This window comes from Spirosoma terrae (assembly GCF_010435915.1).
In the GTDB taxonomy this organism is placed as follows: Bacteria; Bacteroidota; Bacteroidia; order Cytophagales; family Spirosomataceae; genus Spirosoma; species Spirosoma terrae.
Window position 1 is genome coordinate 1 of record NZ_JAAFZH010000023.1, and the last position, 108,400, is coordinate 108,400.

The 108,400-nt window shown below is 46.6% G+C and carries 87 protein-coding genes and 1 pseudogene; 43 read left to right on the forward strand and 45 right to left on the reverse strand.

Translation table 11 applies throughout. From position 1 onward, the window contains the following. A pseudogene (locus GK108_RS29295) lies at positions 1-1,866 on the reverse strand (gliding motility-associated C-terminal domain-containing protein); the annotation flags it as partial. A 324-nt stretch (positions 1,867-2,190) separates the two neighbouring features. Further along, entirely contained in the window at positions 2,191-3,696 is a 1,506-nt protein-coding gene (locus tag GK108_RS29300; RefSeq protein ID WP_163955153.1) for a circularly permuted type 2 ATP-grasp protein, read from the reverse strand. A 373-nt stretch (positions 3,697-4,069) separates the two neighbouring features. On the opposite strand from GK108_RS29300, the gene GK108_RS29305 reads away from it, so the two are divergent. Continuing rightward, positions 4,070-4,762: a PepSY-like domain-containing protein gene (locus tag GK108_RS29305; RefSeq protein ID WP_163955154.1), complete on the forward strand. Its 693-nt coding sequence runs from the start codon at positions 4,070-4,072 to the stop codon at positions 4,760-4,762. A gap of 134 nt (positions 4,763-4,896) precedes the next feature. Further along, positions 4,897-5,328, forward strand: coding sequence for an outer membrane beta-barrel protein (locus GK108_RS29310; protein WP_163955155.1), 432 nt, complete (start codon positions 4,897-4,899; stop codon positions 5,326-5,328). Between the two features lie 238 nt (positions 5,329-5,566). Here GK108_RS29310 and GK108_RS29315 read toward each other — a convergent pair whose 3' ends face one another. Then, a complete protein-coding gene (locus GK108_RS29315; RefSeq protein ID WP_163955156.1) occupies positions 5,567-6,634 on the reverse strand; it encodes an Ldh family oxidoreductase in 1,068 nt (355 codons plus the stop codon). A gap of 102 nt (positions 6,635-6,736) precedes the next feature. Here GK108_RS29315 and GK108_RS29320 point away from each other — a divergent pair, with 102 nt between their 5' ends. The 6 genes from GK108_RS29320 to GK108_RS29345 all read left to right on the forward strand — a co-directional run bounded on the left by GK108_RS29320 (position 6,737) and on the right by GK108_RS29345 (position 15,415). Further along, positions 6,737-7,327, forward strand: a complete 591-nt coding sequence (locus GK108_RS29320; RefSeq protein ID WP_163955157.1) for a hypothetical protein — start codon at positions 6,737-6,739, stop codon at positions 7,325-7,327. 38 nt (positions 7,328-7,365) lie between these two features. Beyond that, positions 7,366-8,631: a 3-phosphoshikimate 1-carboxyvinyltransferase gene (locus tag GK108_RS29325; protein WP_163955158.1), complete on the forward strand. Its 1,266-nt coding sequence runs from the start codon at positions 7,366-7,368 to the stop codon at positions 8,629-8,631. Positions 8,632-9,081: 450 nt separating this feature from the next. After that, positions 9,082-9,444 carry a cupin domain-containing protein gene (locus GK108_RS29330; RefSeq protein ID WP_163955159.1) on the forward strand — a complete coding sequence of 121 codons (363 nt, stop codon included), beginning with the start codon at positions 9,082-9,084 and terminating at the stop codon, positions 9,442-9,444. Between the two features lie 21 nt (positions 9,445-9,465). After that, positions 9,466-11,355, forward strand: a complete 1,890-nt coding sequence (locus GK108_RS29335; RefSeq protein WP_163955160.1) for a 3-keto-disaccharide hydrolase — start codon at positions 9,466-9,468, stop codon at positions 11,353-11,355. Between the two features lie 21 nt (positions 11,356-11,376). After that, positions 11,377-13,545, forward strand: coding sequence for a plastocyanin/azurin family copper-binding protein (locus GK108_RS29340; RefSeq protein ID WP_246225266.1), 2,169 nt, complete (start codon positions 11,377-11,379; stop codon positions 13,543-13,545). 112 nt (positions 13,546-13,657) lie between these two features. Continuing rightward, positions 13,658-15,415 (forward strand): glycoside hydrolase family 9 protein, encoded by a 1,758-nt coding sequence (locus tag GK108_RS29345; protein ID WP_163955161.1) that lies wholly within the window; start codon positions 13,658-13,660, stop codon positions 15,413-15,415. Between the two features lie 119 nt (positions 15,416-15,534). On the opposite strand, the gene GK108_RS29350 is transcribed toward GK108_RS29345, so the two are convergent. From GK108_RS29350 to GK108_RS29380, 7 genes are all read right to left on the reverse strand, one after another. After that, positions 15,535-16,851, reverse strand: a complete 1,317-nt coding sequence (locus GK108_RS29350; RefSeq protein ID WP_163955162.1) for a vanadium-dependent haloperoxidase — start codon at positions 16,849-16,851, stop codon at positions 15,535-15,537. Positions 16,852-17,250: 399 nt separating this feature from the next. Next, positions 17,251-17,790: a hypothetical protein gene (locus GK108_RS29355; protein ID WP_163955163.1), complete on the reverse strand. Its 540-nt coding sequence runs from the start codon at positions 17,788-17,790 to the stop codon at positions 17,251-17,253. Positions 17,791-18,029: 239 nt separating this feature from the next. Further along, entirely contained in the window at positions 18,030-18,614 is a 585-nt protein-coding gene (locus GK108_RS29360; protein WP_163955164.1) for a chemotaxis protein CheB, read from the reverse strand. Continuing rightward, on the reverse strand, positions 18,596-19,405 hold the full coding sequence (locus GK108_RS29365) for a CheR family methyltransferase (protein WP_163955165.1): 810 nt from the start codon (positions 19,403-19,405) through the stop codon (positions 18,596-18,598). Before GK108_RS29365 ends, GK108_RS29360 begins: the two co-directional genes overlap by 19 nt. A 12-nt stretch (positions 19,406-19,417) precedes the next feature. After that, the gene (locus GK108_RS29370) at positions 19,418-19,783 is read right to left on the reverse strand and encodes a response regulator (protein WP_163955166.1); all 366 of its coding nucleotides are present in this window, start codon (positions 19,781-19,783) and stop codon (positions 19,418-19,420) included. A 50-nt stretch (positions 19,784-19,833) separates the two neighbouring features. Further along, the gene (locus GK108_RS29375) at positions 19,834-23,439 is read right to left on the reverse strand and encodes a response regulator (protein ID WP_163955167.1); all 3,606 of its coding nucleotides are present in this window, start codon (positions 23,437-23,439) and stop codon (positions 19,834-19,836) included. A 24-nt stretch (positions 23,440-23,463) separates the two neighbouring features. Next, the gene (locus GK108_RS29380) at positions 23,464-25,050 is read right to left on the reverse strand and encodes a hybrid sensor histidine kinase/response regulator (protein ID WP_163955168.1); all 1,587 of its coding nucleotides are present in this window, start codon (positions 25,048-25,050) and stop codon (positions 23,464-23,466) included. A gap of 486 nt (positions 25,051-25,536) precedes the next feature. On the opposite strand from GK108_RS29380, the gene GK108_RS29385 reads away from it, so the two are divergent. Both GK108_RS29385 and GK108_RS29390 read left to right on the forward strand, forming a co-directional pair. After that, complete coding sequence (locus tag GK108_RS29385) at positions 25,537-27,216, forward strand: fatty acid--CoA ligase (RefSeq protein WP_163955169.1); 1,680 nt, start codon at positions 25,537-25,539, stop codon at positions 27,214-27,216. Positions 27,217-27,248: 32 nt separating this feature from the next. Beyond that, positions 27,249-27,740: a metallophosphoesterase family protein gene (locus tag GK108_RS29390; RefSeq protein WP_163955170.1), complete on the forward strand. Its 492-nt coding sequence runs from the start codon at positions 27,249-27,251 to the stop codon at positions 27,738-27,740. A gap of 68 nt (positions 27,741-27,808) precedes the next feature. Here the strand turns inward: GK108_RS29390 and ftsH are convergent, their stop codons facing one another. Both ftsH and rsfS read right to left on the reverse strand, forming a co-directional pair. Beyond that, the gene (gene ftsH / locus GK108_RS29395) at positions 27,809-29,839 is read right to left on the reverse strand and encodes an ATP-dependent zinc metalloprotease FtsH (RefSeq protein WP_163955171.1); all 2,031 of its coding nucleotides are present in this window, start codon (positions 29,837-29,839) and stop codon (positions 27,809-27,811) included. Positions 29,840-29,964: 125 nt separating this feature from the next. Next, positions 29,965-30,360 carry a ribosome silencing factor gene (rsfS, locus tag GK108_RS29400; RefSeq protein WP_163955172.1) on the reverse strand — a complete coding sequence of 132 codons (396 nt, stop codon included), beginning with the start codon at positions 30,358-30,360 and terminating at the stop codon, positions 29,965-29,967. A 112-nt stretch (positions 30,361-30,472) separates the two neighbouring features. On the opposite strand from rsfS, the gene GK108_RS29405 reads away from it, so the two are divergent. Next, positions 30,473-31,237, forward strand: coding sequence for a biotin--[acetyl-CoA-carboxylase] ligase (locus GK108_RS29405; protein ID WP_163955173.1), 765 nt, complete (start codon positions 30,473-30,475; stop codon positions 31,235-31,237). A 79-nt stretch (positions 31,238-31,316) separates the two neighbouring features. Here the strand turns inward: GK108_RS29405 and pafA are convergent, their stop codons facing one another. Further along, positions 31,317-32,981, reverse strand: a complete 1,665-nt coding sequence (pafA, locus tag GK108_RS29410) for an alkaline phosphatase PafA (protein ID WP_163955174.1) — start codon at positions 32,979-32,981, stop codon at positions 31,317-31,319. A gap of 185 nt (positions 32,982-33,166) precedes the next feature. On the opposite strand from pafA, the gene GK108_RS29415 reads away from it, so the two are divergent. After that, the gene (locus GK108_RS29415; protein ID WP_163955175.1) at positions 33,167-33,955 is read left to right on the forward strand and encodes a sterol desaturase family protein; all 789 of its coding nucleotides are present in this window, start codon (positions 33,167-33,169) and stop codon (positions 33,953-33,955) included. Positions 33,956-34,002: 47 nt separating this feature from the next. Here GK108_RS29415 and GK108_RS29420 read toward each other — a convergent pair whose 3' ends face one another. Further along, complete coding sequence (locus GK108_RS29420) at positions 34,003-34,977, reverse strand: polyprenyl synthetase family protein (protein ID WP_163955176.1); 975 nt, start codon at positions 34,975-34,977, stop codon at positions 34,003-34,005. Between the two features lie 256 nt (positions 34,978-35,233). On the opposite strand from GK108_RS29420, the gene GK108_RS29425 reads away from it, so the two are divergent. After that, positions 35,234-36,232: a patatin-like phospholipase family protein gene (locus tag GK108_RS29425; RefSeq protein ID WP_163955177.1), complete on the forward strand. Its 999-nt coding sequence runs from the start codon at positions 35,234-35,236 to the stop codon at positions 36,230-36,232. 48 nt (positions 36,233-36,280) lie between these two features. On the opposite strand, the gene GK108_RS29430 is transcribed toward GK108_RS29425, so the two are convergent. The 3 genes from GK108_RS29430 to GK108_RS29440 form a co-directional block, all read right to left on the reverse strand. Beyond that, a complete protein-coding gene (locus tag GK108_RS29430) occupies positions 36,281-37,147 on the reverse strand; it encodes a glycerophosphodiester phosphodiesterase family protein (RefSeq protein ID WP_163955178.1) in 867 nt (288 codons plus the stop codon). Positions 37,148-37,156: 9 nt separating this feature from the next. Next, positions 37,157-38,359, reverse strand: a complete 1,203-nt coding sequence (locus GK108_RS29435; RefSeq protein WP_246225268.1) for a ComEC/Rec2 family competence protein — start codon at positions 38,357-38,359, stop codon at positions 37,157-37,159. A 139-nt stretch (positions 38,360-38,498) separates the two neighbouring features. Beyond that, the gene (locus GK108_RS29440) at positions 38,499-41,912 is read right to left on the reverse strand and encodes a TonB-dependent receptor (protein ID WP_163955179.1); all 3,414 of its coding nucleotides are present in this window, start codon (positions 41,910-41,912) and stop codon (positions 38,499-38,501) included. 330 nt (positions 41,913-42,242) lie between these two features. Between GK108_RS29440 and selD the strand changes: the two genes are divergently transcribed. From selD to GK108_RS29475, 7 genes are all read left to right on the forward strand, one after another. Next, a complete protein-coding gene (gene selD, locus GK108_RS29445; protein WP_163955180.1) occupies positions 42,243-43,295 on the forward strand; it encodes a selenide, water dikinase SelD in 1,053 nt (350 codons plus the stop codon). Between the two features lie 44 nt (positions 43,296-43,339). Then, complete coding sequence (locus GK108_RS29450) at positions 43,340-44,116, forward strand: alpha/beta fold hydrolase (protein WP_163955181.1); 777 nt, start codon at positions 43,340-43,342, stop codon at positions 44,114-44,116. 67 nt (positions 44,117-44,183) lie between these two features. Continuing rightward, positions 44,184-44,885 (forward strand): SAM-dependent methyltransferase, encoded by a 702-nt coding sequence (locus GK108_RS29455; RefSeq protein ID WP_163955182.1) that lies wholly within the window; start codon positions 44,184-44,186, stop codon positions 44,883-44,885. Positions 44,886-44,914: 29 nt separating this feature from the next. Further along, on the forward strand, positions 44,915-45,565 hold the full coding sequence (locus GK108_RS29460; protein ID WP_163955233.1) for an MBL fold metallo-hydrolase: 651 nt from the start codon (positions 44,915-44,917) through the stop codon (positions 45,563-45,565). A gap of 55 nt (positions 45,566-45,620) precedes the next feature. Next, positions 45,621-46,292: a CDP-diacylglycerol--serine O-phosphatidyltransferase gene (gene pssA, locus GK108_RS29465; protein ID WP_163955183.1), complete on the forward strand. Its 672-nt coding sequence runs from the start codon at positions 45,621-45,623 to the stop codon at positions 46,290-46,292. 44 nt (positions 46,293-46,336) lie between these two features. Further along, positions 46,337-46,588 (forward strand): phosphoribosylformylglycinamidine synthase subunit PurS, encoded by a 252-nt coding sequence (gene purS / locus GK108_RS29470; RefSeq protein WP_163955184.1) that lies wholly within the window; start codon positions 46,337-46,339, stop codon positions 46,586-46,588. Between the two features lie 137 nt (positions 46,589-46,725). Further along, complete coding sequence (locus GK108_RS29475) at positions 46,726-47,733, forward strand: 3-oxoacyl-ACP synthase III family protein (protein WP_163955185.1); 1,008 nt, start codon at positions 46,726-46,728, stop codon at positions 47,731-47,733. A 64-nt stretch (positions 47,734-47,797) separates the two neighbouring features. Here GK108_RS29475 and GK108_RS29480 read toward each other — a convergent pair whose 3' ends face one another. After that, positions 47,798-48,169 carry a CoA-binding protein gene (locus GK108_RS29480; RefSeq protein WP_163955186.1) on the reverse strand — a complete coding sequence of 124 codons (372 nt, stop codon included), beginning with the start codon at positions 48,167-48,169 and terminating at the stop codon, positions 47,798-47,800. Between the two features lie 308 nt (positions 48,170-48,477). Between GK108_RS29480 and GK108_RS29485 the strand changes: the two genes are divergently transcribed. Next, the gene (locus GK108_RS29485; protein WP_163955187.1) at positions 48,478-49,074 is read left to right on the forward strand and encodes an HNH endonuclease; all 597 of its coding nucleotides are present in this window, start codon (positions 48,478-48,480) and stop codon (positions 49,072-49,074) included. A 93-nt stretch (positions 49,075-49,167) separates the two neighbouring features. Here the strand turns inward: GK108_RS29485 and GK108_RS29490 are convergent, their stop codons facing one another. Next, complete coding sequence (locus GK108_RS29490; protein WP_317166595.1) at positions 49,168-52,905, reverse strand: sensor histidine kinase; 3,738 nt, start codon at positions 52,903-52,905, stop codon at positions 49,168-49,170. Positions 52,906-53,124: 219 nt separating this feature from the next. Continuing rightward, positions 53,125-53,430, reverse strand: coding sequence for a HesB/IscA family protein (locus GK108_RS29495; protein WP_163955189.1), 306 nt, complete (start codon positions 53,428-53,430; stop codon positions 53,125-53,127). A 142-nt stretch (positions 53,431-53,572) separates the two neighbouring features. On the opposite strand from GK108_RS29495, the gene GK108_RS29500 reads away from it, so the two are divergent. Next, the gene (locus GK108_RS29500; protein ID WP_163955190.1) at positions 53,573-54,097 is read left to right on the forward strand and encodes a DUF7935 family protein; all 525 of its coding nucleotides are present in this window, start codon (positions 53,573-53,575) and stop codon (positions 54,095-54,097) included. A gap of 2 nt (positions 54,098-54,099) precedes the next feature. On the opposite strand, the gene GK108_RS29505 is transcribed toward GK108_RS29500, so the two are convergent. Genes GK108_RS29505 through GK108_RS29515 form a run of 3 tightly spaced genes read right to left on the reverse strand, consistent with a single transcriptional unit; the run spans position 54,100 to position 56,065 of the window. Next, positions 54,100-54,942, reverse strand: coding sequence for a hydroxymethylglutaryl-CoA lyase (locus tag GK108_RS29505; protein WP_163955191.1), 843 nt, complete (start codon positions 54,940-54,942; stop codon positions 54,100-54,102). A 7-nt stretch (positions 54,943-54,949) separates the two neighbouring features. Continuing rightward, the gene (locus GK108_RS29510) at positions 54,950-55,294 is read right to left on the reverse strand and encodes a transmembrane 220 family protein (protein WP_163955192.1); all 345 of its coding nucleotides are present in this window, start codon (positions 55,292-55,294) and stop codon (positions 54,950-54,952) included. 51 nt (positions 55,295-55,345) lie between these two features. Continuing rightward, on the reverse strand, positions 55,346-56,065 hold the full coding sequence (locus GK108_RS29515; RefSeq protein WP_163955193.1) for a tetratricopeptide repeat protein: 720 nt from the start codon (positions 56,063-56,065) through the stop codon (positions 55,346-55,348). Between the two features lie 271 nt (positions 56,066-56,336). On the opposite strand from GK108_RS29515, the gene galK reads away from it, so the two are divergent. From galK to GK108_RS29530, 3 genes are all read left to right on the forward strand, one after another. Next, positions 56,337-57,524, forward strand: coding sequence for a galactokinase (galK, locus tag GK108_RS29520; protein ID WP_163955194.1), 1,188 nt, complete (start codon positions 56,337-56,339; stop codon positions 57,522-57,524). Positions 57,525-57,584: 60 nt separating this feature from the next. Then, a complete protein-coding gene (gene fsa, locus GK108_RS29525) occupies positions 57,585-58,253 on the forward strand; it encodes a fructose-6-phosphate aldolase (protein WP_163955195.1) in 669 nt (222 codons plus the stop codon). A gap of 79 nt (positions 58,254-58,332) precedes the next feature. Then, positions 58,333-59,013 carry a cell division ATP-binding protein FtsE gene (locus tag GK108_RS29530; protein WP_163955196.1) on the forward strand — a complete coding sequence of 227 codons (681 nt, stop codon included), beginning with the start codon at positions 58,333-58,335 and terminating at the stop codon, positions 59,011-59,013. A gap of 22 nt (positions 59,014-59,035) precedes the next feature. On the opposite strand, the gene GK108_RS29535 is transcribed toward GK108_RS29530, so the two are convergent. The 8 genes from GK108_RS29535 to GK108_RS29570 form a co-directional block, all read right to left on the reverse strand. Further along, positions 59,036-62,683, reverse strand: a complete 3,648-nt coding sequence (locus GK108_RS29535) for a M12 family metallo-peptidase (protein WP_163955197.1) — start codon at positions 62,681-62,683, stop codon at positions 59,036-59,038. Positions 62,684-62,811: 128 nt separating this feature from the next. Next, entirely contained in the window at positions 62,812-64,815 is a 2,004-nt protein-coding gene (locus tag GK108_RS29540; RefSeq protein ID WP_163955198.1) for an FAD-dependent oxidoreductase, read from the reverse strand. 13 nt (positions 64,816-64,828) lie between these two features. Beyond that, on the reverse strand, positions 64,829-65,551 hold the full coding sequence (locus GK108_RS29545; protein ID WP_163955199.1) for an SGNH/GDSL hydrolase family protein: 723 nt from the start codon (positions 65,549-65,551) through the stop codon (positions 64,829-64,831). Positions 65,552-65,630: 79 nt separating this feature from the next. Beyond that, complete coding sequence (locus GK108_RS29550; RefSeq protein WP_163955200.1) at positions 65,631-67,064, reverse strand: RagB/SusD family nutrient uptake outer membrane protein; 1,434 nt, start codon at positions 67,062-67,064, stop codon at positions 65,631-65,633. A gap of 18 nt (positions 67,065-67,082) precedes the next feature. Next, positions 67,083-70,550: a SusC/RagA family TonB-linked outer membrane protein gene (locus GK108_RS29555; protein WP_163955201.1), complete on the reverse strand. Its 3,468-nt coding sequence runs from the start codon at positions 70,548-70,550 to the stop codon at positions 67,083-67,085. Beyond that, the gene (locus GK108_RS29560; RefSeq protein WP_163955202.1) at positions 70,547-71,566 is read right to left on the reverse strand and encodes a FecR family protein; all 1,020 of its coding nucleotides are present in this window, start codon (positions 71,564-71,566) and stop codon (positions 70,547-70,549) included. Before GK108_RS29560 ends, GK108_RS29555 begins: the two co-directional genes overlap by 4 nt. A gap of 16 nt (positions 71,567-71,582) precedes the next feature. Beyond that, the gene (locus GK108_RS29565) at positions 71,583-72,257 is read right to left on the reverse strand and encodes an RNA polymerase sigma-70 factor (protein ID WP_170305429.1); all 675 of its coding nucleotides are present in this window, start codon (positions 72,255-72,257) and stop codon (positions 71,583-71,585) included. Positions 72,258-72,380: 123 nt separating this feature from the next. Beyond that, positions 72,381-73,628, reverse strand: coding sequence for an alkaline phosphatase family protein (locus tag GK108_RS29570; protein ID WP_163955203.1), 1,248 nt, complete (start codon positions 73,626-73,628; stop codon positions 72,381-72,383). 414 nt (positions 73,629-74,042) lie between these two features. Between GK108_RS29570 and GK108_RS29575 the strand changes: the two genes are divergently transcribed. Then, on the forward strand, positions 74,043-75,002 hold the full coding sequence (locus GK108_RS29575; RefSeq protein WP_212592924.1) for a hypothetical protein: 960 nt from the start codon (positions 74,043-74,045) through the stop codon (positions 75,000-75,002). On the opposite strand, the gene GK108_RS29580 is transcribed toward GK108_RS29575, so the two are convergent. The 3 genes from GK108_RS29580 to GK108_RS29590 all read right to left on the reverse strand — a co-directional run bounded on the left by GK108_RS29580 (position 74,930) and on the right by GK108_RS29590 (position 77,136). Further along, positions 74,930-75,697: a TIGR02757 family protein gene (locus tag GK108_RS29580; RefSeq protein WP_212592925.1), complete on the reverse strand. Its 768-nt coding sequence runs from the start codon at positions 75,695-75,697 to the stop codon at positions 74,930-74,932. The genes GK108_RS29575 and GK108_RS29580 overlap by 73 nt on opposite strands. After that, the gene (locus GK108_RS29585) at positions 75,694-75,906 is read right to left on the reverse strand and encodes a hypothetical protein (protein WP_163955204.1); all 213 of its coding nucleotides are present in this window, start codon (positions 75,904-75,906) and stop codon (positions 75,694-75,696) included. Before GK108_RS29585 ends, GK108_RS29580 begins: the two co-directional genes overlap by 4 nt. Before the next feature lie 117 nt (positions 75,907-76,023). Further along, on the reverse strand, positions 76,024-77,136 hold the full coding sequence (locus GK108_RS29590) for a LysM peptidoglycan-binding domain-containing protein (protein WP_163955205.1): 1,113 nt from the start codon (positions 77,134-77,136) through the stop codon (positions 76,024-76,026). Positions 77,137-77,468: 332 nt separating this feature from the next. Between GK108_RS29590 and porX the strand changes: the two genes are divergently transcribed. The 3 genes from porX (at position 77,469) to GK108_RS29605 (ending at position 82,849) form a co-directional block, all read left to right on the forward strand. After that, the gene (gene porX / locus GK108_RS29595; RefSeq protein ID WP_163955206.1) at positions 77,469-79,037 is read left to right on the forward strand and encodes a T9SS response regulator signal transducer PorX; all 1,569 of its coding nucleotides are present in this window, start codon (positions 77,469-77,471) and stop codon (positions 79,035-79,037) included. A 526-nt stretch (positions 79,038-79,563) separates the two neighbouring features. Beyond that, entirely contained in the window at positions 79,564-81,777 is a 2,214-nt protein-coding gene (locus tag GK108_RS29600; protein ID WP_163955207.1) for a transcriptional adapter, read from the forward strand. After that, positions 81,770-82,849, forward strand: a complete 1,080-nt coding sequence (locus GK108_RS29605; RefSeq protein WP_163955208.1) for a hypothetical protein — start codon at positions 81,770-81,772, stop codon at positions 82,847-82,849. Before GK108_RS29600 ends, GK108_RS29605 begins: the two co-directional genes overlap by 8 nt. Before the next feature lie 232 nt (positions 82,850-83,081). Here GK108_RS29605 and GK108_RS29610 read toward each other — a convergent pair whose 3' ends face one another. Continuing rightward, positions 83,082-84,878, reverse strand: coding sequence for a M61 family metallopeptidase (locus GK108_RS29610; RefSeq protein ID WP_246225270.1), 1,797 nt, complete (start codon positions 84,876-84,878; stop codon positions 83,082-83,084). 364 nt (positions 84,879-85,242) lie between these two features. Between GK108_RS29610 and GK108_RS29615 the strand changes: the two genes are divergently transcribed. Together GK108_RS29615 and GK108_RS29620 are read left to right on the forward strand one after the other, a co-directional pair. After that, complete coding sequence (locus tag GK108_RS29615; protein ID WP_163955209.1) at positions 85,243-86,769, forward strand: PKD domain-containing protein; 1,527 nt, start codon at positions 85,243-85,245, stop codon at positions 86,767-86,769. Positions 86,770-86,996: 227 nt separating this feature from the next. Then, on the forward strand, positions 86,997-87,569 hold the full coding sequence (locus GK108_RS29620; protein ID WP_163955210.1) for a hypothetical protein: 573 nt from the start codon (positions 86,997-86,999) through the stop codon (positions 87,567-87,569). A gap of 71 nt (positions 87,570-87,640) precedes the next feature. On the opposite strand, the gene GK108_RS29625 is transcribed toward GK108_RS29620, so the two are convergent. Beyond that, entirely contained in the window at positions 87,641-88,678 is a 1,038-nt protein-coding gene (locus GK108_RS29625) for an aldose 1-epimerase (RefSeq protein ID WP_163955211.1), read from the reverse strand. Positions 88,679-89,049: 371 nt separating this feature from the next. Between GK108_RS29625 and GK108_RS29630 the strand changes: the two genes are divergently transcribed. The 6 genes from GK108_RS29630 to GK108_RS29655 all read left to right on the forward strand — a co-directional run bounded on the left by GK108_RS29630 (position 89,050) and on the right by GK108_RS29655 (position 97,109). Next, a complete protein-coding gene (locus GK108_RS29630) occupies positions 89,050-89,751 on the forward strand; it encodes an NUDIX hydrolase (protein ID WP_163955212.1) in 702 nt (233 codons plus the stop codon). Positions 89,752-89,823: 72 nt separating this feature from the next. Then, positions 89,824-91,458, forward strand: coding sequence for a ribulokinase (locus GK108_RS29635; protein ID WP_163955213.1), 1,635 nt, complete (start codon positions 89,824-89,826; stop codon positions 91,456-91,458). 52 nt (positions 91,459-91,510) lie between these two features. Next, on the forward strand, positions 91,511-93,001 hold the full coding sequence (gene araA, locus GK108_RS29640) for an L-arabinose isomerase (protein ID WP_163955214.1): 1,491 nt from the start codon (positions 91,511-91,513) through the stop codon (positions 92,999-93,001). A gap of 97 nt (positions 93,002-93,098) precedes the next feature. Beyond that, entirely contained in the window at positions 93,099-94,640 is a 1,542-nt protein-coding gene (locus GK108_RS29645; protein ID WP_163955215.1) for an alpha-N-arabinofuranosidase, read from the forward strand. An 83-nt stretch (positions 94,641-94,723) separates the two neighbouring features. Then, positions 94,724-95,422: an L-ribulose-5-phosphate 4-epimerase gene (locus tag GK108_RS29650; protein WP_163955216.1), complete on the forward strand. Its 699-nt coding sequence runs from the start codon at positions 94,724-94,726 to the stop codon at positions 95,420-95,422. Positions 95,423-95,453: 31 nt separating this feature from the next. Beyond that, positions 95,454-97,109 (forward strand): sodium/sugar symporter, encoded by a 1,656-nt coding sequence (locus GK108_RS29655; protein WP_163955217.1) that lies wholly within the window; start codon positions 95,454-95,456, stop codon positions 97,107-97,109. Between the two features lie 81 nt (positions 97,110-97,190). Here the strand turns inward: GK108_RS29655 and GK108_RS29660 are convergent, their stop codons facing one another. From GK108_RS29660 to GK108_RS29680, 5 genes are all read right to left on the reverse strand, one after another. Beyond that, positions 97,191-98,402: a pyridoxal phosphate-dependent aminotransferase gene (locus GK108_RS29660; protein WP_163955237.1), complete on the reverse strand. Its 1,212-nt coding sequence runs from the start codon at positions 98,400-98,402 to the stop codon at positions 97,191-97,193. Positions 98,403-98,650: 248 nt separating this feature from the next. After that, a complete protein-coding gene (locus GK108_RS29665; RefSeq protein WP_163955218.1) occupies positions 98,651-99,487 on the reverse strand; it encodes a DUF2306 domain-containing protein in 837 nt (278 codons plus the stop codon). 102 nt (positions 99,488-99,589) lie between these two features. Further along, positions 99,590-100,174 (reverse strand): Crp/Fnr family transcriptional regulator, encoded by a 585-nt coding sequence (locus GK108_RS29670; RefSeq protein ID WP_163955219.1) that lies wholly within the window; start codon positions 100,172-100,174, stop codon positions 99,590-99,592. A gap of 408 nt (positions 100,175-100,582) precedes the next feature. Further along, positions 100,583-100,819, reverse strand: coding sequence for a hypothetical protein (locus GK108_RS29675; RefSeq protein ID WP_246225272.1), 237 nt, complete (start codon positions 100,817-100,819; stop codon positions 100,583-100,585). A gap of 70 nt (positions 100,820-100,889) precedes the next feature. Then, positions 100,890-101,315: an EthD family reductase gene (locus GK108_RS29680; protein WP_163955221.1), complete on the reverse strand. Its 426-nt coding sequence runs from the start codon at positions 101,313-101,315 to the stop codon at positions 100,890-100,892. 94 nt (positions 101,316-101,409) lie between these two features. On the opposite strand from GK108_RS29680, the gene GK108_RS29685 reads away from it, so the two are divergent. After that, positions 101,410-101,631: a hypothetical protein gene (locus GK108_RS29685; protein WP_163955222.1), complete on the forward strand. Its 222-nt coding sequence runs from the start codon at positions 101,410-101,412 to the stop codon at positions 101,629-101,631. A gap of 106 nt (positions 101,632-101,737) precedes the next feature. On the opposite strand, the gene GK108_RS29690 is transcribed toward GK108_RS29685, so the two are convergent. The 3 genes from GK108_RS29690 to GK108_RS29700 all read right to left on the reverse strand — a co-directional run bounded on the left by GK108_RS29690 (position 101,738) and on the right by GK108_RS29700 (position 104,701). Then, the gene (locus tag GK108_RS29690) at positions 101,738-102,100 is read right to left on the reverse strand and encodes a hypothetical protein (RefSeq protein ID WP_163955223.1); all 363 of its coding nucleotides are present in this window, start codon (positions 102,098-102,100) and stop codon (positions 101,738-101,740) included. 400 nt (positions 102,101-102,500) lie between these two features. Next, positions 102,501-103,790: an IS110 family RNA-guided transposase gene (locus tag GK108_RS29695; protein WP_317166596.1), complete on the reverse strand. Its 1,290-nt coding sequence runs from the start codon at positions 103,788-103,790 to the stop codon at positions 102,501-102,503. 458 nt (positions 103,791-104,248) lie between these two features. Then, positions 104,249-104,701: a hypothetical protein gene (locus GK108_RS29700; RefSeq protein ID WP_163955224.1), complete on the reverse strand. Its 453-nt coding sequence runs from the start codon at positions 104,699-104,701 to the stop codon at positions 104,249-104,251. A 245-nt stretch (positions 104,702-104,946) separates the two neighbouring features. On the opposite strand from GK108_RS29700, the gene GK108_RS29705 reads away from it, so the two are divergent. The 4 genes from GK108_RS29705 (at position 104,947) to GK108_RS29720 (ending at position 107,036) form a co-directional block, all read left to right on the forward strand. After that, a complete protein-coding gene (locus tag GK108_RS29705; RefSeq protein ID WP_163955225.1) occupies positions 104,947-105,246 on the forward strand; it encodes a hypothetical protein in 300 nt (99 codons plus the stop codon). 383 nt (positions 105,247-105,629) lie between these two features. Next, positions 105,630-105,896: a hypothetical protein gene (locus GK108_RS29710; RefSeq protein ID WP_163955226.1), complete on the forward strand. Its 267-nt coding sequence runs from the start codon at positions 105,630-105,632 to the stop codon at positions 105,894-105,896. Positions 105,897-105,955: 59 nt separating this feature from the next. Next, positions 105,956-106,435, forward strand: coding sequence for a hypothetical protein (locus GK108_RS29715; RefSeq protein ID WP_163955227.1), 480 nt, complete (start codon positions 105,956-105,958; stop codon positions 106,433-106,435). A gap of 370 nt (positions 106,436-106,805) precedes the next feature. After that, entirely contained in the window at positions 106,806-107,036 is a 231-nt protein-coding gene (locus GK108_RS29720; protein ID WP_163955228.1) for a hypothetical protein, read from the forward strand. Positions 107,037-107,285: 249 nt separating this feature from the next. Here GK108_RS29720 and GK108_RS29725 read toward each other — a convergent pair whose 3' ends face one another. Continuing rightward, positions 107,286-107,816 carry a hypothetical protein gene (locus tag GK108_RS29725; protein ID WP_163955229.1) on the reverse strand — a complete coding sequence of 177 codons (531 nt, stop codon included), beginning with the start codon at positions 107,814-107,816 and terminating at the stop codon, positions 107,286-107,288. 50 nt (positions 107,817-107,866) lie between these two features. On the opposite strand from GK108_RS29725, the gene GK108_RS29730 reads away from it, so the two are divergent. Further along, positions 107,867-108,367: a hypothetical protein gene (locus GK108_RS29730; protein WP_163955230.1), complete on the forward strand. Its 501-nt coding sequence runs from the start codon at positions 107,867-107,869 to the stop codon at positions 108,365-108,367. Positions 108,368-108,400: the final 33 nt, after the last annotated feature.

Below are 108,400 nucleotides of genomic sequence, written 5' to 3' on the forward strand. Positions count from 1 at the left end.
ATAGTAGAACTCCACCCGATAGCGGTAGGCATTGGCGGTGGTATTGAGCGCACTCACCGAGCTACCCCGATCGACGTAGAGCGTATCGGCCACGCCGGGCTGGATGTTGGTATTGATGGTGGCAATGGTGGTAAAATCAGTGCCGGTCAATCCCGTGGCTCGCTGCAGTCGGTACTGGTAGGGTGCTCCCAGATCGCCGGGTTGCAGGCCCAAGGGTCTGCTCCACCGAACCGTAATTTGTCCTCGTTGGGTATCGGTCGAATCGACGGTCACCTGGGTGATAACGGGAGCCAGCAAAGGCAGTTCGAGGCAGGCTTCGTTGGAGGCCACACTTACCCCACCGTTACTAAGAAGGCCAGGGTTACGGGCTACGATCCGATAGGAGTAGCTAACGCCCCGCCGGAGGGCCGAGGTATCGATGTAGGACGTAGCGGTATAGGGAACACTACCGATCCTCTGGTAGCCTAACGAAGCCGGTAAGCCAGTCGTACAGGCTTCTGGTGTATAGTTTGTGCAACCTTCCTTACGATAAATAATAAGTTCTGTTGTATCAGCTATCCCGCTGGATGACACAATACGGCCGCAAGTATAAGGATTCCAGTTTAGCTGAATAGCTCGTCCGCTGGCGGTGGCCGTGGGCCGGGCCGTTACGTTCTTCACCGAAGGCGCATAAATACGAACTCGTAACGTAGCAAAGGACGCTAACGAAACAGCGCCCCGCCCCGGTACGTCATTCACTTTAAGCGTAATGTCATAGGGTTCTTCACGAACATGATCGCAATTGGTTTGCCAGGAGAACGTAGCCGTAGCTGGCTGGTTTTGAATAACATTCCCATTGATCAGTCTGGCATACGCAGGTTTTACTAATTCCTGCCCGGCCGGAAATGGCAGTCCATCGCTATTTAAGTTAAACGGCCCACCAAAACCTGAAATAATCACCCGTTGACCGTCGGGATCAGTGGCCTGGATGGCTTGGTTAATTAGCGTACCGGCCTCTACGCACACTTCAGCTCCGACAATCAGTGGACGCTTATTGGGCTGATCGACCACGATAATCTGCATATCGCGGGTTATTTCTCCAATCAGCACACCATTACGCCACTCTTCGATGATAAAGGCGAAGTTAAACTGCCCGGCCCGGCCTGGCGAATCCCAGCACAAATCGCCCGTTTTGGCATCGATCGTAAAGGAAGGCGAGCCACTACCATCTTCACGCTGTGTACTGAATGACGTTGGGTCCAGATAGGCCGGGATAAATCGGCTCCGACAACTGTTTACTACTCCTTCCTGAGGTCTGCTAAGCCGATAAGCCAGGCTATCACCATCAACATCGAAAGCAGCCGGGTTATGACAGAACTTCTGCCCCACCCGAGCCGAATCGAGGGGAGGATTCAGCATAACGGGTGTCGAGTTTGTCTGTAGCGCAGCATTGATCAGAATTGTTGTCGATACGTAGAACGTTAACTGATCAGAGGCATCCTGCGGTGGCAAATTGACAGTGCCTTTGTTACGATTGGCAATCTGAACCCCAATCGTATACGTTCCGGGCCCCGGATACGTATGCGTCGTAACGTAGGTATTAACTGACGATGTTCGTCCATTAATATATTTTCGGCTGAATCTTCGTACATCGGCCTGGGTGCCATCACCAAAACAGAACGTATAGGAGTTGGCATCATCAGCAGCAGCTTTCCCGGTTAATTCATCGTAATAAGTGGTTAATGTTATTTCATACGTCAACGTAGATCCGGGTATCCGACGCGTTGTAATTTCCCCTGCCCGTACGTGCGTTGCGTAGCCAATAGTTGGCCGTAAAACCGCTCCTGCAAAAAGAGCGATTAACCCCATTGTGTAAAGTAAGCGCATAGAATTATCGCATTTCACATACAACGAATTCAGCACTAAAAACTATATCAATTCCCGACTCAGCAGTTGCTCATTTTCGAACAACTGCTGGATCAAAATACCGTCTGTCAGTAATGATGATATCGTCTCAAGTCCCGAGTTGTAAACTGTGTTATTCTGAAAAAGTGCGGGAATATACTGACTTGCCAGACAAATCCCGGTCTGCTTCCTCAATCAGTACATAAAATTGGCATTTCGGCCGATGAATAGACCCCTTGTTAACGAAACAGGGAGAAACAGAAGAATGTAAATCCCCTATTTCTCCCTGAAAATTATAGAAAAGACTTAGTATAAAACCCAGGTATCTTTACCTCCTCCACCTTGTGAAGAGTTAACGACCAGCGAGCCTTTCCGCAAGGCTACTCGTGTTAAACCACCGGGAATAACATTGACGCCATCGCCATATAAGATATAGGGTCGGAGGTCGACATGTCGTCCTTCGGCATGATCACCCACAATACAGGGAACGCGTGAGAGCGAAATGGTCGGCTGGGCAATATAATTCCTTGGATTTTCCTGTATTTTCTTGCGGAACAGCTCATGGTCTTCCGGCGGAGCTTTGGGTCCAATTAACATCCCGTAACCACCCGCTTCATTAGCCTCTTTTACAACCAGTTGTTCGATGTTGTCCAATACGTACTGACAATCCTCCTCTTCGCGACAGATATACGTTTTAACGTTTGGAATAATAGGCTCCTCGCCCAGATAATACTGAATAATTCGGGGCACATACGCATAAATTACTTTATCGTCGGCCACACCAGTACCCGGCGCATTGGCTAAAGCAACGCGCCCCTTCTTATAGACTTCAAAAATGCCAGGTACGCCAATTAATGAATCGGGATTAAACGATTGTGGGTCCAGGAACGTATCGTCGATACGTCGGTAAATCACGTCAACAATCTGGAACCCTTTTGTGGTACGCATTTTAACGTACCCACCCGATACAACCAGATCACTTGCTTCTACTAACTCAACCCCCATTTGCTGCGCCAGATACGAATGCTCAAAATAGGCCGAATTGTAAATGCCCGGCGTTAGCACAACCACAGTAGGATTTGGTCGGTCAGCAATATACTGAAGCATTTGCAGCAGGCGCATTGGATAATCGGACACCGGACGAACGCCCGTCTGCGTCAGCACTTCAGGGAATGTCTGTTTAGACAGCTCCCGGTTTTCGAGCATATAGGATACCCCCGATGGACAGCGCAGGTTATCTTCCAGTACCATAAACTGCCCATCTTCGCCCCGAATCAGGTCGGTTCCGGTAATATGACACCAGATCCCTTTCGGAGGTCTTACTCCTAAACAAGGCTTTAAAAACGACTTACTTGACTCTATCAGATCGCGCGGAACAATGCCATCGTTCAAAATCTGCTGCTCATTATACACGTCGTCAAGGAACATATTCAGCGCCTTAATCCGCTGAATCAGACCCGCTTCGAGCTTATTCCATTCAGCAGATTCAATGATTCGGGGAATAATATCAATAGGCATGATTCGCTCCGTCCCTTCTCCTTCTGAGTATACATTGAAGGTAATACCCATACTCATCAGCGAACGCTCAGCCGCATGCTGCCGGCCAATAAGATCTTCCCGAGTAAGCTGCTCAACCCGTTGCTGAAACGGAGCACAACCCTGACGGACCTGCGCCTGACTATCAAACATTTCATCGAAAAAATTCTCCGTTTGATAATCGGCAAAGGAAAAATTAGCGCTGACCTGACCCTGAGACTGGGTCATTCCATTCATCGACTGGGATTGGGACTGTGCGGTGGAATTCTGTTTCATGGAACAATATATTGCCGTTTATCAAAAAGACAAAATAGAAAAACCGTAAAGGTGCCTATTCTACAAATCAACTAATAAAGGAAACAAGATTAACAGACTCTTCTTTCTTAAACAAGGTTTCCCCTTACTTATATAACGATTTAGTTGAGTTCTTCGCTTACCAACTACCGTTCAACTCAGTAACGAAGCCCTCCTCTACCACGCATCACCTTAAGCATCTTTTAATCTCCGTACTCATTTCCGCTCTAATTTCGCGGTTTTTAAATCTTTTTAACAAGCAGTGCAACAGTAAAAATACTTAGCGCGTATCGGCAAACGTATTAGCCTCAAGGCTTATTCAAGTGCGATTTTTAACAAAACCAACAACATTTTTATGAAAGCATTGATTGTTTTTAGCTGCATGGCTGCGCTCGTCATAAGCCTTAACGCCTGTAACCACAATTCTGTTGATCCATCCAGTACAGATGGGTCTGCCCGTTCGAGTTCTACGGATAGCCTGAAAGCAGGCAAGCCTCGCAGTTTGACCGCTATCGACGTAGCGAGCCTACCTACTGCTGTTACTACGTATATCAATACGAACTACGCTGGAGCCACTATTAAAGAAGCAGGAAAGGATTCAAACGGAAACTTTCTGGTAGCCATTTCTGTCAGCAACATGATTAAATTACTGGTCTTTAACGCTGATGGTACGTTCTCCAAAGAAATTAGTGGTAAACCAGGCCACGCTCATGGTGATTCGGCTCATCATCCTAAACGCGACTCAACCGATCGGCCAAAACATGCCCCTGGTGATTCGCTGAAGCATCCACGGCCACCTCACGGCGATTCGCTACGCCCTAACAAGCCAGGAGCCGGACCTGAAATAACGGTGATTGATGTTGCTAAATTACCTGCCTCTATCACGACGTATATCACAACGAACTACGCGGGCGCCACCATCGAAAGAGCGGTTCAGGATAAGAAAAGCTCCGATTATATGATCATGATAAAAACCAGTGACAGCAAACGGGTTTTATTATTATTCGGTTCGGATGGTACATTCAAGAAAGCAGTGACAGGTAAGTAACGATTACCGTTCTTATCCGTTTCAAGAAAAGCCAGTTAAAACTGGCTTTTCTTGTCTGTTAAATTTCATTAATTATACCCAGGATTGTTGAACGTTTTGTAACCTTGCTATCTCAAAATAATATAGCATTAGTCATGAAAAATCACATACTGACAATTGTGTTGCTTTTAAGTATACTCACAACAGGCTTAGCACAAACAGAAAAAGGGCGTTGGCAAGTTGGTATTGGTGTTGGTAATCTTACTTATCAGGAGCAACAGGGCAGCAAATACTTTTCCGGTAACCTAACTCCTACAGCTGGCTATTTTGTCGCCGACAATTTGTTGATTGGGACTGGCGTTCCTTTGAGTCTGTCACAGCAGAGATTTACATCCTATAACACTACGAAATACACCGGCACATCAGCAGGACTATCCCCATTCGTGCGTTACTACATTGGCAAATCGTCATTCAAACCCTATGCAGGTGTCTCATACAGTTACGCATTCACGCATAATAAGTATGATCTTTCGTCTGTGTTTGGGGATCGGGGTACTCCACTTCGTTTATTCCAACAATTGGCGTAGCTTATTTTATCAATCGGACAGTGGCACTCAATGCAGGTCTGGCCTATACTGTGTCCAACTCTAAAAGCGGCTATATTTCTCTGGCCAATAACGTCCCAACTATCGTTGACAGTAAATCAGAATCGAAATACGCATCACTGGATATTGGCTTTCAGATCTTTTTCGGGAAGTAGTTACCCTTTGTTCTGTAGTCGGAAAAGAGAGCTATTTCTGACCACAGAACATCAGTAAATGAAGGTTAAAGTGTTACGCCAAATCGCTCGCCAAGTTCTTCCAGGCTTTTAATAACAGGTTCTATTAGCGGAATACCATTTTCTAATCGCTCAGCTTCCATCATACGCTCAGGGTCGCCCGGAATTAGAACCTGCTTTCCCTCAACGGCTTTAGCCTGTCGAAAACGCTGAATCCAGGTATCCATATGCGTTTTAAATTCATCCGCTGGTCTGAACGCATCGATACGCATAGCACCAAAAAAATGACCCGTTCCCTGACCAACGCCTTCGTTTGCCTGCATAAAGCCAGCCGTTGCAAACGGAGGTACCCAGGGCCCATAATTAGCTCCCGACAGCACGCCCGAAAAAATATCGACAATAGCGCCTAAACCATATCCTTTATGACTGCCATGTTCCCGGTCGGTACCCAACGGAAGCAAGGCTCCGCCATTGCGTATGGCATTCGCATCGTTCGTTGGCTCACCTTCCGCATTTTGGGCCCACCCCAGGGGTATATCCTGACCTTTACGCTGAAGAATTTCCAGTTTGCCATAGGCAACAGCCGTTGACGCAAAGTCGGCCAGGAATGTTGGCTCTGTTGCGGCCGGAATAGCCACCGCAATCGGGTTCGTTCCCAGCAGTTTATCCAGCGAAAAAGTAGGAGCAACGAGCGGTGCCGCGTGAGTCATAGCCTGCCCAATCATATCCTGGTCAGCCGCCAGTAACGCGTGATAGCCGGCAATACCAAAATGGTTCGAATTACGCACGGCAACCCACCCTGTTCCGGCAATACGTGCTTTTTCAATAGCCACCTGCATTGCCCACGGCCCTACCACTAATCCTAGTCCCCGATCTCCATCAACGACGGCTGTCGATGGGGTTTCATGAATAACACGCATGTGGGGTTTCGGATTAATACGTCCGTGGTCGTACAGTCGAACATAACCCGGCAGACGAGCCACCCCGTGCGAATCCACTCCCCTCAGGTCGGCGCTAACCAGTACATCGGCTGCCAGATGAGCATCAGTCTCCGAACAGCCAAGCGCAATAAATATTTGTTCCGTAAACGAACGGAGTTGGTTTGCTGTAATCATGGCCGCAAATTAAACCAACACGACGCGAACCCATTAAACTTTATTAAAAATTCAGTCAATTCAGGCTTTTTTGTGTTATTATGCCAACACCACTTTTCGCGTATGAAGTCTAATAAACCCCGCCGATCCATCACATTTGCTGTTATTTCTCTATTTATCAGCCATTTTGCCTTTTCCCAACCTACTGACACACTCACCACCGAACAGCTTCTTCAGCGAAAGGGTACAGCCTATTCTGCTTTGCTACGTCCATCGCGCTATCTGGCACTGGATGTTAATCACACGTTTGGTGGTTTCCGACGTTACCGATTTTTTGTGGGCGATGAAATTCACTTTAAAGCAAGGGGCGAAAAATTCCGGGAGGAGTTATACGACGTTACCGACAGCACGTTTTCTATTCTGATGGCGAACGAAGTTATGGGTCGCGACGAACCTGTTACGTTCCGGCTGAATGAAGTTCAGAAGGTAATGATCCACCGCCGAATACCGTTTGTAACTATGGCAGGGACAATTTTTCCGCTGGCAGGTGGCGTCTATCTGCTCGCTGACGTGATCAACAACCGTCAGTTAAACACCAATGTACTTCCAGTTACGGGTGCTTTTATTGCCAGCGGAATGCTGTTCCATTGGTTAAGCAACCCGCATCCCCGAATCAATAAAAACCACCGACTTAAAGTGTTGCGAACGTATTAAGTTGACTGAACCAGCCAGGATGGTGTATCTTTGTCGCAATGAACGCTGTCAAACTTACTCCTCCTACTGGTTCCGTTCGAGCCACCATCCCATTAGCATCGTCAAAGAGCGAGAGCAATCGGGCGCTCATCATCGATGCGCTTACTGATTTTCAATGCACGCTGCAGAACCTCTCTACGGCACGGGACACGCAGACCATGATTCGTCTGCTTAAATCGTCTGATGCTACAGCCGACGTGCTGGATGCAGGAACTACCATGCGGTTTCTGACAGCTTATTTTGCCGTAACGGGTCAATCGAAAAAAATGACGGGTACTCCCCGCATGTGCGAACGGCCCATTGGTATTCTGGTCGATGCACTGCGAAAACTCGGCGCTGATATTACGTACCTCAACAACGAAGGATATCCACCGCTTCAGATTAACGGCTTTACTAAAACAGCCGGAACGGATCGAATCAGCATTCGGGGCGACGTAAGCAGTCAATACATTTCAGCGTTGCTCATGATTGCGCCCACGTTGCCAAATGGGCTCACGCTGGAGCTGACAGGCTCTATCGGTTCGCGACCCTATATTGAGATGACCCTGGAGCAGATGATTTATTTCGGGGCCCATGTTACTGCAGACTGGGAAGCCAATACTATTACGGTCTCGGCCAAAGCGTATACGCCGGGGCCATACACCATCGAGTCAGACTGGTCTGGTGCCAGTTACTGGTATAGCGTTGCGGCACTAGCCGAAGACGAAGCCTCAAAAATCGAGCTGCTTGGCCTGAAAGAAAAATCATTGCAAGGCGACAGCGCCATCGTTGATATCATGCGGCCACTCGGCGTTGACAGTACGTTTACAGATACTGGGGTTAAACTGACGAAACGCCCTACGGAGCCATCGCTGTCCTGGGATTTTACGCACTGCCCAGACCTTGCCCAGACGGTTGCTGTCTGTGCAGCTATAAAAGGAGTTACGCTCACTCTAACGGGTATCGAAAGTCTCAAAATCAAAGAAACGGATCGGGTAGCTGCCCTACAGGCAGAATTGCAAAAAATAGGCGCCGAACTCGTTGAGGTAGAACCGAACCACCAATACGTAGTGCGTCGTCTGGAGACAGTCCCCACTATACCTGCTACCATCGAAACCTACGACGATCACCGGATGGCAATGGCATTTGCGCCCGTAGCTATGCAGCAATCAATAATAATTGAAGAGCCAGGGGTTGTTGCTAAATCGTATCCCAGCTTTTGGGACGATATGGCCCGGATTTTGTCGGTAGAAGACGTAGTAGAATCGACTGAAATTGGCGATTGATTTTTTGGACAAAATCTTGAGAGTTCGGTAAAAAATAAAACGCATTGCTTAAAGGTTTAAAAGGGCATATTGAGCTAAGAGGCTTTATATATTTACTACGTTAAATAATTTTTAAGCATTTATTAACGTTAAATATCAAAGAAGTCGCCAACTTTGTATCCTTAAAATTGACATAAAATCAGAAACTCTAAGGGTTTCTTGTTCTATAAAGAAATAATTGCTTAGTTAGCAGTAACGATCCTTTACAAAGGGAAGGTTGAACATCAAGATTCGGCGGCCGCCCGGTCGTCAGTCTTGAAATGGTGTGGATAGAAGCGGAAAGCCGCCCCGACATTCGGAGCGGCTTTTTTGTTTTTAATCAAATAGATAAACAAACCAATCGTAACTTGCTGAATAATTCCCTCAAGATACTATTCAATCCTAAGCTTCTTACCTGATAATAGCGTTGACATGGCAGCATCAGTACTGGCAACTCGTTTCGTAGAAGATTCTACAATTCCCTGGGAAACGGTTGGAGAAGGCGTCAAACGTAAAATAATGACATACGACGCAAATCTAATGATGGTCAAGGTATCGTTTGAAACAGGCGGTATTGGCACTCCGCACCAGCATATACATACTCAGATGAGCTACGTTGAGAGCGGTGCATTTGCCATTACAATCGCCGACGAAACCAAAACGCTACGTGCTGGCGATGTGTATTATATTCCTCCCAACATTCGCCATGGAGCTGTCTGCCTGGAATCAGGAATTTTGATCGATGTCTTCACGCCCATGCGTGAGGATTTTGTATATCCATCCTTTTGTCTTTAATCAATTCTCTTATAAGCAGTTATGCAACGACGTTTGTGTTGTGTTCTATTGTGTTTGTTACCCTCCCTGCATGCTGCATGGGCACAATCCAATAAGGTACCCTATACCCAGGTTAATCTTCAAAATCTAACTGATTTTAAACCCACTGGCTCCAACTGGAAAATAGTCGGCGACGTATTTTATGATCTCAATAAAAGTGGAGCAGGCAACACAAAATCAGGAACTGGTATTGTCGTAAATGATCCTGCAAAAAGCAAAGAGCATTTATTGACAAAAATGGAACATGGCGATCTGGACCTCGAACTCGACTTTATGATGGAAAAAGGGTCGAATTCGGGGATTTATTTACAAGGCCGCTACGAGATTCAATTATTTGACAGTTGGGGTGTTAAAGATCCCAAATCATCGGACTGCGGAGCTATTTATGAACGCTGGGATGAAAACCGCCCGGAAGGACGAAAAGGCTATGAAGGACATCCGCCTGCTCAGAATGTCAGCAAAGCACCGGGCCTGTGGCAACATGTAGGCATCGTCTTCAAAGCTCCCCGTTTCAACGAAAAAGGTGAGAAAATAGCCAATGCCCGATTCGTTAAAGTAGTCTTAAACGGCGTTACGATCCAGGAAAATATTGAAGTTACTGGCCCAACCCGGTCCGCTATCTTTCAGGATGAGAAACCGACGGGCCCACTGATGATTCAGGGCGATCACGGTCCCGTAGCGATACGTAACATTAGCTACAAATCCTATGGTATAGAACCCGTTACGTTAACAAAGCTCCGGCTGAGCGCGTACGATGGAAAATTCAAATCGGTTGACGAACTCAGCGCGCTAACGCCTAAGCGTGAGATGGATATCGACGTACTGGCTCATCTGGCACCGGGCAGCCGGGACAATTTCGCCGGAAAGATTACTGGCACTGTTCATATTCCACGTTCAGGACAGTACTTTTTTGACCTAAAACTACGCTGGATTCCTACAGAAGTGAACACGAATGTTCGCAATGGTGCCGGAGAGTTGAAAATTGCCGGTAAAAAAGTACTTGGTATCACAACAGAAGATGGTGGAGCAGCCTCAACCAACGTCAATCTGGAAGCAGGCGACTACCCAATCGAGCTGACGTACTACAAAAATTTCGGTTTATGGTATGCCCGTAGTAACGACATTCTGCTCTCGGTAGAAGGCCCTGGCGTTCAATACACTACGTTAAACCAAATTATTCGGGTCGAAGAACCGGTTGGCGAAATATCGCTTACGGCTACCAGTGAACCCGTCATGCAACGAGGCTTTGTCAACCATCAGGGGCGTAAGCATACACATACGATATCGGTTGGCGAACCTGGCTTCACTAATTATACGGTCGATCTCCAAACAGGTGAATTTCTGCAAATCTGGCGGGGCGATTTCCTGGAAACAACACCAATGTGGCATGGTCGGGGCGAAACGCAATTGTCCGTTCCATTGGGCAGCGTAATAGAACTGGCCGGCAAACCGTCGCTCGCACTCATGACCGACAAAAACGCGGCCTGGCCTGACTCTAACACGACCTATACGAACCTGGGATACGATATTGATCCATCCGGGCGGCCCATTTTCAAGTATACGCTGGGCAATGCCAGCGTTCGCGAATCGTTTGCCGCCACCGATGAAGGGCGAAAGTTATCGCACACATTTACCATTACACCAGGCCAGGAAACCCAGGAAATATGGTGCCGGGTAGCATCGGGTAACGACATTGTCGAACAGCCCAATGGCTTGTACGCGATCAACAATAAACAGTATTTCATTGAACTTCCTCTGAAGGGAAAGGAAAAGCCATTCATTCGGACAACGGCTCAAAACACTAAGGAGTTGCTGCTCCCCGTAAAGGCAACGAATAATACCGGAACGCTTACGTACTCCATTGTTTGGTAAGGCTCAACTCCCGAAAGCATCATGAAACTATACCCTACATTTTTTGACCGACTGGCGATGGCAGCACTCGCTGTATCAGGATTTATTCTGATGAATTCGTCAGTGACGTTAGCCCAAATTCAGTCTAAAACCGGCCAGCCAGTTAGTTCAAGCAGCAAACAACCGGCTCCGGCTCCCAAAGGCCTGGCCAAAGTAGAAGCTGACCCCGAAAAAGAAGACGATTTCTATAAACTCATTTCCCTGCCCGTTCCCGAAGATGTTATTCTGGAAGTTGGTGGTATGGCTACGCTCCCGGATGGTGGCCTGGCTGTATGTACCCGCCGGGGCGAGGTATGGATCGTAAATAATCCATACATAAGCGGATCAGAGCGCCCTACGTTTAAGCGCTTTGCGTCGGGTTTACACGAACCACTGGGCCTTGCCTATAAAGATGGCGACATCTACGTAACACAACGTAGTGAAGTAACTCGTCTGCGCGATAAAGATGGGGATGGCCGGGCCGATTCCTATGATAAAATTTACTCGTGGCCCCTATCGGGCAATTACCATGAATATTCCTACGGACCCACATTTTTGCCCAACGGCAATATGCTGGTCACGTTGAATGTAGGCTGGAGCAATAGCCTGGGTCATGGCGTTAGTCTGGTACCCTGGCGTGGCTGGACGCTGGAACTTACACCCGATGGCAAAATGACTCCGTTTGCGGCTGGTATGCGGTCTCCGGCAGGCTATGGCATGAATGCTACGGGCGATTTTTTCTACACCGAAAACCAGGGAGACTGGGTTGGCTCAGGACGTATCTCGCAAGTGGAAAAGGGCGACTTTCTAGGCAATGCCGAAAGCCTGCGCTGGACTAATTTACCAGGATCTCCCCTTACGTTGAAACCTGAGGAAGTTCCCAACACAGGTGAACCTTTATACGACGTAGCAAAACGGGTCAAAGCCCTAAAAGCACCAGCGGTATGGTTACCTCATGGTATTTTGGGTATTTCAACTTCGGGCTTTCTAAATGATAATACGAATGGAAAATTTGGCCCATTCGTAAATCAGGTGTTTGTGGGCGATCAGGGGCAAAGTATCCTCTCCCGCGTCGACTTCGAAAAAGTAAAAGGCGTCTATCAGGGTGTTGTTTTCCCATTCCGCGAAGGCTTTTCGTCGGGTGTGTTACGTATGGTTTGGGGACACGATGCGTCTATGTTTGTTGGGATGACCAGCCGGGGTTGGTCATCAACCGGCAAAGCGCTATATAGCTTACAGCGGGTTGTCTGGACGGGCCGGATGCCGTTCGAGATGAAGACGATTCATGCGATGCCCGACGGCTTCGAAATTGAGTTTACTACGCCCGTTGATAAGGAACTGGCCGCCGATCCAGAATCGTATAAGGTAACAGGCTTCAATTATAAATACCACGCTACGTATGGCAGTCCGGTTATTAACCGAGCAGGCTGCCCGATTCGGGGCATTGTTGTGTCGAATGATGGTATGAAAGCCCGACTGGTTGTAGACAGTTTACGACTGGGCTACATCCATGAGATCACAGCGGCTGGCGTCCGGTCAGAAATAGGAAGAACGCTGTTACATAACGTAGGTTATTATACGCTTAACAATCTTCCCGACGGCGAGAAATTAGCTATTACGGCCCCTGCTCCTAAACATAACCATGCCGACATGGCAATGGCGTCGACCTCAACGACTCCTCCTGCTACGTCAAAGTCAACCGGTAAAGCCAAAGCAACGCCTACCAAACCATCGTCGGGCAAGCCAGCTGCTACCAATGTTGTCAAACGTATCACCGAAATGCCTGCTTCCTGGGGAGAGCCCGATTACACGATTACAATTGGCACCAAACCAGGGTTGAAATTTGCTCCTGAACAGTTTCAGGTCAAGGCGGGCAGTAAAGTGCGAATCATCTTCAACAACGAAGACGATATGCTCCATAACCTCGTTGTTGTTCAGCCCGGCACAGCCGTTCAGGTTGGTGAGCTGGCGATGAAATTAGGGCTGGAAGGTCAGGAAAAGAACTATATCCCCCAAACCGACAAAGTCCTGAACCACACGAACTTACTACAGCCTAACACGAACGAGACTATTTACTTCATTGCCCCCGAAAAACCCGGTGATTATACCTACGAATGCTCCGTTCCTGGCCATTTCTATGTTATGCAGGGAACGATGAAAGTAGTAAAATAAGTGAGTTTTAACCTTGTTTAGCCTGAAGGCATTTCTTCGCTTAACCTAAGTGTTACCTACGTAGCGCTGGTTATCGAACGATACGCTTTCAGGCTAATCTATTTATACCCATATGCCTACTTACATTTACCTCAGCCTGCTTTTCTTCCTAGCACCTTACGTATCACCAGCCCAAACACCTTCCGAATCCATTCGACTGAACCAAATCGGTTTCTATCCTAAGGCCAATAAAATCGCTATAGTTGTCGGCGATCAGTCGGGTAAATTTCAGCTAGCGACCGCCGATCAGAAAAAAGTGGTCTTTGACGGTACGTTAGGGCCGGCGCTAACGAATTCGATTTCAGGTAAAATAACGCATACGGCCGATTTTTCGGCGTTTACCAAGCCGGGTACGTATGTCCTTATTATTCCGGGTCTAGGCCATTCTTACCCCTTCGAAATTCGTTCGGATGTTCATCGTGAAGTAGCAATAGGGGCTCTAAAAGGATTTTATTACCAGCGGGCTTCTACCGATTTACCCGCCCAATTTGCCGGGAAATGGGCACGCCCTGCTGGCCACCCCGACACGAAGATCCTTATTCATCCATCAGCCGCTACGTCCGAACGACCTGCGGGGACCGTAATTTCTTCGCCCCGGGGCTGGTACGATGCTGGCGACTATAACAAGTATATCGTTAATTCTGGCATTACGATGGGAACACTCTTATCACTCTACGAAGATTTCCCGGATTACGCCAAAACACTACGTACCAACATTCCCGAAAGCGGCAACAATATACCAGACCTGTTGGATGAACTATTGTGGAATCTTCGCTGGATGCTGACGATGCAGGATCCTAACGACGGCGGTGTCTATCATAAACTCACCAATCCAAGTTTCGACGGCATGATTATGCCCGACAAAGCCATCAAAGATCGTTACGTTGTTCAAAAAAGCATTACGGCTACGCTCGATTTTGCGGCTGTTATGGCGCAGGCAAGTCGCGTATTCAAAGCCTATAATCGGCAGCTTCCCGGCCTGTCGGATTCCTGCGTTTCAGCCGCGACCAAAGCCTGGCTGTGGGCTAAAGCCAATCCAGCTGCACTATACCGTCAGAATGAGATGAATACGCAGTTTGATCCGGATGTGGTAACGGGTGGTTATGAGGATCGTACTAGTGCTGACGAATGGATATGGGCGGCCGCTGAACTCTACGTAACAACGAAGGATGAGTCGTATTACAAAGCTGTTAATCTGTTTCCTGATAGCAGAACGCCACTCCCTTCCTGGGCCCAGGTACGTACTCTAGGCTATTACACGCTGGCCCGATTCAGCAAATCTTTAACGCCAATAGGTAAAAAAGACGTACCACTGCTCAAAAAACACATCGTCTCCTTTGCCGACTCACTCATTCAGGGAGCTGATAAACAGGCTTTTCAGACAGTTATGGGCAAGTCAGCAAAAGATTACATTTGGGGAAGTAGCGCCGAAGCAGCCAATCAGGGTATTGCGCTCATTCAGGCTTACCGGCTGGTTGATACCCCAAATCGGAAACACTATTTACAGTACGCGCTCAGTAATCTCGACTATCTGTTAGGCCGTAATAGCGTCGGCTATTCGTTTGTTACTGGTTTTGGCGATAAAACGCCGATGCATCCACATCATCGACCATCGGTTGCGGATGGTATTACCGAACCCGTTCCGGGCTTGCTGTCTGGAGGAACCAATGCCAATGCTGCTCGTCAGGATAAATGCGCTGGTTATCCGTCAACCGTTGCCGACGAGGTGTATATCGACGCCGATTGCTCATATGCTTCCAACGAAATTGCCATTAACTGGAACGCGCCATTGGTTTATCTGGCTGCCGCTTTAGAAGCTCTTCAGGAATAGATTGGCCATCAATCCAGTATTTCTAACTGCATACGCCCGAACGTATCAACCAAGTACTCCAGCTTATTTCTTTTGACTGATAGACTCTGAAACCAGAGTCTATCAGTCAAAAATAATCCTTATTTCTCCCAGGCTAACTGATTAACTTTTCGACCAATTGCATAGCCCATTCGGAGCCCTTCTTCGCAATCCATCCGATAGTGAACCCCTAACACAATACGGGAATACGCATTTTCCTGGGCCATCTCATAAAAACTGTTAAAGCTTCTGGGCTTGCCCTTAAATTCCGTTCGCCCTTCATGGCAACGGTCGGTCATAGCGTAGGCTGTTCCGTAAATATCGGTCAATACTTCAGCCGCAGCTGCCCCAAAACACGAATGCCCCGATGGATAGGAAGGAAAGGGTGGTGTAATGCCCACCATAATGCTAATGGGATTGTTCAGACGGGTACGCCAGGTGGGGTCAATTGTCCGCTGAATGTAATGGATAGGCCGCTCGATATTATAGATGTACTTGGAATTCCAACAGGCAACCCCCACATCGCTCAGGCTCATACCAACCTTGGCGAAGGTATAAACGGCCTTATCTAAGGAAGCATTTTCCTGCCGTATCACCGCACAGGCGATGGCTATCCAACGTCCCGCTGGTTCGAACGTGAGCTGGTAAATATCATCGCTCCAGAATTCACCAATCCATTGTTCTTCACTGGTCAACGGCGTAGTGGCCGTATAGATTTCCAGCCCCTGAGCAAACAGCGTCGATTTTATGTTAGAACTATAATTCAACGGCTCTTTGGCTAGCTTATCGCTTTCTGACGCCACAAATGTTCTAACCTTTCCCCAATATGGCAACAGAGCACGGGTAAAATCAGGAGCGGTAGGTTGCCATTTACCGGTTCCCTTTGGCGGTACGTAATCAACGGGATTGTTGCGAAGATAAGCCGCGTCGCCCGCTACGTCTGTTTTTGAATAAGCCATTACTGCTGCGGCTATGGCTTCACCAAATTTTCGGGATCGGCTCAGTTCTTCCGTTGTAGCCGTTGTAGCGTTCAACTTTGCATATAACGAATCCATTTTAGCCTTATCGCGAAGGGATACCTGAGGAAATAAGCCTTTCATCATCTGGTAGTACGATTCGTTCAAGGCAACCTCCCAGCGATAACTTTTCCCGGTTTCGGGTTTAGGTACTGTTAGACCAGCCAATTTATTGGCGATTGACTGATAGTGAGCAGAACCCGGTACCATTGTTTCATAAGTAGCCAAGCCAATATAGGCTAACGCTCGGGCAGCAACCGGGGGCCGGTATCCGGGTGCATATCGGTCAATAATCAGAAAAAGATCCATCCACTGAAGCGCTACCGAGGCATCAGTAGTCGATGCCGTAAAAGCTGGCGATACGTCTTCCTTCGGGGGTTGACAGGATACGGTTGCGCTCAAAACGGCAATAACAGCTCCCAGGCAAATAATTCTTTTGTGGTTGAAAAACCGTCTTGTCAAATAATATATAAAGATTTCCTTCATAATCTTTTAGTCATTGTGAGAATACAAGCCAGCACAGCACTATGCCCTCAAGCATAGCCGAGAATACATTCCTGCTGATCGAAATGAGTCTGTTGTCAGGATACGTGAGTAAAAGAATGGGATACTGGCTCACACTGCCAGCCAGCAAAACCCATTCAAAAAAGACAGTGCTTATACTCAGAGCTTGTGATTGTGGGAGTGATTCGTTTCGGATGGTGGTTTACTGCTGGTACCCAAAAAAGCACAAAGCAGCATACCACCGCACTGATTAGTAAATCAGCGGTGACGTAGCACTAATTCCAGGAATAAACTATTCTAGCACTCTGGAGGAGGAGAATGAATAGGCAGAACACGCGCCGTGAGTACAAATGGTACATCTGGAATTCGGAGCGTGTTGAATAAGAAGGAAGTAAGAAAACTGAAAACACTTTGCTGAGTTAGTGAATACTCTTTCAGCAAGATCTTGAGAAACTGATTAGCCTTTCGGCTCGTTTTATCGGTATCGGTCAAATGCTCATTTAAGAAGGCAAGCAAATCATTTTGCCAGAACGAATCCCCTTCCTGTTCGAGACTGGCAATGTGCAGCAGATTGCCCTGTACTTCCATACTGACCACCGAATAATAATGCCCGTTATAAGTGAAGCCGTCTGAAGTAGACTGGGCAATATCTATGAGTTCCTGCTCATTATCGAGTGGGATTTCGAACTCTACCATGCTATCCACAGAACGATAGACCAGCAACCGTTCTGATAAGTCATTCTCCGCAAGCCACCAGTTCCCAACTACCAGCATGACATAAGCCAGCGTATGGTAAGCTAGTAAAAGAAAAAGGCCAATAGGAACAACTTTTTTCACAAAGCCTATATGTCAAGTCTCTAAATTTCACGGGGGCACTACTAGATTTTAAACAAAATTTATGCCATTTGCCAATGCCAATCCTTGTTTTAATACAATATTGTGCACTATATATTGAACTATAGCCAGTAAAACATAAAAACTTACATTTTTTCATGTTTCATTAGCCATACGAATCAAATTATAGTAACCCACTGGCTAGACCTGGGGTAACGTAAGCCAGACATACTACGCTGTTTTTAGTTGTTCAGCGCATTGATAAATGAAATCATATCCGGGATATCCAGTATAAAATCAACCGCTACGTTGTCAATAGCCTGCTGAGGCATAAAGGGAGCCTGAGCTGTTTCTGGTTTCTGAGCAATGGTTATTCCACCTTCCTTTTTGATAGCCGCCAACCCCTTGGTTCCATCTGTATTGGCACCCGATAACAAAATACCTACTAACGTATCGCCATAAACATCGGCGGCTGACTCAAACGTTACGTCCAGCGACGGGCGGCTATAATTTACTTTTTCCGAATAGTCCAGGGAAAACGTTTTATCGGCCTCTATCAATAAATGGTAATCGGCCGGAGCCAGATAAATGTGCCCTACCGCCAAAACGTCCTTATCTTCAACCTCTCTGACCGGAATTGACGTTCGGCTGGCTAATAAGGCTTCCAGTGTAGAATCAGCGGAGTTTTTACGATGTAAAACCACAATTATCGTGAACGATAAAGTTGGCTTTAAAGCAGGTAATACCTTTAATAATACGTCAAGACCACCCGTAGAGCCCCCAATCACAACGACATCGCAACTTCTTTTCAGGCTATTTTCCGCCATATCTTTTCTTTACCCTGCTGTTTATAATTTGGCTTTATAGTCGAAAAGTTGATTGTCTCCTTTGTGCCTAAAGCCAGATACCCCAACTGACCCAGACTTTCATCAAAAAGACTCAGAACCCGATCCTGCAGGGGCTTATCGAAATAAATCAGTACGTTTCGACACATGATCAGGTCAAACTCGTTGAACGATCGGTCAGACACCAGATTATGGGTCGAAAAGATCATTTTTTCAGCCAGTTTTTCATCAAATTTCACCTGCCCGTACTGAGCGGTATAGTAAGAGGAGAAATCCAGTATGCCACCCGACTCGATGTAATTTTCGGAATACTGTTTCATCGACCCCAGCGGAAAAATGCCCCGACGCGCCTTTTCTAAAGCTGTAGGGTTCAAGTCGGTCGCATATAGTAGCGACTTATGAAGAATTTGGGACTCTTTCAGGAGAATTGCCATCGAGTAAACCTCTTCACCCGTAGCACAGCCCGCATGCCAAACACGAATAAATGGTTTGGCCGTGAGTGTTGGTAAAATTTCCGTTCGAAGGCATCGGTAAAATAGCGGATCGCGGAACATTTCCGTAACGGTCACGGTAATTTCTTCCACAAACCGTTTCAGATAATCCGCATCAGATTTCACTCGATATCTGAATTCGGCAAAGCTCGGAAATTTATCTAACATCCAGAGTCGGACTATCCGTCGCTTTAACGATGCCCTGGAATAGTTTGAGAAGTCATATCCGTATAATTCGTACAGATCATTCAATAAAATATCAACTTCAGCCTCCGCTATCATTACGCAACTCAATTAAACACGCAATAATAGTTGCAATAATCTGTCCACATCAATGGGTTTGGAAATATAATCGGTGGCTCCTGCCTGCAAGCTCTTTTCGCGGTCGCCAACCATAGCCTGGGCCGTAACCGAAATAATCGGCAGATGCCGCCGTTTTTCGATGTTCTTGATGCGGGGAATGGCTTCATATCCATCCATTTCGGGCATCATCATATCGATAAGAATTATATCGACAACCTCATCTGTATGAAGCAGATCTAACGCTTCCTGCGCACCGGAACACGAAACGCAATCAAAGGATTTCGCTTTCAACGTAGCAGTCAATGCAAATATATTTCTTGCATCGTCGTCAATAATTAACACCCTTTTTTTGCTCATTATTAGTTGTCTAATTAGGTCGTATTTTATTTAGGGCTACTGGGTCACTACTATCGTTCATACAGCCAGACACGTAGCAACGACATCAACTGATCGATGTCGACCGGCTTGGTAATGTAGTCGGAAGCGCCCGCCTGAATGCATCGTTCGCGATCGCCGGTCATGGCTTTGGCCGTAACGGCAATAACCGGCAGAGATCGCCACTGGTAATTTTCCCGAATTTTCTTAGCCGTCTCATAACCGTCCATCTGGGGCATCATCATATCCAGCAAGACCAAGTCTATTTCCGGGTTTTCCTGTAATTTCTGGATGGCTTCTTTGCCGTCCAGCGCCGTAATGACATTCATTTTATAATTTTCCAGCGCTTTCGACAATGAAAAAATATTTCTTACATCGTCATCAGCGACCAGTACCGTTTTATCGGTCAAGATCTGGCTCAGCGCTCCTAATTTTTTTATATCGATGGATGGGTCCGACGATTTTTTCTTTTCATCGACCAGGTGCAGGAAGAGCGATACTTCATCAAGCATTCGCTGATACGAGTGCGCAGTTTTTACAACGATTGAGTCCGCGTATTTCTTGATTTTTAACTCTTCTGCCATCGATAGGCTCTTGCCCGTGAATATAATAATAGGCAAACTTTCCAGTCCTGGATTTTTCTTGACCTCTTCCAACGTATCGTAGGCTTTCGAGTCAGGAACGCCCATATCCAGAATGACGCAGTTGATTTCTTCCCGTTTCAGAGCCTCAACACCCTCCGTTATATTGCTCTTCAGCTCAGAACTGATATTGAAAGTTTCCAGGAAGTAAGCTAATGCTTTGGCATGTTTCGGATTGTCTTCGATGATAAGCACTTTCTTGGACGATCGATTTAATACGTATTCGATCTTTCTGAATATGTCCTGCATTTGCTCGAAAGCCATTGGCTTATCCACAAAATCGATAGCCCCTTTCATCAGACTTTCCTTTTTGAGCTTGTGCGACGACATAATATGTACTGGGATATGCCGTGTTTGTGGATCAGATTTCAGCGCATCCATAACCTGCCAGCCACTCATGACGGGCAACTGAATATCCAGCAGAATACCTAATGGTTTGTATATACCTGCCAGTTTCAGCCCTTCATCACCTCGTACGGCCACAATAGCTTTGTAGCCTTTTTTACGTGAATAATCGAGCAGCGATTTAGCAAAGTTGGTATCGTCTTCGACAATAAGAATTACTTTATCAGCCGTTGTTACGTTACTGCGGTCATCTGGAATTGCTTCCGGAATAATCGTACTGAGATAGTTTGTGGTCGTTTCAACTTCTTTGGCTTCACTAACTGGAGCGGGTTCCACTTTCTTGCTCACATAAGGCTTCTCCGGCGCTGCATGGACCTTTGCTTCAACAATCGGCAGTTGCAAGGTAAAGGTACTTCCCTCATTAATTGTACTCGACAATGTGATTTCTCCACCCAGTAATTTAGCTAGCTCACGACTGATGGATAGCCCAAGGCCCGTACCGCCGTATTTCCGTTTTGTTGAGCCATCGGCCTGCTGGAATGCTTCAAAAATGAGATGCTGCTTTTCGGGCGGGATACCAATACCGGTGTCTTTGACCGCAAACTGGAGAGTTGGTGTCACGGGCGATTCTCTTTTTACACTCAGCGTTACGTTGCCTTTCGAGGTAAATTTGAGCGCATTGGAGATCAGGTTTTTTAGAATTTGGCCCAATCGCATTTTATCGGTCTCAATAAGCTGCGGTACGTTCTTTTCGATCTCAATCCTGAAATCTAACCCTTTTTCGTTGGCTATCGGGTTAAAAAGAGCCTGAAGTTCATCCGTTATTTCCTGAACAGAAACCTCCATATACTCCAGCTTCATCTGACCTGCTTCAATCTTCGACAAGTCCAGGATTTCGTCAATCAGTCCGAGTAATCCATTGCCCGACGATTGAATTACGTTGGCATATTCGATCTGATCGCTAGTTAGATTATCTTCGTTATTTTCTGATAATAACCGACTTAGCAGCAATATCGAATTGAGTGGCGTTCGCAGCTCGTGCGACATATTAGCCAGAAACTCCGACTTGTAACGAGTACTTATTTCCAGCTCTTCCGCTTTTCTCTGAATTTCTTCATTACGCTCGACCAGCAATACACTACGCTCTTCCAGCTCGGCATTGGTCTGCTGCAACTCTTCCTGTTGTACACGCAATTCTTCTTCAGAAGCCTGGAGTTTCTGGGCCTGTGCTTCCAGTTCAGCGTTTACATTTTCCAGTTCATTATGCTGCGCCTGAAGCTCTTCGGACTGTGCCTGTGTTTCTTCCAGGAAATTTTGAAGCTTAACGTAGTCCAGAGCGGAATTAACGCCAACCGCCAATGTGTGCAGATTCGACTCGAGAAAGCCTATCTCAATCGGATCGGGCTTATGCAGTAGGCCAATTTCGATAACACCTATACACAGATCGGCAAAAACTAATGGCGCAATGAGCAACGATTTGGGCTGAGTGCTCCCCAACGACGAATTCAGAGTTAGGTAGTTTTCGGGCAACTCGTCAATAATAAGCGGCTTTCTTGCCTTGATAGCTTGCCCAAGCAGTCCATCATCTTCAGTAATGAACATGGGTACATTACTGGCAGCGTACTTGCCTGTCAGCCGAAAAAAAGAATCATCGTTGATGATATAAACAGTACCTAACGGAGCATTCAGGTACTGGCAAATTGACGAAATAAGCTTATCCGCTAATTTATCTATGTTACGTTCTCCACGAATCGATTCGACTAGTTCGAGCGTGCCTGTTTGTTGCCAGTTTCTGGTTTTCAGATCATTGAACGTACTTTCCAGCGAACTCGCCATTGTATTGAGCGCTTTACCAATACGTCCCAATTCATCGTCACGCGTGTCCTGGCTTCTTACTGAATAATCGCCATCAGCAATATCGGTAGTAATGTCTTCCATAATACCGATACGTTCGCTGGTTTCCCGGTACTGCTGCTCGGCCTTTATCTGACTAGCTATCCGATCATCCAGATCCTTTTTAATTCGCAGATATGTACTGATTGTAATCATTATTGAAATGACTGCGGCAACCAGCATTAGAAAAGGCGTGTAGGTTATGTACAACTCCTGTTGCTGAAGACGGTCGGACAACAACTTATTTTCTTCTATTTTGAGCCGATTAATCACCAACCGCAGATCGTCCATGATTTTTTTACCACGTACCATCTCTGTATAGCGAGACAACGTATCGCGCCTGAATGACGTGTTACGTCGAGTCATGTTGATAATACGCTGCATCTGCTCAAATTTTGCTTCGTACAGCATCTTTAACTCAGCCAGATTCTTCTGCTGGGCTACATTCTCGGCTGTTAGCTGGCCTAACTCATCATAACTTTTGGTAGCCTTATCCTGCGCTCCTTCGTAAGGTTGCAAAAAAGTGGGGTCGAGGGTAAGCAAAAACCCACGCTGGCCCGTTTCAGCATCTCGTACCGCTGCAATAATGTTCTCAGCCTCTAGTAAAACCTGGTTGGTGTGGTTTACCAACTTCGAATTACTAATCAGTTTTTGGATGCTATAATAGGCTGCGAATAAACTGCCAATCAGCAACAGCGTCGAAAGTGAAAAGACAATTTGCAGTTGCCGTATAACAGTATTAGATATAGTGTGAGGCATGGTTACTTATTAAGGGAAGCTTATTTATTCAGGGACTAACTCATTCACTTGATGAATGGGTAAAATAATAATGAAGCGGGTACCTTCATCAATGCGGCTTTTAGCCGAAATAACTCCCTGATGCTTATCAATATTCTTCTTGGCAATCGCCAGCCCAATGCCGGTACCTTCATAGCTGGTACGACTATTTAAACGCTGAAAGATTACAAAAATACGGTCCAGAAATTTTTCATCGAAGCCAATACCATTGTCGCTTACTGTAATCCGACAAAAGGGCCCACTCACTACGGACAAACTATCGATGTCTTTTTCGTCCACGAAGTCGGCATTGATCTCAATAACAGGAGGCAAATTACTCTTTGAGAACTTCAGCGCATTGCTGATAAGATTTTGAAAAACCTGTCTGATCCGGCCAGGAATCGTATCGATTATCGGTAATTCGCCAACCGTAACGATTGCATTTTTTCGGCTGATTACGTCTTCAAAATCGACCAGAACCTCCTTAACCAGTGTTGTAAGGTCAGTTGGCTTAAACACGGCAGGTACAGACAACTGTGAGTACGATAAGAGATCATCGATCAGGCCCGACAAACGCGCCGACGATTTAATGGATCGATCCAGGTACGCAATAGCTTCTGGATTTTCTTTCAGATACTTTTGTTTGATCAGATCGTGAAGCAGTTGAATTTTGCGTAGCGGTTCTTTCAGATCATGTGATACAACCCAGGTAAACTGCTGCAGCTCATGGTTAGTCGTCTCTAATTCCGAATTCTTTACTAACAGTTCTTTGGTACGGGCCGTAACTTGTTCTTCCAATAGCTCGGCAGCCCTTTTTTGGGGATGAATATCCGTAAACGTACCTACCCAACGCATTACAGCATCCTGTTGCTTAATCGGTATGATGCGCAGAAGATGGTATCTGTAATCGCCCGTCTTTAATTCCTTTAATCGGATTTCCCGCGTAAACTCAATGCCTCGTTCAAAATAAGTTGGCCATTCTTCACAGACAGCTTCGTCGTCATCATGAACAACGGGGAAGGTCGTAGGATCTTTTGAGTAGTTGAACCAATGCTCATTCACATACTCAATCCGAAAATCGGTACCGATTGTAAACGCCATTTGTGGCAGCGACGCCAGAACGAGTCGCAAATCCTGCATTCGGGCGGCCAATTCTTCTTCGGCCTGCTTCCTGACTTCAATTTCATTACGTAATGATTCCTGAGTAGCTCTCAGTTCCTGCTGTTGTTCATACAGGCGGTGTAATGTTTTTACTTTTAAAACCAGTATGTCTGGGTCAACGGGTTTTGTGAGATAATCAATTCCGCCCGACGTATAGCCTTTAGTAATAAACTTCTTCTCTTTGTTGACTGCCGACAGGAAAATAATGGATGTATCTTTTGACTTACTGAAACCAGAAATAGCATTGGCGACCTCAAAGCCATCCATTCCGGGCATCTGCACATCCAGAATAATAACCGAGTAGTTCGTCTTAAGGACTTTTTTTAAAGCTTCTTCTCCCGACTCCGCCGTATCGACTGCAAAGCCATGCAGTTCCAGTATCTTTTTCAGAGGAAAGATATTTTCCGGCCTGTCGTCAACAATGAGAATCATAGACAGTGATAACTATTTATAACGTTGGTATACGTCAGTAGACGTTCTCCTGGATGTAACAAATCGTCGCAGCATTTACTCATGCTTCGATACATTTTTAGCTCTAGTTCCAGAAAATGTTATGTGAAGATATGTCAGATTGGCAGGTGGTTCCAAATATATATTACTGGTGACCAACAAAAAGCGCTTTTAGTTTTTTTACGGCATTCTGTTAGTTGCTCCTTGGGTTGATTTACAGGTCGGCTACGATGCAACAGATTACCCCTTTTTTACGGAATAACTCCTACCCATAGACGAACCATAACCATTAATTGTTTCCAGTGAATTTCGTTTTCCTACTATCCACTTCCACCATCTGACAGCCCTTCACGCCCAACGTATTAGTATACACCCCTGTCTGTGCTTGGCAATACACTACTATTTTTTCTTTTAATAAGTCAACCAGTAGCGATTTTTTGCGTTTTTTACATAAAGACCCCATTAACCATGATCCAGACGAAATTGATTCCACGTACACCGGAGGCTTATGAACCTCCTATGCTCATAAAGAATATTCTGGCCGAATCCATTAAATACGAACCTCAGCGAGAAATTGTCTATCGGGATTTATTCCGAATGAATTATACCGAATTTAATCGCCGGACGCGGCAGTTAGCGAACGTACTAACTGGATTAGGCATTAAACCCGGCGATACAGTTGCCGTTCTGGACTGGGACAGTCATCGTTATCTGGAGTGCTTCTTTGGCGTAACGAGCCTTGGTGCCATTCTGCACACGGTAAACGTACGATTGTCGCCTGCTCAGATTTTATTTACAATGAATCATGCTGAAGATAAACTGGTACTGATTCACGAAGATTTTCTACCTATTCTCGAAGCCATAAAAGATAAACTAACAACCGTTGATACGTTTGTTTTACTGAGCGATAAAGTCTATACCGATCTCAACGCAATCGGTCATGTTCCGAATGGATTCGTTGGTGAATACGAAGCGCTTTTACGGGACGTATCAGATCACTACGAGTTCCCGGACTTCGACGAAAACACCTGGGCTACTACGTTCTATACGACGGGTACTACCGGCAACCCGAAAGGCGTTTACTTTTCTCACCGGCAGTTATTCATGCACACGATGGGATTGCTTACGTATTTAATTGGTTACGAGGCCATTCCGTTCAAATCGCGAACCGATGTGTATATGCCCATTACCCCAATGTTCCATGTCCACGCCTGGGGGTTTCCTTTTCTGGCAACATTACTATCGGCGAAACAGGTATATCCTGGCCGCTACGACCCAGAAATGCTGCTAAAACTGCTTGTTACGGAAGGCGTTACGCTGTCTCACTGCGTTCCTACGATTTTGAATATGCTTGTTAGCAGTCCGGCGGCACAGAAATTTAAAGCACAACTGAGCCGTTGGAGCGTACTGATTGGAGGCTCAGCACTAACGAAAGGCCTGGCTAAAGCTGCGCTGGATTTAGGCATAAACGTATCGGCAGGGTATGGTATGTCCGAAACAGCGCCTGTACTGGCTGTTGCTTATTTAAACGATGCTGAACGTTCGCTTCCTCTCGATGAACAAGTGGAGTATCGTACGCGTGCGGGACGTATTTCGCCATTTGTCGAAGCCCGTCTAATGGATGAAAACGGTAATTTTCTACCTCACGATGGCCAGGCACTGGGTGAAGTAGTTGTCCGTACGCCCTGGAATACACAAGGCTATTACAACGACCTAGAACGAGGTGCTGAGCTCTGGCAAAATGGCTGGTTGCACACGGGCGACGTAGCAACGATTAGTTCCGATAACTGGCTCGTAATTGCCGATCGCACTAAAGATGTGATCAAAACAGGTGGCGAATGGGTATCGTCGCTGGATATGGAAGATGTTTTGTCGCAGGTGGAGGGCGTAGCAGAATCAGCAGTTATTGGTTTACCAGATGAACGCTGGGGAGAGCGGCCACATGCGCTTGTTGTCCAAAAACCAGGCTATTCGCTAACGGCGGAAGGCATCAAAGAAACATTACAAGCTAGAATTGACCGGGGGGAAATTCATAAATGGTACATGCCTGACCGAATTATCTTTGTACAGGAAATCCCCAAAACCAGCGTCGGAAAAATCGACAAAAAAAGAATTCGCTCTGACATGAAGGCGCAAATTCTTTCCTGATGTTTATACCATTGCTACGTTGCCAACCACATATGATACGTATAGGCTTGCTTTCTGATACACATAGTTATCTCGACCCTCAACTGTTCAAACACTTCGACAGTTGCGATGAAGTCTGGCATGCTGGCGACGTGGGTGCATTGGTAGTTGCCGATCAACTACGTTCCTTTCGGCCTTTACGAATCGTCTCTGGCAATATTGATCAGGAATCTCAGGATTTACCCGCCCATGTACGTTTTACAATAGAGGGATTTAGTATTTGGATGACTCATATTGGCGGAACACCGCCAAAGTACAACCCACTTGTTCGCCCCACTTTACAACTTAATGCGCCGGATATATTTATTTGTGGGCACTCACATATTTTAAAGGTGGTACGTGATCCTAAACTAAAAAATATGTTGTTTATCAACCCCGGCGCTGCGGGGAAAACTGGTTTTCACTTGATCAGAACGGCCCTACGTTTTAGTCTTGACGGAGGTCAGATTACAGATATGCAGGCTATTGAATTAGGCAAGAAGTAGTTTTTAGACTGAACATAAAAAAAGCCTTCATTAAAGAATGAAGGCTTTTTTTATGATTTGATAATAATTTATAAAGGAAGAGACTCAGGTTCAGTTTCCGCTGGTTTAGCTTCTTTTCCGATTTCTTCTTTTACTTCTTCAGCTACGCCTTTGTTTTTGTAAGCCTGATATACAGTCTCACGCTCAAAAGGACGCTTCCCAATCAGACGTACAAGATCATTTTGGTAAAGAATTTCTTTTTCCAGCAATTCTTTCGCAATTACTTCCAGCGCTTCCCGCTTGTCGGTTAGTAGGTCTTTAGTGCGCGTGTAGGCTATATCAACAATCTTACGAACCTCTTCATCGATATGCTTGGCCGTTTCTTCAGAATATGGCTTATTGAAAGCATAGTCGGCTTGTTTCGAATCATAGAACGAAATATTACCGATCTTGTCGTTCATACCATACATCGTCACCATACTGTAAGCCAGCTTCGTGATACGTTCCAGATCACTTAAAGCACCAGTTGATACTTTACCAAAAATCAAGTCCTCAGCTGCTCGGCCACCTAAAGCCATGCACATTTCGTCCATCAACTGTTCAGTACGGTATAAGTACTGTTCGCGAGGCAGATATTGCGCGTAACCCAGTGCAGCAACGCCCCGTGGCACAATCGTCACCTTTACGAGTGGATCAGCGTGCTCCAGGAACCAGCCCGCTACTGCGTGACCCGCTTCATGGTAGGCAACAATCTCCTTCTCCTCTGGTGAAATAAGCTTGTTTTTCTTTTCCAGGCCTCCAATCACACGATCCATCGCGTCCTGGAAGTCTTTCATATCAACGGCTTCTTTGTCGCTACGAGCTGCGATCAGAGCGGCTTCGTTACAAACGTTTGCGATTTCAGCCCCGGCAAAACCTGGCGTCTGAGCGGCCAATTCTTTCGGATCAACATCAGCAGCTAGTTTGATTGGCTTTAAATGCACCCGGAAAATAGCTTCACGACCAACGATATCGGGTTTGTCGATGCTAATCTGGCGGTCGAAACGGCCCGGACGTTGCAGAGCAGAGTCTAATACATCGGGACGGTTGGTAGCAGCCAGGATAATAATACCTGAATCTGTGGCAAAACCATCCATCTCAACCAGCAGCGAGTTCAACGTATTTTCACGTTCGTCATTGGCGCCGGGCATAGAACCACGTCCACGAGAACGACCAACAGCATCAATTTCGTCAATGAAGATGATACAAGGAGCTTTTTCTTTCGCCTGTTTGAACAAATCACGCACCCGCGCTGCTCCTACCCCCACGAACATTTCTACGAAGTCGGAACCCGATAGCGAGAAGAACGGCACACCAGCTTCACCAGCAACAGCTTTCGCCAGAAGAGTCTTACCTGTACCGGGAGGGCCAATTAACAAAGCGCCTTTCGGAATTTTAGCACCCAGTTTTGTAAACTTGGTTGGATTTTTCAGGTAATCTACAATTTCCTTGATCTCTTCTTTTGCTTCATCTAAGCCAGCCACGTCGTTGAACGTGATTTTGACTTTGTTATCAGCATCGAAAAGAGCCGCTTTTGATTTACCGATATTAAAGATTTGTCCACCAGGGCCACCAGCTCCCGACATCCGTCCAAGCAGAAAGTACATGGCCAGTATCATCACGATCAGGAAGCCCCAGGTGCTAATGATACTACCGAAATCGCTCCGCTGTTCGAATCGATAATCGATTTTCTCATTATCAGGAAAGCCTTGCTGTATCTGATCCAAGTCCTTCTTGAACGTTTCGCCAGAAGCGATCTGGAATTGAAAGTGAGGACCATGATTGGATCCGAAGTATGGCTTATCGGAGAACATACCCCGGTATTTCGGACTTTGAGCAGCTTGCTGCGTAAGTGTTACTTCAGCGATTTTATCATTCACCACTACCACGTCGGCCACTTCATGGTCTTTCACCATCTGCTCAAAACGCTTTTGACCAATCTCATGCGTTGATGAGTTTTTGTTGAAAAACGTAATTCCTAGAATAGCGGCAATCAGCAGCGCAACAATCCACCCCTGAAAATTAGGTTTTCTTGGGCCACCTCGGGGTACTAACGGATTTCTATTATTGTTTTCTGACATTTCCTCAGGCTGTACATAACGGATTTTATGAGTAACACCGTTTCGCAAAGTAATGTTTCTCTGGCGAAACGGTTCGGATAGACGGCTAATCTACCCAATAAACGGTCGAAATCTACTGTTTATGTTTAGTTTGCCGTTGCCAGCATACTTTCATCGATGTGCTGAATTTCGGCATCGCCCCAGAGTTGTTCCAAATCGTAGAAGGAGCGACGATCTTTTTTGAATACGTGAGCAACAACATCTACGTAATCTAACAAAATCCACTCTTTGTTCGATTTACCCTCCCGATGCCAGGGATCCTGGCGGCTGGCTTTGTAAACTTCTTCCTCAATTGAGGTCGAGATGGCATCAATCTGGGTATCGGAATTACCCGAACAAATTACAAAATAGTCGCAAATGGCATTTTTTACATTACGCAGATCCATGACGACTATATCCTGCGCTTTTTTCTCGAGCATACCACGGACGACAAAATCACGCATCTGCTCAGCAGAAAATTCATTGCTTTTCTTTATTCTCATGCTTTCGGTTTAACATTGCACGATCAGCCAACCAGCGGGTACTTTTCAAAGATGGATTATATTTATCCAGAGTACCATTCATTGACTTCCTACTACTAAACTATACAATATTTTGTACAAAATCTATCCCAAAACTCTTTTTGTTGGGCAAATAGTTAAATATCTGCCAAGCTGTCAGTCTACTAACGACGAAGCGTCTGCTTTGATTGCCCATCAGGACCCAGCCGAAGGTACTATTGTCGTTACTGACCATCAAACAGCTGGTCGTGGTCAGCGTGGTAACAGCTGGGAGGCAAAACCAGCTCAAAATCTTACCTTTTCCCTGATTTTAAAACCTAATTTCCTGGCTGCTACGGAGCAATTCTGGCTAAACATGGCTATATCGCTAGGCATATATGACACATTGTCGCTCTTACTGGAAACGCCCGTACGAATCAAATGGCCTAACGATATATATGCAGACAATAAGAAACTGGGGGGGATCTTGATTGAGAACATTCTTCAGGGACAAAACATTGCCTGGTCGATCATTGGAATTGGTTTAAACGTGAACCAGACCGAATTTACTTATTCAACGGCCACATCCTTGCAACAGCAGGCCCCTCTGCCTGACAATTACGATCTGTCGGGCATACTACGTGCGCTCAGTGAGTCGATCGAACAGCGCTACCTGCAATTGCGATCGAATCAACGCGACAGCTTAAAGACAACGTATCTACAAACCCTGTATCGCTATCAGGAAGAAGCGTACTTTGATCGTGATGATCAGCGATTTCGAGGGGTTATAACGGGCATAGACAGCGTAGGCCGATTAGCCATCGCCGTAGACGGGCAACTGCAGTATTTTAATTTTAAAGAAGTTTCGTTTGTAATCTAATTCATAAAAAAGTGGTGGGAAACGAAGGCCTATCTTGGAGATATGGCATTCGTTTCCCACCACTTTTTTATGAGGTCGACTATTTTGTAATAGCTTCCTCTACTGGATTTCCAATACATCCGTTTGGTTCCAGCACATGTAGCAACGCGGTAATGGTAGGCGCTATATCGTGAATGTGAGTGCGACGTAACGTTTCACCTGGACTCACACCCCAACCATACAGCAAAAATGGTACGTGTGTATCGTACGTATAGGTAGTACCATGCGTTGTTCCTTTATTACGTCCTTCGAGCCAGCCGGGCGATTGTAATACGTAAAAATCTCCGCTTCGATTTGGATGAAAAACATTACGGAACAGGTTCTCCTGTATGGCCGGAATCGCTTCAGCACCCAGGTTATGCAGATTAACCACATTAGCAACACCATCTAGCTTCAGTATTTCACTCTTTAATAGCTCATATACATCCTGAATGGCTATTTTCTTTTCCGTCAGCAATGAATGGTTCAGATAGACTTGTTGATTAAAATAAGTCAGCATCCACTGTCCGGGGCCGTAGGCTTTTTCCAATACGGCTTTCACTTTTTCACCTACTTCACCATAACCACGGGTACCGGATGGAATTCGGTACTGCTGCAGAAAACCGGGCGCGTCAACAACGCCATGATCGGCCGATAAAAAAGCCAGCCACTGACCTTTTCCCACATTGGTATCCAGATACGCAAAAATCTCACTCAGTTGACGATCGAGCCGAATATAATTGTCCTCCGTTTCAATAGCGTGCGTTCCAAAAGCATGACCGATGTAGTCGGGCGACGAAAAGCTAAGGCATAACATGTCTGTTATATCATGTTGGCCTAGTTTTTCTCCTTTTATAGCAGCCAGCGCAAACTCCTTTGTGATTTGATCGCCATACGGGCTTGTCCGCAACGGTTCATATTTAGCTCCACCCGCCTGAATCGCAAACGTGTGCGGAAAAACTGACTTCGTTTCACCCGCTAATATTGATTCATAAGGCTCATCATCAGGTGTACTTTCCGTATACTGATTCAGTGGAAGAATAGTCTCCCACTTCTGGGTGATAAACTGTTCTGGCAGCTTGCGAGCGTTAAACTCCTGCACCCACTGGGGCAACTCTTTCTGATAGAACGTACTGCTAATGAAATTACCATCCTTCGAATCGAACCAGTAGGCGCCATCGGCAGCGTGACCAGCGGGCATGATCGCTCCTCTGTCTTTTAAGGCTACTCCAATCACTTTGGCGCGCCCATCAGTCGCGAGTTTGAGCTGATCGCCAATCGTAGTTACCAGCAAATTACGAGGAGACATTTTTCCTGCGCTTCCTGTATTACCAACCGTACTAACAGTGGTATCCTCTGCGCAATAGACCAGGCGCCCTAACTTCCGATCATAAAAATCGTTGCCCACAATACCATTTAGCGCTGGTGCAGAGCCCGTATATACAGCCGCGTGACCAGGTCCAGTATAGGTTGCTGCATAATGATAGTGGTTGTTACGTGCGTTAAAACCTTCATTCATCATACGGCGAAAACCGCCCGTACCGAATTTGTTGTAATAGCGATACAGGTAGTCGTAACGCATCTGATCAACAATGATACCGATAACCAGTTTGGGTCGTTTAAGCGATTGCGATGACGCCTGACTGGTAGCAGTTGTTTTTTTGGGTTGGGCAAATGCCGTTGCCGCCAATAACGACAGCAAAAAAACAGGAGAATATAAGCGCATGAAACCGGGTTAAGTTGGTTGGGGTACTGACTACAAATGTACAAACAAATCGTGGGAAGGCTCAGAATGCAAAAACAGGAATATATTAGGGCCATATTCTGATAAATCAGAAGCTATTGTTAACATTCTTTCGCTCATTGCGTTGACCTGAAAGCGGTTCTTATTTCTGACCGTACTACGTAGTCATGATTCAGATACATACACCAACTACGTTCTGGCTGACAGCCCTGCTATTCTTCATCGCCATTTTTGGCCGCTACGTTATTTTTTCGCTCTTGTTCTGGTGGCTGTTTAAAATATCACTGAAAGAACAGTTTGCTCATCGGGCAGTACAGCAGCGTCCCCGCAAGATTGGACAGGATTGGCGCGAGATTGGCTGGTCGCTCATCACGTCATTGATCTTTACAGCCATTGCTGTAGGCATGATTATCGCTTACCAGCACAACTACACCCAACTATACACCAACATCCACGAGTATCCAATCGTGTGGTATCCGCTAAGTATACTGTCTGTAATGTTTGTTCATGAGACGTACTATTACTGGATTCATCGATGGATGCACCGACCTGGTGTGTATCGTTGGGTGCATAAAACGCATCATGACAGTATCACTACGTCTCCCTGGACCGCTTTTTCCTTTCATCCAGTAGAAAGCACGTTGCAGGCTATTGTTATTCCTGTTTTAACATTCGTGATCCCGTTGCATGTTTCAGCCGTTGGACTGTTGCTTATCATTATGACCATATCCAGTACAATCAACCATCTGAATACGGAAATTTATCCGCGCGATTTTGACCGGCATTGGCTAGGGCGCTGGCTGATTGGCGCTACTCACCATAGCCTCCACCATTCGCAGTTCCGTTTTAACTATGGCCTTTATTTTACGTTCTGGGATAAATGGATGAAAACAGAAAGCCCTAACTTCCATCAGCTATTTGAACAAAAGACCCGTAAGGAAGACAGTAATTTGTAGTGTAGAGTGCAAAATAGAGTGATTATAACCGCTCTTTACTCAGGCGCTTACTTACTACGTTCGATCGTGTACTGAACCAATTGATGCAACGACTGTCGATAGGGTGATTCCGGGAATGAATTCAGCAGCGATTGCGCTTCTGCTACGTACGTATTCATAGCTTCGGTAGCGTACTGAATACCGCCGGAGTTCTTAACGAACGCAATGACTTCGTCAACCTTCTTGGGGTTTTCGCTGTCGTTTTTGACGATGTTGATAATGCGTCGCTTTTCCAGAAAAGATGCTTTGCTGAGTGCATAGATAAGCGGCAGGGTCATCTTTTTCTCTTTGATGTCGATGCCAAGCGGCTTACCAACCTCAGCCGTTCCGTAATCAAAAAGATCGTCTTTGATCTGGAAAGCGATACCTACCTTTTCACCGAAAAACCGGGCCCGCTCAATCGTTTCCGTATCAACTCCGGCCGATCGTGCACCAACAGCACAACAGGCTGCAATCAGCGACGCTGTTTTCTGACGAATAATCTCGTAATAGACCTTTTCCGTGATGTCTAACCGACGGGCTTTGTATAGCTGTAGCAATTCACCCTCGCTGATCTCCCGAACAGCATTCGAGACAATCTGTAGCAATTCGAAATCGCCGTTATCGACGGACAATAACAAGCCTCTCGATAGTAAATAATCGCCGACTAAAACTGCTACTTTATTCTTCCAAAGCGCATTAACCGAGAAAAATCCGCGCCGGTAATTAGAATCGTCAACCACATCATCGTGAACCAGCGTAGCCGTGTGGAGCAATTCGATTAGCGAAGCCCCCCGATACGTAGCTTCCGTAATTTGGCCGCACACACCAGCTGTCAGGAACACAAACATGGGGCGGAGCTGCTTTCCCTTCCGCTTCACGATGTAATTCATGATTTGGTCCAGCAGCATAACGTCGCTTTTCATCTGCCCCCGAAACTTCTGCTCGAACAACTCCATTTCGGCAGCAATGGGGGCCTGGATATCAGCAACAGAGAGAGGCATATTACGTCGACGGTAGTCAATAGTCTGCCGACAGTGGTCGTTAAACAATTGATAGCAGTAATGAATATTCTTTCGCTACTGTCAACCGGTGATCAGAACAACTATCGACTAAATTTTCGGCAAGTATAGCAAGTAAAGCCCAGACGCCGAAAAAGCCGGCCATAAAACCCATCATGTTTATAGTCATTTTTCTTTTGTTTATCCAGTAAAAACTTCCAATTTACCGACAATCTACCTCAACCCTAGACTCGTATCTATGATTAACAATCCGGTTCCGCCCCTCCCCCAACCAGCCGCTGTTCCTTCTGAAGTAAAGCCAGACAAAGCCCTTGTTCTGGGTGGAGGCTCTCTAAAAGGGGCTTTTCAGGCCGGAGCCGTTATGGCTCTTTTTGAGTCGGGTTTTGTTCCTGATCGTTTGTATGGCATTTCGGTCGGTAGTTTAAACGCTACGTTTATTGCCAACGAAGCGGCCCGTCAGCATCAGGAGACTGGACAAATCAATTGGGAAAAAGTAGGCAAGCACCTGATTGAATTCTGGATTCGAAACATAACCAGACCAGACGATGTAGCCGTTATCCGTTCGCGTTTCAGATTGGGCTACAATACGTTGATCCGGCGCTTTGATGGCCTCCTGGATAATTCGCCCCTTCAAACGCTTATTCGTAATCATGTTAATCTGGAAACGATAAAAAACGGCCCCGTAAAACTAAAAGTTGGAGCCGTCGATATCATTGAAGGCGATATGCGTTACGCCGATGAGCAAGACCCTCATTTTCTCGATTACGTATACGCCAGTAGCTCCTTACCTTTTCTGATGCCTGCCATACAAATTGGCGGTGATCACCGAAAAGCCTTTCTGGATGGAGGCTTACGCGAAGTGGCCCCGCTACGGGTTGCCATCGAGGATGGGGCTACTGAAATTGCCTGCGTTGCCTGTCACGCCCGGAAGATTTACAATGAAAAGTTCAACTATCGTAATCTCCTCAATCTGATGGACCGCGTGAAGGACATTACAGTTAATCAACTGGTTAACAACGACATTGCCTGGGCCGAGCGTTTTGCTGAACGCGAGCAGTTCCATGGGCGACCCATGCACTTAACTATTATTCGCCCGACGGAACCACTTTATCTCAATCTTATGAAATTTACCTCCGACGATATTGGCCGTCTGATTGTGATGGGCTATCAGGCCGGAATCGACGTACTGAAGCTGGAAAGAAAACCAAATAACGATCAATCAATGCCTTTATCATAACGTGATATTGCTACGTAGTTGCGAACAAAATCACGTTACGACAGATACTCAAAATAATCGATCGACCTCAAGAGGGCGATCTGTCGTGATAATATCTCCGCCTTGTTTAACTAGATTTTGATAGCCAGCAGCCGCCTTTGGCAATGGTTCTTCGTCCAGTTGCCCCGCGCCATACGTACCCACCGAGCAACGGATACCCAGCTTGTGCAGCCGGTCATAGAACGTAGTCGATTGCAGTTTCTGAGGGGTGAGTGCTATCAATCTTGATTTGGGCAACGTATCATTTTCAAATCGATCCAGGTCGGCCTCGCTGTTGACTCCCACAGCCAGCCACAATTCCGGATAAACGTTACGTACGCGTTGCGCTTCGGCCAGCGAATAGCAGATGACAAAAACGGAATGCTCTGCTTTATATTTTTTAACTTCCTTCATGACCATGAGCGGATCAGTTCCGGGTTTTACGTCGAGTGCCAACATATACCGATTCTTATTCCAGGCTAGTATGTCGGTAAACGTTGGCATAGGCTGGTCGGTCAGGGTACCAGAGAGCGTTTTTAGTCGAATCGATTTCAGTTGATCTACGCTTTTCTCCGATACAGGCCCTAGTGCATCTGATTCACGATCCAGCGTCGGGTCATGCAATAATACAAGACCGCTATCGCGCGTCATCCGAACATCCATTTCAATAATAGCGTCGGGCAGTTGTTTAGCCGTCTGGTCGAACGTTGTAATCGAGTTTTCCGTGTCATTTGCCCCAGGTCCACCCCGGTGCGCCAGGATGAGTGGTTTCTTCTGATTTGAACGATACGTTAAAAAGGCATCGGCTGTTTTACTATCACGAAATCGATTTATAGATTGGGCCGCTACTCCCGTGTTTATGCCTAGGGCAATCAATACATAATAAATGCTTTTCATAACGATTAATTAGTTGGCCTGATAGGGGCCATGAACTGATTTTACTGTTAAGGTTTCCGTATTATCATCCACAACGAAAACCCGATAGGTTTTACCTCCTATCTCAACCCGGACAACAACGTGCCCTGATGCGCTTTTAAACTGCGGCAGATAATCGCTGATCAATGCTTTTGTTTCGTCGAGTAGGTTTGTCACAAATACATCGCGCTCACCAGGGTAGACTTCGTTAGAATAGATACGTTCCAGCACACTCCTGTCGGCATGAGACGATGCCCAGGCCGGGACAACCAAAACCCGAGGCCGTAAGCGACTCAACAACGACCCATTTTCGGAATCTTTGTAGCCGTGGTGATTAAGCAATTGAACATCTACTGGACCCAAAACTTGCGCTAAAGGCGTTTCTACATCATGCCAGGCAGGCTCACCAAACTGCAAAACACCATAGATATCTCCTCCCGAAAAATAGTCGAAATTACCATAGCGAATCCGTAGGGCAATGCTGCACATATTTTCGTTTGGATATTGTGCGGCCGTTAGCGTCGCCAGATCAGGGAAAAGCGCTCGCGTCGACGAATCGCTGCCTGTCCAGATTTCTCCATTTACGGCCACATTCCTGATTTCGAACGTTGACTTGTATACATCAGGTTGCTTTTTTAACGTAATCTGATCGTTACGTCCTGCCCGGAACCGCTCAGCGACCAGCTCTTTCTTCTGAATTTTATCGTCCAGGAACTGACGATAATTAATGACCATCGAATCACTATCAAACGAGCGAGGGTAGCGATAGTCAGGCCAGCCCCGGTCCAGAATCGTACGAATCGGTATATGCTCAGCGACTTCAGTAATGCCTGTCAGCACGTATCCCTGGGCTCCTCTTTTGGTTAGATTCAATGGCGTTCCCATATGGTCATCATGAAAATGCGTAACGATCGCGTAATCAATCGCTGGCTGCTTCTGGAAACGTAACACATTCCGAACGTAGCGCGCAATCCATTCGCCCGCCAGCCGTGAGGTATTGGGCTTTATGGGCAGATTACGAGGTTGGTTAGTCCGCCAATCCAGTGGATTAACTGATCCGGCATCGATCAGCAACGTAGTACCATCGGGCAGAACAGCGAACGTAGCATTTCCAGCGCCGGTATTAATATGATGAATATCGAGCTGGCCCGGTTGCCTGTCTGCTAACGGTTGGCCAATCTGCCCCCAGCTCATACAAGCAAAAGAGCACACGAAGCAAAGGATCAATAATCGACGCATACGTATCGGCAACTTTCCAGGTCCTCTCTGTTTAGCAAAAAAATCCCCCGCAAGATAGCTCACGGGGGATTTTGCATGTATTAATCGCACTATCTTAGAACGAGTAACGAACGCCAAGCTGAGCCTGCCAAACGTTATCGATCGTGATACTTTTCACAAATGAATCTCTTAACAGGATCGAACGGTTCGTTCCGTTGTCATTGATGGTCTGCGTCGCCAGGCGATAAGTTGGTAAGCCAGCGGCATTAACCCCTTGGATAGCTAATGGGTTTGCTGTCGTTGACACCCAGCCTACACCCCACTTATTGTTCAACAGGTTACCTACGTTCAGAATATCGGCACGGAACTGCAACGTGTGTTTCGTTCCTTTAGCACCTGCCCGTACATAAAACTCCTGAACAACCGAGAAATCGAAACGAGTTAACCAGGGCGCATAACCACCGTTACGTTCAGCATACTGGCCACGACGTGTTTTCAGGTACTCGTTACCTTCGATATAAGCGTCGAAAGCGGCTTGCTGCTGTTCAGGCGAATAAACAACGGCCGAAGCGCCAGAACCTACCGTTAAGGCCGCAAATGTCAAATCAGATGCTTTGTTAGGCACGAATAACAGGTCATTCGTCTGGCCATCGCCATTCAGGTCACTACCATAAATATAAGATAGTTTGTAACCACTGGTCGACTGCATACCCAGCGTGAAGGCTGTTGATCCACCAAACTTACCACCATAGTTCAGGCGGTAGTTCAGGAAACCGATGATCCGATGACGAAGGTCATTATCTCCAAACGATAATCCTAAGTAGTTCTGACCTTGTACCGTTGGAGCATTACCAACAACCGTGCTACCTACAGATTGCAAGTCTCTTGCTAAGCCATATGTGTAGGCCAACATACCGCCAAAGCCATTAACCGCAGGCTTTTCAAGCTTCGCAGTAAAGGTGTAAGCACTACCTTCATTGGTATTTTTTAACACGAAAGCGTTGGTAATAGCTGTATTATAGAAACGAGCGATGTTAACCGTATTATTTGCACCCGATCCTGAACTCGCTACGCCCGAAGCTGGGAAACGGCCACGTGTATCTGGTCCAGTCAACTGACGATCGGGAGCTTTCAGGTTAGCATCAATGTAACGTAGGCCCTGAAGCGTTTTGTTATAGATAACTTCCAATGTACCGATTAGACCCCATGGTAAACGTTGGTCGATAGCCAGGTTAGTTTTCCAAACAAGTGGGTATTTCAAATTAGGGTCGGTAGCATTAACTACATACGGGGCTAATTTGGTAATATCCGTTTGAGATGGATCAGGTCTTACTCCCGCAGGTAATTTACTTGGGTCCGTTACAAATGGATAGGCCGTTGTATTGGTAACGTTAATAACTGCTGTGTTTACACCATTATTACCTAATTGGTTAGACACTAATACTTCAGGAATCCGTGATACGAAGAAACCACTACCACCACGAATCTGAGTCATCTTATCTCCTTTCACATCCCAGTTAAAGCCAACGCGTGGAGAAACTAACAAACGTGCTTTAGGAAAAGCCCCCGTGTTGATACCGTATTGCTGACCATTTTCATCTCTAAACAATGTGCTTGTTCCTACAACAGGGTTATAGAAATCTTTTGCGGTTGCATTGCTGTAAGCAAATAGATCTGCCCGGATACCAGCTGTTAGTTTGAAATTCGGATTTACCTGAAATTCATCCTGTACATAGGCACTATAGGTACTTCTATGTAATGTTTGCAATGGTTCAGCCCCACCTGGCAACAATGAATAACGCAGGTTATACCTGGCAACCGAAACTGGCGACGTTGTAGCTGTTGGATTATTGATAGAAGCTAAAGCTGCTGCTTTAAAGTCATCAATTGAGTTATAGACGTATACGCCGTTTGAAGCTGGGAAGAAAACGTTATTCGACGTATATTTTTCATAAGCCAACCCAAACGTCAACGTATGCTTACCAGCGAAATAGCTGAAATTGTCGGTAATGTTCAGCGTTGAATAATTAAGCTGATTGTTTGGCGTAAACGGATCAAAACCGATAGATGTATACGTAGTACCATCTTTCAAAATATCGATACTTGGGAATACACCGGTTAAGTACGTACGGTCTTCAATTTGTTTGTTATACGTAGCAACCAGTTTGTTAGCGAATTTACCGCCAAACGTAGAGTTTAATTCAACAGCAACCGACCGGGTGTTATCAGCGATCTGGTAGCCCGTGTTACGTGGAGAAAGAGCCAGGTTACCAGCGTAGCCAGTAGATGAATAACCCGTACGGTTACCGTTACCAGCCGTGTTACTACTGTTACTGTTACTGATAGCCTGATCCGAGCTAGAATTGTGGTGAGAATAACGAATCGCCAGTTTGTGGTTATCGTTAATGTTCCAGTCAAGACGTAACAGTCCTTTTATACTTTTTATTTCGTTGTTGAAGTTATCAATAGCTCCCAGATCCCGATTGAAGTTCGTTTTCATGAACGCGCTAAGATCTTCCAGATCAGAAGCCAGCACACGTGATACGTTTCCACCACCTGTTCCGCGATCGGCTACCCAATCCAGCGCTGGTACGCTACTTTTGTATTGCTCTACGTTTGCAAAGAAGAACAACTTATTCTTAATAATTGGTCCACCGATCCGGAAACCCTGGGTTTTCTTATCGATCGTTACCGGTGGCAAGTTGATGTCGTTAGCTTTTTTACCAGCCAAGCTGTTGTTCTGAAACAGATAGTAAACTGAGCCAGAAAAATCATTCGTTCCAGAACGGGTTACCGCGTTGATGCCAGCCCCCGAGAAACCCGTCTGACGGACGTCGTAAGGCGCTACGTTCAGCTGAATTTCGTCTAAAGCGTCCAGCGATACGGCTGTTGTACCAGTACGTCCACCCGCCTGAGCCGATGATCCTAAACCGAAGCCATTATTGAAAACAGCTCCATCAATGGTGATGTTGTTGAAGCGCGCATCCTGACCACCGAATGACTGACCATTACCGTACGCATTGTACTTCGTTACGTCGTTCATCGTACGGCCAATAGTAGGCACCGCATTGATCGTTTCTCTACTATAAGATGAAGCAGCCCCCGTACGTTCCGAGCTAAAAATATCACTACGGCTGCCGGTTACAACCACTTCAGACAATTGCGCACTAGCATCAGATAGGTTGAAGTTTACGTCTGCTGATGTACCCAGGTTGGTAACAATACCTTCTTTAACCTGATCTTTAAAGCCAACAAAGGTTGCTGTTACTTTGAATGGGCCACCTACGCGGACGCCTGGTAAGGTATAACGACCCGATGCGTTTGTCGTTGTACCGTAACGGCTACCCGACGGCTCGTGAATAGCTACTACCGTAGCTCCTGGCAATCCGGCGCCTTTATCGTCGGTTACCTGTCCATTAATGACTGCGGTCGTTACCTGTGCTAATGCCCCGCTCCCACCAAGCACGGACAGTAACATACTGCTGACTAGCACAAAAGCCGCCCTAAAATGCAGTAATCGTTTTGACATAAAATTAATAGATTTGGTTTGTAGTTTTGAGCAACTCATCCGGTTAGATAGGTCTTCAATTTAAAGACAAAGATGCTACATTTTTTCAGTCGACAAAGCACCTCGTCTTAAAAAAGTACCACCTTTTTAAAGTCTATAGGCCTTATTCCAGAAATAGCCATATTTCAAATCAATTACATTCTATAAAACAGAATTAAGATATTGTTAAGCACTTAGTTCACTCATAATTACCTTCGCCATAAAGTAGAACTTTTTAGAGATGTGAACCGTACTATTTTTTGCCACCTTATACGCATTTTATGAACAGTCGATCTTAGTTTTGTCCCCTTTATGATAGCAACCGAAACAACAGCGATAAAGCTAACTCAATATAGTCATGGTGCAGGCTGTGGCTGTAAAATTTCGCCCAAAATACTCGACCGTATTTTGCATAATAATCAAACAGCAGTACAGCCTCAATACGCCAATCTGCTCGTTGGTAACGACTCACGCGACGATGCTGCCGTTCTTGATCTGGGCAACGGTGAAGCCATCATCAGCACCACTGATTTTTTCATGCCTATAGTTGACGATGCCTTCGATTTCGGACGTATCGCTTCAGCTAACGCCATCAGCGATGTATATGCGATGGGGGGCGAGCCCATTATGGCTATTGCTATCTTAGGCTGGCCTTTAGACAAACTGCCACCCGAGGTTGCGGGTCAGGTACTGGAAGGCTCTCGTTCTATTTGCCGGGAAGCAGGAATTCCTCTTGCTGGCGGACACAGCATTGATTCACCAGAGCCCATTTTCGGCTTAGCCGTAACAGGTCGCGTTCGGCTGGAACATCTCAAGCAGAATAATACAGCAACGTCTGGTTGTCGATTATACCTGACCAAACCGCTCGGCGTTGGTATCTTGACTACTGCTCAGAAAAAAGGGCTACTTAAACCCGAACATGCCGACCTCGCGCCTACTCAGATGGCGCAACTAAATAGTTTTGGCGCTACGTTGGGGAAACTACCGTATGTTAAGGCGCTAACCGACGTAACGGGTTTCGGTTTACTGGGCCACCTGACAGAAATGGCAGAAGGCTCGGGTTTAAGTGCTGTTGTTTCGTTTGATGCGGTGCCTAAACTACCATTTATAGAGGACTATCTGGCCCAGAAGAGCTTTCCGGGTGGAACAGTACGGAACTGGGATAGTTATAGCTATAAAATCGCCGACATCACCGAAATCCAGCGTTATATTCTGGCCGATCCCCAAACATCGGGTGGTCTGCTCATTGCGGTCGAACCCAATAGCACAACCGAGTTTGAGCGAGTTGCTAAGGAAAATGGGTTTTCTCTTCAATCGTTTGGCGAATTGGTCGAAAAACGAGCAAAAGTTATTTATGTAAACTAAGGGCGGATCAAGAATCCATCCGTTCTTTATATTATCCCGATTTAATGAAATTATTCTTCCGTCAGACGGGCGAAACAGGGCCTGCAATTATCATATTACACGGCGTTTTCGGATCGTCTGATAACTGGTTAACCATTAGTAAAACAATTGCCGCTCAAGGCTATCGCGTTTTCGCACTCGATCAGCGAAATCATGGCCAGTCGCCACGCGCCGACGAACACGATTATCAGGTTATGGCTTCCGACCTGCATGAGTTTCTGATCGATCAGCAGTTAGAAAAACCAATACTGGTTGGTCATTCGATGGGTGGTAAAGCCGTTATGCAGTATGCGATGAATTATCCGGGCACCTTCGATAAACTCGTTGTAGTTGATATTGCACCCAAATTCTACCCTGTACATCATGCAGAACTGATTCGTGGTCTGAATGCTATCGACCTGGCCAGTCTAAAAAGCCGTAATGAGGCCGACACCATTTTAAGCCAGTATGAGCCCATTTTGACCGTCCGCCAATTTCTTCTCAAAAACCTGTATCGGAACGAGCAGGGCCAGTTTGCCTGGCGGCTTAATCTACCGGTTATTGAACGGGAACTTCATGGGATTGGTGAAGAATTGACGAATCCACGTATCGTCAACGAACCCACACTATTTATGCGTGGCAGCGAATCGCCCTATATTCTGGACGAAGACTTACCGACGATCAAACGCATTTTCCCAAATTCGAAAGTCGATGTCATACAAGGAGCGGGCCACTGGGTACAGGCTCAAAAACCCGACGAGTTCGTCGAGTCGCTCATGACATTTATTGGACATACTGCCTAAGTCTGGTTTATAACAAACTGATTTAGCTGGCGCTAATTAGCCAGAAACGATAAACCAGAAACTTTCTATGCCAACGCTTTATCTGATTCCTACCCTGCTTGCTGATGACACAGCCGATCGGGTTCTTCCAGCAACCATTCGGGATACAATTGCCCAGACCGATGCCTTTTTTGTCGAAAATGTACGTACCGCCCGGCGTTTTATAACCGGCCTGAAAACAGGACGTATCATTGACGAGACTACTTTTTTTGATCTCACAAAAGATACGCCACCGGCCGAAACTCGAAAACAGATTCAGGAATTAACCGAACGCAAACGTAACGCTGGCGTTTTATCTGAAGCCGGTTGTCCAGGCGTAGCCGATCCCGGTTCTGTTATAGTAGGCATGGCCCATTCATTGGGCTGGCGAGTGGAGCCACTGGTCGGCCCATCGTCTATTTTACTGGCCCTGATGGCATCAGGAATGAGCGGTCAGTCATTTGTATTTCATGGCTATTTGCCTATCGAGAAGCAGGATCGGGTTCGTACGCTACGTCACCTGGAAAAAGAAGCGCAGCAAAAGCAGCAAACCCAGATCTTTATGGAGACACCGTATCGAAACGATGCATTGTTTGCCGATATCCTGGCTAGCTGTCAGACCGAAACGCGCCTGTGCGTGGCCTGTAATTTAACGGCTCCCGACGCGTTTGTGCGCACTCGATCTGTACGAGAATGGAAAACACAAGTTCCCGATTTGCGAAAAAAACCAACGGTGTTTTTACTTTTGTAAAAAGTAGCCTGGCCGGGCTGGCGTACCAGATGATTCAAGCCTTCGAGTTTTCTCCCTTTCACGAAAATACCTACGTCATAGCTGACGATTCTACCGGCGAGGCCGTTATTATCGACCCTGGCTGTTATGAGCAAGCCGAAAAAGAAGCACTGGCTGCATTTATCACCGACCGTAAATTAACGGTCAAACATCTGCTTCTGACACACGCTCACCTCGACCATGTATTCGGAGTTGCTTATGTAAAACGCAAATTCGGGGTTAAAGCCTATCTGCATGAGTTGGATATGGTCATCTATAACGACGTACCAACGCGCTGTGCGCTGTATGGATTGCGCGGCTACGAACCGTCCGAAATAGATGCGTATCTGAAGGAAGGAGACCAAATAACGTTTGGCAACACCACGCTCGACGTAGTGTTTGTTCCTGGCCATGCGCCGGGTCATGTAGCGTTCATTAATCATGCAGAACGCTATGTTGTTGGTGGCGATGTGTTATTTAATGGCAGTGTAGGGCGTACCGATTTACCCTACTGCAATCATGCTGACCTCGTCAACAGCATCCGTACTGAGTTCTATACGCTTCCCGATGACTACGTTGTGTATCCCGGACATATGGAACCAACTACAATTGGCCACGAAAAGCGGACAAACCCATTCGTAAAAGACATTAAGAATGGATAATGAGGAGTGATGAATAGCAAAACATGATTCACTCTTTATTTTTCGCTCATACACTATGAACTTACTCAAACACCTCCCCAATGCCATGACCTGCGGCAATTTGTTGTGCGGGTGCATTGGTTTGGTAATGGCGCTACGTGGCCATCTGGAAACAGCTGCCTGGCTGATCGGATTAGCGGCCATTCTCGATTTTGGCGACGGCTTTGTTGCTCGCTTGGTTAATGTATCAGGCCCGTTTGGCAAAGAGCTTGATTCATTGGCCGATGTTGTTACGTTTGGTGTGTTGCCTGCCACCATCGTTTTTCAGCTCTGCTGGTTTCAGGATCTGGGCCCAATTTCGTATGCCGCTTTTCTGATTGCGGTTCTGTCGGCGCTGCGATTAGCTAATTTTAATATCGATACGCGCCAATCGGAGTCATTTATTGGTTTACCTGTTCCGGCAAATGCTATGCTGATTGCCGCTTTTCCACTGATGGAACGTTATCAGCCCCAGTACGATGCTATCTGGAAAAACGACGTAGCATTAGGAATGATGATCGCCTTTTCTTTCATGCTCGTTTCCGACGTGCCACTGTTTGCGCTTAAATTCAAATCGTTCGGATGGGCCGAAAACCGCATTAAATTCAGTTTTCTGATAGGGTCCGCCTTACTCTTATTATTTTTGCAGTTCGCAGCGATACCGTTGATAATTCTTCTTTACATTATTGTTTCACTTTTTACCAAATGATTGACTAGTCGACACAGACTTTTTCAATCATTGAATCATTCAACATGAAATACATTGCCGAAATCAACATCATGACCCGGTCAGAAATTCTGGACCCACAGGGAAAAGCGGTTAAGCTGGGACTACACAATCTTCAGATGGATACTATCGACAACGTTCGGATTGGTAAACACATCCGGCTCGAAGTTGAAGCCGAGAGTCAGGAAAAAGCCAAAGAAACGGTTGATACAGCCTGCCGTCAGCTACTCGCCAACCTGATCATGGAGGAATATTCATTCGAGCTACAGCCAGCCTGATTCGCCGGTAATGCAAAATAGGCGGTTCTTTTCCGTAGCCAGCCGCCCCTTTCCAGCAACGAGGCAATCGACTCATTGACAGGCACAATAGTCGCCATAAAAAGTACTACTTTTGCCAACTATTTTGCTACAGACGAATGCATTCAATTTATTCACGCATTACGGGTTTAGGATTCTACGTACCAGATAATATTGTTACGAACGACGACCTAACCCGCTATATGGACACCTCCGACGCCTGGATTCAGGAACGGACCGGCATTAAGGAAAGACGATATTTTACCTATGGGAAAGAGACCAACGCCAGTATGGCGACGGCTGCTTCCCGTAAGGCGCTGGAACGAGCGAACGTAGACGCCAAACAAGTAGACCTGATCGTCTATGCCACCCTTTCTCCAGATTACTACTTTCCGGGCTCGGCATTTTTAATGCAACGAGAACTCGGCCTGGAAGGGACAGCCGTTATTGATATTCGTCAGCAATGTTCAGGCTTTGTATATGCCCTGTCGATTGCGGATCAATTCATTAAAACGGGAATGTACAAAACCGTACTGGTTGTCGGTTCAGAAATTCAGTCAACATTTTTGGATAAAACCACGCAGGGACGTAGCGTTGCCGTCATTTTTGGCGATGGAGCTGGTGCTGCCGTTTTACAGGCCACAACGGATCCAGAACATCGGATTCTGTCAACGCACCTGCACGCCGATGGCCGCTATGCTGAAGAGCTTTATTTAAAAGACCCAGGTAGTAGCCGCCCTGATCATTTTATCACACCAGAAACAGCTACGTCGGCCGATAGTAGCGTAGTGATGAACGGCAATACGGTATTTAAGCATGCCGTTGTGCGTTTCATGGAGGTTATCAACGAAAGCCTTTCTGCTAACGGATACCAGTCCAGCGACTTAAGCTTGTTAGTTCCCCATCAGGCTAACATTCGAATTGCGGGCTATATACAGCAGCAAATGAACCTGCCCGACGAAAAGGTATTTAACAACATTCAGCGTTATGGAAATACCACTGCTGCCTCTATTCCGATTGCGCTAACAGAAGCTTTTGAGCAAGGCCGCGTTCAATCAGGCGATTTGGTATGCCTGGCCGCGTTCGGTAGTGGGTTTACCTGGGCTTCCGCACTGATAAAATGGTAATTAGTTAACTGATGAGTTATCAATGATGAATTATCCTAAAAATTCATCATTGATAACTCATCAGTTAATACGTTCCGACGGAAAGCATAACTAGCGTACACGCTTCAATCGGTTCAATGCCTTCTGCCCGAAGCTCTTTTTCAAACTCAGGATTTTCCGTACCAGGATTAAATATTACCCGCCTGGGTTTCAAGCTTTTGATGTATTCATACAAGCCCGTCTGATTGCGCGTACCCACATACATCGTAATCGTATCGACATCCTGTAAAACGGGCTGGCCAGTCTGAATTGGATGGCCGTCAATTTGCCCCGACCGAAGTCCCACCAGCTCTATCTCATGCCCATGAAGCAGCAAGCTGTGGGCTGCGCGGTTTGCGTACCGGTCTCTGTTTTCGGTTGCGCCAATGATAACCGTTTTCTTTGATTTTGTTCCCATCGTATTTGCTGTAGATCGATATACTAACCGCCACTCCCCATTAAAACCTATGTATTGAGCAGGTAGTTCAACCTGTTTGACGTCAGGTAACTATCTACACCTTTCTCCCTGGGCGCTTTATATGTTGAAACCTTGATCCCAGTGAATAATTTTTTAACCGATTAAGCATGGAAATCACTGACAATCAGATTTATTGATGTGGACTTGACAACTATTTTAAGCTATCTTTGTTAAAGAAGAGTTAAACAAACAAGCCAATATCCTATAGCGAATCTATAACGTCTACTGGCACATAATAACCACTGGCAATGATCGACAAGAAGAATCAAAGTTACTGGAATGAGAAGTGGGTGCCCATTGTATTCGAAGGTGTCGAAAATTCACCTCGTTATGATGTGTCGAACTATGGCCGAATACGCAGCTTTCAGGCAGGATCCAAGCCAGATACAGCCGGAAATCAAACCGGGTCAATCATTAAAGGATCTGTAATCCAGGGGTATAGATCTTTAAATATCCGTTCGGCAGGCAAAACCTTGAATCGATACGTGCATAAATTAGTTGCCGAAAACTTTTTGACTCAAGAGCAACCTGGCCAAACGTTCGTTATTCACCTCGACCACGACAAACAGAATAACTACTACCAGAATCTGAAATGGGTTACTAAGGATGAAATGATTGAACACAATCGTAATAATCCTAATCTGAAGAATCGGACGATTCCCCGCTCTACCCGAAATTACAAGCTGACCGAAAGCAAGGTTAAGATTATCAAGAAACTTCTTAAGAATGAGAAGAATCGCCTGAAAATGATTGCCAAGCAGTTCGGTATCACGCATACTCAATTAAACAGAATCCGATCAGGCGAAAACTGGAAGCACGTAACCATCGAAGACGATTCTCGCTAATTGTGCTACCAGCCCACAATCTTTTTTGAGTGATGTTTGAGATTAAAATCAGCAGCCGGTCAGGATTCCTGACCGGCTGCTTTTTAGGACCTTTTACCGTTCCTGGCCGGAACTTACTGCAGTAACTGACTTACCAGCGAGTGGGAGCGATAAGAAGAACGATGTTCCTATATCTTCACTGGTTTCAAACCAGATTGCCCCTCCACCGTGCTCAATCCCATGCTTGGCAATGGCAAGCCCCAAGCCCGACCCTCCTCGTTTGGTACTGAAATTAGGCAGAAAAACTTTCTTCTGAATGGCTTCTGGTATACCTGCTCCATTATCGTGCACTTCAATCTGCACATGGTCGTCATTGGTAAATAACCGGAGATTCAGTACTGGCTTGCGCCCCGCAGGAACCGACTGTATAGCATTGATAATCAGATTAGTAAGAATCCTACCAATCAGCTGACGATCGCCAATTACTTGTATTGGTCCCGGAGCAATTTGTCGCAATAACGTAATGCGCTCGTCATCGGCGTATAAATCAGCGGCCTTGTTGATAACGGCCGTTATTTCAACAATCTCTTTTTTAGGCAGTGGCATTTTTGCAAACTCCGAGAACGACGTAGCAATATCGTTCAGGTTGTCGATCTGGTCGAGCAACGAATCGAACGTACGTTGAATCACTCTAGGCACTGGCGATGCATTATCAAAGCTGGTGGCGTTTGGTAATGTCCGTTGCAGATGCTGAAGCGTCAGCTTCATAGGCGTCAGCGGATTCTTAATTTCATGGGCTACCTGCTTAGCCATATCCTGCCACGCCGACTGTTTCTCATTCTGAGCCAGTGCCTGTTTGCTTTCTTCCAGCTTAACCAGCATGCGGTTATACTCCTGAATAAGGATACCGATTTCATCGTCAGAACGCATCGGCAAAGGCTCGTTGGGTTGATCTAAATTCGTTTTTCGGATCTTTTGCGTTAGTAGCTTAAGCGGCTTTATTAGAACTGTTGATGCCCAGTACGATAAAATCAGGAATAGCAGAAACAGGAACGTGAAAACATTTAAGGCCGATGAGATTACTTCGATAACCTGACGGTCAACTTCGGGTCGGGCATAAAAATACGGAATACTCAATACGCCCAAGAAACGGCCATTATACGACTTAACCCCAACGTAGGCTGATCTATATTGCTTGCTCCCCAATGATTCATTTAACAGAACCTGATTTTCTTTATCCTCAATAATATGGATATACGCATCTGGATTAATTCGCTTGGAAAGATGCCCACTCTCATACATTAGCGGCCTGGTCGACGTACTTAACAGCCCTTGCTTATCGAACAGATTGATATCAACATCGGCATCACGAGCAATTTTATGCAACTCTTCTTCCATCGACTCTTTGCTACGTTTCCCCTGTTCATATTCGTCCAGATAACTAACAAAATTGGTGGCGATATTACGGATGTTGTTGATGTACGAATTATCCTGATTATCAATATAATTCGACCGAATAACGCCCATTATGATAACAATAACCAGCAGAAAAGGCAGGAAGAATGCTACGTTCAACAGAATTTGAATACGTGTTGAGTAATTAACACTAAACTGCGAAACGCCGTAACGAATAGCATAGACAATAATAGCCAGCAGTATCGTCAGAACGAGGAGCAGATAGAGAAAAGAAAAATTAGAGAAGATATTCTGAAACGGATACTCCGCCGACGACACAACCACAATACGTCCATCCTGCCCGCGCTGGCCAACGTGCTGATAGCCATTAGCAATCAATCCTGTATTATACAGCGCCGAATCGGCCAGGAGCGCTGCGGGCATCTTGCGGTCATAATTGTAACTCCCTGCACTATACAGTATTTGTTGCTGCGTTCTATCACCATTGGCCTGTTTCCTGAAAATGGCATAGCTGTACTTCTGCGTATCAGGGCTCTGCATAAATTTCGTATCAACAAGCAGTTCAGGATAAACGCTCGTTGGCCGTTCGTTACGTAGCCGCAAATCAAGTAATACGTAACCAATTGTGTCGGAATCGGCCTGGCCGCTTACCCCTGTTTTCAGGATAGGAATAAAGCAAACGTACTGTTTGATAAACTGATTGCTAACCTCATTAATAAAATAAATACCAGGATACTGAGTTTGATACGCTGGTCGGCGGTAACGAGCTACCAGACTGGCCAGCGAACTGGCATTCGGTGAAATATCCAGGGACCGGCCATCCATTCGAAAGGCCAGGACATCAATATCATATTTATCAAAATACTTATCCAGATGCGCACTTTTTATCCGCTGCTGAATACGTTCCCGAACCAATAAGGTGTCTTTTTGTAAGAAGTGAATAATCTCTGCATCTTTCCCAATCGACTCCTCGGCTTTGCTGAGCAAAAATTCGCCAAACTGGTCGTTTTCAGCCAGCAATTGTCCGGCAAACTCTCGCTCATGAGCCAGCTGTTTTTTTATTTCCTGATTATAGACGACGTAAGCCGTGGTGGCCGCACAAATCAAGGCTGCCAAAAATAAATAAACCGATGTTTTGTACTGAAACGTATATAATGAGCGAACGAAACGGCCCATATAAACAAGCAGGAAATAAAGCCCGTTGAGCAGCAGGATAGGGTCAAGGGAACCGTTCAGTACGTATAAAAATAAGGCTGTGCTAATTGTTCCCGCTATGATCAGGAGCAACCCGATAGGTTTGGAACGGTTGAAACGAAGGAAAATGCTACCCAGTAGATGAACCAGTAGAAAATAAATAGAAGAGATCGTAACAAATACGATCAGACAAACAGCCTTCAGCAGCGAGAAGCGAATACTCAGCGTAATATCGAGCGTAAACTGCGACTTCTCATAGATGTTGTTCAGCTCATCGTAACAAAAGAGGAAAATAAAATAGCTTAGTACGACACACCCGATTGATATAAATTTTTTAATTCGGACTGGTAAATGAATCAGCCAGCTATACGTCTGGGAGCGATAATAATTGATAACCCAATAGTAAGCCAGTATCAGAATAACCAATGCGTTCAATAACAGATCACCCAACGAAGGAACCAGTATTGACGAGGCATAAAATTTAGAGTTAAATAAATCCGACTCTACAAACAAAAACGGCACCCCAAAGTAGAGCATTATAAACCGCACCAGAACCAGACAAAGCGCTAGCCAGACAAAGCGCTGCTCATATTGTCGTTTCAGTTTAATAAGTCGTTGCAGGACGTAAAAAACGAGAAAAACAACGCTTATCGAAGCTATAATTACTGACGTAACGGGCGTTGAATGATTCCGATAGGCATCTATTTTGGGCGGAGTGACCGAAAACAAATAAACGGGCGTATTGTCATAAATAGCCTGGTTAACATTAGTCCTGTCATGGGTAATTGCATCAGGATCAACCGCAAACAAATCAGAGTTATACCCTGACTGCAGGTAAGTATTATTGTTCTGATAGTGTCGATAGACATTAATTAAAGAAAAGACATCTAACGTATCGGTTCCACTACGTACCTGTCGGCGGCTAACGATGTATTTACCCTGATCAAAATCAACCAGTGTAGGGAAATTTACCGAAGCAATGCAGGCATAGTCGGGAATGAACCGGTAATCAGACCAGAAAAGTAATCGAGAAGGTGCACCCCGGCCAGTATGTTTACGAAAAATAAAATAAGGATAGTCGGTCGGTTGGCTCATCTCAGCAAACGTCAGATTGGGCGTTTGCCTGAGTTGCCGAGCAATACGGTCCAGCTCTTCGGTGCTGATCCGCATTTCTTCCTTTACTCGCTTCTGTACCGTCGATATGTATTGTTCGTCAGTCGCTCCGGGGGCGTTCTGCTCCAAGAACAAGTAACACAATACCGAAAGTACAGCAGCCAGTAGTGCTATTACTAAAAAAATATGTTGTTCAATTCGCTTCACGATCCCATAGGGAGTTTTGGGCAAAACTGACCTAAAATCATGCCAATTTTAGTCATGAGCCGAGGGACCTTCGTTAATAAGCAGATATCTTGTGAAAAAACAGGGCTACTGCTACTTTTAGTATGCCAACTGGTTACTTTCTTAAACTGTCTGTGGTTGAGTAGTTTCCTTTTCCACCGTAAAGCCGCCCGGCTCGTAGCCGATTTCAGCACCCAGTACGTATAACAAATGTTTCCGATCAATAATGATCCGTACCCCTTCAACGTTATACACTTCGTCGGTAGAGCCAGGGATATCGAAACCTAATAACCATGATGCGCCACAGCCCCCCCCCCGAATACCTACGCGTAAGCCGTATTCATCAGGAATTTTATTGGCCTGTATCGTGTCCATTAGTTGCTGCCGCGCCTGGGGATGTAGACGAACAGGATTCTCAAGTACCAGCATAAGTTAACTATCGTTTCTGGTTGTCGTGTTTATAGCCATAGGCCCATTGAGGATACTATCCTGAACCGTTTTCTATAAACGTAGAACCATTAACCCTTTTGTCAAAGTTACCCATTTTTATCTAAACAACATTTCCCCTTCTATGGAGTTGCTGAGTGATTTTCTCAAATTAATAGTACCGGCTGGATTAGTGCTTTACGGTATGTATGTAACCGTTAAACTACTTTTAGAGCGCGAAGCCGACCGCCATCGTTTTGAGGTAAAAACCCGCTATACTGAAACCGTAATACCGGTTCGTCTGCAAGCGTACGAACGCATGGTTTTGTTTCTGGAACGTATCAGTCCCAACAACCTGCTCTTACGTTTAGGAGGAACAAGTACAACTGCTCTGGAGTTTCAGCAACGGCTTCTGCAGGAGATTCGGGAAGAATATAACCATAACCTTTCCCAGCAAGTGTACATGAGTCAGACTGTTTGGGATCAGATTCAGGGAGCCATGAATGACGTTACTACGTTGATCAATCAGGCCTCTGGCGATGTCAATCCCGATGCACCTGCCCTGGATCTGTCCAAGCGGATTTTCGAGCGAATTATTCAGAAAGATCGCTTACCAACCACCGATGCGCTGAAAGCGGTGAAAGAAGAAATTCAGGCCATGTTTATGTAAGGCTACCCAAACACCTCGACCGATAACGCATACGCAGTTTCGAAAGCAGATCGGTTTAGTTGAATCGGAATATGCTGATCGATCAGCGTTTCCACAATCACTTCGGTCGGGAGATTGCCCGTGAGATCGTCAGCTGCCATTGGGCAACCGCCATACCCACGTAACGCGCCGTCTATTCGTTGCACGCCAGCCCGTAAGGCAGCCAGAACCTTATCCGTTGCTTCCCCCGGTCGTGCATGCAAATGAGCACCAAACTCAATAGTTGGGAAGGCTTTTATTAACTCTCTGAAAAGCAACTCAATACTTTCTGGTGTAGAGGAGCCTACCGTATCGGAAGGGGCAATAATGCCCACTCCCATATCGGCGAGTTTTCTGGAAAACTCGCCGATAATTTCGGGGCTGTATGGATCACCATATGGATTACCAAATCCCATCGACAGATAAACCACTAACTCTTTGCCGGTTTTAAGACAAAGGTTCTGTATGGCTGCTACGTCGACCAACGCCTGGTCAATGGACTTATTTGTGTTACGTTGCTGAAACGTTTCCGATACCGACAACGGAAAACCAACGTAGCGTATGGCCGAAAAATTTGTTGTCTGCTCAGCTCCACGAACATTGGCCACGATGGCCAGGAGTTTTGTAGTCGTTGTTAAATCCAGCCCTTCCAATACGTCGGCCGTGTCGCGCATCTGCGGGATCGCTTTAGGGGACACAAAACTACCGAAATCGAGCGTATCGAAGCCGACCTGCAATAAGGCATTCAAGTAGCGAATTTTCAGGTCGGTTGGCACAAAATGGGCCAGTCCCTGCATGGCATCGCGTGGGCATTCGATCAGTTTCATAAACTCTTCAGTAACGTGGTCGTGATAAAGCGGCCAATATTCCCAGCACAACCGCACAAATCGCCAGGCCGCCCGCTTCACGAGCCATCTCAATGTTCATACTACGCATCCCCACTTCACTAAACATAAACCCTTCAAAAACCGGTGGCCACTGATAAATAGCTGCGATCACATACATAAGGCTAACCAAGGCCAGAAACCACCAACGGGCTACCCCGGCATAGGCCATAAAGCAGGCTATGGCTGCCAATCCATAAATAGGCACCCAAACTTCCGGATCAGGATCATTGTATTGGAAAGCCGCAAAAAGTAAAAATAGCAGTCCAAATACGATAGAAAGTATCTTTTTCATTTTGTAAAAAATCAAATCAAACGAAGCTCTTTTAGCGCTCCTTCTCTTTTCTCATTGACAATACTCCGCTACAGCATTATTAGCATCGGCGTAGCCCAGATTTTGCGCCTGTTTTAAGCTCAGACAACCGCTTTCGCGCTGATTTTGTAAGAGCTGCGCGATACCTAACCCATAGAACGCCTTTCCGAATTTAGGATCAGCCTGGACGGCCTGCTGAAAGTCAGTTGTAGCGCCCGGAAGATCTTTCTGCTGGAAACGAAGATTTCCCCGGTTATACAAAGCCAGCGCATTCTTTGGATCTAATGTAATAGCCTGCGAAAAGTCGTTTAGGGCTGGTTGGGTTTGTCCCTGGGTAGCAAACAGCTGGCCTCGGTTCAAATAGATTTCTGCAGTAATGCTTCGGCTGGTGTCAGGCGCCAACCGGATAGCATCCGAATAATCTTTAACGGCACCCGTCAAATCATTTTGGGCTACCTTAAGCAGTGCCCGATTGTAATAGGGCCGGTAAAAACCGGGTTCCAGCTTAATGGCCTGATCATAATCTAACGTAGCGTTGGCGTATTCTTTCAGCTCAAAATAAGCGACCCCACGCGAGTTGAAGGCTTCCGCATTATCGGCATCGGCTTCTACAGCCTGGTTCAATACCTGCAGCGCTTCCCGGAATTTACCTTCTTTCAGATAATTTCTTCCTTGTTCAATATGCTTATCAGCCGAAGTACAAGCGCTGAAAATGAACAACGTACAACAAAAACTATAAAACGAACGCTTCATCACTCATCTATTTTATGCGCAAAGGTACAGTTGAAATTTGGTCGTTTGTCCAACAATTGCTTAACTTTGCATCGGCAAATCGGTGCTACCAGCTCCTGCTGAATCCCCCAGGTCTTGACCGAAGCAAGGGTAGGTGGTTGTAGCGGTGAGACATTGGTTTGCCATTTTTTGTTTCCGTCCATCACGAATAGTAGTTTCGCGGAATCAATTTGTTTGTTTAGCGGCCTACGCGGACAGTTTGTACCGAACCGCTAAATCCTTTAACTCCCGCATGGACCTGCTCAGCCAACTTGTTACGTCATTTAACGACGCTTTTCATACCGACTCAACCACGCCTGAGTCTGAGCCGCTTTTGATCTGTTCTCCCGGCCGCGTAAATCTTATTGGCGAACATACCGACTACAATGAAGGGTTCGTTTTGCCAGCTGCCATCGACAAAGCTATTTATCTGGCAGTCGGGCCACGTGATGACGATGAACTTCACTTTGTTGCGCTTGACATCAACAAAACGTTTCGCGGATCAATTCACAATTTGCTACCTACCCATACCTGGGCCGATTATTTACTGGGTGTTGCGGCACAAATGCGTCTGATTGATCAACCGATCCGGGGTTTCAATTGTGTGTTTACCGGAACCATTCCAATGGGTTCGGGGCTGTCGTCATCGGCAGCGCTGGAAAACGGGGTTGGATTCGCACTCAACGAATTGTTTCAGCTTGGGCTTGATCGTACTACGTTGCTGAAACTATCGCAACGAGCCGAAAACGATTTTGTCGGTGCGAAAGTGGGGATCATGGATATGTTTGCGAGCATGATGGGAAAAGCCGATCATGTGATCAAGCTCGATTGCCGGTCGCTTGAGTACACCTATGCTCCTCTGCAAATGGATGGCATCCGTATCGTTCTCTGCGACTCTCGGGTCAAACATTCGCTCGTTACGTCGGAATACAATACCCGACGGGCTGAATGTGAAGCCGGTGTTCGGTTCCTGAAAACGTTTTATCCCGACATAAATAGCCTGCGCGACGTAACGATGGCGATGCTCGATGCGCATCTGAAGGAGACTGAAGCGTTAATCTATCGTCGCTGTGCCTACGTTGTTCAGGAAAACCAACGCTTATTAGACGGCGTTAAAGCGCTCGAAGCGGGCGACATTCGCACCTTTGGTCAGTTAATGTATGGCTCACACGAGGGACTTAGCGAATGGTATCAAGTAAGTTGCCCGGAGCTGGATACTTTAGTAGCTATTGCGCGCAAACACCCCGGCGTACTGGGAGCCCGTATGATGGGAGGTGGCTTCGGTGGCTGCACTATAAATTTAGTGAGAGAAGAGGCTCTGGAGGATTTTACGCAACTGATTACCAAACAATATAAAGCCCAAACGGGTAAAGATACGTACCTTCACGTTTGCAAAATTCAAAACGGTACGAACCTGGTTAGTAAGTCTGTTAGTCCATAACTTTATATCGTATAACTGACGGTCTTACCAACTCACTGACTTATTTAATTTTGTTTAACTATGAAATTTTTCATTGACACGGCCAATCTGGCCGACATTCGCGAAGCCCAGTCGATGGGTATTCTCGACGGCGTCACGACTAACCCATCGTTGATGGCCAAAGAAGGTATCACTGGCAAAGACAACGTGATGCGCCATTACAAACAAATCTGCGAAATCGTAGAAGGCGATGTAAGCGCAGAGGTTATCTCGGTGAAATACGAAGAGATGATCAAAGAAGGCGATGAACTGGCCGAAATCGACGAAAACATCGTCGTTAAGGTTCCAATGACAGCCGACGGTGTAAAAGCCATCAAATATTTCTCGGAAAAAGGAATCCGCACCAACTGTACGCTGATCTTCTCAGCTGGTCAGGCGCTGCTGGCGGCTAAAGCAGGAGCATCGTTCGTATCGCCGTTCGTTGGTCGTCTGGACGATATTTCAACCGACGGTATGGCGCTGATCGAGCAGATCGTTACGATTTTCACGAACTACGGTTTCACAACCGAAGTACTGGCCGCTTCAGTACGTCACCCAATGCACGTTATCCAGTGCGCTGAAATTGGTGCCGACGTAATGACCGCTCCATTAAGCGTGATTAAAGCGTTACTGAACCATCCTCTTACGGACAGCGGACTTGCCAAATTCCTGGCCGACCACGAAAAAGCGTCTCTTCCCGTAAAAAAGTAAAAAAATAGTTGTCAGTAATCAGTCGTTACCTTATTACATAGCGTTACCGGCTGATTACTGACAATCCATAATTATACGTATGTTTTCTACCGAATCCGTTCTTAGTCTCGATCACGCGGACATCTACCAGGGCACCAAATTAATTCTGGGCGATGTATCGTTTCAAATACACAAGGGCGATTTTGCCTATCTGATCGGGCGAACGGGCAGCGGGAAAACTTCTTTATTAAAAACGTTGTATGCCGACCTGTGGCTTCAGAACGGCAAAGGGTTTGTAGCTGGCTATTCGCTCGACAAGCTAAAACCTCGGGATGTTCCGTTTCTACGCCGTAAAATTGGCATCGTTTTTCAGGACTTTCAGTTATTCCCTGACCGTACTGTCGAGGAAAATCTGCGTTTTGTACTGAAAGCAACGGGCTGGAAAAAAACCAACGACATGAACAATCGGATCGCCGATGTATTGATGCAGGTTGGTTTGGGTACCGCTCAGAAAAAAATGCCGCATCAGCTATCGGGGGGCGAGCAACAACGGGTTGTTGTTGCGCGTGCTATGCTCAATGAGCCTCTTGTTCTGATTGCCGATGAACCAACCGGCAACCTTGATCCTGCGGTTTCGGATCAGATCATGAAAGTTTTCCAAGCCATTAACAATGCCGGAACAGCCGTTCTTATGGCTACGCACAACTACGACCTGCTTAACAAATATCCGGCCCGCGTACTACGTTGCCAGGATGGACAGGTAGTTGAGCTGGCCGGATAATCTCGCCTTGATCTACTCTGATTTACTGCTTCACTAATTTATATCGCTGGCTATTGCCATCAACTTCGATCTCAAGGATATATAGTCCACTTAAAGTTGACTCCATATCCAATTCGGCCACGCTATTTCTGAAGGTTAGGTTTTGGCTTTTTACAACCTGTCCTGCCGAATTAATTAGTTTTATAGCTACAGTATTGCTTTTGAACGTAGCGTAAGCGGGTTTCTGAATCCGGCATATTTTATCGACAGGGTTAGGCATCAACAAAAATGTATTGTCAACCGATTCAACCCCTAGTACTATATCTATTCGAACAGCAATAGGTGTAGAGGTCGCCGTACACCCATTAGGCCCTGTGACAACTACAGCGAAGTTACCCGTTTGAGCTGCTGCATACGTACTGTTTGTTGCCCCCGTAATAGAACTTCCATCTTTTAGCCACTGATACGTATATCCATTACCTGTATTTGCCGCCAAACTGACTGTATTAGGCTGCAATGCTGTTGTTTGCCCCTGAGCCGTTATCGTAGCCGTGACCCCTTCTTTCATTGTGACAACAATAGCCGCTGAAGACGCAGAACATCCGCTTTGCGATACAGCTACAACGTAACTACCAGCCTGACTCACTCCATATACGGCTTGCGTTGCTCCTACTATTGGTTGCCCATCTTTCAACCACTGGTACGTAGCACCAGAAGCACTAGGTGTGCTCAGATTAAGTATTGAGCCAGTACATACAGCAGCTGGACCTGACGGTGAAACTGTTACATTTTTAGAATCAATGATTGTAAAAGGCGCACTTTCATCACCTATAATTACAGCTTTAGCCTGCTCCGCTACGATCCGTACACGATAGTTCGTTCCAGGAGTAAGGCTTGCTGGTAATTGAATAGTAGCTGTCGAGTTTTGGAAGGTGGCTGCAATAGACGTGAACCCAGTAACCGTTGATATCTCTGCCCGATAGCGAATGGTAGTACCAGGTGTAAAATTCAGTGTAAAAGGAACCTGCATGGTATTACCAGCACAGGTTGTCAGTGAGTTCATGGTGGGCGTTACCGTCCGGCTATCGTAAATCATTATTCCTTGCCGTTGATTAGCCAGCCAAACTCGGCTGTCGGCCCCAACGTAAGCAGTTGCCCTCTGGTAGTCATTAACAATTACTGTAGGATCGCCTGTAGGCTCCCAGCGGTTATTGGCATATTTATAAACCCGACGTAATCCAAACAGAGTTGGTTGATTATTGGGACCAATAGCAAACCCATTCGTTATTATTTCATTCTGATCTTTCGTTATGTCCAATAGAGTCGTTGCCTCCCAGGTTTGGTCAGCTTTTTGGCGAGCTACGCCAAAATCGCCATATACCCAAAGATTACCTGTCGAATCAGCAGTTATCTGAGTAAAGCTTGCATAATAATCTATAAGGTTCGAGAATCCGACATTACTTCTGCTCAACCAATTCCATTTGGCACCATCATAATAGCCAATAAACTGTTGATTTGCACCCGATGCCACCCAAAGTCGATTGTCTTTATCGACTGCCACACTACTAATAGTTGTCCCCGTAGTGGGCAAGGCCGCCCACTGGCTTCCGTTAAAAGAATAAATCTGATTCGTGTTGTTTTGAACAGCGTACAACAAATTCTTTTTATCGAAAACCAAGTGTTTGGCAGACATCTGAGAGGCCGCCGGAGGGTTCGCAAACTTTTGCCATTTGTTATTAATAAACTGGTATAGACCGGTGTAATGCTGTACCCACGGTCTTTCATTATTGTCCAGCGCCATTACGGTAATGTAATTCGGCAATACTCCATTCGTGGTTTTTGGCGTATGAGCAGCCCATGTACGACCATCTGCTGTGCTATAAACACCGTTGGTTGTTGCTACCCATACCGTTCCGGATGGTCCTCCTCGTATGACCTGAACCTCTGAACGGGGCAACGTACTATTTGCTCCATTAATAAATGTCCACCTGTTTCGATTAGCTCCTGTTTCAAACGTACTGGCCTTAGGTATAACAACTCTGGAACTATCATTATCCATCAGTTCTGCGTCATAGTAATACGTTGTGTTTGGCTCCAGATTATTAAACATGACAACAGGATACGTAACAAGGCCACCATCATCGGGATGATTGTATCGTAGGGTTTGTGACTGAACCGGCGCCTGTGGAGCACTGGATTTATACAAACGTAGCGTCATCGTTGCAGAGCTTGATACGGTTGGTTCATTACCCCAGCTCACAGGCAATGAAAGCGGATATTTTTTTTGAGAAGTTTCCAGTGTCGTTAACGAAAAATAGGCGTTAGGTCCTACTTTATAGGCATTATAATCAGACCATGACCCCTCTTCCGTACCTTTCACTGCTTTCACGCGCCAGGAAGCCCCATATCCAGAAGGCGTACCATCTGTAAACGTAAAGGACGTCTGAGTTGAGGTCAAACTGCGAATGCCGTAGACATTTGCGACCTCTATCTTATAGCTCGTTGCTCCTTCAACTGGCTCCCAGCTCAGTAATCCCTGACGCACGTTTTTCGCTAAATGGACCGGCAGTTTTTGTACAGGAGGCATTATTCCCGAAATAGTACCCACGTTTAACCGCCCTACGACCGACCAGTTGCTCTCTCCGAGTGAATTAACCGCTTTAACCCGCCAATAATAAGCCGTATTCGCCTTCAAGTTATAGGCCCTAAATTGAGAGAAGAGAACAAGGGAATCGGTAGCAATGGTGCTGAAGTCTGCATTTTCTGATACCTGAATACGGAATCGCTCGCTTCGTTCACCTGGCTGCCATTCTACATACGCAAATGATTTCGTTACGTTTACGGCCTGATTAGAAACCGTTGGTAAAGAAGGTGCTTTATCGATTGGCACTAAGCCCGATGCATCAGCTAGCCTGCGCATCAATTCGTTGCTGACGGGATGAAACTCCAGGATGGGGTAACCACAGGAACCCATTGTATAATTCTTACGTGTCACCGGAACGCCTGTATAGCAATTTCCGCCTTCACTAACATTGCAACTATCCAGCGGTCCACCCGGCCAGGAGCAGTCATTTAAGTGAGCAGAACCAAACATATGCCCAATTTCGTGAGCACTCAGATGGGTTGTATAATAACTACCAGGCTGCACATAACCCGCCACACCAAAATCGGATAACCTTGTCTGACCTCGATAAGCAACGCCAGAAGCGCCACTCTGCTTACCAGTATAACCAAAAACAATATCGCGTTTTACATTCTGTAGGTTTTGCCGCCACCAGGCAGCCATACTACTTAAATGACTATCTGTAGTAGCGGCAACGTAAGGCTCCTGCTTATCCCAAACATGGATGTAAACAACCGTTAGCTTCACGTTAATATTACGCTCGAAGACTTCCGATGCTTCGCGAATTCGCTCATACACCAACCGGCGAATAGCGGAGACATCGCCGTTGTAGGCTTGGTAAAGCTTATAGTCAGCATCAACCGCAACCCGACATTCTAACTTTTGCTGCGCTTTCATTCTCGCCCGCGCATACGTCGTATCCCGGTTTAGACTATTCATCAGTTGCTGAATCGCAGGAGTAGGGCTTACATCAGGGGTGCCGCAATTGAACGATGAGAGAGGATTTTGGGCAAGAACAAACCGAGTGGCTACCAAGAGTAGGCACAGTAACGTATACTTTTTCTTCATGTGTGGTATAGCTATTCCTATTATTTAGCAATAAATCAATACGTTACCAATGATACTTCAAAGTACTATATACTAGGCGGTAGGTTAGTGGCCAAATTTCTTCAGTCAAAAATGTGAATAGACAGTGTCTACTCGTTCGGAACAAACAGCACCGCATCGGCGACGACCACGCCATCTGAATCGTTGGTTGAGACTTCTACGTACCCTTTTGTGCCTGTCGCTAGTTTCAGTTTACCCAAAGAAACCCATTCGCCAGAGGTTTGTCCTTCTACCCGAATGTCAGACTCACGAATTGTCATGGATTTTACATCCTTTCCATCCGAAACGGTAAACATTGTTTTTTGCGATGCATCAGCAAGTTTTGGCACATACACATACACCTGATAATTGCCCGCTTTTTTGATCGTGGGTGCAAATCGCACCGTTTTTACGTCGCCACCTTTTGCGGTCAAATAACTAGGGCCATATGCCCCTTTAGGATTATTGTCACGAGTCCAGTCGCCAGTACGCACAACCTGTATGGGGTCATCGTTATCGACTAAAATTTCAGCCGTGCTATGATCAGCCAACGGGTTTGCTGTAAGCTCGTGCTGCAATTTCGCTACGTCGATGGCTTGAACCGATGTTTTTCCGTCAATAGCCATACTGGCTGCAACGGCCGACGATTGGCCCAGCACCATAAATACGGGTTCCATACGTATAGATCCGTAAGCAATATGACTAGCCGACAGACAAACTGGAACGAGCAGATTCTTACAGTCGCTGGCTTTAGGAATCAGGCACCGGTACGAAATCGGGTAAGGGGGAAAACCACCAATTTGCACATCACCTTCATTCTTAACCATTTTCACGCCATCCTTTTCAATAACCAGGCGTTGGCAATTGTGCGAATCCATGGTATAGGCAGCCATACCGACCCCGTCTTTCACCACCTCTTTCCCCTGACAATTCGCCTGCGTCATTACGTAGGCACCCACCATGCGACGAGCCTCCCGCACGTACATTTGCGTTGACCAGTTACCCGAATCAGCGTATTCATCTTTGGGGTAGCCCAATTTTAGCATTTCTGCCTGAATGTCTTTCCGCATGCGTGGATCATGGCCAATGAAATACAGCAGCCCTTTATTATACAATTCGTGCTCCCGCTGAATGGCCGCCCGACGCTCATAAGTAGCCTCAGGAAAATCGTAATTCATGCCGATCATATCAGTCGAAAACGGCCCATTGTTATTGATATCCGTTTTCTGATTGGGCATCCGGTCAGGTTTCAGGATTGTCTTAAAAGACAATTTTGGATCTTTTTCAATGGCTCTCAAAAGCAATTCATATCGAGTCGAATCATAGCCCTCTGGTCGGGTAATCGGGAGCATATTGGCCGGATCGCTACTTAGACAAATGCGGAAATTGTAAGCCTGCACCTGCTTGTTGCCAGTCCCATTCGGCAAAACAGTAGCCGTACTGATTCCCCAAAGCAACCCACTGTCAGGCTTTCCGGGCACTACGTAGGGATCGACTCCATCCGCGAATTGATGTTTATTCATGAGCTGGAAGCCATTATACGTTTCGCCGTATGTTTTATTATCTTCCCGACCAACTGTATAACTGACGCCCGCTCTAGCCATCAAATCTCCCTCGTAGGTACAATCGAGAAACATTTTCGCCCGAATAATCTGGGCCTTGCCCGACGATGTTGATGGTTCTACCGTAATGCTTTGAATGGTTCCGTTCTCTTTTTGCGCCGAAACAAGCCGATGCGCGTATAGTACGTTCACGTTGGCTCGTTTGATGTAATCCTTAAAAAGGTCTTCTGCTACGTGTGGCTCAAAAATCCATTGTTCAAACTTACCATAGTGTCTTCCGATTCGTCGGTAATAGTCACGGGCAATACCAGAAATAGCATATTTATTGCCAATGTCTGTATACCCTAATCCGCCCGATGTCAATCCGCCCAAATGCCGTCCGGGCTCAATCAGCAGTACAGATTTGCCCATCTCCCGGGCGGTGTAAGCGGCAATAACACCAGCCGATGAACCGCCGTAAATACAAATATCGACCGTTTGGGGGATGGCCTGCGTGAACGAATCTGTACTGAAAAGAGAGATACAGAAAAGTAGGGTAACTATTTTTTTCATGCCTGTCCAAAAGCTAGGGAGTTACTAATTGCTGGAGATAAGACGGATAATTTTTCCCGTTTCCATCGCCAATGGTAATACTATCGCCAAAGCAAACGATACGATTTTTGAGTAGCTGGTTTTGGGTAAGGAAGGTATAAACAGCAATACTCATTACACGATAACCGTCGGGAGTTGGATGAATGCCGTCCGTTTTATTACTGTTCGCTTCATTCTTAATCAAGCTACTGGCTTCCAGACCAATATGCCCAACTTTCTCAAAAATGTGGTGCATATCCAGCAGCGGAAATTGATTATCGGCGGCAATCTTACGTATCGTACCATTTACTTTCTGCTTCCGAACGGCATGGCCTTCTGGCGCATAAAAGGCAGGATCGTGCCTCGTCATAAGGTAGGGTTCGTAGGCGGGCAGAATCGTCATGAGCATCACCTGGCTTTGAGCAGCAACCAGCTTGGCGCAAATCATCCGAATATTTTGCTCATAATTGGCTAAGGGTACGTGCTTTCGGCTGTTCATATCATTCGTACCAATCATCAAAATCGTTAGCTCAGGTTTATGAGCTAAGCAATCTTTATCGATTCGCGCTAGTAGATCAACCGTATTATTTCCGCCAACGCCAGCATTAATAATGGTCGGAACCGGTGGGGCCGACTGGCTTAGTCCGTTGGCGAAAGTAGAGGACGTTGTCAACGAGCCAAGGGCTAATGCGCCTTGTAAAAACGTTCGTCGTTGCATAATAGATGTAGCTGATTTATGGTATCCTCCTCTTCATAATGTAAAGAGAGGATACCATAAACAGAATAATGAAAAAAGACTAATAGCCAGGATTTTGGGTCAGCTGCGGATTCACATCCCGCTCAGTCTGAGGAATTGGGAAGAGATAATGCTGTTCGCCCACAACGATAGTCGGATTTTGCGCTTTCATAGCACTGATCAACCGTTTGGTACGAACCAGATCATACCACCGATGGCCTTCAAAAGCCAGTTCCAAACGACGTTCCAGTAACAGACTGTCCCGGAACTGTGCCTGATTCAGGTTCGGCGTCAGATTGGGCAAGCCTGCTCGATTTCGAATCCGGTTCATCATCGTATAAGCCTCTGTGTTGTTAGCGCCTTGTTCATTCAGAGCTTCAGCATACATCAACATTACGTCGGGGTATCGAATAATGGGGTAGTTATTACCTCCATCAGCATTGGCGGTTGCGCTCAGGTCCAGGTACTTATAAACGTAACAGGGGAACAAAACGCTGGACGGAGCTGCGGGTGTAGACGTAGCCGAATAAAGCCGTAACGTTACGTTACGTCGTTTATCATCGGCTCGGTAAGCACGATACAGATTTTCGGTTGGGGGATCATCGCCAAAACCAGCAACCCCATTAACCCGGTCGAAGTTTGGCCGCATGTAGCCCTGCATCCAGCTTCCTTCGTTAAATCCACCACTTAGTGCCTGCATCTCGAACACGGCCTCTTTGCCATTTTTATTGGCAATTAGAAAGGCATCGGCAAAATTGGCCCACAAATCATACGTGTTCAGGTCGATTACTTCTTTGGCTTTTACCGACGCTTTGGCCCAGTCCTGACGAGTCAGGTACACTTTCGCCAGAAAGGCCTTAGCCGCACCTTTCGTAGCGCGCCCGCGATCAGCCCCCGTATACGTAACAGGCAATATATTCTCCGCTTCCGTGAAATCCTGAACGATCAGCGCATATACGTCATCAACCGACGCGCGTGATACGTTCAGATTACTTAACGAAGTCGTTTCGGCGGTAATCAGCGGCACACCGCCAAAGAGCCGAACCAGTGTGAAGTAATAGAATGCCCGCATAAACTTGGCTTCAGCCACGTAACGTGCTTTCAGGTCGTTGTCCATCGGGATAGCCGGTACCCGAGTGATTACCGTATTGGCCCGGTTAATGCCCGCATATATCGTCGACCAGATTGACTGAAACGTTACGGTAGCTGGCGTGAACGTATATTTATCCAGATCATTTTTCGGCTGGTTGGCCGTGGAACGGCCATTTCCCCACTCCGAATCGTCGGTAGCCTGGTCCTGCAGAATCCACATGATCTGCGCGTATAAATTCGCGGAATTCAGTGGGTCATACACCGAGCTGACAGCTGCTTTAGCGTCGTCGGCATTTTTGTAGAAATTGGTTGGGGTAAAGTTTGATTCCGGCTTCTGGTCCAGTACTTCGCAGGAGGTCATTCCGCCCAGAAGTAGCCCAAACAGCATTAGTATCTTTTTCATGGAGGTTCGTGTTAAGGGTTAGAAACCAACGTTTAAGCCAAACAGTAACGTTTTAGCAGCCGGATAACTCGCATAGTCGAAACCCTGGCTCCGGCTATCCTGGCCAAAGCGGCTTACTTCCGGATCGTAGCCCGAATACTTTGTCCAAGTCAGATAATTCTGTGCCGTTACGTATACACGTGCTGACTGAATTTTCAGACTTTTTATCAGCGGGGCCGGCAGATTATACGCCAGTTGAATGTTTTTCAGCCGCAAATACGATCCGTCTTCAATCTGGCGGGAAGAAATCCGGTTGGCCGGGCGTGTGGTCGATGCACGGGGAATATCGGTGTTCGTATTCGTAGGTGTCCATCGATTCAGCATATCACGGTCCTGGTTGGTTGTGGCATTCAGATACTCTAACTCAAAGCGATTGGCATTCAGGATATTATTCCCATAAACACCCTGTAGAAAAGCCGTTAGTTCAAATCCTTTGTAAGAGAACGTATTGCTGATACCACCAATAAATTTAGGCTGTGCCCGCCCGATGATTGTCCGGTCATTATCGTCAATTTTCTTGTCGCCGTTCAGATCCAGATATTTACGATCGCCAGGTTTTCTGGCCTGCGGATCGCTCAAAGCCGCCAGCTCATCGGTCGATTGGTAGAGACCATCCGTAACGTAGCCGAAGAAAGAGCCTAGCGGTTCGCCAACCCGAATAATGCCTGAGTTCAGGTTCTGGCCGATATTAGCTACGCTCCCCGCAAAAATCTGTGGCGCCCCGCCAATGTCCAGCACTTTATTCCGATTAAGCGCAAAATTCACGTCGGTACTCCACTTGAAAGCGCCGTCGATGTTCCGCGACGAAATACTCAGTTCTATCCCTTTGTTTTCGACTTTACCCAGGTTTTTAATGGCGCTCGAATAACCCGACGTGCTTGGAATCGTTACGTTCAGCAGCAAATCTTTCGTCTGTTTTATGTACGCATCGGCGGTTACCGTAATCCGGTTATTCAGGAAACCAACGTCAACGCCCAGATCGGCCTGTGTAGTGGTTTCCCACGACAAATCAGGATTCGCAATCTGGTTGGGTCCAAGCCCCGTCGATACCGCTCCTCCGAAGACGTAGTTCTGTGTACCGAGCAACGAATAGGCTGGATAGTTTCCGATACCGTCCTGGTTGCCCGTCGATCCATACGTAGCGCGCAGTTTCAGATCGTTGACCACCGAATTATTTTTCAGAAAGTCTTCTTCCGACATACGCCAGGCTAAAGCCACTGATGGGAAATAACCATACTGTTTGTTTCCTCCAAACCGCGACGAACCATCGGCCCGGAACGAAGCGGTCAGCAAATATTTGTCGTTATAGCCATAGTTGACCCGCGCCAGATAGGATTCCAAGCCCCACGTACCGATCCCCGACTCGGGCGTTAACGGCACCGAGCCAGACGCCAGATTGCTCGACCCTAAATTATCGTTTACGAAATTACGCGCCTGGGCCCGGCTGGATTCAGTACGATTCGCCTGCTGCGTATAGCCAATCAGCGCCGTTATGTTGTGGATGCTGTTGAACGTTTTTGAATAGGTCAGCAGATTTTCGTTCAGCCACGTAATCGATTGACCATTGAAGATAGAGGCCGCTCCTCCTTGTGCCAATCCGCTTGATACGGAACGGGGCAGGTAAGAATCCTGCTTTTGAATAACCCCGTCAATGCCTAACGATACGCGTAAGCTTAGCTCATCAATAATCTGATAATCTCCGAACACATTCCCAAATACGCGATAAGCCGTATTACGATTTTTACTATCCCGCGCCAACGCAACCGGATTATCTGCCGTGAAGCTCAACGCTGGATCGTTCAGCAAATAAGAACCATCTGCACTACGAACAGGCAGAATGGGAGGAAATTGCAGGGCGGCCATCGTTACTTGCCCAGAGCTTCCTAAATCACCGTCAGTACGTGATTGATTGGTAAGCGTCCGGTTAACGGTCAGATTGTTACCGACTTTAATTTTATTGGTCAGTTTCCGATCCAGGTTGACCCGGAACGAATACCGATCAAAATCAGAATTGACAACAATACCATTCTGTTTGAAATAACCGCCCGAAACTGCATACTGCGTACGTTCATCTCCCCCGCTAATCGATAGCTGATAGTTCGAGATCGGCGCTTGCCGGAAAATTTCGTCCTGCCAGTCTGTACCTACCCCAAACGCATCGATCTGTGCCTGCGAATAAATACCCGGCCTTCCTTCATTGGTATTAGCATCATTCACAAACTGAGCGTATTCGCGCGCATTCAGCACCGGATATTTCCGACGAACGTTCTGCACTCCATAATACGTATCGAAATTAATCGTCGACTTTCCGGCCTTACCCCGTTTGGTTGTAATAATCACAACTCCGTTTGCCCCCCGCGACCCGTAAATAGCGGTCGAAGATGCATCCTTCAACACCGACATCGATTCGATATCGCTGGGATTGAGTGTACTCAATACGTTGAAATTCGATCCACTGCTGGCACCATCGTTCTTAAACGGAATCCCATCAATAACATAAAGAGGTTCGTTATCGCCCTGGATAGAATTGCCACCCCGTATACGGATACTGGTTGTTCCCCCCGGTGCACCCGAGTTCTGGGTAATCTGCACACCGGCTGCCCGACCCTGCAACGCCTGATCGAGCGACGTAACAGCTACTTTCCGGATTTCGTCAACCGGTACCGTAGCGACAGCGCCGGTAAGATCACTCTTTTTCACCTGCCCATAGCCTACTACAACCACCTCGTTCAGCGATTTTGTGTCAGGCGCCAGTTGTATATTAATGGTTGATTGATTCCGAACAACCAATTCCTGACTCAGATAGCCTACGAAGCTAAAAACAAGCGTAGTATTGGCATTAGGCACATTGATCTGGTAATTACCCTGGGCATCGGTAGTAGTTCCTCGGGGCGATCCTTTTATCACGACGCTCACACCGGGTAAGGCTTCGCCCGTTTCGCTGGTTACCCGTCCGCTCACCCGAATGTCAGCCGAAGCGTTCTCTGTCGTCTGAATCGTTTTCAAAGGAGCCAGCCCCACCAACGACACACCCTCAGCGGTTGCGGTTGTGGTAGGCTCAGATACGTTGCTGGCTGCTTTATTACCGTTTTTCGGCGGCAAAATCAGGTAGGCTCCTGAACGTATTTTTTTGAATCGTAGGCCATACGGTTTTAGTAACGACGAAAGATTCGTTTCCAGACGGGCATTAAAATTAAGCGGCTCGGTCGGCGTAAGGTGGCGCACAACAACAGACTCTTCAAAAAGAATATCGACTCCGTAATGTTCTTTTAATTGTAGCAGCGATTGTTTGAGTGTTTGGTTAGACGTACTGTGGACTTTGTTTAACCCGCCAGCGGTCGTTTGCTGGGTGGTTCGAACAAAAGCCAGAGTCTGGGCGGTGGCATAACCATAGCCCACGCTAAGTAGACAACTGGTTACCAGCGCAATGGGTAGCGATTTGCTCATTGAGTGATTAGGATTTCGGAAGTAGTTGAAAAAATAAGCTTTTGGTCGCGGTGGCTGACTTTCAGATCGAGTAGCTCAGCAAGAGCCTCGGCAAGCTCATCTGAGGAGCCCGCCCGAATTGTTCCTGTAAGCGTTCGATGGGCCAATGCAGGATCATTCAGTTGTACAGTGACGCCAAAAACCGTCTGAATCTGACGAGCCACATCGCGTAACGGGGTATCATTAAAATTAAATAAACGATAGCGCCAGTTGGCAAATCGTGTTGTATCCGTATGGTCTTGTAGATGCAGCGTACCGCGTTTATCGAGTGTCACCCGGTCGCCAGGTTTCATCAGCAACTGGCGAGAAGCCCGATCAGTGGCAACGTAGTGTAGATTGACTCGTCCTCGTTTAAGAACAACCTCCGCCTGGGCCGCATGACTACGTACTGAAAACTCAGTGCCTAAAACCTCTACCGCCAACCCATCCGTAACCTGAACAATGAATGGCTGATTATTGGGTAAATGTTTCACATCAAAAACCGCATCACCACGTAGCGTAACCTCTCTTGATAACCATCCATACCCAAGCCGGGGTATGTCTATGGATGAATTGCTGTTGAGTGCAACGGTTGAGCCATCGGGCAGATTTAGAGCGCGTAACTGATGAGAACTGGTCGCAATTGTCTGATAAAACAAGGGTTTTCTAAATAACCAGCCACTTATCAGGAGAGCCAGCGTTACGGTAGCGGCAACCAGCCATCGCCCCGGATGCCAGAATGGACGAGTCTCGGCTACCGACGAACGTACCAAACGGCTAGGGGCTTCATCGGGCGATTCGATCCGCTGGCGAAACAGGTCAAGATTGCTAGCCACATTCGGTGCATACTGCGGATAAGTCCGCTCCCATTCATCGAGCCACTGGAAATAGGTTTCCAGATTTTCAGGCCGATGCAGCCATTCGCCAACAGCCTTCTGTTGCACCGACGTGGCCTGACCAGCGAAATAGGCAAATAACAACTCTTTAGGAAGTTCCATGATGAGGTGCGAAGCGTTATGACAAAGCAGCTATTATCAGTAATCCCCAGCTAATCAGCCGTTGCTGACGGAGGTACTGTCGAACTGTTGACACAGCACGTAGTAAGTGATTTTCGACGGTTTTGGGCGATAGACTCATTTCGGCGGCAATCTCTTTGTACGATTTGCCTTCAAAACGACTCAGTAAAAACACCCGCTGGCGCTGGGGCGGAAGCTGCTGAACAACCTGTTCTAAAGCCCGGTATAACTCATCCTGCTGTAGCAGCCGATCAGGCTGGGCGGTATCAACATCCGGCCGATCCAAATCGTCGGGCAGCGTTTCCTGGCGATCAAGCTCCCATCGTATGCTGTTATAGGCACGATTACGTACTGCCTGATAGAGATAAGCCCGATAGGACCCTGTTATTTGCTTGTAGATCTCTTTTGTATAGAATGCGTAGAAGAGGTCAGCAACCAAATCTTCGGCTAGCTGACGGTCATAGACAAAGCGTATGGCATGGCTACACAAGGGCGCAAAATATTGCCGAAACAATAGTTCACACCCCATTTTCGGATCCGTAGCAAATGTGGTACGGATAAATAGTTCACTATCATTAGGCACCGACGATAGAGAGTCTCGCCTGGGTACAGGCGGTGTTCCGTCGGGTACCGGATCGGGGCTGCGCTGAAGTGGAAATCCGTTAGCTGGCATTAAGTTGAAGGGTCTACTACAGATGAGACAAGTTGGCCCATCAAATCCCCCAATCCATTTTTATTTTTTATTTATAAAATACAAGAATACCAATCTGGAGACAGAATTAGGGATAAACGTAAACTACTTCGAATCGCCCAGTACTACCCACCGATTAACTGTATTTGATGGTCCTTCCAAAACAATTTTATAGAATGATGAAGGCAGTTTGCTGACATCAATCAGCGCATTTTCTTTCTTGAGTGGCACTTCGCCCATCAGCTTATACTGATCGTGCCCGCCCGTTTCGAATTCGTTCGTTCTTGACAGCCATATCTTTACGTTGCCTTTCGGTTCCAGCGCTTTCCAGTTTATAACCAGCTGTTTTTGTTGATACGTAATCGTTGGCTCAGCTAGTGAAACTGGCCCCATCAGCGACACGCCATCAAGTTCCCGACTGATTTCGGTTGGGATCGAAACGTTCAGAAAACGAGCCAGGGTGGGCATGATATCGACTACGGCTGGCTGAGAGGTGGCTACGTATTGATTGAGCGGAGATTCATTCGTTACGATCCACGTAGTACGCTGGCGCTCCGATTGACCACCATGATTTTTGCCTGTCTGCTCATCACGTCCATGATCCGTAGTAATGAAAATGAGCCATTCTTCATGGTGCTTTTTCTGCCGTTCCTGAATAGCGGTCCAGATACGTCCGATTTCACCATCCATTTGTTTAACAGCATTGACAAACTGCGGACTATCGCCGTATCGGTGGCCCATGTCATCCGTATATTCCAGATAAACCCAGGACAAATCGGGGGCCTGAGTACTGATCGAAGCTACGGCATCCGATACAATCTGATGGTCGATTTGGGCCATAAAATTGCGTTCTTCATCATGGGGGAAACGTAACGTATCGAGTTCGTATCCATCCGTGTGATAGTCCAGTTTTACCCGGCCGGTTTGTGGTAACCCCTCTCCTACCAGCTTCGTCCGATTATCAAGCCAGCTCGAAAAAACGGCTGTCTTTTTTTCTGGATATTGTTCTTTGAAAAGCCTAAAAATGGTGGGGTAGTGATAGTTAGGCGCTTCAATACTATTATCCCAGACATTGTGTTTGTTCACCCATGTTCCGGTTAGCAAACTGTTATAACCAACCGCCGATATGGTTGGCGTTTGCGAATATGTTCCTTTGCCACCACCAACATAGGCCCGTTTATAAGCGCCCTGCTTAGCTATATTATCCAGGTTAGGAGTCGACTCTCGCTCGATTACATCGGCTGGAATGCCATCGACAATGATAAACAACGCTTTTCTTAGGCTATTCTGAGCACTCGTACAATAGGGCAGTACTACCAAACCCACTACTAATAATTGACAAATTCGAAGCATTCTTATAAAGAAAATAACAACCCTAAAGCCTATCTACTTTTTGGCATTACAAATGTACGTAAGCTACTAACGCTCTGCCTGTTGCATTATGTTACTCTTAAACTTTAATACTAAATTTGTAAGAAACGAAAATAAAATTGGCAACCTATTAGTTTTAAAAACAGATTAACAATCAACAATTTTTTCATATTTAACCGTAATTAGACTATAAATTGTGTTTAAATTCGTTAGTGAGTTAGTACAAATTATGATCCGCTATTATTCCGTTTTAACTAAATCACTGATCAATTCTGATTTACCCCGTATAAGTAAAGGTAAGCGTAACGAATGAAGGGAACACGAGCAATAATCGTTATACTAATAGGACTGCTAACAGGTTGCCTCCACCATAATCGGGCAACTGAAGCAAAACTATTGGCTTTAACTCCAAATGTTCCTTACTCTTTTACCAGTCTGACCAGAGACACAATTCTGTTTGATTCACCCCAACAGGTAGCTGATCTAAGCGCCCCCGATTTGATCGAAGTATCAGGACTAGCAGCCAGCCATCGAAATCCAGGTTATATCTGGATGGAAGAAGATTCGGGCAATGCGAATGAAATTCAACTGGTTAGTCAGGAAGGCAAGATTGTAGCCCGTTACGTTATCGACGGCGTAAAGAACCGCGATTGGGAAGATATTGCCGTTGGGCCAGGTCCTGAACCGGGCGAGGTCTATATTTATCTGGCCGATATTGGCGATAATCGATTCTGGCACCACGAAAAAATAATTTACCGTTTTCCGGAGCCTTCTTTAAGCGGTCAGACTCTTCCCTACAAAGGTCATATTGCAGCTTCAGAAGCGATTCACCTGCAATTGCCTGATGGTGCTCAGAATGCCGAAGCCATCCTGCTCGATGCATCGGCGCAGGAGTTGCTCCTCCTCACAAAAGGCAAGCAGTCATTTGTGTACTCAGCCTCTTATTTGTCGACGGATTCTCAACCGACCATGATGACGCGGCTGTTCTCATTACCCTTCAAGGATGTTACGTCGGCCGCCGTTTCATCGAATGGCAACGAGATTCTGATTCGCACCTACGAGCAGTTATTTTATTACCAGCGGAATGCGGGCGAAACCATTACAGAATCTCTTAAGCAGGCCCCTTGTCTATTACCCGTAGCCACCGAAATGCAGGGAGAAGCGGTCGGCTGGGCTGCTGACGGCTCCGGCTACTTTACGGCCAGTGAGAAGCTCGATTCTAATCCGCACGGTATATTCTTTTGCTCACGCAAAAAGCCACAGACCACGAATCTGGCTTATTCTTACATTTCTCCTTCGACCCCTAGCCCGAAAAGGGCAAAATCATATCGTACTGGATCGTTGGCATCAAACTGACGTAGCGTTTCGGTTAATTCAAGCGCGGCTTTCCAATCCGTTTGGGGCCGGGTCAGCAAACCTAATTTTCGAGCAACGCGGTTGACGTGAACATCAATCGGCATCACCAGCTGATCGGGTTGCAGGCGCGTCCAGATTCCGAAATCAACCCCTCGGTTATCCCGTCGAACCATCCAGCGCAAAAACATAAGCAATCGTTTGCAGGATGAATTACGAGCGGGCGTTGCAATATGCTTACGCGTTCGCTCAGGAAAGAAATCGGTCAGGCCACAAAACTGATCGTGAAAAGCAATGAGGTTTTTCTCGACGGTTAAACCGCTATCCATCAAAAAAGCATCCTCCAGCGACTCGTTGTTCAGATAATACTGACGAAAAAAGTGCAGGAAATAAAGCGCATCTGTAGCATTAAACGTGCGATGTTTAAAGTTCAGAAATCGCTTTAGGTCGCTTTCATCATGATTCCTGATAAAATCATAAGGCGCGCCATCCATCAGAGTAACCAGTTCGGCTGCTTTTTTCAATATAACCGGTCGCTGCCCCCACGCTAACACTGCCGACCAGAAACCCATAATTTCAATATCCTGCTTTACCGTAAAACGATGCGGAATACTGATTGGATCGCGTTCAATAAATGAAGGCCGATTATACTGATCGGCCTTCTGGTTGAGTAAATCGGAAAGTTCGGTATATGTCAATGTGATTTTCCTCCGCTAACAACCCAGGCCATTGCCCGGGAAATACTCGAAAATACGGCTAATAAGGTAGACATGACAAAAGTAAAGACCGCAATAAACGGATAAGCTAACGTAAACATGACGCTGAATACAACGTAGCCCGGTGTGGCTTTCATCTTCTTATCCCGTTCCCGATTACGTCGGGCTATTCGCTCTTCTTTTGTCTCCATACAATTAAGTTTTCAGTTTTAAGTAGATAAGTTTTCCATGCAGAGAAACGTATTTGGTTACCATTAACGGGGGCAATCAGCACACTGAAAACCTATAGACTGTAAACTATAAACTGCTTAAGGGGCAATGTAACTAACCTCTGCTCGAAAACGCCGGTCAGACGGGGAAAGTTTCGCAAAAGCCTGCGACGACAGCTTTATCAGGATCTTATCGTTTACACCCGTGTTTGGCAGACGCCCAATCACTTTTACCCACAAACTCTGATTATTAAACTCATTACGTACCTGTACTAACGTACCGATAGGCGCAGTACGATGCAGAGCCAGATATTTTCCGGACGCATCGCCATCAATCATTTCAGCAACACCACTCGTAGCAATACGCCGGCCACGGGTTGGCATTGGCGCATCGTTACCCGGCCGGGGCTCTTCTACCACCTCCTCGGGTTTTGCCGGTGCTACGTTATCGCTTTTCGCTGGATTGGATGGCTCTATCCGGGGTGCTGTTGGTTCTGGCTTCGGCGAAACAGGCTCTTCAGCCTTCTTCTGAACAGGTGGCCGTTCTGTTTTGGGAGCCATCCGGGCAGGGGTATCGGGATGAGCCGGAGCGGGTGTTTTGACCGGAGTTGTGGCTATTGGTCCCGATGGAGTGCGTGCCTGATAGGCTTTTTCTGTCACAATCAGCGCCTGCCCGATCAACACGTTATTCCCTGACAGACTATTCCACTTCCGCAGATCGGACTGCGATACGTTGTATCGAACAGCCAGACTATATAACGTCTGTCCAGGTTCTACTACGTGAATACCTGCTTTGCCGGGATCGCTGCTTTTACGAGCATCTTTTTCCGGCTTTTTCTCCGTTGTTTTAGCAACGGATTCCGACCTGGTTTTGCTTTCCTGCTCTTTTTCTTTCTGCTTCTCTTCCTTTTTAATCGCCTTATCCATCGCTTTGGCCGCCTTCCGGCTTAGGGCTCCGTCGGGAATAGGGATTCTAACAATCTGAGCGTAGCGTACCGTACTACCCAGTTCTGGATTAGCCGCTTTTATAGCATTTACGGAACTCGAATATCGACGGGCAATAGCAAATAGCGTCTGCCCTTCATCAACACGGTGTAAAATGAACCGCTTGCCATCTTTTTTCTCGACCCCTACTGAATCAGCGACAGTATGAGCACGAACAAAACCACTTGCCAACAGCGACAGAGCGATAAGTATTACGTATTTCTTCATGGGTTAGTACTAACCAAAAGCCTACAGGAAACTCATCAACAGGAGTTTGTTGTAAAAATAGTGTAAAAATTGGGCTAACTCTCATTCAGAACGTATTGAGCTAACTTTTGCGTCTGATTTCAGGTCCCGAAAGCCTATCTGGCAGGTGTTAAAAAACCTTAATTCTGAACCGCTGAAACACAAACCAGCGTTTACTGTTTAAAAGAAGGTGACTTTCTGAATGCTATTTTTGCTTATACTTCGCGTCATTTTCGAGGATATTCAGCGAATCTAAGTAGAAGTTTTACAGCCGTTTATCCAACAAATTAGTTAATACTAGAAACCCCGACTACATGCAAAATTACTCGATACTTTGGGCCGACGACGAGATTGATCTGCTCAAGCCACACATCCTGTTCCTAAAAAATAAAGGGTATGAAGTAACGCCCGTAAATAGTGGAGCCGATGCGCTTGAAGAGGTTGAGCAAACAAACTATGATGTCGTATTTTTAGATGAAATGATGCCCGGTATGACCGGCCTCGAAACGCTCTCTCAGATTAAGCAGATGCGGCCTAACCTGCCCGTTGTGATGATCACCAAAAGCGAAGAGGAACACATCATGGAAGAGGCTATCGGGTCGAAAATTGCCGATTACCTCATCAAACCACTTAATCCAAACCAAATTCTGCTATCGGTCAAGAAGATACTGGACAATAAACGGCTCGTAACCGAACGTACCAATATTGGTTATCAGCAGGATTTCCGAAACATATCCATGCAGTATAACGACCGTATGGATTTCAGCGAGTGGGCCGATGTCTATAAAAAACTCATATACTGGGAACTGGAGCTAGACAGCTCGCAGGACAGAAGTATGAGCGAAGTAATGAATATGCAGAAAAGTGAGGCAAACTCTACGTTCTGCAAGTTCATTATGGACAACTACGAAGACTGGCTCAACGATCCTAAAGCCGATGCGCCTGTTATGTCGCATCAGTTGATGCGCAAGAAGGTTTTCCCACTGCTCGATCAGTCCGGAAATAACGCTCCCTTATTCTTTCTTTTGATCGATAACCTACGGTACGATCAGTGGAAAGTGATTGAGCCGCTTCTGGGCGAGTACTTCACGCTCGAAGAAGAATCTTCGTATTATTCTATACTGCCAACCACTACTGGATTTGCCCGTAATGCTATTTTTTCGGGTATGATGCCCAGCGAGATGGAACGGAAACATCCAGATCTTTGGGTAAACGACGATAACGAAGACGAAGGTTTGAATAATCACGAAGATGAGTTTCTTCGGAAACAGCTTGAGCAGAGCCGGTTGAACATCAAGATGTCTTACCATAAGGTCTTGAACGTAAATCAGGGTAAATCGCTGGTCGATAACTTCAATAACCTGCTGCAAAATCAGTTGAACGTAATCGTCTACAACTTCGTAGATATGCTTTCGCACGCTCGCACGGATATGGCTATGATCAAAGAGCTGGCTCCCGACGAGTCGGCCTATCGTTCCATTACGCGGTCGTGGTTCCTCCACTCTCCCCTATTGGAACTGATACAGAAGATTTCTGCCAAAGGTGGACGACTGGTCGTTACAACTGACCATGGTATGATTCGGGTGCAGAAACCCGCCAAAATTGTTGGCTATCGTGAAACAAACACGAATCTGCGCTACAAACAAGGAAAGAACCTGGGCTTCGATGACAACCATATATTTGTTGGCCGTAAACCAGAGCGTCTTTTCCTACCTAAGCCACACGTATCAACGGCTTATGTATTCACGCTGGAAGACTACTTCTTTGCGTATCCGAACAACTATAACTACTACGTTAACCATTATCGAAATACGTTCCAGCACGGAGGAGTTTCGCTGGAAGAGATGGTTATTCCGTTTGCTTACTTAACAGCCAAACGATAATAATACAGTATCCTGTAGAAGGGGCTCTGGGCATACGTAATAGACGTATGCCCAGAGCCCCTTCTACATAATGGCCTATCTAGCCAGTTCATTTGTCAAAGCGCAAGCCCTACCACAACTTATTTCACAGACTAGCTCAGAAGTTACTTATACCGCTACTCGCCAAGTAAGTCTATCTAATCGCGCTGACCGCTTGCTGTTAGTTCTTGTTCCCTGGCTAAAAACTGCCTGATTACCCAAAATTAGCGTCACCGATTAAACATGATTAGCCTACATCAACTATCGAATACCCCAAATAATAAATTCATGTACTAATAATCATATTAGAAAACTACCAGAACTATTATTGCAACCAAAAGTAAATTACAGAAAACTTTTTTTGTTAAAATATAAAGTTTCATACACTTTTTAAGGCATTTTACAAAATTTTATATGATATAATATTTACTTTTTTCGAATAAAGAACTACTTTAATTAACCGAATAATATTTTCATTAAACTTCGTAACTGAGAACTTACCTCTTATATGATCACTAATCATCCAGAAAAATATCAAATTAATTCAATTATTGCCAGACGGCAACTGCTGGCCAAGAAGTTGAGCGACATTCGCCAACAGCTTAACGTTCTTAAATCAGCGATAGAATTGATGGGGCAACGTCGGGAAGAAATTTTTAACTCGACTGATAATGAAACTATCAGACTACGTTTGCTGGGCATTGACCTCGACTCACTCCGACAGCGAATCATTGCAGAGGAGCAAAATCTATCCCGCTACTATTCAAGGTTCAACCGAAAAACGATTAATATTGGCGTAGTAGGATTGGCCCGGCAAGGTAAGAGCCAATTGCTCCGAAGTTTATCAGGGCTGGATGATAGTGCAATTCCTGCGGGGCGCTACGGCCATTGTACGGGAACACGCAGCATAATTATTCATAATCCTGATGTTGAGCCCCATGGCGAAGTATACTTTTACACGAGCACAGCTTTTATTCAGGACGTATTAACTCCTTATTATAATGAGTTGCTCAACTTACCCGCACCAGCCACCATTGAGGAATTTGAAGATACTCCGCTTCCTCCTCTACCGGCCGACAAGCAACAAAACCTAAGCGCGAGAATCAAATACGCCCAGCTTGAGCTCTATAAGGATCATTTACCTGACTACAAAACTCGGTTAAAACAAACCTCTCCTCTCTACGTTCCCGCTCAGCATATACGCGAGTTTGTTGCCCAGGACGATAGCACCGGACAGCGTAGCTTTTATAATTTCTTAGCCGTTCGGGAAGCCCATATCATTTGTTCATTTCCGCATGAGAACGTCGGCAATATCGCGTTTGTGGATATGCCAGGGTTGGGCGACACAGGGCTGGTAACCGAAGACTGGCTGATCAGCGCCTTACAAAATGACATCGACATCATCTTCTTCGTAAAAAAACCATCAGGTCTGGGGGAAGTCTGGAAGCCTCAGGAAATTGATTTATACGACACTGCCGGGGGTATAGTGCCCGAAATTCCGTTAAGCGAATGGGCCTTTTTGGTCATGAACCATGTCCGTTCTTCTTCGCCTAACGAAGATAATCTCAGCAACTGCGAGCGTTTGGTAGAGGATCTTTCAGAGCAAATGAAGTTTGTGGAAGAGCTCATCGTTGACTGTTCCGACCCCGAGCAGGTTAACTCCGTTCTTCTTCAAAGCATCTTGAGCTATCTGGATAAAAAACAGGAAAAAGTAGACCTGCAATATATAAACATACTTAATGATCGGCTCCTGCAACTGCATAACCTGATCAAGGCGGAAACGAGAAAAGCAAAAGACGCTCTTGGTCTGGTAGCCGAATCAACTCCATTCAGCTTTAACGTATTTAATCGCTTATTCAGAGATACCGTAAAGAAACTGTATACGGGACTCGAACAACAGGTCCAGGATTTACGCGAACGACGCGAAATACCAAACGAGACCTTCCAGGAATATGTGCTCCAAGCTCAGGAAAATTCCTATTCTGACTCAGGCTTACCGAGCCTTGAACAAATTGAAGATACAAGAAACCTTTTAGGTGGCTACAAGTCGGCCTGCGAACATTACCTGAACTATAGCCGAACGTACATTACCCGACATTTTGAAAGTCTGGAGATAGGCTTGAGCAAATCGGTCGAAGCCGTTAAAATGCAAATTGTTGATGTATTAAAGAATGTAAATCAAGGTCGATTAAACAACCTAAGTGCCCATGAAGGAAGCTCTTTTTTAAAAGATATTATTACCCCTCTGCAGGACCAGCATCCTCTCCTCTACCCAGCCTTCGAAATGCTTGTAGACTTTCAGATTTCGTATCAGGGCTTTTTCTATTACCGCCTTCGTCGTCATCTGGATTGCTTGACCCCCGATTCCGGAAAAGCCGAATTAAGCGCTAAACCATCTGCGAAGGAAGTATTAGCACTTCTGAATGCGATGCATAAGATCGTGCTGGAGAGCCTGAAGAATGAATTGGAGTCCTGGCCTATTGAGATTAACCAGGCGATTTTCGCCACTATTGAGCAGTTCGTAGACAAAGTGCTACGTTCTGAAAACGTTATGGATGAATGGCAATCATTCTATATAGATAATCGGGCGAAGGTATGGCCAGACAGCTTCCAGGAATTATCGGTAAGCAACGGGCTACGGTGGCAATGGCAGGAAGCTACCGAACGCGTAAATACTATCAATCGATCCATCCTCATAGCTGAGAACCAAAAATATGAATAAGGAATTTGACATCACAGTGATTGGGTCAGTACGGGCCGGAAAAACAAGTTTACTCTCAACGATTTACAGCCAGTTTTCTGAAGTAATTGAACTCGACAATGATTTAGAAATAAGACCTGCCCGCGACCTGGATGATAGCCTGGGTAACTACGTTCAGGATTTGCAAAATGCGTTCGGAACCACCACGCAGATGCCCCTGAACAACGCCGATGTGGTTCAGCCAACTGTGATCAGCAAGACCAAGGATAACCATACGCTGAATGGCCGATCGTCATCGACAACCGATTATACCTATAAACTCAATGGCCTCAATTCCAGCGATATTGAGTACCGTTTTAACCTAGGGCAAAAGAATAAAAAACCCAAGATTCAGTTAGTGTTGCGGGATTACCCAGGCGAGCAACTAGCAGACCATCCCAAAGATGTTATCCGGCGAATTCGCGATTGTGCCGTTACGATGATTGCCATTGACACGCCTGCACTCATGATTGAAGAAAGCAAGCGACAACCCTGGCGATTCCATAAAGACCGTAATCTGTTTGAAAACGGGAAACCAGGCCCCAACAATCTTTGCTCCATTTTTGAGGAAGCCTATAAAGAGATAAACGGGAAAAAATTAGTGGTTCTCGCGCCGGTCAAATGTGAAAAATGGATGGCCGATCCAGCCTGCGCCGATCAGTTGCTTGAGCGAATAAAGCTTGGCTATAAACCTCTTCTCGACCTGCTGGCCAGCATGAAAGACAATGTGGCGGTAGTCGTAACGCCTGTAGAAACGTTAGGTAACATCATCTACGCCTATATGGATCAGCCGAACGCTTACTCTCCTCAGTTTATGAAAGAGACTATTTTAGCCAAGTATAACCCCCGATACGGAGACCAGCCGCTACGTTACATATTACGCTTTGTTATTAAGCGCTTTCTTGAAAACCCAGGCTTCTGGTTCCATTGGTTCGGTAACGACAAGCCGTTTGTAAGTGCCATGGATAATTTTGCAAGAGGATGTAAAGCAGACCCCTTACGAGGAAATATGGCCAGTGGTTTTACAGTCATTCAAGGCAGCCAGTTACTATAGGATGTCTATTTTATCGATGTACACGTATTCTTTGTTAACTTATAGTTTCATGAAGCACTATTATTCGCAACCTATCAACTATCCCGCTCTATCGTTTCTATACAATTAAACAACGGCTTATATACCTGATTCATACGTACAAAGTCATACAAAAGCCCCCGAAGAGGTTCAATACCATCTCTGGGGGCTTTCTTTATACATCTGTTGGTGTTATCGATTGGCGAAAAATCTCCTAGAGATTTTTCTGCCAACGCTCCCTCAGCTGAAGCTGCTGCGCAGTTGCCTGCGGGTCGGGTTCAAAAACGTACCGATTGACTTCGTCTATTTCCTGCATAGTAGCCTTTACGGGAACAACCTGTCCATTACGTCGTACAGAAACTTCGTACGTATCGCCAGCTTTCAGGCTACGTATTTGGTCGCGAATCGCAGCAAACGTATCCATGCTGACTGGCTGTTGATTAAAGCTGACCAGCTCATCATTTTCCTGAATCCCCGCCAGACGTAGTGGTTCACTAACCTGCCGTATTCGTAACGTATCGTTTACGGGTCCAATACGCATGCCCAGCGAAGGTAGCTTCTTGCCGGTAGGAACAGCAGGCTTATAAGCAATTCCGATTTTGCTGAAGTACTCCTGAAGCGGCAAATGTTCCGCGTTTTTAACGTAGCGATTGAAAAAGTCGCCAATTTCAGGGTAAGTCTTTTGCGTGAAAATAGCGAAGAAGTCCTTTTCGGAGAAGGGGCGATTAGGACCGTAGGTAGTGGTCAAGTCATTAATTACTTCGCGAAGCCCCCGCTTCCCACCCGATAATTCGAGCAACCGAATATCCAACAAGCCAGCTACTAATGCTCCTCGGTTATAAATATTCCCGTACTGGCGCTGGCCTTCTGGCGTATAGCAGGTTAGCGCTAGTTTCAGTAAACTATACGTCGTGTCTAACTGCTGGTCGATTTTGACTTTCTGGCTCAACTCGCCACAATACGTTGGCAAATCGGTCAGGCCACCCCGTAGCCGCATGGCTCCGTTGGCCCATTCCGTTACGCCCTCATACAGCCACAGGTGGGCTGACGGTGTAGGCGTTTCGAAGTTAAACTGCTGAATCAGCTCACTATGGATGTTCAGGGGCGTAACAACATGGAAAAACTCGTGAGCGGCAATCGACGTAACGGTCTGGGCCAAAGCAGGCGAAAAGGGAGCTTCCTTGAAAATATACTCCGAACTGTAGGAATGTTCCCAGGCTCCCCAGCTTTCGTCTTCAAAGTGGTAGAGAAACGTATATCGCTTTACCGGTAGCTTACCCAGAAACTGCCCAGCGGCCTTCAGCATATCCTGCATACTATTCAGCAACTGCGTTGAGCTAACCTGATCGGTCTTCGAATACGTATAGACTTCTACCGTAGCACCCGCTACGTTGGTTTCGGCGCGGGTTAAGCGGCCAAGCAGAATGGGAGAATCAACAATGCGGTCGTAGCTATCGGCCAGATAGTACCCATCTTTGTTTTTTTCCAGCGCAGTACCAACCGACCACTCTGTCGGATACTTGATTTTTACGGCTACTGGTGTTGCCTGCATTCCCTGCGGAAAACCAAATACGCCCTGACCATTGATCAGTACGTGGTCCTGCTCAATAGACGTACCACACATCCGGTAAATAACGTCTTTTTTGACCGGCGTATCCCAGGTCTCGGCAACCTGATATTTAATCTGGCGCACCTGTTCCGGCTGATCAATTTGCCATTGATTAGTCGATAACTGCTTCGTTGCGAGTTCATGTCCCTTCTTGTCAAATGCTTTGAATGAACGAACAAAGCGCCCTATATCCATAACCTGATACGTTCCGGGAGCCGTAGACGCAAACTGATAAACAGCATTGGCAGGCTTTAGTCCGTCAACATGTAAAGTAACGTTAAACTGATCATCGGCCCGATTATTCAGGTCTACTTCATACGTAAGCGGTGCTGGGCCGGCTGCCCAAAGGGGAGTCGATAAGGAAGCAAAAGCCAGCATCGTACTCCAAACAAACTTGTTCATAGTAACTTGTAAACTAAATCAAGGTGTTGTCTTGCTGACAACTGGATCGGTAAACATACGTAATATTCCGGCTTGTGCCCCGTAAAATTGGATGAGAGGCCAATACGTCTGACTAAGTCCGTTTCCCCACTCCCCCTCCCCATCCATTTCCGATAACGCCAGACTTTCCGTAGCCTAACTACGCAGGGAACCCGTCGGCTATCCCCAGCCAGCATCATTTCGCTAGCGATCAACTCACTAACCAACAAGCAGTTATCAACAAAAAACCATTTTTTATAACCATAAAATCCCCCTATCGGGGTATTGAGATCGGAACACCGTGCCAATAGCTTTGTGCTAATCTTCTTATCCACACCAACATTTTATGAAACAGATTTTACGCATTTTTCGCAGCCAGTACGTATGGGCAGCTATCATTTTGTGCGCTCTCGCCTGGGGATGTACTCCTAAAGATCCGGAACCTGCTCCTATCGCTAATTTCTCCTACGGGCCTTCCCGTAATTTAGAAGCGCCTGTCACCATCAGCTTTATCAATGAATCCAAGAACGCAACTTCATACGAATGGAACTTTGACGATGGAACGACATCAACGCAGGCTAGCCCAACGCACACATTCACCGAGGGCGGTACGTTCCGCGTAACATTAACGGCTAAAAACGCAGGCGGAACCGACCAGGCGTATGCGATCATTACGGTTACGTCTAATCCCTTCGGCGGAAACAACGGAAAACTCTCCTTCTGGAAAACCAGTATAGGCGAAGGAAATACGATTATTAAGCTCTCAAATGGTAGTACGAAAGAAACAACGTCCTACTGGAATAGCGTCCCCAGTTGCGATAATACCAACCTACCCAGTTTCATTTTGGCCCCCGGCAACTATACGTACTCAGCCGTTAATGAATCGGGACGGCAATGGAGTGGCTCTGTCACGATCTCAAAATCTCAGTGCACGCTGATTGAGCTAAAAAAGGCAGAAGGCATTGTTAAGTTGCCTTCAGGTGCCGTGATTCGCTCTACACTGATTTCGCGAAATGGCGGCACCATCCGCTTCACACTTGATATTGCCGTTGCCGACATCGATAACACGCTTAGCACCAACCTTCAGCGGGCCAATTTCAGCATTGGCTCCCTAACGAGCAACAACACCAATTATTCGTTTAGCAACGATGGCGTCCAGATGATATCAGGCACTACGTCCCAGGCCTATTCAGCAGCATTGCTTCTTGACCAGAGTGGTAGCATCCAGAGTACAGATCCAGAAAATAGTCGCATTGAAGCCGCTAAAATTTTCTGTGGCTCATTAGGCCCTAATGACAATGTATTCCTTAGCGCATTTGCCAGCAGTGGCAAGTTACCCTACGAGCTCACTTATTATGGCAATGGATTCACTAATAATGGCAGCAGCTATTATAGCACCCTCGACAATCTTAAAAACTTAGTCGACGGAGGAACTCCGCTCTATAAATCGACTTATTCGGTACTCGACTATACAGCTCAAAAAGCACCTAACGCTAATAAAGCGGTTGTTGTATTTACCGACGGAGTGGATACAGAAGGTGGTGTCTCGACCAATACGCTTATTCAGCGGGCTAAACAGCAAAACGTTAAGATCTTTATGGTTGGACTAAAAGACGCAGATATCCCTTCCTTAGCCAATATTGCCAATCAAACGGGTGGCGCTTTCATGTTTGCCCAGGACGCTCCTCAATTACTTACTATGTTTGGCACTTTAGGTAAGCTTCTGGACGGAACGGCTAACTACTACCGAACAACCTGGACCATGACCGTCAATCCAAGTGTTCCGGCTGGTGGCAGTTATTATTTCTGGAGTTCTGTACAGGTCAAAATTGGTAACCGAACGGTATACGTACCATTCCGGGTCGACTATTAGACTACATTACGGAGCGTCTGCCACTCTCATCTATACAGGGTCAGACGCTCTCGTTTTAGGGTTGGATCTGGCAAAGCAATCCAATCAATTCAAGCTGTCTTTTCGGCAGTTCAGTCGATCGATTGGCGTATTGATGTCAGGTGATTTAGGCCGCAGCTAGTTCTGTGACTTGTTTTGCGTCCATTTCGGCAACGAAATAACGCTAAAACAAAAATTACCAGACATCAATGAAAATGCACATCATGGCGCTTTTTGCGCTTGTTATTCTGTTCACCGCCTGCAAAAAAGGAGATGACCTGGCTGTAGACCCAACCAACGATTCATCCCACGAAGCACCTAATCCGCATAATCCATCCAATACGAACAAAGTCCCCGCCGAGCTTGTCGGCAAATGGTCGTACGGAACGTTTTCGCCCACCAACTTCTGGGATTACAACGGGCAATATGCCGGGAATGCCTACGAGCAGGCGCTGGTTTTCGACATCCACGCCGACGGTACGTATGATGAATACATTATTAACTCAACCACTAGCTATAACTGTAGAACGGAAGCTTACACCTATTTTAAGGGAAAAATATCGGTTGATGCCACGAACCAAACTTTCGTTATCACCCCAACCAGCGGTAAGTATCGTGGTTTTTACTCCTGCGCGCCCAGAAGTAATATTAACCGCAATGCTACGTCCAGTGAGTTAAAACAGGAAAAGATGAATTATCAGGTCGCCAGTGGCAAAACAGCCATTAAGTTATCGGATCAGGAAAATCCACAAGGCGTAACGCTAAAAGCGATTAGCTGGTAGGAGTTGGCTAAACCTATAGAAAAAGAGGAGCTGGTAGCCGTTTGATCGCCAACTCCTCTTTTTCGTCTAATTTACTGTAGCCGAACCCACATCGACCCCGTCATAGCCTCGCCTGGATTCAGGACAACGAGTCCTTCTCCGTTATTGAGCGAATCGACGTTAGCCGTCAACGGCTCTATAGCAATACTATCGCGCCGGGCTGGCGTGTAGCAAACTAGATAGTTCAGTTTTCCTTCGCCCGTTTCCTGCCCAACAACGAGCTTCACACCGGCCTTGGGTGAATCGAGAATCGTTTCGGCAAAGCTCACGCCATCGGGCGTTTGACCTGTAGGTTCAATCAGAAAAGGCGTATCTAGCGTTCGTTCACGCAAGCTGAATGTTTCGGCCGGAGTTTTCGGCTCGATGCCACTCGGAATCATATAGTCATCGAGCTTGATCACCGATCGAGCGGGTAGTGAGATCTCCAGCTCATCAATTGGCTCACTGGTAAATGTAAAATAGGGATGCCATCCAAAGGCGACCGGACAACGAGTTTCTCCAGTATTAAGTGCTGAGTACGTAATACGTAGCGCACACATTCGATCCTCATCAGGATTACTACCCAGATTCAACCAGTCGGCGCGGGTAAGTTCGTAGGTCACCGTCAAGGCAAACGGAAATGGATATCCAACGGCATCGCCTGCGTAATCGTAACGCACCGTCAGGCTGGCATGATTGGGCGTTGTTTCCTGGTCAACAACAGTAAAAGACTGGCCATGCACCAGGCCATGAATCGCATTATCGCGACTGGCCTCATTCATACGTAACGCATGCTTTTCGCCTTCGAACGCATAAATACCATGCTTAATCCGGCTTGGAAACGGGAACAGCAACGAACCTGCATAGGACTCATCGGCTAGCAATGCCTGAGGAGAATCCGGCGATTTAAGCAAGGCAAACAAGTGCTGTCCACGACGTAGCACCAGGCGACGGAGAAAGCCCCCAAAGCCGGGAATAATCGTCGCAAATTCGCCCGTTCCTTCGTATTGAAGGATGTATTCAGTTAATGGTTTCCGATCCGATGGAAGAGGTAACGGACCAAACGGCTGAGTTGTAATTGAAAAAGACATAAGATTGAGATTCGTAAAGGCGGTACTTTAGTAAGTGCTTACAAACCAATTTTGTTTGCCTTTATGCCAAAATAAGTAATCGTTTCTATCTCTTTTACTGGACAAAAACCAGCCTCGTTAACCGTCAATTCAAGCCCTATTTTAGCTCACCACAGGCTATTTCAGTAGATTCTGCTTCAACCGGAAAGTGATCGCTCCGACCATAAGCTGGCTGTAGAAAAGTAGATCGGAAGCAGTAAAGGTTTTTTAAAGAAATAGTTGTAAAAAAGAAATATACGCTGTTCTTTTGTGTCAGTGAGACACAATTACAGTACATCGATCAGATGTATCGAATTGCTGGCTTCCTTCGGCTTTAAACAGAGCCAATTCCTATGAACCACTACGCCAACCAGACCCGACTGCTCGTTGCTATTGACTGTATCATTTTCGGCTTTGATGGACAGGAAATTAAACTCCTGCTCATCAAGCGTAATTTCGAACCAGAACAGGGCAAATGGTCGCTCATGGGTGGCTTTGTGAAGGAAGATGAAGATCTCGACGTAAGTGCCAGCCGGATTCTCTACGAACTTACGGGCCTGACAAACATATACGTAGAACAGGTCCAGATTTTCGGCAACGTACGACGCGACCCCGTTGAACGAACACTATCCGTTATGTATTTCGCGCTGATCAATATTGCCGATCATGATACCGATGCTGTCCGCAGCCACAATGCCTCGTGGATTAGTCTGAGCCAGAAACCTAATCTCATATTTGACCACGACGAAATGGTTGCTATTGCCATGGACCGGCTACGGTATAAGGCCGCCCTTCATCCACTGGGCTTCGAATTATTACCCGAAAAGTTTACCATTCCGCAATTACAGAAGCTCTACGAAGCGGTTTACAATATCCCGCTCGACCGGCGGAATTTCAGCCGTAAACTCCTGTCAACGGGACTTCTTCAGGAAACGGGCGAAAAAGACGAGAACTCTGCCACGAAAAAAGCCATGCTATACCGGCTGAATCAGGACAGATACCAAAGTAGATTTAACGCGTTCTGGAATTTTGTACCAGACAGTATGCTGGTTTAATCCATGCTCTATCATAAACGAACATCTATTCTTCTCTCCTAAATTGTGTCTAAAACACACGTTACTTAACCAATGAATAATCAATATGTTATCGGCGTAGATTTTGGCACTGATTCGGTCCGGGCACTCATTGTGAATACGCAGACGGGCGAAGCTGCCGGAACGCACGTTCACGAGTATGCACGCTGGAAAAAAGGCCTCTATTGCGATCCGGCCGTATCTCAGTTCCGGCAACATCCTCTCGATTATCTGGAAGGTCTGGAGCAGTCGATTAAGGGAGCACTAGCCAAAGCCCCTGCCGACGTACGACAACAGGTAGTAGGTATTTCTATCGATACAACAGGGTCAACGCCCGGTCCGGTCGATGAAACAGGGTTACCCCTGGCGTTACGTCCCGATTTTGCCGAAAACCCAAATGGTATGTTTATCCTTTGGAAAGACCATACGGCCAATGCGGAAGCCGACGAAATTAATAATCTCGCTCACCACTGGGACACTGACTACACCAAATACGTTGGCGGTATTTATTCGTCGGAATGGTTCTGGGCCAAGATTTTACGCACACTACGTGTCGATGAAGCCGTCCGCGACAAAGCGTTCTCCTGGATTGAACACTGCGACTGGGTATCGGCAGTACTGACCGGGAATACCAATCCACTCACACTACGTCGGTCGCGGTGCGCGGCTGGCCATAAAGCGCTGTGGCATAGCGAATTTGACGGCCTCCCTTCGAACGAATTCCTGACTAAACTCGATCCATTGCTGGATGGCTTACGCGATCGGCTGTTCCACGATACCTACACAGCCGATCAGGCTATGGGAAACCTTTCGGCCGAATGGGCTGAAAAACTCGGTTTGTCTACCGATGTCGTGATTGGTGTTGGCGCGTTCGATGCGCACATGGGCGCCATTGGCGCTGAAATTGAGCCCTATGCATTTGTACGTATCATCGGTACGTCAACCTGCGACATTCTGATGGCTCCTAATGACGAGATTGGACATCGGCTGATTCGGGGAATTTGCGGGCAGGTCGACGGATCAGTAGCACCGGGTATGCTGGGGCTGGAAGCCGGGCAATCGGCCTTTGGCGATGTGTATGCCTGGTTTTCACGGCTGATTACCAAACCGGTCCGGGAGCTACTGGGCGATGAAGCGGCCGACGCCATGAGTCAACGACTGATTCCTCATCTGTCAGAGCAGGCTGCTACGTTACCCATTACCGAAAACGACCTAATTGCGCTCGACTGGATCAACGGACGGCGAACTCCCGATGCCAATCATACGCTTAAAGGAGCCATTGCCGGGCTGAATCTGGGAACCGATGCTGCCAGAGTTTTCAAGTCGCTGGTCGAAGCAACGGCCTTTGGCTCCCGTAGCATCGTCGATCGATTCGTTGAAGAAGGCGTACCTATCAAAAAAGTGATTGCGATTGGTGGTGTAGCGAAAAAATCGCCGTTTGTGATGCAAACACTGGCCGATGTTCTGAATAAACCCATTCAGGTAGCTAGTTCCGACCAAGCGTGTGCGTTAGGAGCAGCCATGTGCGCATCGGTAGCCGCTGGCGTGCATCCAACTATGGAAGCAGCGCAGCAGGCTATGGGATCAGGTTTCGACGCCCAGTACACACCCCGCCCCGACCAGGTGGCCATCTACGAAAAGCTCTATCAAAAATATCGGAAGCTCGGCGCGTTTGTCGAAGGCCGTTAAAACATATCCAGCTAGTCCCATTAACTACTTATCTAAATTCTCTGAATCAACCATGTTGAATCTTAAGCAGTTTGAAGTTTGGTTTATAACCGGAAGCCAGCATTTATATGGTGAAGAAACATTAAAACAGGTCGATGATCATTCGCAGGTTATTGCTGATTTCTTCGATAAAGCGCCACAAATTCCAGTACGTGTTGTTTTTAAGCCCGTTGTCAAAACGCCCGACGAAATCTATAAAATCTGTCAGGAAGCGAACGTAGCGCCCAACTGCGTAGGTGTCATTACGTGGATGCATACGTTCTCGCCCGCTAAAATGTGGATTCGGGGGTTGAGCATCCTGAAAAAGCCATTACTCCATCTGCACACCCAATTTAACCGCGATATTCCGTGGGGGCAGATCGACATGGACTTCATGAATCTAAACCAATCGGCCCACGGCGACCGGGAGTTTGGGTTCATCATGTCGCGGATGCGCCTGAATCGGAAAGTGGTGGTTGGCTTCTGGCAGGAAAATGCCGTTATCGAAAAAATTGCGGCCTGGGCGCGCGTAGCGGTAGGTGCTTACGAGTTAAGAACCATGAAGGTTGTTCGGTTCGGCGATAACATGCGTCAGGTAGCCGTAACCGATGGCGATAAAGTAGCCGCCGAAATGACGTTCGGCATGGCCGTTAACACCCACGGGATTGGCGACCTGGTGGCGGTGATCAATCAGGTGACAGATGCTGAAATTGACCAGCTGGTTACGGAGTATGCGGACAGCTACACCCTGATGGCATCGTTGCAAAAAGGTGGTGCTCAACACAGTTCTCTGCGCGATGCGGCCAAGATTGAAATCGGTTTGCGGGCCTTCTTACAGGATGGCGGCTTCACTGCTTATACCGATACGTTCGAAGACCTCCACGGTATGACGCAACTGCCGGGTATTGCATCTCAGCGACTGATGGCCGATGGCTATGGCTTCGGTGGCGAAGGCGACTGGAAAACAGCCGCGATGGTTCGCACCATGAAAGTGATGGCGTCGGGTCTGAAAGGCGGCAACTCCTTCATGGAAGATTATACGTATCATTTCGACCCAAGTAACTCGCTCGTTCTGGGTTCACACATGCTCGAAATCTGTCCATCGATTGCTGCCGATAAACCGTCCTGCGAAATTCATCCACTGGGCATTGGCGGTAAAGCCGACCCGGTACGACTGGTATTCAACGCACCAGCCGGTCCAGCTATTAACGTATCACTGATCGACATGGGCAATCGGTTCCGGCTGCTGGTCAACGAGGTCGAAGCCGTAGACGTAACGGAAGCCCTGCCTAAACTACCCGTTGCCAGAGCCCTCTGGAAACCTTATCCCGATATGCACACCGGCTGTGCCGCCTGGATTCTGGCGGGTGGTGCTCACCATACGGTGTATAGCCAAAATTTAACGACCGAATCGATCGAAGACTTCGCTGACATCTTCGGGGTTGAACTCGTCGTTATCGACAAAAACACGACGTTACGTCAGCTTAAGAACGAGCTTCGCTGGAGCGAGGCATCGTATCGATAAACGCCAGTAGCCCGGACGTGACCGTCCGGGAAGACAACCAGTTTTTTTCACTCGGTCGTGGACGCTAGTACGCTAGCCCGGCCAGACTACTAAATCCATGAAAAAACCATTCCTAACCCTTGCTTTAGCCTCGCTGAGTCTGCTGGCTTCGGCTCAAACCAAAGTAACCCTTAACGCTGACGAAGGTAAACACCTAATCAGTCGGCACCTCTACGGCCATTTTGCTGAACACCTGGGCCGGTGTATTTATGATGGTTTCTACGTTGGCGAAAACAATACAAAAATTCCGAATAAAAACGGAGTTCGACTGGATGTTGTCGATGCGTTGAAAAAAATGAAAATCCCTAACCTGCGCTGGCCGGGCGGCTGCTTCGCCGATACGTATCACTGGAAAGACGGAATCGGGCCGAAAGCCAAACGGCCTAAAATCGTCAATACGTGGTGGGGGGGCGTAACGGAAGACAATAGCTTCGGCACACACGATTTCCTGAATATGTGTGAGTTACTGGGCACCGAGCCCTATTTGTCGGGCAACGTTGGTAGTGGCACGGTGCAGGAACTGTCGGAGTGGGTACAATACGTGAATTTTGAGAAAGACAGCCCAATGTCCAATCTCCGCCAGCAAAATGGCCGCGTCAAGCCCTGGAACGTACGCTACTGGGGCGTTGCCAACGAAGCCTGGGGTTGTGGCGGCAACATGACGGCCGACTATTACGCTAATCTGTATAAGCAGTATAGCACGTTTATGAACACGCAGGTCGGTAAAGAAAAGATTTATCGGATTGCATCGGGTGCCAGCGACAACGATTATAACTGGACCGAGACGCTGATGAAAAATATCCCAGGCAAACTGATGGAAGCCGTTGCTCTGCACCATTACTCGGTGTTATCATGGGGCGAAGGCCAGAAAAGTTCAGCGACTCAGTTCAGCGACCAGGAGTATTTTAAGACAATGCAGCAGGCTCTGCTGATGGACGAACTGATCGAAAAGCATTCGGCTGTTATGGACAAATACGATCCAGAAAAGAAGATTGCGCTGATCGTTGATGAGTGGGGAGGCTGGTATAACGTAGAACCAGGCACCAATCCGGGATTCCTGTACCAGCAAAACACCATGCGCGATGCCGTACTGGCGGGAGCAACGCTCAATATTTTCCATAAGCACTGTGAACGTGTGCGGATGGCGAATCTGGCGCAGGCAGTCAACGTATTGCAGGCGGTTATCCTAACCAAAGGTGATAAAATGCTGCTGACACCGACGTATCACGTACTGGAAATGTATAACGTTCATCAGGACGCCACCATGCTGCCCGTTACGGTCAAATCGGAGGATTACACACTGGACAATCAGAAACTACCGGCCGTGTCGGTATCGGCCTCGCGCGATAAAGCGGGTAAAGTACACGTATCGCTGGTAAACATTGATCCCTCGAAACCACAGGAAATCTCGGTCGACCTGAAAGGTCTGAAAGCTAGCGGTTTAACAGGCCGTATTCTAACATCGGCTAACGTCCGGGATCACAATACGTTCGAAAACCTGACCAAAGTGAAGCCTGCAGCATTTAACGGGGCCAAACTATCCGGCGATAAGCTAACGGTCAATCTGCCCCCCGTATCGGTCGTTGTTCTGGAACTCTAATCAATGAACGAGCGAATGATTGGTAAGCCCGTACCGGCTGCCTGAATCAATCATTCGCTCGTTCCCTCAGTCAATCATTACGTATGTATACGTCATTAAAAGAAGAATGTTACGAGGCCAATATGCAATTGCCAAAGCTGGGCCTGGTTCTGTTTACATTTGGTAATGTCAGTGCCGTCGACCGTGAGAAAGGCGTGTTTGCCATTAAACCGAGCGGTGTTCCGTACGAAAAGCTGCAGCCTAACGATATTGTCATCTGCGATTACGATGCGCAGGTGGTAGAAGGAAGTATGCGACCATCGTCTGACACGAAAACACACGCGCTTCTCTACAAAACCTGGGATACGATCGGCGGCATTTCGCATACCCACAGCACCTACGCGGTTGCCTGGGCGCAGGCTGGTTTAGACATCCCCATTTTCGGAACTACCCACGCCGATCATACGCATCAGGATATTCCCTGTGCGCCAGTTCTGACCGACGCCATGATCGAAGGTGATTATGAGCACGAAACTGGTCATCAGATTTTTAACTGCTTTGCCGAGAAAGGATTAGTTAACAGCGAAATGGAAATGGTTCTCCTGCAAAACCACGGTCCATTCACCTGGGGCAAAACCGCCGAGAAAGCGGTCTATAATTCGGCCGTACTGGAAGAGCTGGCTAAAATGGCTTATCTGACTCTGCAAATCAATCCAAATACACCACGGATCAAAGACACACTACGTATGAAACATTATGAGCGTAAACACGGCAAGAATGCCTACTACGGCCAGGGCTGTTAACCTCCACCTTTATTCCTAAACAGAAACCCACATGAAACTTGGACTCGAAACGATAGACTACGTAATTTTTCTGGTCTACTTCGTGATTGTTGCGTCGTACGGCTACTGGGTATATACCCACAAAGGCAAGCAAACTGCCGACTCAAAAGACTTCTTTCTGGCCGAAGGATCACTAACCTGGTGGGCAATTGGTGCCTCAATTATTGCGTCGAATATTTCTGCTGAGCAATTCATTGGCATGAGCGGTCAGGCCTTTCAGCTTGGGCTGGCCATTTCCGTTTATGAGCTGGTTGGCGGATTGTCGCTGGTGATCATCGCCATTTATTTTCTGCCGATGTACATCAAGAACAACATTTACACCATGCCACAATTCCTGCAAATGCGCTACGACAAGCGACTGGCAACGATTATGGCGGTGTTCTGGCTGTTTCTGTACATTCTGGTCAATCTTACCTCTATTATCTACCTGGGGGCGCTGAGTCTGGAAAAAATGACGGGTTTTGCTTTTATGCCCTGCGCCATTTTCCTGACCGTATTTGCCGTTTTCATTACGTTAGGCGGTATGAAAGTAATCGGTTATACCGACGTAATACAGGTCGTTTGTCTGGTTGTGGGTGGCCTTGCCACTACGTATCTGGCGCTTAGCTTATTGTCTGATAAAGTAGGAACAGGCGCGGGTATTTTCGAAGGATTAAGCCTGATCAAAGAAAAAGCCGACAGCCATATGCACATGATTTTCCAGAAAGGCGAGTACTTCGTGCATGACGGACGCGGTGGCAAAATAGATGCCTATAACCAGCTTCCCGGCCTGATGATGTTTATTATTGGTGGCCAATGGATCGTAAACTTCAACTACTTCGGTTGCAATCAGTACATGATCCAGCGTGCGCTCGGTGCCGACCTGACCACGGCCCGCAATGGCGTTCTGTTTGCTGCTTTCCTGAAACTGATGATGCCTTTTATTGTGGTATTACCCGGTCTGGCGGCTTACGTATTGTTTCAGGAAAACGCGGATGCGGCCATTGTTCAGGGGATAACGGATGGCAGCATCGTGAAGCCCGATAATGCGTATCCCGTATTGCTGAATATTCTGCCGGTGGGCCTGAAAGGGCTATCCTTTGCGGCTCTGACGGCGGCTATCGTTGCATCGCTGGCCGGAAAAGCGAATAGTATTTCAACGATCTACATGCTCGATATTCACCAAAAATTCATCAATCCGACTATCAGTGAGAAACAAACTGTTTGGCTCGGTCGAGTGGCTATCGTGGTGTCGTTTATTATCGCGCTGGTGATCAGCCCATTTCTCAAAAACTTCGGACAAGGCTTCGAGTACATTCAGGAATATACCGGCTTCATTTCACCGGGTATCCTCTGTATTTTCCTGCTGGGTATGTTCTGGAAAAAGGCAACAACCAATGGCGCATTGGCCGCTGCGTTGCTGAGTATTCCCCTATCGACCTATCTGAAATTCAACGCCCCCGACATCCCATTCCTGAATCGAATGGGCATGGTATTCTGGGCATGCGTGCTGGTGGAGGTTACGATAAGTCTGATCGAATCCCGAAACAAAGAAAACCCCAACGCTTTCCTTGTTAAGTCGAGCTGGTTTGAGGTCAAAAAACCGTTTGTACTAGGAACCGTGGCGGTTGTGGGATTGGTACTGCTGATCTTTACGGTGTTTTATTAAGAGGTATAGAACGCAGATTTTTATGATGGTTATGATTTAAAATGATCTTAACTAATCATAAAAATCTGCGTTCCATACTTTTTATTTCCGGCGACTTTCCAGGAAGTTTTCGATACGATCCATAGCCACCGTCAGTTCATCGACCGTGGGCAGACAAACGATTCGGAAGTGGTCGTTACGTACGTAATTGAATCCATTGCCCGACACGACCAAGACTTTTTGTTCGGTCAGCAGATTCAGCACAAAATCATCGTCATCCTCCAGCCGGAACTGCGACAGGTCAATTTTCGGGAAAATATATAACGCTCCCTGTGGCTTCACACACGTAACGCCCGGAATCGCAATCATTCGTTCGTAAGCCAGCATCATCTGCCGGTATAAACGGCCAGTCGGCAGCACCAGATCATTGATACTTTGGTAACCACCCAAGGCCGTCTGAATAGCAAACTGAGTCGGAACGTTGGCGCATAAACGCATACTGGCCAGTAGCGTCAGTCCTTCAATATACGACTTAGCCCGGTGCCGCGCACCGCTCAGAATCATCCAGCCACCCCGAAAGCCCGCAGCCCGGTAGTTTTTCGACAAACCGCCCATCGTAATACAGAGCGTATCCTGAATCATTTTCGAGATCGGATAATGAACAGCTCCATCGTAGAGAATCCGGTCGTAAATCTCATCCGAAAACACGATTAACTTCCGTCGTTCGGCAATCCGGGCAATGCCTTCCAGAATCTCTTTGCTATAAACTGCCCCCGTTGGGTTATTAGGATTGATAACGACAATAGCTCTTGTCCTGGCCGTAATTTTACTTTCCAGATCAGCCAGATCCGGATTCCAGTCCGACGCTTCATCGCAGACGTAGTGAACCGGTTTGCCACCACAGAAAGCCACGGAAGCTGTCCAGAGCGGATAGTCGGGAGAAGGGACCAGCACCTCATCGCCCTCATTGAGCAATGCCTGCATCGACAGCATGATCAGCTCACTGACGCCATTTCCAATATAAATATCATTGATGGCAACGCCCGGCAAGCCAATGTTTTGCGTATGGTGCATGACCGCCTTACGAGCCGCAAACAATCCACGCGAATCGGAATACCCCTGCGCGTTACGTATGTTCAGGATAATGTCGTGCACAATCTCATCCGGCGCATCGAACCCGAACGTAGCGGGGTTACCGATATTCAGACTGATGATTTTATAGCCCTGGCCTTCCAGTTCGAGTGCCTTCTCGTAGATCGGCCCTCGGATATCATATTTAAGATGTATAAGTCGGTCACTCTTAAGAATTTCCATTGCTGGCACTTCTACTTCTAGACTGTCTGATTCCATGCCGCAAAAGTACAGAAAGTAATCAACTTGCCTATTGATTCTGATCGTTAGATGTACGTCAAGTTTAGTTTATATGCATGACCAGACGTTTATGTTCGACAGAATTAACAGGATTTCCAGGATTGTTTGAGAGGAATATTTGCAAAAAAATCCTGTTAATCCTGTCGAACATAAACCCAATCAATTTTACCCACAAAGCACGTAGCACTACGTTACAATCGGGGCAACCACATACCCATCGTAGCGCCAACAATACCAATCCCCATAATAATCGTAAAAAAGAAAATGACTCCCGCCGTGAAAAGGCTAAACGTAGCATTCTGTTTTCGCTGCGCATATACATACATTTCCAGCACTACCAACGAGAGCGGAACAGCATAGGTGATGATAGAAAAAACGGTAAGAAAAGGCCCTGTAAACGTATCAGGATCAAAGCCAGCAGGCCCGCCATTGATGAGTAGCCAGGCCATTAACCCTACCCTGAAAAACCAGACGCCATTAGCTACCATATACAAGCGAAGTGCCCACAGCCTGTGTTTCGCGAACTGACGTTTTCGGGCGTAGTTGATCGTGAGCAGTGCAAACGAAATAATGTAGATGGCCTGAACGCTGATACAAATATGCTGAATGGTATCGCCTACGCTGCCACGAGTCCAGACCATGATTAACCCCGTCGTACTAACAATAATGGCTGTAGTAACGTATAGCCTACCAAGCCAGCGGTGGAACCGAGGGAACTGTGAACGTACCATTGGAATCAGTTGTAAAGGTCCACCAACAACCATGATAGCCGCCAGCAACACATGTAAACCGACCACCATATTGCCTTTCCAATCACCGGCAACGTAACCATGCGGGAGCACTTTGTTCCACCGGGCAAAATCGCCCGAAAAGGTAGATTTGCCGTAGAACAGGATAATATACGTAGCAAATAGCCACTGCCCTATGGTAGCCACGGTGAACCAGACGGTCGCGGCTACAGTCAGGATTTTTGTTCCGTACGGGGCACTTGTTTTAAATGCAGGAAGCGTATTTGGGTCGGCTGTCATAGCAGAAAGGCGTTAAGTTTTAGCCAAACTTAAGGTCGGCCCTTTCGCTGCTAAGTAGACAAATGTCCAATACGGATGAGCGGCAATATGTTGATGTGAGTGTTACAGCAGAGTCTCGCGTCTGAGTCGGCTTAAATGTCGCTGCGTAATTCCCAGATAGGACGCAATATAGCGTAGTGGTACGTGTCTGATGATGCCCGGCTTCTCGCTGAGAAATTTCCGATAGCGATCCTCAGCCGTCAGAGTAGCCATATCGGTCAACCGCTTTTTATCTTGCTCCAGGTGCCGTTGCAGAATCTGAATGGTATAATCTTTCTGCGTACTACTGTGCTTCGCGTCTGACTCTACATCATCCCGGCTAATCCGAAGCAATTCGCAATCCGTAATGCAGTGTAAGTTTTCGTTGGAAACCGTCCGATTCATAAAATGGAAGTAGGACGTAAAAAACCGGGGGCCATCGTTCAGGTCGGTGGTAATTTCGTTGTTGTCGTCATCGACGTGGAAGTTTCGCATATACCCCGACACAATAAAATTATGGTAAAGAGGCACCTGGCCCGCCGACTCGATAATGGTGTCTTTCGGGACAAAAATCGGCTTGAATGACTGACGAATCGACAACTTATCGGCTTCGGGTAATTGTACAATCTCTTCGACGTAATCGAAAATTTTTGCGTAGTAATGCTCCATACAGAAGTGGCTTTACGCAAGATTAACAAGTTAAGTAGATGATTGAAAGCGTTCTACAACGTAGTAGCAACCCCAATGGTCAACAAAGCAACGCTACAAAGAGGCAAGCCGAAACCGCTAGCTCTATTTACAATTTAATGTTTTAGCCAATCTCTGAAACTAGCGGGACGTACTGACAGCCAACTGTGATAAAATGCCAGCAAACTATACAGCATGACGCCTGTTGATACAATTGACGTCCTACCTAACCAGTTAGTAGCTCCCAGATACGTAACAACTGTTATTACCACGATTCCAGCCATTAGCACAACAATAATCAATCTGAGTAACTTATTCATCGGAATATATTTCCAGCCAATCAGTTCTATATGACTATCAGGCTATTCTTTCTATTAGTTTCCTACGCGACTAATTAATAGTATCCCTACGGGTTATTTCGGCCTGAATGTTCTTCAGGCTTTTTGAATACCGTGATGCCATGAATAGAGCAGAAACCAGCAAACTAATCGTGAGGAAAAATCCCCCTTTATGAGTAGCCGACCAAATAGCAAAGCCGACCAGAATACCGACTAACAAAGCGATTGTGACCGTAGTTGTTTTTGATTTCATCTTCTTCTCTTCTGACACTAGTTCATTATGTGTCATTACTGAGTAGTCTTTGTTAGAAAGCATGCTACTTACTATTTACGTTAAGAAAATTATGAACCTGTAAAATTTATTTTACCACCTCACTAATCAGTATAATAGGACTGATATTAGTGTACTTCGGAAAATCGGCCCGGATAGCCTCTCTATGTGGCGCAATAGCAGCCTGATAATCAGTGACACTTTTAACGTAAAAACTGCCAATAGCCATAAAGGGTAACGGAGAGTTAGGGATTCCACTTGAGATTCCTTTTTCGATAGTATAACGTACCAAATTAGACCCCAACAAACCGGCTACGTAGGGCATATGATTTTTTTCGTAGTAATCCATATCGAACGTTTTACCTTCTGCATACGGGTACAAAACTGATACCTTGATCAACCCTTTTTCGACAACATCCGCTTTGGCTTCGAAGCCACGAGCTTGTTTTTGCTGAGCAAATGCTGAAAAATAGGTGCCAAGAACCAATAAAACGAATACGAATTTACTTTTCATAGTGCTGTTTATTTAAGGTGTCCCTGTACGGTTTGGCAACTGTAGACGAAAGGTAAATAAACCTATTTTTTCAACATACTCAACCAGGGGATTTTTGTTATCGAATGTGATTTCGACGGAAATCTATCCATGTGGAGCGCAACAGGAACAGCCAAATTTTAGACCCGCGCTACGTTCTTCTGGAGCGATTCGAATGTCGCCCGAGACATGCCACCAGCGAATCAAACCCGTTCTGTCGCGGGGCGCGCAACCTGTCGACCGAGACCCGAATGCTACGTTGTTTCTTGGCTATGCACCCAACGCCCATAATGGCTGATGGTCAACGAGTTAGCCCATTTCACTACGTTATTTTCAACCTTTACACCCTCATTGGGTTGGGCTGCCGGGCTTCCCAACCGGCGAACATCCTGTCGACGGGAAGCTCAACTTGTTATACTAGCTTTTCTTGCCTGACTCAGAATGTCAACATAGAACATTAAGCAATCCAATATTCTATTTTTTTCATTAATCTTTTCATCTGACCAATTTAGGCCATCCTCAGTGCAAAGATTGTTATCAACATAATTAACTATGGATAAATCAAGACGAGAGATATACTCCTCCTCCAAAAATTCGGAATTAGATAAATACTCGTTCATTAATCTTATTTGCTGTTCAGCGTCGTTGATTGCAGATATTAGCTGAGGTTCATGATTTTGTCTTTCTGTATTTAGCAAGCTAAGCATCCTTTCATACACCTTCACAATTTCTTCTAGTACAGTCCTTATAGAATTTATTCTATCCATATTTATCAAAATTTTGGTTTGATATGATGACACAATGAATTTAAAATGTCACCTAAGGCCCACAAACTGGGGCGTTTCCTGTGTCGCACGCTACGTGCCAAATGCGCTTTTTGCTTACCCGAACGGGACGTTTCTCGTGTCGGCGTTACGTGCCAAATACGCTTTTTTGACTGCCTAACTGGGGCGATTCTCGTGTCCACAGGAGCCGCCTAACGAGCCTCAAGATGGCCGCTGGGACGGCCCCCTTATCGCACGAACGCTGGAAATGCACTCACAACCTTTTGACTCCACCCAACACCAACGGGTGTTGATGGATGAGCACACTACGTTACTGAACAAACGTAGTACTAACCTTTACACCCCTGTTTGGATGTACGTATGCCTTCTAACTCCCTCATTATCAAGCCGCCCCTAAGTTAGCAAAAAGACCCAAATCCGCCCCCGTGATCCCAAACTTGACCAGTTTTTTCTTCATCTGACGTATCTGTTGCTGCTTCACCTGCTCTACGTTCCCTACCACTTTGGTCGGCTCATAGGCTTCCCCTGTCGTCAACATCTTGTACACTATTACTGACAGCTTCCGAGCCGTTGCGGTAATGGCTTTGATCCGCCCCGCCTTGTAAGCAATCCGCAGGAAAAAGGCCGTCATAGGATTGGGCTTCTTCATGTTGCCCAACGAATTGGCCACCAACCGAAACGTATTGGGCAACGTCGATTTGTTCTTCAACGTCTTCTTCGACAACACCTTACCGCCCGATGCCTTGTTGTTTGGTGTAAAGCCCAGCCACTTGGCAAAGGCTTTCGCTGAGTGAAACTTAGCGATAGATTCCCCGACTTCTGCCATAAACGTCAGCAGGGCATCCCGGCCAAAACCGGGTATATTGCTTAGGTCAACCCCTAACAGTTTATGAGCGTACTGCTCAATAGGCAGTCGCGGGGTGTTAGGCGACTGCCGCAGTTTTTGGCGGCCCACACTGGGGTCGGTCACGGCCTGGGGCTGGAGCAGCTCCTTGGTATGATCCGTAAAATGTTGGTCAAGTTCCTTATCTAACCCGGCGATTTCAGCCTGTAAGTTCAGGTAAAGCCGATAATTACTCCGCACCTCGAAGCGCATGGCCCCATTCCAATTGCCCCGGAGCAGTTCAATAATTTCGGCCGGTTTCTTTTTGCAACCACTATCGACCAGAGCCGCCAGTTTAATCGGGTCTTCCTGACCCTGACAAATGGCCGCAATCACCCGTAGCCCGGATACCGAATTGGTATCCGTCAAGACAGCATCCAGCCGGACATTACCCGCCCGTAGAGCCTTCTGGATACGGCGAATATAATCAGCAGCATCCTCGACCAGACTCCGACGCAGTCGTACTAAGGGCCGAATCAGGGTCGAAAACTCATCAGCCAGGAAGATCGGTGGCAGCAAGCCCAAACTGTGCAGAGTGCGGATGTGGATGGCATCCGAGGTGTCGGATTTAAACCGGCGGTAGTTTTTGGTATTGGCACCAGCGGTGACCAAGACCTCAAAACCGGTCTCCTGTAAAACGTTGACCAGCGGCTTCTCGTAGCCACCGGTAGCCTCCATAGCCACGTGTCTGACCTGATGCTCAGTTAGCCACTGAGCCAGCCGAAACAGTTCTTTGGTGGACACGCCGAACTGCCGGACGTGTTGCTTGGGGTCATCCCCGACAGCCACGACATGGAATTATGAACCCACATCAATACCGGCCACCTGCTGGTGGACGATGGGCATAGTCAGATAGTCCTGCTGCTTTTTCATTACTGAAAGGGGTTAACAGTAAACAAAAAGGCTATCAGCGGGCTATCAACTATAAACAAAAGTAGGATGTACGGGGTAACGGCTGTGGCCGTTCCACCAGGGGCATGTTCAGGGCATCCGCTTCTAGACAGAACCGGACAACAGATAGCCAAATCGGGAGGTTGGCCGGGTTGTTTAGCACCAACACAAGAGACGACCTTCCCATAAAGGGCTACTGATAGGCTCGGTAAAGATAGAGCCCAATCTGCTACTCCTGGTCTCATGCGTTTTCGTGCATGTGTTCGCCTGCGAACTTGGTGGAGGTTGGGCTGCCAAGCCTGCCCACCGGGACGTGCTCCCTGTCGCCGGGAAGCCCCCAACCGGAGTAAAAAAGGTTATGCTTTTAGTACATCTTTCCAACTGGACAAGGCGTCAGGGGCTTTCACTTGCACTTCGTTTAAGAAGCCAACTTTTACCTCGTCATAGGTGGCTACTAAGTCTGCCATTTCGAATTTCACTTTCTGCCAATCTGGGTCGCCTTCCGCTGCACTTATTGGTGAGTCAATTATAGAAAGAAAACATAAGCCATCCTCAAAATCGAACTGATAAGCTGGTTGCCCTTGCTCACCTTCGTCGAACAGATATGTTTTCTCCCCTTGACGATAGCTGACAATTACATTTGACAACTCTTCAAACCAAGTGTTGAAACATACATCCTCGGCTCCGAAATAGCCCATATAAGGAACCGTCACATTGTCAATCTTAAAATCTAACAGGCCGTGGATATGTCTGAACGCACTATCATCATTTAGTACTTTTACTACTTTATAATTCAAAGAGACAGACATATTGAAAACTTTACGCGAATTAAAGCCTGACTTATCGGGGCGTTTCCTTTGTCGCCCGCAACCCGGAAATGGAAATCTAAAGCAACTCAACCGGGACACTTCTTGTGTCAACGGGAGCCGCCTAACGAGCCAAAACCGCCCCGTTGCGGGACGGGCTCCCTGTCGCACGCGAGCCCACCACTACGTTGTTTTCAGCCTGTTCCCGCCACCCAACGACCACAGGGGTTGATGGATGAGCACGCTACGTGCCTGAACAGCGACAACTTCCAACCTTTACACCCCTGTTTGGTTGGGCTGTCCTACTTTCCACCGGGACGTGCTCCCTGTCGCCAGACAGGGAAGCAGCGCCGAGCGAATCGCTAACACACGCATCCGATTTTCAGACTAGCGCGAAGCCTGCTGCTACGTGTTTGCCGAGCGCGAAGCTTTTTGCTACGTTGTCGCGGGACGAGCATCCTGTCGACCGCTACGTTGCCAATTCGCTTTTGTCTGCCTGCCCAACTCCGGCGCTTCTTGTGTCGACCGAAACCGGACTGACGAACTAAAAGCTTGCCTGTCGAGACGTGCAACCTGTCGCACGGAAGCCCACTGCTACATTATTGGCTGTTCGTTGCACCCAACGACCCAGGGGGTTGATGGCGTGGATGCCAGCCACCTGAACGAACGTACCTGTCGCCTTTACACCCCCTGCTGGTTGGGCTGCAAACCCGCCCTCGGGACGAGCGTCCTGTCGACGGGAAGCTACCTATGTGTGGTAAATTAAGTATCACTTCCCCACCATAGGGCAGTAAACACGGCAACCATAAATATCACTACAACTACCGCTAAGAACTGTCCAATGCGCTCTAAGAATTTCAACTTCTTAAAACGAGAGAGCCACAAGCAAGTAAAAACTAAGAATACCCCAGCAACCAAAGTTAGAGCGAAAATGCTCATGAATGCGGCCATTGGGTTAAAGTACATCGGTTTACTCTTTCTATCAATTTTGACAATTTACCTGTCGGAGTGGTTGGTTTGTCGCACGCTACGCAGCAAACAACCCCAAAGTCCACATGTGGGGCGATTCTCGTGTCAACCGGAACCAGCCCAACAAGCCCAAAAGCCTGCCTGTCGAGACGTGCATCCTGTCGACCCAAACCCGGCCACTACGTTGTTTTTCAGCTTATTCCCTCCACCCAACGACCATGAGGGTTGATGGAGTGCCGCACAAGTTACTCAAACTAACGTACTTTTGACCTTTACACCCTCATTTGGTTGGGCTGCCCAGCTCAACCTCGGGACGCGCTTCCTGTCGACAGACAGGCAAGCAGCGCGAAGCGAAGCACAACGCACGACAGCCGCTTAAAGACCAGCGCCAAGCCAAACGCAACGCTACGTGTCTGCCGAGCGCGAAGCTTTTTTGCTACGTTGTCACGGGGCGATTGCCCTGTCGACGCTACGTGGCCAACGCACTTTGTCAGCCTGCCCAACTCCGGCGGTTCTGGTGTCGACCAAAACCCGACTGACGAGCTAAAAGCCTACCTGTCGAGACGTGCATCCTGTCGACCGAAACCCGAACGCTACGTTGTTTTTCAGCTTGTTCGCTCCACCCAACGACCACAGGGGCTGATGGATGAGGAAACTACTCCAGTCAACAAACGTAACCTCAACCTTTACACCCCTGTTTGGTTGGGCTGCCAGCCGTCCCACGGGACGTGCATCTTGTCAGCGGTAGCCTGCCCACGCGGAACGTAATGCACTCAATTCTAAGCTGCTTTGAATACCAATTTCCTGTATGCTTTGTAAATCAAGTAGCCAACCGTCACAATGTTAACAATATTCCAAATGGTTAAGGTAACCGAAATGGTTCGGTCGAATGGAGTCATACTTACCCAACTCCAGTATTCACCTTTTGACTCATCGTAACTATCATCATATCTCATCAAGGCAACGCCCAAGCATGCGTAAATAAAAAGGTCTGTTGCGACTAAAGCCACAACAATTACCGTTTTGACAAAAATGTTATTGGCTTTACCCATTTGCTTACTCTAAACTTGACTAACAAGGCGGTTGGCTTGTCAGCCGACATACCTCAGCGAGTGTTGAACTTACCTAACTTGAGTATTTGCCCTGTCAACCGGAACTTGCCCAACGAGCTAAAAGCCTGCTTGTCGAGACGATCGGCCTGTCGACCGGAACCTGCCACACGCTACGTTATTTTCACGACGCTACGTCCGTTTTCGCTTTTTGTGTTCACCCAACGCCCACAGGTGTTGATGGTGAGGAACGAGCCTTTACACACCTGCCCGGTTGGGCTGAAAATTCTCCTACGGGACGAGCATCTTGTCACAGATAGCCTGCCCACGCGGAGCGAACACAACGCACTTCGAAGCCTTTTTATATCTAACGAAAAAGTATTTACGAAGAAGGGGAAATTTGGAACTCGTCAGCCCATAACTAGTGCTGGATTTTGTTCCAAGGTTGAGTTACTTCCAACTGTTTCATAGTATTCCGTGCGATGGTGCAGATGTCTGTTGATATACTGATAATTAATTAGTTGCGTCCGAGCATTTTAAATAAATACTATGGTGGTAGCAGTTAGTTTTTATATTGGCTGAAATAATTCATTTTCCTCCATACATACTAGTTTGTAGTGTCTTGGAAAATACCAACTTAAAAAATGCAAGAATGAATTAACAGATTCGGAGTCAGTTTTTTTAAACATCTTTGGAAGTATATTGAATGTCAATGTCAATTTATTGTCTTTATCAATCCATAACATTAAACAAATTTTTGTATCCAATCCCCAACTCTTTAAAAAATTTCTAATTACATTTCTTGCATCTTGTGGTAAATATGTTTCAGATGGATTTCCTATTCTTACTCTGTTACTATTTACCATTCTATCTGTAACTATACCCGTAAACGGATTCGTTATATTATTTGAGTAAAATTTACTGTTTAAATAAAAATCAACAACATCTCCATAAGAAAATACCCAATCTGGTTCTTCTTTATCAGCATTTATTGCAATTCCAAGTCCGTCTGATATTAGATAATCCGAAACCATATGGTTTACTACAAAACATTCAAATTCTTTATTTGGCTCTGGTAATAGTAAGTAGAGTTGTTGCAAGGGTGATAGTCAGTTCGTTTGTAAGTGCTCAACTAAGTTAATTTTGTGGCATGAATTTCTCAACTGTTAACTTACGAACAGACCGGCATTGGCGCTCAGCTACCGGGCTTGACCAGAATCGATTTCAAAAGCTGCTCCATTTGCTACCTGCTGCTTATGAACAACTGTACGGGCAATCTATGGAACAACGCCATAAAGATTGTCCTGACGAGCCAACCCTGAGTAGTTATGAAGACCTGCTGTTATTCACTTTATTCTCGTTGAAATCAGGGCTTTCTTTCGATTTGTTGGGCTTAACTACAGGCATGGATGGCTCTACCGCCAAGCGTAATCAGGATATTGGTCTGGCCCTGGTTAAGCAAGCCTTAAGTCAGTCGGGACATCTGCCAAAGACCCATTTCGATAACGCCGAAAGTTTCAAAGCTTACTTCAAAGACAAAGGTCCTGTGCTGATTGATGCCACTGAGCAACGGACCCAGCGACCAACGGATACCGATTACCAGAAAGGCATGTATAGTGGTAAAAAAAAGCCCATACTGTCAAGTCGTTGATTTTGGCTACGGCTGACCGCTATCTTCATTATG

Excerpts from the sequence above, each read along its gene's own strand:
- GK108_RS29300 (WP_163955153.1), bottom strand. The coding sequence starts at position 3,696 with ATGAAACAGAATTCCACCGCACAGTCCCAATCCCAGTCGATGAATGGA.
- GK108_RS29305 (WP_163955154.1), top strand. The coding sequence starts at position 4,070 with ATGAAAGCATTGATTGTTTTTAGCTGCATGGCTGCGCTCGTCATAAGC.
- GK108_RS29310 (WP_163955155.1), top strand. The coding sequence starts at position 4,897 with ATGAAAAATCACATACTGACAATTGTGTTGCTTTTAAGTATACTCACA.
- GK108_RS29315 (WP_163955156.1), bottom strand. The coding sequence starts at position 6,634 with ATGATTACAGCAAACCAACTCCGTTCGTTTACGGAACAAATATTTATT.
- GK108_RS29320 (WP_163955157.1), top strand. The coding sequence starts at position 6,737 with ATGAAGTCTAATAAACCCCGCCGATCCATCACATTTGCTGTTATTTCT.
- GK108_RS29325 (WP_163955158.1), top strand. The coding sequence starts at position 7,366 with ATGAACGCTGTCAAACTTACTCCTCCTACTGGTTCCGTTCGAGCCACC.
- GK108_RS29330 (WP_163955159.1), top strand. The coding sequence starts at position 9,082 with ATGGCAGCATCAGTACTGGCAACTCGTTTCGTAGAAGATTCTACAATT.
- GK108_RS29335 (WP_163955160.1), top strand. The coding sequence starts at position 9,466 with ATGCAACGACGTTTGTGTTGTGTTCTATTGTGTTTGTTACCCTCCCTG.
- GK108_RS29340 (WP_246225266.1), top strand. The coding sequence starts at position 11,377 with ATGAAACTATACCCTACATTTTTTGACCGACTGGCGATGGCAGCACTC.
- GK108_RS29345 (WP_163955161.1), top strand. The coding sequence starts at position 13,658 with ATGCCTACTTACATTTACCTCAGCCTGCTTTTCTTCCTAGCACCTTAC.
- GK108_RS29360 (WP_163955164.1), bottom strand. The coding sequence starts at position 18,614 with ATGGCGGAAAATAGCCTGAAAAGAAGTTGCGATGTCGTTGTGATTGGG.
- GK108_RS29365 (WP_163955165.1), bottom strand. The coding sequence starts at position 19,405 with ATGATAGCGGAGGCTGAAGTTGATATTTTATTGAATGATCTGTACGAA.
- GK108_RS29370 (WP_163955166.1), bottom strand. The coding sequence starts at position 19,783 with ATGAGCAAAAAAAGGGTGTTAATTATTGACGACGATGCAAGAAATATA.
- GK108_RS29375 (WP_163955167.1), bottom strand. The coding sequence starts at position 23,439 with ATGCCTCACACTATATCTAATACTGTTATACGGCAACTGCAAATTGTC.
- GK108_RS29380 (WP_163955168.1), bottom strand. The coding sequence starts at position 25,050 with ATGATTCTCATTGTTGACGACAGGCCGGAAAATATCTTTCCTCTGAAA.
- GK108_RS29385 (WP_163955169.1), top strand. The coding sequence starts at position 25,537 with ATGATCCAGACGAAATTGATTCCACGTACACCGGAGGCTTATGAACCT.
- GK108_RS29390 (WP_163955170.1), top strand. The coding sequence starts at position 27,249 with ATGATACGTATAGGCTTGCTTTCTGATACACATAGTTATCTCGACCCT.
- ftsH (WP_163955171.1), bottom strand. The coding sequence starts at position 29,839 with ATGTCAGAAAACAATAATAGAAATCCGTTAGTACCCCGAGGTGGCCCA.
- rsfS (WP_163955172.1), bottom strand. The coding sequence starts at position 30,360 with ATGAGAATAAAGAAAAGCAATGAATTTTCTGCTGAGCAGATGCGTGAT.
- pafA (WP_163955174.1), bottom strand. The coding sequence starts at position 32,981 with ATGCGCTTATATTCTCCTGTTTTTTTGCTGTCGTTATTGGCGGCAACG.
- GK108_RS29415 (WP_163955175.1), top strand. The coding sequence starts at position 33,167 with ATGATTCAGATACATACACCAACTACGTTCTGGCTGACAGCCCTGCTA.
- GK108_RS29420 (WP_163955176.1), bottom strand. The coding sequence starts at position 34,977 with ATGCCTCTCTCTGTTGCTGATATCCAGGCCCCCATTGCTGCCGAAATG.
- GK108_RS29425 (WP_163955177.1), top strand. The coding sequence starts at position 35,234 with ATGATTAACAATCCGGTTCCGCCCCTCCCCCAACCAGCCGCTGTTCCT.
- GK108_RS29430 (WP_163955178.1), bottom strand. The coding sequence starts at position 37,147 with ATGAAAAGCATTTATTATGTATTGATTGCCCTAGGCATAAACACGGGA.
- GK108_RS29435 (WP_246225268.1), bottom strand. The coding sequence starts at position 38,359 with ATGAGCTGGGGGCAGATTGGCCAACCGTTAGCAGACAGGCAACCGGGC.
- GK108_RS29440 (WP_163955179.1), bottom strand. The coding sequence starts at position 41,912 with ATGTCAAAACGATTACTGCATTTTAGGGCGGCTTTTGTGCTAGTCAGC.
- selD (WP_163955180.1), top strand. The coding sequence starts at position 42,243 with ATGATAGCAACCGAAACAACAGCGATAAAGCTAACTCAATATAGTCAT.
- GK108_RS29450 (WP_163955181.1), top strand. The coding sequence starts at position 43,340 with ATGAAATTATTCTTCCGTCAGACGGGCGAAACAGGGCCTGCAATTATC.
- GK108_RS29455 (WP_163955182.1), top strand. The coding sequence starts at position 44,184 with ATGCCAACGCTTTATCTGATTCCTACCCTGCTTGCTGATGACACAGCC.
- GK108_RS29460 (WP_163955233.1), top strand. The coding sequence starts at position 44,915 with ATGATTCAAGCCTTCGAGTTTTCTCCCTTTCACGAAAATACCTACGTC.
- pssA (WP_163955183.1), top strand. The coding sequence starts at position 45,621 with ATGAACTTACTCAAACACCTCCCCAATGCCATGACCTGCGGCAATTTG.
- purS (WP_163955184.1), top strand. The coding sequence starts at position 46,337 with ATGAAATACATTGCCGAAATCAACATCATGACCCGGTCAGAAATTCTG.
- GK108_RS29475 (WP_163955185.1), top strand. The coding sequence starts at position 46,726 with ATGCATTCAATTTATTCACGCATTACGGGTTTAGGATTCTACGTACCA.
- GK108_RS29480 (WP_163955186.1), bottom strand. The coding sequence starts at position 48,169 with ATGGGAACAAAATCAAAGAAAACGGTTATCATTGGCGCAACCGAAAAC.
- GK108_RS29485 (WP_163955187.1), top strand. The coding sequence starts at position 48,478 with ATGATCGACAAGAAGAATCAAAGTTACTGGAATGAGAAGTGGGTGCCC.
- GK108_RS29495 (WP_163955189.1), bottom strand. The coding sequence starts at position 53,430 with ATGCTGGTACTTGAGAATCCTGTTCGTCTACATCCCCAGGCGCGGCAG.
- GK108_RS29500 (WP_163955190.1), top strand. The coding sequence starts at position 53,573 with ATGGAGTTGCTGAGTGATTTTCTCAAATTAATAGTACCGGCTGGATTA.
- GK108_RS29505 (WP_163955191.1), bottom strand. The coding sequence starts at position 54,942 with ATGAAACTGATCGAATGCCCACGCGATGCCATGCAGGGACTGGCCCAT.
- GK108_RS29510 (WP_163955192.1), bottom strand. The coding sequence starts at position 55,294 with ATGAAAAAGATACTTTCTATCGTATTTGGACTGCTATTTTTACTTTTT.
- GK108_RS29515 (WP_163955193.1), bottom strand. The coding sequence starts at position 56,065 with ATGAAGCGTTCGTTTTATAGTTTTTGTTGTACGTTGTTCATTTTCAGC.
- galK (WP_163955194.1), top strand. The coding sequence starts at position 56,337 with ATGGACCTGCTCAGCCAACTTGTTACGTCATTTAACGACGCTTTTCAT.
- fsa (WP_163955195.1), top strand. The coding sequence starts at position 57,585 with ATGAAATTTTTCATTGACACGGCCAATCTGGCCGACATTCGCGAAGCC.
- GK108_RS29530 (WP_163955196.1), top strand. The coding sequence starts at position 58,333 with ATGTTTTCTACCGAATCCGTTCTTAGTCTCGATCACGCGGACATCTAC.
- GK108_RS29535 (WP_163955197.1), bottom strand. The coding sequence starts at position 62,683 with ATGAAGAAAAAGTATACGTTACTGTGCCTACTCTTGGTAGCCACTCGG.
- GK108_RS29540 (WP_163955198.1), bottom strand. The coding sequence starts at position 64,815 with ATGAAAAAAATAGTTACCCTACTTTTCTGTATCTCTCTTTTCAGTACA.
- GK108_RS29545 (WP_163955199.1), bottom strand. The coding sequence starts at position 65,551 with ATGCAACGACGAACGTTTTTACAAGGCGCATTAGCCCTTGGCTCGTTG.
- GK108_RS29550 (WP_163955200.1), bottom strand. The coding sequence starts at position 67,064 with ATGAAAAAGATACTAATGCTGTTTGGGCTACTTCTGGGCGGAATGACC.
- GK108_RS29555 (WP_163955201.1), bottom strand. The coding sequence starts at position 70,550 with ATGAGCAAATCGCTACCCATTGCGCTGGTAACCAGTTGTCTACTTAGC.
- GK108_RS29560 (WP_163955202.1), bottom strand. The coding sequence starts at position 71,566 with ATGGAACTTCCTAAAGAGTTGTTATTTGCCTATTTCGCTGGTCAGGCC.
- GK108_RS29565 (WP_170305429.1), bottom strand. The coding sequence starts at position 72,257 with ATGCCAGCTAACGGATTTCCACTTCAGCGCAGCCCCGATCCGGTACCC.
- GK108_RS29570 (WP_163955203.1), bottom strand. The coding sequence starts at position 73,628 with ATGCTTCGAATTTGTCAATTATTAGTAGTGGGTTTGGTAGTACTGCCC.
- GK108_RS29585 (WP_163955204.1), bottom strand. The coding sequence starts at position 75,906 with ATGGAGACAAAAGAAGAGCGAATAGCCCGACGTAATCGGGAACGGGAT.
- GK108_RS29590 (WP_163955205.1), bottom strand. The coding sequence starts at position 77,136 with ATGAAGAAATACGTAATACTTATCGCTCTGTCGCTGTTGGCAAGTGGT.
- porX (WP_163955206.1), top strand. The coding sequence starts at position 77,469 with ATGCAAAATTACTCGATACTTTGGGCCGACGACGAGATTGATCTGCTC.
- GK108_RS29600 (WP_163955207.1), top strand. The coding sequence starts at position 79,564 with ATGATCACTAATCATCCAGAAAAATATCAAATTAATTCAATTATTGCC.
- GK108_RS29605 (WP_163955208.1), top strand. The coding sequence starts at position 81,770 with ATGAATAAGGAATTTGACATCACAGTGATTGGGTCAGTACGGGCCGGA.
- GK108_RS29610 (WP_246225270.1), bottom strand. The coding sequence starts at position 84,878 with ATGAACAAGTTTGTTTGGAGTACGATGCTGGCTTTTGCTTCCTTATCG.
- GK108_RS29615 (WP_163955209.1), top strand. The coding sequence starts at position 85,243 with ATGAAACAGATTTTACGCATTTTTCGCAGCCAGTACGTATGGGCAGCT.
- GK108_RS29620 (WP_163955210.1), top strand. The coding sequence starts at position 86,997 with ATGAAAATGCACATCATGGCGCTTTTTGCGCTTGTTATTCTGTTCACC.
- GK108_RS29625 (WP_163955211.1), bottom strand. The coding sequence starts at position 88,678 with ATGTCTTTTTCAATTACAACTCAGCCGTTTGGTCCGTTACCTCTTCCA.
- GK108_RS29630 (WP_163955212.1), top strand. The coding sequence starts at position 89,050 with ATGAACCACTACGCCAACCAGACCCGACTGCTCGTTGCTATTGACTGT.
- GK108_RS29635 (WP_163955213.1), top strand. The coding sequence starts at position 89,824 with ATGAATAATCAATATGTTATCGGCGTAGATTTTGGCACTGATTCGGTC.
- araA (WP_163955214.1), top strand. The coding sequence starts at position 91,511 with ATGTTGAATCTTAAGCAGTTTGAAGTTTGGTTTATAACCGGAAGCCAG.
- GK108_RS29645 (WP_163955215.1), top strand. The coding sequence starts at position 93,099 with ATGAAAAAACCATTCCTAACCCTTGCTTTAGCCTCGCTGAGTCTGCTG.
- GK108_RS29650 (WP_163955216.1), top strand. The coding sequence starts at position 94,724 with ATGTATACGTCATTAAAAGAAGAATGTTACGAGGCCAATATGCAATTG.
- GK108_RS29655 (WP_163955217.1), top strand. The coding sequence starts at position 95,454 with ATGAAACTTGGACTCGAAACGATAGACTACGTAATTTTTCTGGTCTAC.
- GK108_RS29660 (WP_163955237.1), bottom strand. The coding sequence starts at position 98,402 with ATGGAAATTCTTAAGAGTGACCGACTTATACATCTTAAATATGATATC.
- GK108_RS29665 (WP_163955218.1), bottom strand. The coding sequence starts at position 99,487 with ATGACAGCCGACCCAAATACGCTTCCTGCATTTAAAACAAGTGCCCCG.
- GK108_RS29670 (WP_163955219.1), bottom strand. The coding sequence starts at position 100,174 with ATGGAGCATTACTACGCAAAAATTTTCGATTACGTCGAAGAGATTGTA.
- GK108_RS29675 (WP_246225272.1), bottom strand. The coding sequence starts at position 100,819 with ATGACACATAATGAACTAGTGTCAGAAGAGAAGAAGATGAAATCAAAA.
- GK108_RS29680 (WP_163955221.1), bottom strand. The coding sequence starts at position 101,315 with ATGAAAAGTAAATTCGTATTCGTTTTATTGGTTCTTGGCACCTATTTT.
- GK108_RS29690 (WP_163955223.1), bottom strand. The coding sequence starts at position 102,100 with ATGGATAGAATAAATTCTATAAGGACTGTACTAGAAGAAATTGTGAAG.
- GK108_RS29700 (WP_163955224.1), bottom strand. The coding sequence starts at position 104,701 with ATGTCTGTCTCTTTGAATTATAAAGTAGTAAAAGTACTAAATGATGAT.
- GK108_RS29710 (WP_163955226.1), top strand. The coding sequence starts at position 105,630 with ATGCTCATGAATGCGGCCATTGGGTTAAAGTACATCGGTTTACTCTTT.
- GK108_RS29730 (WP_163955230.1), top strand. The coding sequence starts at position 107,867 with ATGAATTTCTCAACTGTTAACTTACGAACAGACCGGCATTGGCGCTCA.